Consider the following 112,319-nt stretch of genomic DNA (forward strand, 5'->3'; position numbering starts at 1 on the left):
CGGCTTGCTGGCGATAGCGGTGTGCCAGTCAGTGACGTTTCGGCTGGAAGTCCGCTATCGCCAGCAAGCCGGCTCCTACAGGTATCTGTGTACAACGCAGATGAAACGACCGGCAAAAAAATGCCCCACACTTGGCGGGGCATTTTTGTTTCTGCGATTGACGCTTACAGCCCGTCAAGCATCGCCTTGTTACGCACAGCACCCTTGTCGGCGCTGGTCGCCAGCAGGGCGTAGGCTTTCAGCGCGGTAGTGACTTTGCGAGGACGTTTTTCCACAGGCTTCCAGCCTTTCTGATCCTGCTCGGCACGGCGCCCGGCCATTTCTTCGTCGCTGATCAACAGGTTGATCGAGCGGTTCGGAATGTCGATCAGCACCTTGTCGCCATCCTGCACCAGACCGATTGCGCCGCCAGCAGCCGCTTCTGGCGAAGCATGACCGATGGACAGGCCCGAAGTACCGCCGGAGAAACGACCGTCGGTGAGCAGGGCGCAGGCTTTACCCAGGCCTTTGGATTTCAGGTACGACGTCGGGTAGAGCATTTCCTGCATGCCCGGGCCGCCTTTCGGGCCTTCGTAACGGATGATCACGATGTCGCCGGCCTTCACTTCGTCCGCGAGGATGCCGCGTACGGCGCTGTCCTGGCTTTCGAAGATCTTCGCGTTGCCTTCGAACACGTGGATCGATTCGTCTACGCCGGCGGTTTTCACTACGCAGCCGTCCAGCGCGATGTTGCCGTAGAGAACGGCCAGGCCGCCTTCTTTCGAGTAAGCGTGCTCGACACTGCGGATGCAGCCGTTCTCACGGTCGTCGTCCAGGGTTTCCCAGCGGGTCGACTGGCTGAACGCGGTCTGCGTCGGAATGCCAGCAGGGCCGGCCTTGAAGAAGTGATGCACGGCTTCGTCGTCGGTCTGGGTGATGTCCCACTTGGCGATGCCTTCGGCCAGTGTCTTGCTGTGCACGGTCGGCAGGTCGGTGTGCAGCAGGCCGCCACGGGCCAGCGAGCCGAGGATGCTGAAGATCCCGCCGGCACGGTGCACGTCTTCCATGTGGTACTTCTGGATGTTCGGCGCGACTTTGCACAGTTGCGGCACATGGCGCGAGAGACGGTCGATGTCGCGCAAATCGAAATCGATCTCGGCTTCCTGGGCGGCGGCCAGCAAGTGCAGGATGGTGTTGGTGGAACCGCCCATGGCGATGTCCAGGGTCATGGCGTTTTCAAACGCCTTGAAGTTGGCGATGTTGCGCGGCAGTACCGATTCGTCGTTGTCGTGGTAGTAGCGCTTGCACAGCTCGACGATGGTGCGGCCGGCCTGCAGGAACAGCTGCTCGCGGTCGCTGTGCGTCGCGAGCGTCGAACCGTTGCCCGGCAAGGCCAGGCCCAGGGCTTCAACCAGGCAGTTCATCGAGTTGGCGGTGAACATGCCGGAGCACGAACCGCAGGTCGGGCAGGCGCTGCGCTCGTACTCAGCGACTTTCTCGTCAGAAGCGCTGGAGTCGGCGGCGATCACCATCGCGTCGACGAGGTCGAGACCGTGGCTGGCCAGTTTGGTCTTGCCGGCTTCCATCGGGCCACCGGAAACGAAGATCACCGGGATGTTCAGTCGCAGGGCAGCCATCAGCATGCCTGGGGTGATCTTGTCGCAGTTGGAGATGCAAACGATGGCGTCGGCGCAGTGGGCGTTGACCATGTACTCGACGGAGTCGGCGATGATCTCGCGGCTCGGCAGCGAATACAGCATGCCGTCGTGACCCATGGCGATGCCGTCATCCACAGCGATGGTGTTGAATTCCTTGGCGACACCGCCGGCGCGTTCGATTTCGCGGGCGACCAGTTGGCCCAGGTCCTTGAGGTGGACGTGGCCCGGTACAAACTGGGTGAAGGAGTTGGAAATGGCGATGATCGGCTTTTTGAAGTCGTCATCTTTCATCCCCGTGGCGCGCCACAGTGCGCGGGCGCCGGCCATGTTGCGGCCATGGGTGGATGTTTTCGAGCGGTAATCAGGCATGAAGCACTCCGGGCGGCTAATCAGGTATCAAAAGGGAAGTGAGCTTCTATTGACGTCTGGAACACCCAGAAATGGCCGTGTGTCCGGAAGTTGCCGATAACTTTGCGGGATCGCCGCGCGCTTCAGCTTGAGCTCATAAACCCGCCGGGGGATGACTGGCGATGAATGTCGCGATTCTACACGGCTGGCGTCAGGAGGGAATGCCGGGAAGCGTTGATCCAGCGCCGATACAACGTGCGGGATGACGACTGGCGGTTTTCATCCCGGGTTCAGCGCCAGATGCCGTCGTGTAATCAGTACATTCAAGCCAAGCCCCGTGGCACTCAAGGTCAGAAAACACAGGGCAAGCGCCGTGGTCAGGTCTTCAGACGCGAGATTGATCACTACGCTGATCACGCCACCGCACATGAAAATCAGCACGCCACCCACCGAGGTAGAGGTTCCGGCATTCTGTGGGTAGAGACTCATGGCTTTGGAGTTGGCGATGGGCCTGGCAATGGTGGTGCCTGCGGTACAAATCAGCATGGGTATCAGCACCGCTGCCGCCGAAAGTCCGAACTGTTCCGCCAACCACAGCATGACCAGCCCTGACAAAGCGATCAGCCCCAGGCCAATGATTATCTGTGTGTTGGCCTGCAGGCGCCGATGCAGGGCGCTGGCGACAACTCCTCCAAACACATAGGCCACGCCATACAGTAATAACGCCCAGGCAAACTCGTACGGTGAAAGTGCCAGCCGTTCCATGAAAATGATCGGTGAAGTGACGATGAACGAGAAATGGCAGGCGAACGCCAAGGCTGAAATCAACCAGTAACCCATGAAGCGTAGATCCGAACACAACCGCCAATAAGCACTGAAAAAACCGTGGTGTGGCGTGGTATGTAGGTGCCGCTTTTCTTTGAGCAGGAAAAAGGCTTTGACCCAGACAATGACGGCCAGGGCGATAAACACATAAAAACTGCCCTGCCATCCTGAGTGCAACTGCAACCACGTCCCCAGCAGGGGCGAAATTGAAATGAACACCCCGCCGCCGGTGACCATCCAGATTCTGATTCGCTCCTGTTCCTTGCCGACGAACAGATCCTGAACCAGTGCCTGTGACAGAACGAAGGATCCGCAACCCACGGCCTGAATTACGCGGAAGAACAAAAACCAGCTGTATTCGCTGGACGCGACGCATCCCGTGGCACCGGCTACAGCGATCGCGATACCGGCGAGCAGCAGCTTCTTGCGTCCCCACAAGTCTGACAAAGGACCGACTAACACTACGGAGAACGCCAGGCCAATGGCGAACATGCTGACGGAAAGGGCGATGTCGGACGGTGAGGTTCGAAAGTGGTCGGAAAGGTCTGGAAAGGACGGGAGCACCACATCCAGCGGAAAGACCCCAAGCAGTGTCATGGTCATCAACAGAATAACCATTGCACGATGCTTTTCGCCCCGGCGTACCTGTTCCCCGTTATTCATCGAGTAGTCCTGCCCTGTAGAAGAGTTGCCGATTGGCGGGCAGATCGAAGAACCCGGCCTTTTTCATTGCGTCGAGCGTGGCACCAGCACCCGAGCGGGCGCGCAGCCGCTGTGCTTGCGGGCCGGTCAGATCACAAAGAATTTGCGCGACAGGCGTTTCACTTAAGCCGGCACTGAGCAGACTTTCACCAAGCCAGCGCTCATCGACTTCAAAGAAAGCCTGCAAGATTTCCAGGAGCATCCTGGCGGTGAATGTGCGTTGGCCGCAGCTCAGCTGCAGCCACAGAAAATGGAACACTTCGCAAAAGTAGCGACTGTGTCGCGCTTCATCGGCAAGGTGGTCCCTGAGCATTTCCTGAACGCTGCTCACCAGCGTGTCGCGGCAAACGTCGAGCAGTTCCTTGGCGATAATCGTTTCCGAGACGAAGCCGACGAGAAACCACGCCAGAGCTTTGTGCCTGTCCGGTGTGCGGTCGAGCAGGGCGTTCAGCCGGGCCATCCGTTGGGGCATGACCGGGCGATCGGTTATCCCGTAAACATCGGCAATCTGCTCGGCGAGGCTATTGGAGAACAGCGCGTGAAAACCCTCATCGGTGTAGAGCTGCAGCGCGGCCGTTTTCATCCGTTGGGGGATGGAAACTCCCAGTTCGTTGTGGACGATGGTTTCCACGGAGCGGTTGACGATGCGGTGTTCGAGCAGAGTGGTGTAGTCGAGGAAATACACCAGATGATTGGCGCACAGGCGATGAACGATGCCTCTGCCTGCTGCTTTGATCACCGGGTGACTCAGGTAAGGCAGAAAGGCCGGCGGGAACCAGTGGCGGGTTTCCAGTTGCTGTTGCAGATCCGAAGGCAGTTGATAGGCGTGTTCGCTGATGCGCACCGACGCTCGGGTATTCCAGTCACCAAGGGTGAAGCGATTGGGCCAAGAGGCGGGGAACGACGCGGGGTCGATGAGGGGCTCGGTCATTGTTCCTGTCCCCGATTGCTCAGCAGCGCTTTCAACTCCTTGCACATCACTTGCCCGTCGCTCTGGCCGCAGCCGACAAAAAACAATGGTTGCTCGGCGCTGTCCTCAAGTCCCAGCAGCGATTCGACCTGATCATCCGTCAAGGCACCGGTCAGCCAGGTATTCAAACCGAGCGAAGTCGCCGCCAGTTGAAAGGTCTGGGAAATATGGCCGGCTTCGACATAGGCCATTCGGTAGGCCCTCGAGTGTTCATATTTCCACCACAGCTTGTCGAATCGACTGGTGATGAACAGGCCTGTGGGCAGGTCATTGATGAAGTGTTGCCCACACATCAGTTGCCCCAAAGGCTGGCGAGGCAAGGGATTGACGAAACTCAACGCGTGCCCGGCGGGGTGGTAGGCGTAGAGCCCCGGTTGCAAGCCGCTGACGTTTTGCACCAGCAGAAAGCCTTCGCAGGCATTCAGCCCGCCACCGGACGGGCTGCTTCGCCGGGCGCCGAGGCCCTCGACAATGCTTTCGTCGACGTCGTTTTCGCGCTCATGAAGATAACCGAGGGACAGGTAGAGCAATGTACTTACCGCTTCGAGGGAAACGGCTTCACCCGTGAAGGTGCGGCAGGTTTTCCGATTGACCAAGGCGTTTGCCAGGGAGCCTTGAGGCAGGCAGGACGGTTTTGGCAAGGCAATCAGTTCGCCTCCAGGGCGTTCCGAACGCCTGGCTTTCGGCGAGGGCGTGGTCAGCACGTCGGTGCAATGATCAAGGTATTGTTTTGACCATTCATTAATGTCTTGCGGGATATGTTCGCAAGGAATGTTCTTGGTGCCGATATGGTATATCTTCGATAGTTCGTCCCAGCCCCATTCAATAATGTCTGCTGATGATGTTGTCAGTATTCCGGCGTCGAGTAGCTGAGTGTCAATGGTATTGTGGTTGTTGAACTTTTCGGGGTTGTCGATAAGTTCTGCCAGCCGGGTAGAGTATTTAAGGTTCAGTTCAAACTGTTTGTGATTCTTGTAATCCCAGACTATTTGACCGGGCGTACGAGGAAGTATGAATAAATGAGGGCTGATCTGCATGATGGGCGGTTCGCTCTGGGCAATGCCAAGGAAAACGCTGGGTAGCCGGCACTCCCCAGCGCCTCATTTACTTAGCGGGCTTTAGGGGCAACCAGAAAAGCCAGGTTAGCGATGCTGTTAGCTTCCAGAGTAATTGCTTTCATTTTGGAACTCCTTGTAATTGAAAGTAAGTGTCACTTCGTTGTGACACGCTTAATCATAGAGAGTAATCGGCGCTTATCAAGGCGATATTGGGTAGGAAACTTCCAGTAATTTTGTCAGAGCTATCTTTGGGATGTACAAATTTTGTAAGTTGTATTCTTTAAAATAAAAACCACAGAGAAATGTCCTGCAAGCTCGTAGGGTCGCAAGTGTAGGAAGTTTAAGGAGTCGAAGGCTGAATGTTAGAACGGGGAGCCGTCTGGCTCCCCGTTAAACCGGTGTCATCAGCTGTTTGGCAGCAACCGGCAGGTGATGCTTTTGATGTAGCGGGTTTCGGCAATGGCCGGGTGAACCGGGTGATCCGGGCCCTGACCGCCGCGCTCGAGCATCTGGATGTTGCGGTCCAGGTGGCGGGCGCTGGTCAGCAGAATGTTCTGCAGATCGTCTTCCGGCAGGTGCATCGAGCATGACGCGCTGACCAGGATGCCGTCCTTGCTGAGCAGGCGCATGGCTTGCTCGTTCAGGCGACGGTAGGCGCCTTCACCGTTCTTCATGTCTTTCTTGCGTTTGATGAAGGCGGGTGGATCGGCAACGATCACGTCGAAGCGTTCTTCGCTGGCTTTCAGTTCTTTGAGGGCTTCGAACACGTCGCCTTCGATGCAGGTCATTTTCTCGGCGACACCGTTCAACGCAGCGTTGCGCTCGACGCCGTCGAGGGCGAAGGCGGATGCGTCGACGCAGAACACTTCACTGGCACCGAACGCGGCTGCTTGCACACCCCAGCCACCGATGTAGCTGTACAGATCCAGCACGCGTTTGCCTTTTGCATAAGGAGCCAGGCGCGCGCGGTTCATGCGGTGGTCGTAGAACCAGCCGGTTTTCTGGCCCTGGATGACCGGCGCTTCGAATTTCACGCCGTTCTCTTCCAGTGCAACCCACTCCGGCACCAGGCCGAACACGGTTTCGACGTAGCGGTTGAGGCCTTCGGCATCACGGGCAGCGGAATCATTCTTGAACAGGATGCCGCTTGGCTTGAGCACTTGGGTCAGCGCCGCGATCACGTCTTCTTTATGCGCTTCCATGGTCGCCGAAGCGATCTGCACCACCAGAATGTCGCCGAAACGGTCGACTACCAGGCCTGGCAGCAGGTCGGAGTCTCCGTAGACCAGGCGATAGAACGGCTTGTCAAACAGGCGATCGCGCAGGGACAGCGCAACGTTCAGGCGATGGACCAGCAGCGACTTGTCCAGCGGCAACTTGATGTCGCGCGACAGCAGACGGGCGCAGATCAGGTTGTTCGGGCTCATGGCGACGATGCCGAGCGTCTTGCCACCGGCGGCTTCGAGGATTGCCTGGTCACCGGCCTGGAAGCCATGCAACGGGGTGGCGGCTACATCGATTTCGTTGCTGTAGACCCACAAGTGGCCGTTTCGCAGGCGACGGTCGGCGTTGGCTTTGAGGCGCAGGCTAGGCAGGGACATGACGTCGCTCCGGAAAAAAGAGCGGGAGTATAGCGTGTTGATGGGTGTGGCGGGCTTGGCGGGCGATGAAACGCTGATGGCCCCATCGCGAGCAGGCTCGCTCCCACAGGGGACTGCATTTCAAATGTGGGAGCGAGCCTGCTCGCGAAGGCAATTTCCAATGCTCCGCCGATAATGAAACTTTCACCGATGTATCGGCCGACCTGTCGGATCCAACTTTATAAAGGTTAGAATCGCCACCTGGCCCAGAGTGTGTACTTATGTCCCAAGAGCTGACTTCCGAACAGATTCAACAGTCCCTGCAAGGCATCAGCGTGCCTGCTCAGCCGCAAATCATGGTGGATTTGCAGATGGAGCAGTACATGCCCGACCCGGACCTGGAAGTGATCGCGAAGCTGATCTCCCAGGACCCCGGGCTCTCTGGCGCCTTGCTGAAGATCGTCAACTCGCCGTATTACGGCTTGAGCAACAAGATCGCCTCGATCCAGCGTGCGGTGAACCTGCTGGGCAGCCGTTCGATCATCAACCTGATCAATGCGCAGTCGATCAAGGGCGAGATGAATGACGACACCATCGTCACCCTGAACCGGTTCTGGGATACGGCTCAGGACGTGGCGATGACCTGCCTGACCCTGGCCAAGCGCATCGGTGCCCAGGCCGGCGATGAAGCGTACGCGCTGGGGCTGTTCCACGACTGCGGCGTGCCGCTGATGTTGCAGCGCTTCCCCAATTACATGACGGTCCTGGAAGAAGCCTACGCCAACGCCAGTGCCGAGTGCCGGGTGGTCGACACCGAGAACCGGGTGTTCAACACCAACCACGCGGTGGTCGGTTATTACACGGCCAAGTCCTGGCGCCTGCCGGAGCATGTGACCGCCGCGATCGCCAATCACCACAACGCCCTGGCGATTTTCAGCGACGAGTCTTCGCGCAACGCTCAGCTCAAGAACCTGCTGGCGATCCTGAAAATGGCCGAGCATATTTGTGCGTCTTACCGGGTGTTGGGTAATCAGACCGAAGACCACGAATGGGACAGCATCGGGCATCTGGTGCTCGATTATGTCGGCCTCTCGGACTATGACTTCGAAACCCTCAAGCAGACGATTCGCGACCTCGGCGCTCACCGCTGAGTGTCGGCTGCTTCATTTATTCGAGAGCCCTGATTCGAGAACACCATGCCTGAACTGCCAGAAGTCGAAACCACTCGTCGCGGGATTGCGCCGCACTTGGAAGGCCAGCGCGTCAGCCGGGTGATCGTGCGTGACCGCCGCTTGCGCTGGCCGATTCCTGAAGACCTTGATGTGCGGCTTTCCGGCCAGCGCATCGTGCTGGTGGAACGACGTGCCAAGTACCTGTTGATCAATGCCGAAGTGGGCACGCTGATCAGCCATCTGGGCATGTCAGGCAATTTGCGTCTGGTGGAAGTCGGTATGCCGGCGGCCAAGCATGAGCATGTGGACATCGAACTCGAATCCGGCCTGGCCCTGCGTTATACCGATCCGCGCCGGTTTGGGGCGATGCTCTGGAGCCTTGACCCGCTTAACCACGAATTGCTGATTCGCCTGGGGCCGGAGCCGTTGACCGACCTGTTTGATGGCGACCGTTTGTTCCAGCAATCCCGGGGACGATCCATGGCGGTCAAGCCGTTCATCATGGATAACGCGGTAGTCGTCGGCGTCGGCAATATCTACGCGACCGAAGCCTTGTTCGCCGCCGGCATCGACCCGCGTCGTGAGGCCAAGAGCATTTCCCGAGCGCGCTATTTAAAGCTGGCGATCGAGATCAAACGCATTTTGGCCGCCGCCATCGAGCGTGGCGGTACTACGCTGCGAGACTTTATCGGCGGTGACGGTCAGCCAGGGTATTTCCAGCAGGAATTGTTTGTGTATGGCCGTGGCAGTGAGCCCTGCAAAGTCTGTGGCACCGAGCTGCGGGAAGTGAAACTGGGGCAGCGCGCCAGCGTCTTTTGCCCACGCTGCCAGAGCTGAGACGTCCTACGGTCTATAGTCAGTGTTCTGACTGCCTAGCCGAAGGACCGTGCCATGAATTCGTTTCGAACCCTTGTTGTTGCGCTGTTGCTGAGCGTCGGTGTGCCAGCACTGGCGGCAAACAACGGCAGCGGTGACCCGCGCTACACCATCCAGAATCCTCCGGCCTACGCCATGCTCGGCGACTTGCTGATCGCCCGACCCTTACTGGTTGTGGCGACGGTGATCGGTGCCGGGGCGTTTGTGGTGTCGTTACCGTTTACTGCCCTGGGTGGCGGCATTGGCGATGCGGGGCAGGCGCTGGTGGTTGATCCGGCTAAAGCGGCGTTTGTGCGGTGCCTGGGGTGTATCGGGGAGGGGTTTGAGCAGCGGGAGTGAAGTCAGTTACATCTTCGGTGTAGCTGATGGCCTCATCGCGAGCAGGCTCGCTCCCACATTAGACCGCGATCAACTGTGGGAGCGAGCCTGCTCGCGATGGGGCCGGCACAGACGCTACAAAAATGCCTGAATCAAGCCTTGCCGGTAATGACCCGATACTTAGCCATCAACTGTTCTTCAGTCTCCGGATGCGCTTCATCCAGCGGAATGCAATCCACCGGGCAAACCTGCTGGCACTGAGGTTCGTCGTAGTGGCCGACACACTGTGTGCACAGGTTCGGGTCGATCACATAGATCTCTTCGCCCTGGGAAATGGCGGCGTTCGGGCACTCGGGTTCGCAGACGTCGCAGTTGATGCAATCGTCGGTGATGATCAGGGACATGCTAACTCCAGCCAGGGCGGAAGGCCCGGGCGCAATAAACCAATGCGCGCAATTGTGCCGCATTGGCGCTGCAGGAGCCAGCTTGCTGGCGATGGACGGGAGAGCGCCACGTTCATTCAGGCAGCTCTCGTCAGCGTTAACGCCCATCGCCAGCAGGCTGGCTCCTACAGTTTATTTCTTGAAGCGTTCGGTGAGGGCATCCGCCACAGCAGGGTGGACGAATTTGGTGATATCGCCGCCCAACGCTGCAATTTCACGGACCAGCGTCGAGGAAATGAACGAATAACGCTCGGACGGTGTGAGAAACAGACTTTCCACATCCGGCGCCAGTTGGCGGTTCATGTTGGCCAGCTGGAATTCGTATTCGAAGTCCGACACCGCGCGCAAGCCACGCAGGAACACATTGGCGTTCTTCTCTTTGGCGAAGTGCGCGAGCAGCGTCGAGAAGCCGACGACTTCCACGTTCGGCAAATGTTTAGTGACCTCGCGGGCCAGCTCCACTCGTTGTTCCAGGGGAAACAACGGGTTTTTCTTCGGGCTGGCAGCGACGGCAATGATCACATGATCGAACAGGCGCGCGGCGCGTTCGACCAAGTCGCCATGGCCCTTGGTAATAGGGTCGAAGGTACCTGGGTACAACACTCGGTTCATCGCGTCGTCCTGGCGGGAGTCCGTTGGGGAGTCGGATGGTATCGCAGCCTTCCCGGTCGGCCAAGTCGCCTGTTGGGTAAGAAAGCACTATAGACGATAGGAATATTCTCTCTTTTCATGGGTTTTTCAAACGTTCGGCGAGGGAAGTCGCCAGTTGCGCCGTCAACCCGTACACCGACAATTGCGGATTTGCGCCAATGCTGGTGGGGAATAGCGAGCCATCGTGGATCGACAGATTGCTGATTTGGTGATGCCGGCCAAGGCTGTCGGTCACGGCGTTTTTCGGGTCTTCACCCATGGCGCAACCGCCCATCACATGAGCACTGCCCAGGCGAGTGCGGTACAACTCAAGGCTCAAACCGTCGATCAATGTGCGCGCTTCGGCCAGGGTTTTCACATAACGCGCGTCAGCGTGCATCGGCATCACTGCCTTGGCGCCACCGGCGAACTGGATCTCGGCCATGCTATGGAAGGCTCGACGCAAGCCGTCCCAGGCATAAGAAGAAACCTGATAGTCGAGCACTGGCGTGTCGTCACCGCGTAATTCGACGCTACCGCCGGGGCTGTCCGGATGGAAACCGTCGCGCAACAACGCCAGCATCGCGTGGGTGTGGGGCAGATTTTCCATGTGCCCGGCGTTTTCCCTGCCGAAACCACCGAGCAAGGTGCTGGCCAGCGCCGGGTGCAGCGGCGGGACTTCGAGTTTGTAGGACATCTTGCCAGTGGTGCCGTCCTGCCACTGGAAATGGTCGGAGTAGATCGACTGTGGTGCACCGTAGAACGGGTTGATCACCTCGTCGAACAGCCCGGCGGACATGTTTACCAAGTGCAGGAACGTGCGTTTGCCTAGCCGATTGTGCGGATCGGGCGCCTCCGAGCGCAGGAGCAACGCCGGGCTGTTGATCCCGCCGCCCGCCAGCACGTAATGCCGCGCCTTGACCGTAATCGCCTTGCCCGTCGGCGCGACGCAACGGTCGTCCATCGCCACGCATTGCAGGCCGGTGACCTTGCCGTCCTTGATCGAGAGCTTTTCGGCGCGGGCCAGATAAAGCAGCTCGCCACCCTTTTCCAGGGTCGCGGGAATGGTCGTGACCATCATCGATTGCTTGGCGTTGGTCGGGCAGCCCATGCCGCAATAGCCAAGGTTCCAACAACCGCGCACGTTGCGCGGAATCACATGCCAGCTGTAGCCCAGTTTCTCGCAGCCTTTGCGGATCACGTCATTGTTGGCGTTGGGTGGCACCATCCACGGCGCAACGCCCAGGCGCTGTTCCATTTTCTCGAACCACGGCGCCATCTCGGCCGGGCTGTGGCCTTTGACGTTGTGTTCTTTGGCCCAATGTTCGAGCGTCGGGTCGGGAGTGCGAAAACTGGACGTCCAGTTGATCAGCGTGGTGCCGCCCACCGCGCGGCCCTGGAGGATGGTGATCGCGCCGTCCTTGCTCATGCGACCGATGCCTTCCTGATAGAGGCTGGTGTAGGCCTGGTCTTCGAGCATCTTGAAGTCGCTGCTGGTCTTGAGCGGACCTTCTTCGATCAGCAGCACCTTGTAGCCGGCGGCGCTGAGGATTTCGGCGGTGGTCCCGCCGCCTGCGCCGCTGCCGATGATCGCCACGTCCGCTTCGAGGGTCAGGTCCTGGGTCAGTTGCGAGCCGTTGTAGGTTTTCCAGCCTCGGGCCATGCCTTCGCGGAACGGGTCGGGTACGGGCATCTTCGGGTTCTCTTCTTATTTTTGGGTGAGCACGGTCAGTGTGGGAGCGAGCCTGCTCGCGATAGGGTCGACTCGGTCTCAGACTGTAGGCGGCCCGGGATACCCGCAATGCACCCACGATTCCGCGCGGCTGTACCACGCCATCATCACCAGTTGCAGCAACGAGCTATGTCCCATCCGCAACAGGCTCAACGAACTGTTTTCCCAGCGATCAAGAAAGTGCCTGATCTCATCGGCACTGGCGTTTTCCCAGCTGCCCCAGATCCCGGTCAGCGGCCCGCGGGTCACCGCCATCCCCAGCACGTCGAACAATTGCTGAGTGAGTTTGAGCATTTCCGGCGACAGGTGATTCAGGCCGTTATCCAGGCAGTGCAGGGTTTCATCCACTGCGGTCGGCATCTTCTCGACAGCCACGGCACCCTCGAGCATCACCGGGATCAACGCCCGCAGAAACAGCAGGTCGCCGCTGCGCAGAATCGCAAAACCACTGGACGGGATGCTCGATGAGCAGCCGCTGAGGCTCGCACCCAATCCGGCCGTGGCCAGGAAAGCACTCGCGCCGAGGCTGAATTTGAGCAGGTCGCGCCGTGACAGCGCGGGTGTAGCGGACAGACTTGGGCTCATTATTGTTATTACCCGACGGTGTGATCGTTAGCGGATAAAAAGCTTCTGGATCAGTTTCTGAATGGATTTCCCGTACGGCGGGTAAATCAGCTTCGCCGCGTTGAAGCGTTGTTTGATCAGCACGCCTTTGGCTTTGCTGAAGGTCAGGAAGCCTTCGTGGCCGTGATAATGGCCCATGCCGGAGGCGCCGATGCCGCCGAACGGCATATCGTCCTGCGCCACGTGCAACAAGGTGTCGTTGAGGCAGACGCCGCCGGAATGGGTTTCGTGGAGGACGCGATTTTGTTCGCGCTTGTCGTAGCCGAAGTAATACAGCGCCAGCGGGCGAGGTCGTTGATTGATGTAGGCAAACGCCTCATCAAGATCTCGGTACGGAACAATCGGCAACAGCGGGCCGAAGATTTCGTCCTGCATCACGGTCATGTCGTCACTGACGTTGAGCAGCACGCTATGACTCATGCGTCGGCCCTGACCCTGATCGAACAACGGAATCAGCAGCGCGCCCTTGCTGGTGGCGTCACTGACATAACCGTTGAGCCGCGCCAGTTGCCGGTCATTGATGATGGCGGTGTAGTCCGGGTTGTCGGCCAATGTCGGATAAAACCCGCGAACTGCCTGACGATAAGCCTCGACGAAACCGCCGACACGGTCTTCCGGCACCAGCACGTAGTCCGGGGCCACGCAGGTTTGCCCGGCATTGAGCGTCTTGCCGAAAGCGATGCGTTCGGCGGCATCCTTGAGCGGCACGTCGAGGGACACGATGGCCGGGGATTTGCCGCCCAGCTCCAAGGTCACCGGCGTCAGGTTCTCGGCCGCCGCGCGCATCACGTGCTTGCCGATGCTGGTGGCGCCGGTGAACAGCAGGTGATCGAAACGCAGTCGGGAGAACGCAACGCCGATATCGGCTTCGCCCAGCACCACGCAGACCAGGTCTCGCGGGAAAATCCGGCCCAGCAACTCCTTGAGCAGCAAACCGGTGGCGGGGGTCGACTCACTGAGTTTGAGCATCACCCGATTGCCCGCCGACAGCGCACCCACCAACGGACCGATGGCCAGATACAGCGGGTAGTTCCACGGCACGATTACGCCGACCACACCCAGCGGTTGGTAAACCACTTTCGCCGACGCCGGCTGAAACGCAATGCCGACCTTGCGTCGCGAAGGTTTCATCCAGCCTTTGAGGTGCTGACTGGCGTAATGAATCCCATGCAGGCTGGGCATCAATTCGGCGAGCAGGGTTTCATCGGCACTGCGGTGGCTGAAATCCTGGCTGATCGCGTCGATCAAGGCCTGGCGTTCATTGCTCAGCAGATCCCGCAGGGCCTTGAGCCATTGCTGGCGCTGGGCGGCCGGCGGCATCGGGTTGGCTGCATACGCCGTACGCTGCGCATCGAACAGGGCCTGGAGCTCTTCCAGAGGCTGTTGCAGGTTCTGCAAGTAGGCGATGTCGGCGGTCATGATCGGCTCCGTTTTTTGTTGTAATGAGGCACTTTCTAGAGTCTATGCTCTAGAAAGTCAAATGACATCCTGAGTACAGCATGGTTTTATCCGTTCGCCGATAGGTCGTAAGATGCCCGCCAACGCCTTCTGAATTAAAGCTCAAGCCATGGCCCCACGGATCAAAACCAGCGAGCGCATCGTGCAGAACAGCCTGGAGCTGTTTAATCAGCAGGGCGAGCGCAGCATCAGTACCAACCACATTGCTGCCCACATGGAGATTTCTCCGGGCAACCTGTACTACCACTTCCCAAACAAGCAGGCGATCATCGCCGTGCTGTTCAGTGAGTACGAAAGCCTTGTGGACAGTTTCCTGCGCCCGCCCCAGGGCCGCGCGTCCACGGTGGAAGACAAGCGCTTCTACCTTCAGGAACTGCTGGCGGCGATGTGGCGCTACCGGTTTTTGCATCGTGATCTTGAGCATTTGCTCGACAGCGATCCCGAACTGGCCGCCCGTTATCGGCGTTTCTCCCAGCGCTGCCTGATCCATGGCACCCACATCTACGCCGCCTTCGTCGACGCCGGCATCCTGCAAATGGACAGGGTGCAGATCGAATCCCTGACGCTCAATGCCTGGATTATCCTGACGTCCTGGGTGCGTTTTCTGTGCACCACGCGGGAAAACTCCAATCACCTGAGCGAGCAGGCGATCAAGCGCGGGGTGTATCAGGTGCTGGTGCTTGAGGCCGGTTTCGTCACGGAACAGTCCCGCGACGCGGTCAACGCGCTGTGCGAAGAGTTTTACGTGCCACTGGCCCAGGCGCTGGAAGAAGTGCAGTAGGATTCAAGACCGACTTAATCACAGGAGCCCGTTATGCCCATTGCGCAACTGATCAGCCCGCAAGCGTTGGACCTGAAAAAGGAGCAACCGGGGCTGGTGATTCTGGATTGTCGTTTTGCCCTCGAAGACCCGGACTACGGTCAGCGCAGCTATGCCGAAGGGCATATCGCCGGGTCGAGCTTTGCCGATCTTGAGCGTGATTTGAGCGGGACAGTCGTTAAAGGGGTGACCGGGCGCCATCCGTTGCCTGAACCTGAAGACTTGATCGAGCGTCTGCAAGCGTGGGGCATCAATGCCGACAGCGAAGTGGTTTTGTACGATGACAGTCCCGGTGCCTACGCGGCGCGGGCCTGGTGGTTGCTGGCCTGGCTGGGCAAGCGTGATGGCGTGTTCATTCTCGATGGCGGCCTCAAGGCCTGGCACGCGGCCGGATTGCCACTGAGTCTGGACAGGTGCGACATCAAGCGCGGCACCTTCACCGGGACGCCGGACGACACGCTGATCCTGAGTGCTGAAGCGCTGCAACAACGTCTTGGCCAACCGGCGCTAACCTTGCTGGATGCCCGTGCATTGCCGCGCTTCAAGGGCGAAGTGGAACCGATCGATCCGGTTGCCGGGCACATTCCTGGCGCGCAATGTGCGGCGTTCACCGAAAACCTGGGCAGTGACGGGCGTTTCCTGCCGGCCGAGCAGCTCAAGCAGCGATTTGCCGCGAAACTCGGTGATCGTGCACCTACCGATCTGGTGGCGTACTGCGGTTCTGGCGTGACGGCTTGCCATAACCTGTTCGCCCTGTGCCTCGCGGGTTATCCGTTGGGGTCGTTGTATGCCGGCTCGTGGAGCGAGTGGATCAACGATCCCGCGCACGGCATCGCCATCGGGGATTAGCCCCAATCCAAATGTGGGAGCGAGCCTGCTCGCGATAGCGATGGATCAGTCAGCAAAGATGTTGAATGTTAAATCGCAATCGCGAGCAGGCTCGCTCCCACATTAAAACTCACTGGCTGAGTGAATGCCGGGCACTGCGATACGCCCCCGGCCCCACCCCATAAACCTGCTTGAACTGCCGACTCAGGTGGCTCTGGTCGGCAAATCCCAGCTGCATCGCAACCTCCAGCGGCAAACAACCGTTCTGTAACAGTGCTCTTGCCTGCGCGATGCGTTGCTGCATCAACCAGGTGTGGGGCGGCATGCCCGTGGCGCGGCGAAAGACCCGGGCGAAGTGGAACGGTGACAGGTTGACCGCTGCCGCCAGCTCTTCCAGCGAAGGCGGCGCTGCCAATTGTGCTTGCAGCAAATCCTTGGCCAGCGTTACCGCCCGGTGTTCCTTGCCGGGTTTACCGGCAATCGGCACGGCCGCATGACGCTGCAGCAGCAAGAGCATCATCTCGCGCCAGACGGTTTGCTGTTGCAGGGCCGTCGACGGACTTTCCAGCAAGCGATGCAGTTGGCAAAAACCCTTCACCAGATCCGGATCGCGATACAGCGTCGCGTCAAACCCCGGCAGGTTGGTGGTTGGCAGCTCCAGTTCATCCAGCAGCGAGAGAATCCGCCCGCTGTCAGGGTAAAACGCCCGGTACAACCAGCCGTCCTCCGTGCCTTTATGGCCAGTGTGCAGTTCATCCGGATTGATCAACACCAGCGTGCCGCTGCCGGCCAGGTGTTCGGCGCCGCGGTAGCGATAACGCTGGGCGCCGGCCATGATCATGCCGATCACGTAACCGTCATGCACATGGGGCGCGAAGCGGTGTTCGATGTAGCGCGCGGACAATAACTCGATGCCAGCCAACGGTGCCGTTTGCCAGAAACGGATCGACTCGCCCTGGTCTGCGTCCATGGCTTACTTACGACCCACGGCGCTCAGCCACTGCGGAATGCGGCGTTCCAGGTAATAACCCGGTTGCCGGAACGTGCCATCGACAAAACCGACATGCCCGCCTTTGGCTTGCAGCTCGAATTGAGTGGAGGCGGACAATTCCGACGCCTGCGGCAGGCTATGGGGGAACACAAAAGGATCGTCGGCCGCCTGAATGATCAGGGTCGGCGTACGAATCTCTCCAAGGAAATACCGGCTCGAAGCGCGGCGATAATAATCCTCGGCATTGACGAAACCATTGAGCGGCGCCGTGACCCGGCCATCGAAATCCCAGAAGGTGCGCATGTTCTCCAGCGAGCCCAGTGCCGCCAATGCCGCCAGTCCATCCTCGCGTCCGTCATGCTGAAACTGACGCTGCTTGTTCTTGATGTAGGCGACCATCTCGCGCATGAAATGCGCCTGATACACCTTGGAGAAACCCTGGCCGATTCGATCGGCGCAATGATCGAGACGGAAGGGCACCGACACCGCCACCGCACCTGACACGCCGCTGTCACTGCCGGTTTCGCCCAAATGCTTGAGCAAGACATTGCCGCCCAGGGAATAGCCGACCGCATACAGCGGTGCGAGAGGGCGCTTGGCCCGCAGGTGTTTGATGGCTTCGGCGAGGTCTTCACTGGCGCCGGAATGGTAGCTGCGCGCCAACAGATTCGGCTCGCCCGAGCAGCCGCGCCAGTTCAACGCGACACTGGCCCAACCCTGGGCACCGAGCGCTTTCTGCACCCCGGCCACGTAAGGCGAATTCGAAGAACCGGTCAGCCCGTGCAACACCAGCACCAGCGGCGCATCGGCGGTGTGCGGGCCGTGCCAGTCCATGTCGAGAAAGTCGCCATCCTCAAGCCACAAGCGTTCGCGCTGGCGTTCGATGTGCGTGGTTTTGCGCCACAGCGGTCCCCACAAGGTTTGCAGGTGCGAATTGCCGAGGCCGAAGGCGGGGGTGAAGCGTTCTGACGGAAAGGACACGATTACTCTCGATGCAGCGGTGCGCAACCTGTGCGCACCTTTTCAGGCCGGTCGATTAACCGGCGATCTCTGCCATACGTTGCCACAACGCGTAATACACCCGCCCGGATTTCTGCTCCCGGTGCAGGCGCCAGTTGCCTGGCAAGCCAAGGCTCGATGGCGCATTCTCGCTTTCAGTGTAGATCCACGCCTCATTCGCCAGCCACTGACGCTCTTCTAGCAAGGTGCAAACGGTCGGCAACAGGTCCTGGTTGAAAGGCGGGTCGAGGAACACCAGGTCGTAAGCGGTCGCTGTCTGGGTTTCCAGGTAGCGCAGGGCGTCGGCGGTCTGAATCTGGCCGGTGGTGCAGCGCAGCGTGCCCAGGTGTTCCTTGATGCTGGCGACCGCGATGTTGCTGGCGTCCAGCGCCTGACCCATGGCCGCGCCACGGGACAAGGCCTCGAGGAACAGCGCGCCGCTGCCGGCGAACGGATCAAACACTTTGGCCCCGGCCACATACGGCGCGAGCCAGTTGAACAGGGTTTCACGCACCCGATCCGGCGTTGGGCGCAGGCCCGGGGCGTCCGGGAAGCTGAGTTTCCGGCTGCCCCATTCGCCGCCGATGATGCGCAGTTGGTTCACGCCGTTGTGGACGTTGTGAACGGGTTTTTTAGGACGAGTGGCCATTAATGCTCCGGAACCCCGAGCGGCTGCTCGGCAGGTTTATCAGTTGGGGCCGGTAACGGCTTTTGCGGCACGGTCGGGCCAGCGCTGACGATGACCATTTTATCCGTGCTCAGGTGTTTGTTGAGTGCGGCTTTTACCTGCTCGACGGTCAGGCTCTGGGACTCACGCATGAAGTCATCCAGATAACTCAGCGGCAAGTTGTAGAAGCCCATCGCGCCGAGCTGGCCGACGATATCGGCGTTGCTCGCCGTGGACAGCGGGAAGCTGCCGGCCAGTTCACGCTTGGCGTCGTCGAGCTCTTTCTGGGTCGGGCCGGTTTTAAGGTAGTCGGCGAGGACGTCTTGCACCAGTTTCAGCGTGCCTTCGCTCATCTCGGCACGGGTTTGCAGGTTGATCATGAACGGGCCGCGCGCCTGCATCGGGGTGAAGCCCGAATAGACGCCGTACGCCAGGCCACGCTTCTCGCGCACTTCGCTCATCAAGCGAGTGCCGAAACCACCACCGCCGAGGATCTGGTTGCCCAGGGACAGCGCAGCGTAGTCTGGATCGTCACGGTCGATGCCCAGTTGTGAGAGCATCAGGTTGGTTTGCTTGGACGGGAACTCGATGTGGCCGATGCTCGCCTTCGGCTCAACCGGTTGCGGGATTTTCGGCAAGGCCGGGCCTTTCGGCAGCGCGCTGGAGACTTGCGCGGCAATCGCCTCCGCTTCGGCGCGGGACAAGTCGCCCACCAGCGCAATCACCACGTTGCCGCCCGCGTAGGCTTTCTCGTGGAACGCCTTGAGTTGTGCCACGGTAATCGCCGGAACGGTTTTCGCCGTACCGTCGCTGGAATGTGCGTAAGGGTGATCACCGTACAAGCGGTCCATCAGTTCCAGACTCGCCAGCTTGCCGGGGTTCTGCTTCTGGTACTCAAAACCGGCGAGCATCTGATTCTTGATGCGCGCAAAGGAGTCGGCAGGGAAGGTCGGCTTGCCGACGACTTCAGCGAACAGCTTCAGCGCGGGCTCGCGCTTGTCTGCGGCGCTGAGGCTGCGCAGGGAGGCCAGTGCCATGTCCTTGAACGCGCCGTTGCCGAAGTCTGCGCCCAGGCCTTCGAAGCCTTGAGCGATGGCGCCGACATCCTTGCCGGCTACACCTTCGTTGAGCATCGCGTTGGTCAGCAGGGCGAGACCGGGCGCGTTGCCGTCCTGGCTGCTGCCGGCGGCGAAGATCAGGCGCAGGTCGAACATCGGCAGCTCGCGGGCTTCGACGAACATCACCTTGGCGCCTTCGGCGGTGTTCCAGGTCTGTACGTCGAGCGAGCGGTGGCTCGGCGCCTTGCCGTCGAGTTCAGTCAGTGATTGCAGCTTCTGGCTGGCCTTGGCCTTGTCGAGGGCTTCGCTGGCCTTGGTGTCAGCGCTTTTCGACAGATAAAACGCAGCCGAACCGATCAGTACGGCTGCGATCAGGCCAATCAGGGCCAGACGGGATTTTTTACGCTCACTCATGAGTCGTCTCCAGTGGCAGTACATGGGCGACGCTGAGACGTTCGCGGGTGAAATACAGCTTGGCGGCTTTCTGGATATCTTCCGGGGTCACGCTTTCGAGGTCGGCGAGTTCGGTGTCCATCAGCTTCCAAGACAGGCCGACGGTTTCCAGTTGGCCGATGGAGGTGGCCTGACTGGTGATCGAATCACGCTCGTAGACCAGGCCGGCGATTACCTGGGCGCGGACGCGTTCCAGTTCTTCGGCGGACGGCGCGGTGGTTTTCAGCTGTTCGAGCAGTTTCCACAGGCCCGCTTCAGTCTGGGCCATGGTTTTCTTTTTCTGGATGTTCGGTGTGGCCGACAAGGTGAACAGGCTGTCGCCGCGGGTGTAGGCGTCATAACTCGACGAACCACCGGACACCAGCTCTTCGCCGCGTTCCAGTTGCGTCGGGATGCGACCACTGTAGCCGCCGTCGAGCAGGGCCGAGATCAGGCGCAAGGCGTTGACCGAACGTTTGTCTTCGGCGGTGGCGATGCTCGGCACGTTGAAGCCCAGCATCAGGCTCGGCAATTGGGTCTGCACGTGCAGGGTGATCTGGCGTTCGCCGGGCTCGGCCAGTTCCAGCGGGATTTTCGCCGGTGGCACATCACGTTTGGCGATCGGGCCGAAATAACGCTGGGCCAGGGTTTTGACTTCGTCCGGGGTCACGTCGCCGACCACCACCAGCGTGGCGTTGTTCGGCACGTACCAGGATTGGTACCAGTGGCGCAGCTCTTCAACCTTCATGCGATCCAGGTCAGCCATCCAGCCGATGGTCGGCGTGTGGTAACCGCTGGCGGGGAAGGCCATGGCCTTGAAGCGTTCGTAGGCCTTGGACATTGGCTTGTCGTCGGTGCGCAGACGACGTTCTTCCTTAATGACTTCGATTTCCCGGGCGAACTCGTCAGCCGGCAGGCGCAGGCTGGCCATGCGGTCGGCTTCCAGCTCGAAAGCCACGCCAAGGCGGTCGCGGGCCAGCACCTGGTAATAGGCCGTGAAGTCATCGCTGGTGAACGCGTTCTCTTCGGCACCGAGGTCGCGCAGGATCAGCGACGCTTCGCCGGGGCCGACTTTCTCGCTGCCCTTGAACATCATGTGTTCCAGGGCGTGGGACAAACCGGTCTGACCTGGCGTCTCGTAGCTGGAGCCGACCTTGTACCAGACCTGGGAAACCACCACCGGCGCACGATGGTCTTCGCGCACAACGACCTTCAAGCCGTTATCCAGAGTGAATTCGTGGGTGGGTTGTGGATCGGCAGCCAGGGCCGAGAGGGGCAGACAAACTGTGCTGAGCAGCAGGCCTGCAGCGCGGCGGGCTAAAGCATTCATTCGTTTTTAAACCTTTGGGGCTGCCCGCTTGTTCTTAGCGTCAGCGGGCGAGAGGGTGCTAGGATACTGGTCCGTTTTACTGGCGGCCACGCCTATCAGGCCTTTGATCGGCCGGAAGGTTGCATGGGTTACCTGCGGAAGCTTTGAGTTTGTCAGCTAAACTCTGCGTTTTCGCCGACGATGCCGTTCCAGTCCTTCGTATTAGTCAACCTTTGAGGTGCTGTTTGCACCTCGACAAAATGTTGCGCGCGAACAAGCTGGGTCAATTGCAGTCTGTTCTGCATCGAATATTTATTTGCCGGGGCGCCCTTAGGCGCGTCGCTACCGTGAGATAGCCGTCCTCCATGTTTGGTTCCAACGACGACAAGAAGACCCCAGCTGCGGCTGGCGAGAAGAAAGGCCTGTTCGGATGGCTGCGCAAGAAGCCGCAGGAAACCGTCGTCGAACAGCCACAACCACTTCCTGAGCCAACACCTGCGCCGGTAATAGAAGAAGAGCCGACGCCGATTGTCCTGCCGATTGCCGAGCCGGTGCTGCAACCGGCGGCTGAGGCTGCGCCCGAAGTCATTGCCGAGCAGCCGCTGGCACCCGCTCCAGAGCCGTGGCTGACGTTGCCGGTGGCGGAAGAGCCGGTGGCCCTGGTCGAAGATGAGCTGGCGCCGCATGTGACGCCGCCGATTCCTGCCCCGACTGCTTTTGCTCCCGAGCCCGTTCAAGCGCCAGTGGTTGAACCGGTTGTGACGCCGGTCGTCGTGGCCGAGCCTGAGCCGGTAGTTCCGGAACCGGTGATTCCTGCTTTCGTCGCGCCTGTGGTGGAAGCGCCTGCGCCTGCTCCCGTAGTCGTACCTGTAGTCGCTGCGCCCGTCGTTCCCGTTGAAGTGCCGGCCGAGCCGCCGCGCACCGAAGAAACCAAAGCCGGTTTCTTCGCCCGCCTCAAACAAGGCTTGTCCAAGACCAGCGCCAGCATCGGCGAAGGCATGGCCAGCCTGTTCCTCGGCAAGAAAATCATCGATGACGAGCTGCTCGAAGACATCGAAACCCGTCTGCTGACCGCCGATGTGGGCGTCGAGGCGACTTCGGTGATCATCCAGCGCCTGACCCAAAAGGTTGCGCGCAAAGAGCTGGCCGATGCCGACGCACTGTACAAATCCCTGCAAGCTGAACTCGCCGCGATGCTCAAGCCTGTCGAGCAGCCGCTGAAAATCACCTCGCAGAACAAGCCCTTCGTGATTCTGGTGGTTGGCGTCAACGGCGCCGGCAAGACCACCACCATTGGCAAACTGGCGAAGAAGCTGCAGCTCGAAGGCAAGAAAGTCATGCTCGCGGCTGGCGACACCTTCCGTGCCGCGGCTGTCGAGCAATTGCAGGTGTGGGGCGAGCGCAACAAGATCCCGGTCATCGCCCAGCACACCGGCGCCGACTCGGCTTCGGTTATCTTCGATGCCGTGCAAGCCGCCAAGGCTCGTGGCATTGATGTGCTGATCGCCGACACCGCCGGTCGCCTGCACACCAAAGACAATTTGATGGAAGAGTTGAAGAAGGTTCGCCGGGTCATTAGCAAACTCGACGCCGACGCCCCGCATGAAGTGCTGTTGGTGCTCGACGCCGGTACTGGCCAGAACGCCATCAACCAGGCCAAGCAATTCAACCAGACCGTCGAACTGACCGGCCTGGCGCTGACCAAGCTCGACGGCACCGCCAAGGGCGGGGTGATTTTCGCCCTGGCCAAGCAATTTGGTTTGCCGATTCGCTACATCGGCGTCGGTGAAGGCATCGATGATTTGCGTACTTTTGAAGCAGAACCCTTTGTCCAGGCATTGTTTGCCGAGCGGGAGCGTTCATGATTCGTTTCGAACAGGTCGGTAAACGCTACCCGAACGGTCACGTCGGCTTGCATGAGCTGAGCTTTCGAGTCCGTCGGGGCGAATTCTTGTTTGTGACCGGCCATTCCGGCGCCGGTAAAAGCACCTTGTTGCGGTTGCTGCTGGCGATGGAGCGTCCAACCACCGGCAAATTGCTGCTGGCCGGCCAGGACCTCGCCACCATCAGCAACGCGCAGATTCCTTACCTGCGCCGGCAGATCGGTGTGGTGTTCCAGAATCACCAGTTGCTGTTCGATCGCACGGTGTTCAACAACGTCGCGCTGCCGTTGCAGATCCTTGGTTTGTCAAAGGCCGAGATCGTCAAGCGCGTGGATTCGGCGCTTGAGCGCGTGGCGCTGTCGGATAAAACCGATCTGTACCCCGGCGACCTGTCCACCGGTCAGCAACAGCGCGTCGGCATCGCCCGCGCCATCGTCCACCGCCCGGCCTTGCTGCTGGCGGATGAGCCGACCGGTAACCTCGACCCGCGCCTGGCGGCCGAGATCATGGGCGTGTTCGAAGACATCAACCGTCTGGGCACCAGCGTGCTCATTGCCAGTCACGACCTGGCGCTGATCGCCCGTATGCGTCATCGCATGCTGACGCTGCAACGCGGGCGACTGATCGGCGACGGGGAGGCCGGCGTATGAGTGCGACACGCAGCCCCAAGGTTTCCGAGCGTGTGGCGCCGAAAGCCGCCGATCCGCAGCCGCAGAAGAAAAAACGCGACGATGACGACGGCCCGGACTTCGCCACGCTGTTTCGCGCCTGGATAGAAAGCCACCGCGCCAGCCTGCTCGATAGCCTGCGTCGATTGGGTAAACACCCGATCGGCAGCTTTTTCACCTGCATGGTGATGGCGGTGGCCCTGAGCTTGCCGATGGGCCTGTCACTTTTGCTAAGTAACGTCGAGCGTCTGGGCGGTTCCTGGCAGCGAGCGGCGCAGATTTCCCTCTATCTGCAACTTGAGGCCAGCCCTGCTGAAGGCGAGGCGTTGCGCGAGCAGATCAAAGGCATGCCCGGCGTAGCGGAGGCGGAATATGTTGGTCGCGATCAGGCGCTGGAAGAGTTCCAGCAGCAGTCCGGCCTGGGTGAGGCGCTCAAGGAACTGCCGGAAAACCCGCTGCCTGGCGTGGTTCTGGTAACCCCGAACGAGGTCGACAAGCCCGCGCTTGAAGCATTACGACAAAAACTTTCCGAGTTGCCGAAGGTACAACAGGCGCAACTTGATCTAGTCTGGGTCGAGCGTCTGGCAGCGATCCTCAAGCTGGGTGACCGATTTGTCTTCGGTCTGACTGTGCTTCTGGTTTCTGCATTACTTTTGGTGATAGGCAATACCATTCGTCTTCATATTGAAAACCGCCGCACAGAGATAGAAGTGATTAAACTCGTCGGCGGCACGGACAGCTATGTGCGCAGACCCTTTCTGTATATGGGCGCGTTGTATGGCTTCGGTGCGGGGATACTTTCCTGGGGCGTATTGGCGTTCGGCCTTGATTGGCTGAACGACGCGGTAGTCGGGCTGGCCGGTTTGTACGGCAGTGATTTTGCGCTGGCCGGAGTGCCAGTGGCCGACGGTCTGTCTCTCTTGCTTGGCGCGGTGCTGTTGGGGTATATCGGTGCATGGATTGCAGTCGCACGCCACCTGAGGGAGCTTGCGCCTAAGTAGTATCATTTTGCTCGTATTGACCTTTCAGCGTTTATGGGAACTTGTCTTTCGGTTTCCGGTCAATTTTCGCAGTGCTGAACTGCACGAGTTATGTAAGTCGGAGGTTTTTTCGTATGACCAATTCTTTGCAACCTGCATATGCTCTGGTCCCGGGTGCGAACCTGGAGGCCTATGTGCACACCGTGAACAGCATTCCATTGCTGACTCCGGAGCAGGAGCGTGAACTGGCCGAGAGTCTCTATTATGAGCAGGATTTGGGGGCGGCTCGGCAGATGGTGCTCGCCCACCTGCGTTTTGTTGTACATATCGCCCGTAGCTATTCCGGCTACGGCCTGGCTCAGGCTGACCTGATCCAGGAAGGCAACGTCGGCCTGATGAAGGCGGTTAAGCGCTTCAACCCGGAAATGGGTGTGCGTCTGGTTTCGTTCGCGGTGCACTGGATCAAGGCGGAAATTCACGAGTTCATCCTGCGCAACTGGCGCATTGTGAAAGTCGCGACCACCAAGGCCCAGCGCAAGCTGTTCTTCAACCTGCGCAGCCAGAAGAAACGCCTGGCGTGGCTGAACAACGAGGAAGTCCACCGTGTGGCGGAAAGCCTCGGCGTAGAGCCGCGGGAAGTGCGCGAGATGGAAAGTCGCCTGACCGGCCATGACATGGCCTTCGACCCGGCTGCGGAAGCGGACGACGACAGCGCTTTCCAGTCGCCGGCCAATTATCTGGAAGACCACCGGTACGACCCGGCCCGTCAACTGGAAGATGCCGACTGGAGCGACAACTCCAACCACAACCTGCACGAAGCGCTGGAAGTGCTGGACGACCGCAGCCGTGACATCCTCTACCAGCGCTGGCTGGCGGAAGAAAAAGCCACGTTGCACGACCTGGCGCAGAAGTACAACGTGTCGGCCGAGCGTATTCGTCAGCTTGAAAAGAGCGCGATGAACAAGCTCAAGTTGTCGATCGCCGCATAACCTGCGGACCGGCAATAAAAAACGCCCCGATCATTGATCGGGGCGTTTTTGTTTGTACCCGTTTCTGCAGCACCTTGGCCCCTGTGGGCGCGAGCAGGCTCACTCCCACAGGGGGATCATCAGTGTTACTGAGCCCACGGCGCCCGGCGTGAATCGTTGAGTCCTGCAAGGTAGCTGTCGCCTCCGAGCTGACTCATCTGCTGTCGAATCCACCCGGCCCGCCGTGCAACGTAATTGGTCGGATGACTTGCACTCCAAACCCGCGGGTTCGGCAATACGGCGGCCAGCAGGCTCGATTGCTGGCGACTCAGACCTTTAGCGCTAACACCAAAGTGATGCCGGGCCGCCGCTTCCGCGCCAAACACTCCGTCATCCCATTCGACACTGTTCAGGTACACCTCAAGAATCCGCTGCTTGGGCCAGAGCACCTCGATCAAACCGGTGAACCAGGCTTCCAGGCCTTTGCGCAGCCAGCTGCGCCCAGACCACAAAAACAGGTTCTTCGACACTTGCTGGCTCAGGGTACTGGCGCCGCGAACCGAACCGCCCAGTTCGTTGTGAGCCAGTGCGGCGCGGATCGCGCCCAGGTCAAAACCCCAATGCTCCGGGAATTTCTGATCCTCGCCTGCGATCACGGCGACTTTCAAATCGTCAGAGATTTCATCCCAGGGTTTCCAGGTGCGTTGCAGGTCGATGGGTTCGCCGTCGAACCAGGATTCGACCTTGCGCTCGACCATCAACGCTGTCCCCGGTGGTGGCACCACGCGAAAAATCAGAACCAGCAATACGCTGCCGCCCGCGAACCAGAGCAGGGCCTTTGTGAATCGTCGCAAATATATACGCAGCATAGAGATGGCTTGGCCGAACCCGTTGAGCGGGCCATTATACAGACCCTGTTGATCGAGTCTGACTGGAGTTCTTCATGCTGCGTGGCTTTCTGATGCTGGCCGCTTTCTTCGGATTCACTAGCGTTGCCCTTGGTGCGTTCGCCGCCCACGGCTTGAAAAACCGTCTGACACCCGAGTACCTGGCGATTTTCCACACCGGCGTCACTTATCAGCTGGTGCACACCTTGGCGCTGCTGGGCGTGGCGCTGTTGGCCACGCAGATTCCGGGACGCCTTGTCACCTGGGCCGGTGCCTCGTTTGCCATCGGCATCCTGCTGTTTTCCGGCAGTCTGTACCTGCTGACCCTGACCGGCGTCAGCAAGCTCGGGATCGTCACACCCTTCGGCGGCCTGGCTTTTCTGATCGGCTGGTTCTGCCTGGGGCTTGCCGCCTGGCGGTTGAGCTGACCGGGCGGTCCATTTCATGACGAATGGCTTGGGTCGCCAAGACTGATCGGGCTAGAATGCCAGCCCCTAAAAATGATGGCGGCATTCGGCATGCGCATTCAGTTGAACGGCGAATCCCTTGAACTGCCCGACGGTGAAACCGTTGCGGCCCTGCTGACCCGTCTGGATCTGACCGGACGCCGGGTGGCGGTCGAACTCAATCTGGATATCGTCCCGCGCAGCCAGCACGCAGACACCGCGTTGAACGACGGCGATTCCGTCGAAGTGGTACACGCCATCGGCGGCGGCTAGTCGCCCGGCCCGCAAGGGCACAGAATTCTGCAAGAACCTCACCCCTACAGAGGATTTCCCATGAGCATCGTTCGTAACGACAAGCCCTTCGTCCTGGCCGGTCGTACTTACCAGTCGCGTTTGCTGGTAGGCACCGGCAAGTACCGTGACATGGAAGAAACCCGCCTGGCCATCGAAGCCTCGGGTGCCGAGATCGTCACCTTCGCCGTGCGCCGTACCAACCTCGGCCAGAACCCCGGCGAACCGAACCTGCTCGAAGTCCTGTCGCCGGATCGCTACACCTTCCTGCCGAACACCGCCGGTTGCTTCGACGCCATCGAGGCCGTGCGCACCTGCCGCCTGGCCCGTGAGCTGCTCGACGGTCACAACCTGGTGAAGCTGGAAGTGCTGGCGGATCAGAAAACCCTGTTCCCTAACGTGATCGAAACCCTCAAGGCCGCCGAAGTGCTGGTCAAGGAAGGTTTCGACGTGATGGTGTACACCAGCGATGACCCGATCATCGCCCGTCAACTGGCGGAAATTGGTGTTATCGCGGTCATGCCGCTGGCCGGTCTGATCGGCACGGGCCTGGGGATCTGCAACCCGTACAACCTGCAGATCATCCTCGAAGAAGCCAAGATCCCGGTGCTGGTGGATGCCGGTGTCGGCACCGCTTCCGATGCCACCATCGCCATGGAACTGGGTTGCGAAGCGGTGCTGATGAACTCGGCCATCGCCCACGCCCAACAGCCGGTCATGATGGCCGAAGCCATGAAACACGCCATCGTTGCGGGCCGCCTGGCCTACCTCGCCGGCCGCATGCCAAAAAAACTCTATGCCAGCGCCTCCTCGCCGCTGGATGGTCTGATCAAGTAAGAGCCATTGATGACTGAATCAAACGACACGCCTATCCAGCCGGAAGAAGGCGACGAGCGCCAACACCGCCGCATCAAGAGTTTCGTGATGCGCGCCGGGCGCATGACTGAAGGCCAGCAAAAAGGCCTGGAGCAGGGCACGCCGCTGTTCGTCCTGCCGCTGGCCGACGCGCCGGTGGACTTCGACCAAGTGTTCGGTCGCTCGGCACCGCGTTCGCTGGAAATCGGTTTCGGCATGGGCCATTCGCTGCTGGAAATGGCCGCAGCTTCGCCGGAACAGGATTTCATTGGCGTGGAAGTTCACCATCCGGGTGTGGGCGCGCTGCTCAATGGCGTGCTGACTCAGGGCCTGACTAACCTGCGGGTCTACGATTGCGACGCGATCGAAGTGCTTAACCGCTGCGTGGCCGACAACAGCCTCGATCGCCTGATGCTGTTTTTCCCGGACCCGTGGCACAAGAGCCGTCACCACAAGCGCCGTATCGTTCAGGCGTCGTTCGCTGAGCTGGTGCGCAGCAAGTTGAAGGTCGGCGGTGTGCTGCACATGGCCACCGATTGGGAGCCGTACGCCGAGTACATGCTGGAAGTGATGAACGTCGCACCGGGTTATCGCAACCTGGCCGAAGACGGCAAATGCGTCCCGCGTCCGGCCGAGCGCCCGATCACCAAGTTCGAACGCCGCGGCGAACGTCTTGGGCATGGCGTATGGGACCTGAAGTTCGAAAAACAGTCCTGAACCCTACGCTGTAAACCTGTGGGAGCCAGCCTGCTGGCTCCCACAGGTTTTTTTGTGTCCGGGAATCAGCGGCGGTCGGCGACCACGCCGATCAACACCAGCACCACCAACAACACCGGCGCCAGGCTGTAGTTGTTGAACTGGCTCAGGCCCTTGATGATCCACGGCGTGGCGTAGATCAGTGCCACACCGCTCCCGATCATGCACACCAGCGCTAGCAACGGCACGCGCAAGGCGCCGGCGATGCTGCCAAGGCGCTGGTCGACCCAGCCTTTGATGTCCGCGCCGAACAGCACCAGCAGGCAGCCCACCAGCGCCAGTGAGATTTCCGACAGATTGCTGCGGCTCCAGCGGGACACGGTGGCGAGCAGGTCGAGTATCAAATCCATTCGTTTTCCCCTAAGGCTGAAATCAGCTCAGAAATGTTTGCAGCAAGTCATTGAGAAACAGCTGTCCGCGATCGGTCGCCGCCAGACGTGACGGTTCGACCTGCAACAGGCCGCTTTGTTCGGCTTCCCGGCGGCCTTCGGCGAGGCTTTCCAGGCTCAGCCCGGTGCGTTCCGGGTACAGCCGCGACTCGACGCCCTCGGTCAGGCGCAAGGCATTCATCAGGAACTCGAACGGCAGCTCTTCGTTGGTCAGCGCTTTCTCGCCGGCCTTGAAGCTTTTCGCCGGGTTCAGGTAATCCTTCGGCAGGCGAGTCTTCCAGGTGCGCACGATGCGCCCGTCCGGATGACTGAGCTTGCCATGGGCGCCGGCGCCGATGCCGATGAAGTCGCCGAAACTCCAATAATTGAGGTTATGCCGCGCCGGGCGGCCGGGTTGCGCATACGCCGAGACTTCATATTGCGAGTAACCGTGTTCGGCGAGCAGCGCCTGGCCGGCCTCCTGAATGTCCCACAACGTGTCGTCTTCCGGCAGTGTCGGCGGCTGGTTCCAGAACACTGTGTTCGGCTCCAGCGTCAGCTGATACCACGAAACATGCGTCGGTTTCAGGGCGATGGCTTGGCGCAGGTCGCTCAACGCATCATCCAGCGACTGATCCGGCAAACCGTGCATCAAGTCCAGGTTGAAGTTATCGAACCCGGCCTGACGCGCCATGCCGGCGGCACGCACCGCTTCGTCGCCGTTGTGAATCCGCCCCAGCGCCTTGAGTTTTTCTTCCTGGAAGCTCTGGATGCCGATCGACAGGCGATTGATGCCCAGCGCGCGGTAGGCGAGGAATTTCTCCTGCTCGAATGTCCCGGGATTGGCTTCCAGGGTGATTTCGATGTCGCTGGCAAACGGAATGCGCTGTTCGACACCTTTGAGCAACCGGCCCAGGGATTCGGCGCTGAACAGGCTCGGCGTGCCGCCTCCAAAGAAGATCGAGCTCAACTCGCGACCGTAGACCGCGTGTAAATCCTGATCGAGATCAGCCAGCAACGCGTCGACGTACTCCTCTTCCGGCAGCACGGGGCTGGCGGTGTGGGAGTTGAAGTCGCAATAAGGGCATTTGCGCACACACCACGGGATGTGGATGTACAACGCCAGGGGCGGCAACGTTGGGAGCGCAGCCCGGGGCGATGGTGCGGCACCGCCGAAAATCAGCGGTGACGCGGATGAGTCGTGAGTCATTTCAAGCCCAGACGCTGGCGCAGCAGATCCATTGCACGGGCGCGGTGGCTGATGAGGTTCTTGTCGCTCGGGCTCAGCTCGGCGCTGGAGCAATCACGCGATGGCACCCAGAACAGCGGGTCGTAGCCAAACCCGTGTTCGCCGCTGGCGGCGTGCAGGATTCGTCCGTGCCACAGGCCTTCGCAGAGGATCGGCAACGGATCGTCAGCATGACGCACCAGCGCCAGCACACAAACGAATTGCGCGCCGCGCTCGGCTTCCGGCACGTCCTTCATAGCATCGAGCAGTTTGGCGTTGTTCGCCGCATCGCCTTTGCCATCGGCGTAACGAGCCGAGTAGATCCCCGGCGCACCGCCAAGGAAATCCACCGCCAGCCCGGAATCGTCGGCCAGCGCCGGCAGGCCGGAGATGCGCGCGGCATTGCGGGCCTTGAGGATGGCGTTCTCGACGAACGACAGGCCGGTTTCTTCAGGCTCGACGATGCTGAATTCGCCGATCGAGCGCAGTTGCACCGAATCGCCGAGCATGGCCTGGAGTTCCTTGAGTTTGCCGGCGTTGTGGCTGGCCAGTACGAGTTGCGTGAAGTTGATCATTCGCCGGGGAAAAGCTCTTGGTTGAAATTGATGGTGTTGGTTTTATCGCCGCTCTGCACCTTGATCTCGAAGGTGCGGATTTCCTGCTGATCGACCGGGAACTGGGCGATGTAGTAGATCGCGCCTTGCTCGGTGATCTGTTTGAATTTCAGCGGCACGCTTTGGCTGGTCAGGTCTTTGACCGTTCCACTGACTTGAGCCATCAGCGGTTTGCCTTCCTTGATCACCGAAACGTTGATCACGCCTTGATTCTTGCTACGGGTGAGTTCCGCGGCTTTGGCGATGTCGGGTGTCAGGAAAGTGGAGTTGAAGGTGTTGTAGTGCACCGTCACGTCGCCGAATTTTTCCTGACGGTCACCTTTGATGACGTCGGCGGCCATGGCTGTCACGCTCAGGCAGGCAGTGAGTACAAACAACGCTAGACGACCCATGATCGTTCTCCTTGGAATGTCGTGGTTCAGACCGCGATTCTGTGATCCTGCAACCCGGGGCTGCTGACGCGGTAAATACCGATTTCACCTAATAGATTAGGCCATAGCTTACTGGCCCACCCGTGACGGTGCTGTTGATCCACGGCAAGCCGATCAATGACCTTCGCTTCACGTTCGCGGCACAACGCTTCAAAGTCTTCGAAGGTGCAGAAGTGGATGTTCGGCGTGTTGTACCAGGTGTACGGCAGGAACTCGGAGACTGGCATCCGGCCCTTGCTCGCCAGATACCAGCGGCAGCGCCAGTGACCGAAGTTGGGGAAGGTGATGATGCATTGACGCCCGACCCGCAGCATTTCGTCGAGGATCTTGTCCGGGTAATGCACGGCTTGCAGCGCCTGAGTCATGACCACGATGTCGAAGCTGTTGCTCGCGAAGTTGCCCAGGCCCTTGTCCAGGTCTTGCTCGATGACGTTGATGCCCTTGGCCACGCACTCGGCGATGTTGTCCGGGTCGTTTTCCAGGCCATAGCCGGTCACTTGCTTGTTATCGCGCAGCCAGGTCAGCAGCTCGCCGTCGCCGCAACCGAGGTCGAGCACGCGGCTGCCCGCGGGGATCCATTCCTGGATGATTTCCAGATCGGCTCTCATGTGTTCCTCAAAGCGAAATACGGTTCATGTAATTGCTGAAGGCCTGCAAGTAACGCGGGATCGGAATCAGGAAGGCGTCATGGCCTTGCGGAGCGTCGATCTCGAGGTAGCAGACGTCTTTCCTGGCCGCCATCAGCGCGTCCACCAGTTCCCGCGAGCGGGCAGGGGAGAAGCGCCAGTCGGTGGTGAAAGACATCACGCAGAACTTGGCCTGGGCATTGGCGAAGGTTTTCGCCAGGTCGTCGTCGAAGTTGGCGGCCGGGTCGAAGTAGTCCAGCGCCTTGGTCATCAGCAGATACGTGTTGGCGTCGAAACGCCCGGAGAATTCTTCGCCCTGATAACGCAGGTAGCTTTCGACCTGGAACTCGACGCTGTGGAAGTCGTAGTTGAGCTTTTCGCTCTTCAGTCCCCGGCCGAATTTCTCACCCATCGAGTCATCGGACAGGTAAGTGATGTGCCCGACCATCCGCGCCAGCATCAAGCCGCGCTTGGGGATCACGCCCGCTTCCTGGAACGAACCGCCGTGGAATTCGGGGTCGGTGAGGATCGCCTGGCGCGCCACTTCGTTGAAGGCGATGTTCTGCGCCGACAGCTTGGGGGCCGAGGCGATGGCCAGGCAGTGCCGAATGCGCTCGGGGTAGGTGATGCTCCACTGCATCGCCTGCATGCCGCCGAGACTGCCGCCGATCACGGCCGCCCATTGGCGGATGCCGAGCAGGTCGGCCAGGCGCGCCTGGCTGTGCACCCAGTCTTCCACGGTCAGCACCGGGAAGTCGGCGCCGAAGGGCTTGCCGGTCTCCGGGTTGACGCTGCTCGGGCCGGTGGAGCCGTTGCAGCCGCCGAGGTTGTTCAGGCTGACCACGAAGAACTTGTTGGTATCGATCGGCTTGCCGGGGCCGATGCAGCTGTCCCACCAACCGGGTTTGCGGTCGTCGGGGCTGTGGAAGCCGGCAGCGTGATGGTGACCCGACAAGGCATGGCAGATCAGCACGGCGTTGCTCGCCGTGGCGTTCAGCGTGCCGTAGGTTTCGTAAATGAGGTCATACGCTGGGAGCGAACGGCCACAGGCCAGGGCCAGGGGTTCACTGAAGTGCGCCACTTGCGGCGTCACCAGACCAACAGAATCGGCGGGAAAGGCAGTTGGCATCGACCCTGCTCTCGTTGAAATGAGGCGTAAGTCTAAAGACCGGTGGGGTTAGCGGCAAGCAAAGGGCGGGGTGTTGGGGAAATAGGTGATCGGCTGGGGATCAGCCCCTCACCCTAACCCTCTCCCCAAAGGGGCGAGGGGACTGACCGAGTTGTTCTTGGCGCTGCATCGACCTGAAATACCGAGGTGAACTCAGGTTTTGAAAACGACAGTGATCTGCTCCCTTTCCCCTCTCCCCTATGGGGAGAGGGCTGGGGTGAGGGGTGGCTTTGAAGCGACACCCAATCAAAGCGAACGCTGCACCAAACCCGGCAAATCCGGCAACTTTTTCGGCGAGCAAATCCGCACCCGCTTTTGCCGATTCAACTCCCCACTAATCAAACTCACCTGACTCTTGGAAACCCCAAACGCCTTCGCCAGGAACGCCATCAGATACGCATTGGCCTTGCCTTCAACCGGCGGTGCGGTCAGGCGGATCTTCAGTCGATCACCGTGCAGCCCGCAGAAATCATCGCTGCGGGCCGCCGGTTGCAGGTGACACTCCAGAATCAGGTCATCACCGTCCCAGCGAAAGTAGCTCATCAGATCAGGCCGAGCAGCCCCTGCGGCATGAGGGCAAAGTACGCGAGGCGCGGGATCAGCCAGCTTTGCAGCAACTGGATCACGATAAACGCGAAGATCGGCGAGATATCGAGGCCGCCCAGGTTTGGAATGATCCGGCGGAACGGGGCGAGTACCGGTTCAGTAATCTGCGCGACCAGTTCCGCGCCCGGGTTGTGGCTGCCCGGGGCGACCCAGGACAGAATCACGCTGATGATCATCGCCCAGAAAATAATATTCAAAAACAGCGAGAAGAGGGCGATCAGGGCCCACGGCACCAGGAACAGCCAGTCGACCATGAAGCCTTTGAGCAGCAGGATCACCGCAATCAGCAGCATCTGGATGATCAGCGCCAGTACCAGTGACGACATGTCCAGCCCGAACATGCTCGGGATGACCCGGCGCAGCGGCTTGAGCAGCGGTTGAGTGGCTTTCACGATGAACTGGCAGAGCGGGTTGTAAAAGTTCGCCCGAACCAGTTGCAGGATGAAGCGCATCAATACGATCAGCAGGTACAGGCTGCCCAGGGTTTTAATTATGAAAATGGCAGCGTCATTGAGTCCAAGCATCATTTATTCCTTTGTAAGGGCTGATTAGCGGCCAAGTTGCTCAGCCATCTCGGCCGAGCGGTGCGCAGCGGCGCCGAGTGCTTTTTCTACCAGCGCTTCGAAGCCGCCGGCCTGGAACGATTTGATTGCCGCTTCCGTGGTGCCTGCAGGCGAGGTCACGCGACGACGCAATTCTGCGGCGTCGACATCGCTGGCCACGGCCATGTGTGCGGCGCCCAGCGCGGTTTGCACCGTCAGTTGGGCGGCGATGTCCGCTGGCAGACCGAGCTTCACGCCGGCGGCGGTCATGGCTTCGATCAGCAAGAAGAAGTACGCCGGGCCCGAGCCGGAAACGGCGGTGACCGCATCCAGTTGCTGCTCTTCGTTCAGCCACAGGGCAATGCCGACGGCCGACAACAACTCTTCAGCCTGCTGGCGTTGTTCTGCGTTTACTTCGGCCGTAGCAAACAGACCACTCACGCCCTGACGCAGCAGCGCCGGAGTGTTGGGCATGCAGCGCACGATCGGCTGGGCGCCGAGCCAGTTGTTCATGCTGGCGCAGGTGATGCCCGCCGCAATCGAAACCACCAGTTGATTCGGCTTCAGGCTTGGGCGAATCGCTTCGCACACGGCTTTCATCGCCTGGGGTTTGACCGCCAGCACGACCACGTCCGCGCCTTGAATGGCATCGGCGTTATCGGCGAAAACTTCAATGCCGTGTTCGGCCTGCACTTTGGCGCGGGTTTCTGCGCCCGGGTCGCTGGCGCGGATCTGTGCGGCGTCCAGACCTTTGGCACGCAGGCCGCCGATCAGGCTGGCGGCCATGTTTCCGGCACCGATAAAGGCAATACGAGTCTTGCTCATGTCAGGTCCTTATAGAGAGGTGCGTAGCCACGGTTCATGGCTGACTGTAGTCGCGGGCACCAAACAGGGCCGTACCGATACGGACCCATGTGGCGCCCATGGCGATGGCCGACTCGAGGTCGTGGCTCATGCCCATGGAAAGTGTGTCGAGCGGCAGGTTCAGGCTGGCTTGCAGGCTTTGCACGGCGGCAAAAGCGGCGTCCTGGGCGGCGCGATCTTCAGTCGGCTCAGGGATCGCCATCAACCCGCGCAGCTTGATGCGCGGCAGTTCGCTGATGGCTTTGGCCAGGGCTGGCAAGTCGGCCGGGGTGCAGCCGGATTTGCTCGCTTCACCGCTGACGTTGACCTGGATGCAGATGTTCAAGGGAGGCAGATCGGCAGGACGTTGTTCGGACAGGCGTTGTGCGATTTTCAGGCGATCCACGGAATGCACCCAGGCGAAGTGCTCGGCGATAGCACGAGTCTTGTTCGATTGAATGGGGCCGATGAAGTGCCAGATCAAGGGCAGGTCGGCCAATTCGAGCTGTTTGCCCAAGGCTTCCTGCAAGTAATTCTCGCCAAAATCGCGCACGCCTGCGGCATACGCTTCGCGCACGGCCTCGGCAGGCTTGGTCTTGCTCACCGCCAGCAATTGAACGCTGTGTTCGTCGCGGTGGGCGGCGAGGGCGGCGGCACGGATGCGCGAACTAACCTGAATAATGTTGTCTGCTATCGTGGACATTCAAGAGGCGCCAGCGGTTTTGAGGTTGGCGGCATTCTACTGGAATTGAGGAGCGCTATGGATATCACTGAGCTGCTGGCCTTCAGCGCGAAACAGGGCGCGTCCGACCTGCATCTGTCTGCCGGCCTGCCACCGATGATTCGCGTTGATGGCGATGTGCGGCGCATCAACCTGCCGGCCCTGGACCACAAACAGGTGCATGAGCTGATCTACGACATCATGAACGACACCCAGCGGGTGGACTTCGAGAAACACCTGGAAACTGATTTTTCCTTTGAGGTTCCCGGAGTAGCGCGTTTCCGGGTCAATGCCTTCAACCAGAATCGCGGTGCGGGCGCAGTATTCCGGACCATTCCGTCGAAGGTCCTGAGCATGGACGACCTCGGCATGGGCGAGGTGTTTCGCAAGATCACCGAGGCCCCTCGCGGCCTGGTGCTGGTGACGGGCCCCACCGGTTCCGGCAAGTCCACCACCCTGGCGGCGATGATTGATTACCTGAACAACCATCGCCATCATCACATTCTCACCATCGAAGACCCGATCGAGTTCGTCCACGAATCGCGCAAATGCCTGATCAACCAGCGTGAAGTCCATCGCGATACCCGCAGTTTCGCCACAGCCCTGCGCTCGGCGCTGCGGGAAGACCCGGACGTGATTCTGGTAGGGGAGATGCGCGATCTGGAGACCATCCGCCTGGCGTTGACCGCCGCCGAGACCGGTCACCTGGTGTTCGGCACGCTGCACACCACATCTGCAGCGAAAACCATTGACCGGGTGGTGGACGTGTTTCCAGGGGATGAGAAGTCGATGGTGCGGTCGATGCTGTCCGAGTCGTTGCTGGCGGTGGTGTCGCAGACACTGATCAAGAAGATCGGCGGCGGGAGGATTGCGGCGCACGAGATCATGCTCGGCACGTCGGCGATTCGTAACCTGATCCGCGAAGACAAGGTCGCACAGATGTACTCGTCGATTCAGACCGGGGGCAACCTGGGGATGCAGACGCTGGATATGTGCTTGAAGGACCTGGTGACCAAGGGTTTGATCAGCCGGGAGCATGCGCGGGAGAAGGCGCGGTCACCGGATAACTTCTGAGGGGGATTTTTAGCGCTTTCATAGACGCCATCGCGAGCAGGCTCGCTCCCACAGGGGTATGCATTCCAATGTGGGAGCGAGCCTGCTCGCGATGGCGGCATTATGATCAAAAAAAATCCCGGATCAGACCCGGGATTTCAAATCAGCGCTGAACAACCTGAATGGCGTTCTTCTCTTTCGGCAGAACCCGTTTGGCAACCACGTAGTGGCTTTCCCAGTACGGTTTCTTCAAGGTGTCGATGGTCACCGACTTGCCACGACGCGGTGCGTGGATAAAGCGGTCGTTACCCAGGTAGATGGCGACGTGGTTGACCCGACGGCTCTTGATGTTGAAGAAAATCAGGTCGCCCGGCTTCAGATCCTTGCGATCGACTTTCTCGCCATGACCACTGGCCATCGCATTGGACGTGCGTGGCAGGTCAAACGTGGCGTCGTTGAACGCGTATTTCACCAGGCCGCTGCAATCGAACCCTTTACTTGGGCTGCTGCCGCCCCAACGGTAAGGAGTACCGAGGACGTTGACGGCACGACTCAGCACGTTGCTGCTTTCCTTGGTCGCCATCGGCGGAACAAGGCTGCTTTTGCTGACCAGCTGTGGAGCACGTTTTTCGGATTTCTTGTTTTTGCTTGAAGGAGCAGAAACATGGGATTTCTGGGTGTAACCATTAACGTTTGGAAGACGTTGCTCACGATTGGTGGCGTGGGCGGCCAGTGGCATCAAAAGGCAAATGGTTAGCCATGTCTTGAAAAATGGACGCATTAGGCAAGGCTCATATGGGTTAGCGCGCAACTTTATAACAGCTTTTTTTGCCCTCCCGAGGCCGTTGGTCGATTCGACTTGGAGTCAACGGAACCAAATAAGCGGCAAATGGACGCAATTGTCGGACAGAACTCAGGTGGTATAAGGCTTTGGCGGACCCGACATTAACATTTGCCATACGTCGGCAACCTGTAAAAAAGTCACAAAGAATTCAAGAATATTTATCTATCGTGTGAATCGAGGTCCTTCATGAACACCTATCAACAGGCTGGCCAGCAGCGAGACACGCACAGCAAAGTGATCGGCTACCTGCTGTGGATTTTTGGTTTTACCGGGGCTCACCGCTTCTATTACGGCAAGCCGGTGACCGGGACGATCTGGTTTTTCACTTTGGGTTTGCTGGGCATTGGCTGGCTGATCGACGTGTTTCTGATTCCGGCCATGGACCGTGAAGCGGACCTGCGTTTCACCGCCGGGCCTATCGAATACAACGTCGCGTGGATTCTGCTGACGTTTCTTGGGGTATTCGGCGTACACCGGATGTATCAGGGGAAGTGGATCAGCGGATTGCTGTACCTGGTAACGGGCGGGTTGTTTTTTCTGGGGGTGTTGTATGACTTCTGGACGCTGAATGATCAGGTATCGGTTCGCAACGCGCAAAATCGCGGCACTTTCGGGTAAGCCATCGCTAGCAGGGCTAGCTCCCACACAGGATCTGTGAACAACACAAATCCCCTGTGGGAGCTAGCCCTGCTAGCGATTGGGACAACTCAGTCTCAAGCCTGGTGGCTAATCCGCCCATCCACCAGGGTGTAACGCACCACACTCGGCAAGCTATGCCCAATAAACGGGCAGTTCTCGCCCTTGGACAACCAGGTTTCACCGGCCACGGTCGAAGCCGTCGGATCAAACAGTACGATGTCCGCCGGCCCGCCTACGGCCAGCTTGCCCGCCGGCAAACGCAACGCCTCGGCAGGTCCGGTGCTCAGGCGCGCCAACAACGTCGGCAGATCCAGCAACCCATCCTCCACCAACGTCATCGCCAGCGGCAGCAGCAGTTCAACGCTGCTGATGCCCGGCTCGGTCGCGCCAAACGGCGCCAGTTTGGCGTCGCGCTCATGCGGCTGGTGATGGCTGGAGATGGCCGATACCACGCCCGACTTCACCGCTTCACGCAGGCCATCGCGGTCGGCGCGGGTGCGCAGCGGCGGCTGGACGTGATAGAGGCTGCTGAAGTCGATCAGCGCTTCGTCGGTCAGGATCAGCTGATACAACGCCACATCGGCGGTCACCGGCAGGCCGCGAGCCTGAGCCTGAGCGATCAGGGCCACGCCGCGGGCGCTGGTGAGCTGGCTGAAGTGCGCACGCACGCCGCTTTGCTCGACCAGCAGCAGGTCCCGGGCCAGCGCCACGGTTTCAGCGGTTTCCGGAATGCCCGGCAAGCCGAGGAAACTCGCGGTCGGGCCTTCGTGGGCCAGGCCACCTTCGGCCAGGTCGTGGTCCTGAGAGTTGAAAATCACCGTCAGGTCGAAGGTCGCCGCGTATTCCAGCGCCCGGCACAGCGTGCGGGTGTTGCGGAAACTCTCCAGACCGTTGCCGAACGCCACGCAGCCGGCATCGCGCAAGGCGACCAGTTCGGCTAGTTGCTCGCCGTCCAGCCCTTTGCTCAAGGCGCCGATCGGGAAGACTTTGGTGTTGCCGGCTTCGCGGGCGCGGTCGAGGATCAGCTCGGCCACGGCCGAGGTGTCCAGCACTGGCTTGGTTTTCGGCGGGCAGCACAGGCTGGTCACGCCACCGGCCGCGGCGGCGCGGGTTTCGCTGACGATCGAGCCTTTGCGGCTGTAACCCGGTTCGCGCAGGGCGACGTTCAGGTCAACCAGGCCAGGGGCGGCGACCAAACCTTTGGCGTCTAGGGTGTCGACGGCGACAAAACCAGCCGGGGCGGCGCCAAGGGCAATGATCTTGCAGGCTTCTATATGAATGTCGGTAACTTTATCCAGGCCAGTGGCTGGATCGATGACACGGGCGCCGAGAATGCTGAGCTTCACTGGGCGTTCTCCTGCTCGAATTGACGTTGCGCAGTCTGCCCGCTCATGGCCATGGACAACACGGCCATACGAATCGCGATGCCGTAGGTGACCTGGTTGAGAATCACCGAGTGCGGGCCGTCGGCCACCGCCGACTCAATCTCCACCCCACGGTTGATCGGCCCCGGGTGCATGACGATGCAATCCGGTTTGGCCCCGGCCAGGCGCGCAGTGGTCAGGCCGAACAGGCGGTAGAACTCGCCCTCGCTCGGCAGCAGGCCACCGGTCATGCGTTCACGCTGCAGACGCAGCATGATCACCACGTCGACGTCTTTCAGGCCTTCGGTCATGTCGGTGTAAACCTTCACGCCGTATTGCTCGATGCCGATCGGCAGCAGGGTTTTCGGCGCGATGACGCGGATGTCCGGGCAGCCGAGGGTTTTCAGCGCGAGCATGTTCGAGCGCGCGACCCGCGAGTGCAGGATGTCACCGACGATGGCCACCGAGAGGTTTTCGAAGCCGCCCTTGTGCCGACGAATCGTCAGCATGTCGAGCATGCCCTGGGTCGGGTGCGCGTGACGGCCGTCGCCGCCGTTGATGATCGCCACTTGCGGGCAGACATGCTCGGCGATGAAGTGTGCCGCGCCGGAATCACCGTGGCGCACGACGAACATGTCGGCGGCCATGGCTTCCAGGTTGCGCAGGGTGTCGAGCAGGGTTTCGCCCTTGCTCGCCGACGATGTCGACACGTTCAGCGTGATCACGTCGGCCGACAGGCGCTGGGCCGCCAGTTCGAAGGTGGTACGGGTGCGGGTGGAGTTCTCGAAGAACACGTTGCACACGGTCTTGCCGCGCAGCAACGGGACTTTCTTCACCGCCCGGGCGCCGACTTCGAGGAACGAGTCGGCGGTGTCGAGGATTTCCGTCAGCAACTCGCGGCGCAAACCATCGAGCGAGAGGAAGTGTCGCAGCTGGCCCTGATCATTGAGCTGCAGCGGGCGCTTGGTTTCTAGAGGCGTCATCGCGAGGGGGACTCTCAATAGGGCGGATTAAAGGGCGAGGTCTTGCAGTTCGAGCTTGAGTTCCGGGCCGGACAGCTTCACCCGTTCGTGGGCAGCCAGTTCCAGCGTCGCGCCGACCACGTTCGGGCGGATCGGCAGCTCGCCGGCGTCCAGGTCCAGCAGGCACACCAGCGTCACGCTGGCGGGGCGGCCGTAGTCGAACAGTTCATTCATGGCGGCGCGGATGGTCCGACCGCTCATCAGCACGTCGTCGATCAACACCAGGTGCTGGCCTTCGATTTCGAACGGCAGGGCGGACGGGCGCACTTGCGGGTGCAGGCCGTTCTGGCTGAAGTCGTCGCGGTAGAAGGACACGTCCAGGGTGCCGAGGGGCGAATCGCTGCCCAGTTCTTCAAGCAACGCCTGGGCGACCCAGACGCCACCGGTACGAATGCCGATGTAGCGCGGTTCGCTGATGCCGCGGTGTTCCAGGTGCGCCTTGAGACGGGTCGCCATCTGGCTGATCAGTTCGGCGGGATTGGGCAGGCTCATGGTTGCTCCTTCTTGGGTCCGAGCCGGGTGGTGCTTGAGTGATGGCTCGGATTGTCGCTATAGAGAGTCGCCTGTTACGGCTCTTCAGGATTCGAACAATGCGGTGTTTTCATCGAGCCAGCCTTGCAGCAGCAGGGCCGCGGCGATGGCGTCGACCGGGTTGTCGCGGTAGCTGCCCTTTTGTCCGCCACGATCACGCCGTTCACCCTTGGCTTCAAAGGTAGTCAGGCGTTCATCATGGGTATAGAAGGGCAGGTTGTAGCGGCCGTTGAGGCGGCGGGCGAATTTCTCCGCGCGCAGGCACATGTCGCTCGGCGTGCCGTCCATGTTGAGGGGCAGGCCGACGACCACAGCGTCGGGCTTCCACTCTTTAATGAGGGCTTCGACCTGGTTCCAGTCGGGAACACCGTTTTGCGCCTTCAAGGTGCACAGCTCGCGGGCCTGGCCGGTGATTACCTGGCCGACCGCAACGCCGATCTGTTTGGTGCCGTAGTCGAAGCCCAGAATCAGTCGCAGGGCCATCAGGCGTGGCCCGCCTGGCTGGTCAGCAGGCTGAGATTGACCCCGAGATGCTTGGCCGCCGCGTCCAGGCGCAGTTCGCTGCTGGTGTTAAACAGGATCTCGGCGTCGAACGGACAGGTCAGCCAGGCGTTCTGCGCCAGTTCGGCTTCGAGCTGCCCGGCTTCCCAACCGGCGTATCCAAGGGCAATCACGCTTTTCGCCGGGCCGACGCCGTCAGCGATGGCGAACAGCACATCCTGGGAAGTAGACAAGGAAAGGTCGCCTTCCAGATCAACGGTCGCCTGAAACGTCTTGCCCGAAGGGTGCAGGACAAAACCGCGATCAGTCTGCACCGGGCCGCCGATGAAGATCGGCACATGCTGGCAGAGCACGGGCGGTTCGATGTCGGGGCGCAATTGCTCGAGGATGTCGGCCAGATTCAGGTCTTGCGGCCGGTTGACCACCAGCCCCATGGCACCATTGGCGGTGTGCTCGACGATGTAGGTCAAGGTGTGCGCAAAGTTCGGGTCGGCCATGTGAGGCATGGCGATCAGGAAGTGATGCTTGAGGTAGCTGGGGCTGACGTTCTTCATGAGCGCTAGTGTGGCGTTGGAGGGGCGAACTGACAAGCTGGGGATGAACAGGAATTGCCGCAAATGCCAGCAACAATACAGATTGACTGTGGGAGCTAGCCTGCTAGCGATTGCGGTCTTTCAGGCGCTTTGATGCTGAATGTGATGCCGCTATCGCGAGCAGGCTCGCTCCCACAGGGGATTTGTGGGGTGTCAGTTGCTGGAGAGGCGGTCGCCGCGGGCAAATTTCCAGGTGCGGATGATTTCCAGCCGGTCGATGTCCGACAAATCCCCGGTAAACGGTGAAAACGGTGCCGCCAGTCGCACAATCCGCTGTGCCGCCTGGTCCAGCAGCGGTTGCCCGGAGGATTCCAGCACGAGCACTTCATACAGCGAGCCATCGCGGTTGATCGAGACCATCAGTCGCAAATTACCGTAGATCTGCTTGCGCCGCGCTTCGTCGGGATAATTCAGGTTGCCGATCCGCTCGACCTTCTTGCGCCACTCATCCTTATACCAGGCGCCCTTGTCTTTCATGGTCGATGCAGCGCTCAGGCGGTGGATGCGCGGCCGCTTGGCGTAGAGCTGTTGTTCGTTGGCCAGTTCCGCTTCCAGGCTGGCGATGTCGCTGGACAGTTGCTCGGTGTCGAATGTCGGCGCCGCCACCGCCGGTTTGGTCAGTGGCTTGACCTCTTCGTTCTTGGCCGCGGCTTTTTTCGGCTTCGGCGCAACGGTGGTCACGGCAGCCTTGGGCGCTGCTTCCGGCACTGGCGGCTTGGCAGCCGGCGGTGGCGTGACTTTCTGCACCTTATTGTCCTGGAACGGCGCGACCTCGGTGGTCTTGGGAATAGCCTTTTTATCCAGGGTGCCGCTGCCTTCCTGATTTTCCTGGGCGAGGAAATCAGCCTTCGTCGGCTTCTTTTCGCTTTTGAAGGTGGCGAGGGTGATTTCCAGGGTTTTGCTGATTTGTTTGGGTTCGACCATCGTGAAGCCGACGCCCAACAGCAAGGCCAGGTGAATCAGCGCCGCGAGAAAAAGGGTAAATCCGAGGCGATCGGCCGGGCGCACGCCACGGTGGGCGAGTTCAGCGGGCAGATCGGACGGAAGTGTCATGACAAGGAAACCAACATCGCGTTTTTCACAGGCCGCGCATGATAACGCAATGTTGGATCTGTCTTGGCTGTTCTATATCAACGAGCCTTGAGCTTCTGATCGATGGCATCCATCAGCATCCCGCCAATGTCGGTGCCGAACGCATTATCAATCTCGCGAATGCAGGTCGGGCTGGTGACATTGATTTCCGTCAGGTGCTCGCCGATCACGTCCAGTCCCACGAACAGCAGACCTTTTTCACGCAGGGTCGGGCCGACCTGGGCAGCGATCCAGCGATCCTTGTCGCTCAGCGGACGGGCTTCGCCACGGCCACCGGCGGCGAGGTTGCCACGGGTTTCGCCCGCGGCAGGAATACGCGCCAGGCAATAGTCCACCGGTTCGCCGTCGATCATCAGGATGCGTTTGTCGCCGTCCTTGATCGCCGGCAGGTAGGCCTGGCCCATGATCTGCTGGGTGCCCAGCGCGGTCAGGGTTTCCAGAATCACCGACAGGTTCGGATCACCGGCACGATGACGGAAGATTGAGGTGCCGCCCATGCCGTCCAACGGCTTGAGGATGACGTCGCCGTGTTTGGCGGCGAATTCACGCAGAACGTCGGCGCGGCGGCTGACCACGGTCGGCGGTGTGCACTGCGGGAACAGCGTGGCAAACAGCTTTTCGTTGCAGTCACGCAGGCTTTGCGGCTTGTTGACCACCAGCACGCCCGCGCGCTCGGCTTGTTCCAGCAGGTAAGTGGAGTAGACGAATTCCATGTCGAACGGCGGATCCTTGCGCATCAGGATCACGTCCAGATCGCTCAGCAGCGCGTCGGTCTCGGCTTCCAGTTCAAACCATTTTTCCGGGTTGGCGAAGACTTTCAACGGACGCATCCGCGCCCGGGCCTCGCCTTCGCCCTGATACAAATCGCGCTGTTCCATATAGAACAGTTCCCAGCCGCGCTTCTGTGCGGCCAGCAGCATGGCCAGCGAGCTATCCTTTTTATAGGAGATGCTGGCAATAGGATCCATGACAATCCCGACGCGAACGCTCATGGGTTTTTCCTCGAATTTGGGGGCCGGAGCGGCTTTGAAAAAGTGGCGTCAGAGTGGCGCTGAGTGTGTTCCCGGTCAAGGAAAAACCACTGCACCCGTCGCCCGATAGATTGGTTTTAGAGACTGTGCTAAAAAGGCTGCCATATCGTGCTGGCCCTTGAACATCAAGGGTTTCGAGCCTCCGGTTATCGGAAATGGACAATTTGTTTCGCAAAGGCGACGGCAGAGCATTTATGGACCAGCATTCCAGCGCCTTGAAGGTCATGGTGATCGACGATTCGAAGACGATTCGTCGCACCGCCGAAACGCTGTTGAAGAACGTGGGGTGTGAAGTCATCACGGCCATCGATGGTTTCGATGCCCTGGCCAAGATTGCCGACAATCACCCCAGCATTATCTTTGTCGACATCATGATGCCGCGCCTGGATGGCTATCAGACCTGCGCGTTGATCAAGAACCACAGTGCGTTCAAGTCCACGCCAGTGATTATGCTGTCGTCAAAGGACGGGCTGTTCGACAAGGCCAAGGGGCGCATCGTCGGCTCCGACCAGTTTTTGACCAAGCCTTTCAGCAAGGAAGAACTGCTAAACGCGATCCAGGCCCATGTACCGGGCTTCGCCGCCGTTTTGCCGCAGTAGGACACGCACAGTGACGCTCGGCCAGCGGGCCCGGCGTCGACAAGAATGGGGAAGACCATGGCACGTATTCTGATCGTCGATGACTCGCCGACCGAAATGTACAAACTGACCGGCATGCTGGAAAAGCACGGTCATGAAGTGTTGAAAGCCGAAAACGGCGCTGACGGCGTGGCCCTGGCCCGCCAGGAAAAACCTGACGCCGTGCTGATGGACATCGTCATGCCCGGCCTCAACGGTTTCCAGGCGACCCGCCAGCTGACCAAAGACCCGGACACCGGGCACATCCCGGTGATCATCATCACCACCAAGGATCAGGAAACCGACAAAGTCTGGGGCACGCGCCAGGGCGCCAAGGATTACCTGACCAAACCGGTCGACGAAGACACCCTGATCAGAACCCTGAACAACGTGTTGGCCGGTTGATCGTGCGGCCATGACCGAGTCGCTGACGGCTTTCGAACTGCTGCTGCAGATCGACCAGCGCTGTCGTCTGCTGGCGGCGGATCTGCCGTCCCAGCCGACCCGGCAGGACCGCTGGAGCGGCATCGGTTTTCGCCTGGGCGAACACTGGTACGTCGCGCCCATGGGCGAAGTCAGCGAGGTTTTGCACGAACCGCGTTTCACTCAATTGCCGGGCGTCAAACCCTGGGTCAAGGGCGTGGCCAACCTGCGCGGGCGATTGCTGCCGATCATGGATTTGTGCGGCTTCTTCGGTCATGAACAGTCGACCCTGCGCAAACAGCGGCGGGTGTTGGTGGTGGAACACGGCGAAGTGTTTGCCGGGTTGATGGTCGACGAAGTCTTCGGCTTGCAGCACTTTGCCCAGGACAGTCTGGAACCGGTGTCGATGGCCGATCTGCACGGGCCGATTTCAGCGTTCGTCAAAGGTCGGTTTCAGCGTGAGCAGACGTGGCAAATATTCAGCCCGTTCACGCTGGCGCAGTCGCAAAGCTTCATGCATGTAGCGCTGTAAACGCGGACCCCTGTAGGAGCGAGCCTGCTCGCGATTGAACGATAACGCGGTGTTCCTGAAACACCGCGGCGCCTGAATCGCGAGCAGGCTCGCTCCCACAGGAGACCTTCGGTGTGCTTTAGGGTGTTGGTTAACAGGCGAGGACCGATGATAAAAACAAAAACAGGCAAGCCAGAAGGATCGCGCAGCCGTTCGCAGATCATCGTGCTGTTCATCGCGCTGATCATCTTCATCATGCTGCTGTTCGCCAACTTCGCTTACCTCAACACTCAGGCCACGTACGACAAACAGTACATCGGCCACGCCGGCGAGTTGCGCGTGCTGTCCCAACGCATCGCCAAGAACGCCACCGAAGCCGCTGCCGGCAAGGCTGCGGCTTTCAAGCTGCTGAGCGATGCACGCAACGACTTCGCCCAGCGCTGGGGTTACCTGAAAAAGGGCGACCCGACCACCGGCTTGCCGCCGGCACCGTCCACCGTGCGCCCGGAAATGCGCGCCGTGCAGCTCGACTGGGAACGCCTGCTGAAAAACACCGACGCAATCCTTTCCAGCGAGCAGACCGTGCTGTCGCTGCATCAGGTCGCCGCGACGCTGGCCGAAACCGTGCCGCAGTTGCAGGTCGAGTACGAAAAAGTCGTCGAGATCCTCTTGCAGCGTGGTGCTCCGGCCGGTCAGGTCGCCATGGCCCAGCGTCAGTCGCTGCTGGCCGAACGTATTTTGGGCGCGGTGAACACCGTGTTGTCCGGCGATGAAAACTCGCAGCAAGCCGCCGACGCTTTCGGTCGTGACGCGGCGCGATTCGGTCAGGTGCTCAATGGCATGCTCCAGGGCAATGCGTCGCTGCGGGTCAGCCAGGTCGAAGACCGCGATGCTCGCGCCCGGTTGATCGAGATTTCCGAGCTGTTCGAATTCGTCTCCGGCTCTGTGGATGAGATCCTCGAAACCTCGCCGGAGCTGTTCAAGGTTCGCGAATCGGCGAGCAACATTTTCACTCTGTCGCAAACCCTGCTCGACGAAGCCTCGCACCTGGCCACCGGGTTCGAAAACCTCGCCGGCGGGCGCGACACCGACACTATTGGCGGCTACGTGCTGGGCCTGTTGGCGCTGATGTCGATCATCCTCATCGGCCTGGTGATGGTGCGCGAAACCAATCGCCAGCTGCGCGAAACCGCCGAGAAGAACGAGCGCAACCAGAACGCGATCATGCGCCTGCTCGACGAGATCGAAGACCTGGCCGACGGCGACCTCACTGTGACTGCCTCGGTGACCGAAGACTTCACCGGGACCATTGCCGATTCGATCAACTATTCCGTCGATCAACTGCGCGATCTGGTGGCAACCATCAACCTCACCGCCGGCCAGGTCGCCGCTGCGGTGCAGGAAACCCAGGCCACCGCCATGCACCTGGCCCAGGCTTCGGAGCATCAGGCGCAACAGATCAGCGAAGCCTCGACCGCGATCAACGACATGGCCCAGTCCATCGATCAGGTCTCGGCCAACGCTGCCGAGTCCTCGGCGGTGGCCGAGCGTTCGGTGGAAATCGCCAACAAGGGCAACGAGGTGGTGCACAACACCATCCACGGCATGGACAACATTCGCGAGCAGATTCAGGACACCGCCAAGCGGATCAAGCGTCTGGGTGAGTCCTCGCAGGAAATCGGCGACATTGTCAGCCTGATCGATGACATTGCCGACCAGACCAACATCCTCGCGCTAAACGCGGCGATTCAGGCCTCGATGGCCGGTGATGCCGGGCGCGGTTTTGCGGTGGTAGCCGACGAGGTACAGCGGCTGGCCGAGCGTTCGTCCGCCGCCACCCGGCAGATCGAAACCCTGGTGCGGGCGATCCAGACCGACACCAACGAGGCGGTGATTTCCATGGAGCAGACCACCACCGAAGTGGTGCGCGGCGCGCGTCTGGCGCAGGATGCCGGAGTGGCCCTGGAAGAAATCGAAGGGGTATCGAAGACCCTGGCGGCGCTGATCCAGAGCATTTCCAACGCCGCGCAGCAGCAGACGTCTTCGGCCGGCCAGATTTCCCTGACGATGAACGTGATCCAGCAGATCACCACGCAGACTTCGTCAGGCTCCACCGCCACCGCCGAGAGCATCGGCAACCTGGCGAAGATGGCCAGCCAGCTACGGCGTTCGGTGTCCGGTTTCACCTTGCCGGCCAAGTCTGCGAACAACGCTTGAACCGCCTCAGGGCGTACGCATTTGATTGGAGTAGTTATGGGTGATCGGCACGACTATGTGGCCCTCGAGTGGGTCAAAGGCGAGATTGCCGAAACGCTGAAAGTGGCTCATCAAGCAGTCGAAACCCTGCTTGATGACCCTCAGGCGACGCACGCCCTCAGCGAATGCCTGGCGTGCATCCATCAGGTTCACGGCAGTTTGCAGATGGTCGAATTCTACGGCGCGGCCCTGCTCGCCGAAGAAATGGAACACCTGGCCACAGCGTTGCAACAGAACCGCGTCAGCCATCGCGACGAGGCGCTCCACCTGTTGCTGCAAGCCCTCGGGCAACTGCCGATCTACCTCGACCGGGTGCAAGGCGCGCGCCGTGACCTGCCCCTAGTGGTGCTGCCATTGCTCAACGACTTGCGCAGTGCCCGGGGCGAGAGCCTGTTGTCGGAAACCAGCCTGTTCAGCCCGCAATTACCCGACCTGCCGGCTCTGAATGAAGAGTCGCTGGCACTGCTTGAACCGGCGGACTTTCCCAATGTGCTGCGCAAGTTGCGACAGATGCTGCAAATGGCGCTGGTCGGGTTGCTGCGTGAACAGGATGACGACACTAATCTCGGTTATCTCACCAAGGTTTTCTCACGACTTGAAGGTCTGTGCGGCAACGCGCCCTTGAGCCCGTTGTGGCAAGTTGCCTCGGCGCTGGTAGAAGGCATGCGCGGTGGCTCGATCGCCAACAGCCCGGCGCTGCGCAGCCTGTTCAAGGACGCTGACAAAGAACTCAAGCGCCTGCTCGAGCAGGGCATCCGCGGCATCAATCAGCCGGCACCGCCGGAGTTGCTCAAGAGTTTGCTGTTCTACATTGCCAAGGCCGAACATCCCACCGGGCAGATGCTGACCATGAAAGATCGTTACTCACTGGACGACGCGCTGCCTGACAGCGCAATGGTCGACGAAGAACGCGCCCGCCTGGCCGGTCCCGACCGAGACGCCATGCGCTCGGTGCTGGCCGCGCTCTGTGAGGAGCTGGTGCGGGTCAAGGAGCGCCTCGACCTGTTCGTGCGCAGCGACCGCCAGCACACCTCGGACCTTGATCTCTTGTTGGCGCCGCTGCGGCAAATTGCCGATACCCTGGCGGTGCTGGGTTTCGGCCAGCCGCGCAAAGTCATCATCGATCAACTGGCGGTGGTGCTGAGCCTTGCTCAAGGTCAGCGTGAGCCCAACGACGCCATTCTCATGGACGTCGCCGGGGCTTTGCTCTACGTCGAAGCGACGCTGGCCGGCATGGTCGGCACCGTTGAGCCGGAGAGCCAGGAAGAAAGTCATCTGCCGACCACCGACCTGACGCAGATCCACCAGATCGTGATCAAGGAAGCGCGCATCTGCCTGCAACAGGCCAAGGACATGATCGTCGACTACATCGACGCCGACTGGGACCGCCAGCATTTGCAAGACTTGCCGGCGTTGCTGACCCAGGTGCGCGGCGCGCTGTCGATGATTCCGTTGAGCCGTGCGGCGAGCCTGATCGAAACCTGCAACCACTTCATTCGCGAACATCTGCTGCTCGAACCGGGCCAGCCCGGCTGGCAGGAACTGGACAGCCTGGCGGACGTCATCACCAGCATCGAGTACTACCTGGAGCGTCTCAGCGACGACCCCGAGGCACCCGGCGAACCCTTGCTCGACGTGGCGGAAAAAAGCCTGGCGGCACTCGGGTTTTTCCCCAGCGAACTGCATGTGCCGATACTCGAGGAGGTGCTCAGCCCGAGTGAAGCCCGGGTCATGCAGGACCTGCAGGCGCTCGATGATCCCGATACCGTGCAGTCGCTGGCCGACGTATTGGCCAGCCCGGTGTCGTCGGTCAATCCGCCGGCCCTGGCCACCCCGGGCAGCCTGCTGCCACCGCCCGTCGGCGAAGAACCGGTGGATGATGAGCTGCGGGAAGTCTTTCTCGAAGAAACCGATGAAGTCCTGGATATCCTCCGGGAATACTTGCCACGCTGGACGGCCAATCCGGACGATGAACCCGCGTTGAGTGAATTGCGCCGGGCGTTCCACACCTTGAAGGGCAGTGGCCGGATGGTCCGTGCGCTGGTGCTGGGCGAGCTGGCGTGGGCGGTGGAAAACCTGCTTAACCGCGTGCTGGAGCGCAGCGTTGCGCCGGGGGCGGCGGTGCAACAGTTGCTCAGCGATGCACTGAACCTGCTGCCGGAGCTGGTGGCCGAATACGCCGCCAATGCCCAGCGCCAGCGCAACGATGTCGACCAGTTGGCCGCTCGCGCCCATGCCCTCGCCAAGGGCGATTTACCCGCCAGCGATGAAGACACCCAGGATGTCGCGGCCCTCGATCCGCTGTTGCTGGAGATCTTTCGCAAGGAAGCCGAGACCCATCTCGCCAGCCTCAACCGCTTCCTCGACCAGGCCGCCGAGCATGTGCCGTTGCAGGCCAGCGACGAGTTGCAGCGGGCATTGCACACCTTGAAGGGCAGCGCTTCGATGGCCGGCGTGTTGCCGATCGCCGAGCTGGCGACACCGCTGGATCAACTCGCCCGCGAATACAAGGCGCACCTGATCCCCCTCGACCTCGACGAAGTCGAATTGCTGCTGGAAGCCGAAGGTCTGTTCCGTCTCGGGCTGCGGCAACTCAAGGATGATCCACTGGCCGAGATACCGGATGCTGATTCGCTGATCGAGCGCACCAAGGCGCTGCTCGCCGAGCGTCTGGACGCGCTGTTGAAAGCGCCGAACACCGCGTTGCGAATCAAGCGCGATCCGCAACTGATCAACAACTTCCTGGCTCAGGGCATGGACATCCTGCTGGACGCCGAAAGCCTGTTGCAGCGCTGGCAGCAGCACCCCGGCGAGCGTCAGGAACTCAGCGCCTTGCTGGACGAATTGACCACCTTGGGAGAAGGCGCGCACCTCGCCGACTTGCATCCGGTGGATGAACTCTGCGAAGCGTTGCTCGACCTGTACGGCGCGGTGGAAGAGAGCAGCCTGGCGGTCAGCGACCGGTTTTTCAATGAGGCGCAAAGTGCCCACGAAGCGCTGATCAACATGCTCGACGAACTGGCTGCCGGCCAGGAAGTCAGTCCGCAACCGGATCGCATCCGGGCCTTGCGCGGCTTGCTCGATGAAAGCCTTGATCCGTCGTCCATGGGCCTGATCCGCAGCGACGGCAGCCGCACCCTGAGCATCCGGGAATTGGGCAGCGCCACTGCGGAACTGGAACAGACAGCGACTCAGGTCGAGCTGGACGATGAGATCGTTTCGATCTTCCTCGAAGAAGCGGTGGACATCCTCGAGAGCGCTGGCCAGGCCTTGCAACGTTGGCTGAGCGACCCGGAAAACGCCGCGCCGCTGTCGTCCTTGCAGCGCGATTTGCACACCCTCAAGGGGGGCGCGCGGATGGCCGAGGTCGAGCCGGTCGGCGACCTGGCCCATGAATTGGAAAGCCTTTACGAAGGCTTGGTGGACCGCCGTTACAGCCACAGTGAAACCTTGGCGCAGCTGCTGCAACAGAGCCATGACCGCCTCGCGGTGCTGCTTGAACAGCTGCAAAATCAGCATGCCCTGGGTGCCCCGAACGAGCTGATCGAAGCCATTCGCGAGTTCCGTCAAGGCAATGCCAACAGCGCCGAAGTGGCGGAACCCGCACCGGCCAATGACTCGCCGGGCCATGATCCCGAACTGCTGGAGATCTTCCTCGAGGAAGGTTTCGACATCATCGAAAACTCCGGCGCGGCCCTTGTGCGCTGGCAAGCCGAGCCGTCGAACCGCCAGGAAGTGGAAACCCTGTTGCGCGACCTGCACACCCTCAAGGGTGGCGCGCGGATGGTGGAAATTGCCCCCATCGGCGACCTCGCCCATGAGCTGGAATTTCTCTACGAAGGCCTGTCTGCTGGCGTGCTGCAACCGACCCCTGCGTTGTTCGCGCTGCTGCAAAGCAGTCACGACCGGCTGGCACAAATGCTCGATGCCACCCGCGCCGGTCAGCCCTTGCCGCCAGCCGATCGGTTGATCGACGCGATCAAGAACTTCAGTCATCCCGCCGTTCTCGAAACGCCGATGGTAGCGCCTGCCGTACCGAAACCCGACACCCCCGCGCCGCAAGCCGAGGCGGGCGCCGACATGGTCAAGGTCTCGGCCGAACTGCTCGACGATCTGGTCAATCTGGCCGGCGAAACGTCGATCTTCCGTGGCCGTATCGAGCAACAGGTCAACGATGCGCGGGTCGCCTTGAGCGAGATGGAAACCACCATCGAGCGTATGCGCGATCAGTTGCGCCGACTCGACACCGAAACCCAGGGACGGATTCTCAGCCGCCAGCAAGTCGACGCCGAGCGCCTGGGCTACGAAGAATTCGATCCGCTGGAAATGGACCGTCACTCGCAGTTGCAGCAGTTGTCGCGGGCGCTGTTCGAATCCGCCTCCGACCTGCTCGACCTCAAGGAAACCCTCGACCGCCGCAATCAGGACGCGGAAAACCTGCTGCAACAGCAGGGCCGCATCAACACCGAATTGCAGGAAGGCCTGATGCGTACGCGCATGGTGCCGTTCGAACGCATGCTGCCGCGCTTGAAACGCATCGTCCGTCAGGTCTCCAGTGAGCTGGGCAAAGACGTCGAGTTCATTGTCGGCAACGCTGAAGGCGAGATGGATCGCAACGTGCTCGAACGCATGGCGGCACCGCTGGAACACATGCTGCGCAACGCCGTGGACCACGGTCTGGAGTCGGCCGAGGTGCGTATCGCGGCGGGCAAACCGGCTCAGGGCCGGATCACCCTGGACCTGTCGCGAGAGGGCGGCGACATCATTTTCGACATCCGCGACGATGGCGCGGGTGTGCCGCTGGAGGCGGTGCGGCGCAAGGCGATCAAGCGTGGTTTGCTGTCCGAGGACGCCGATATCAGCGACCGAGACGTGCTGCAATTCATCCTGCAACCGGGGTTCTCTACCGCCGAGAAAATCACCCAGATCTCCGGACGTGGCGTGGGCATGGACGTGGTTCACGAAGAAGTTCGGCAGCTCGGTGGCACCATGGTCATCGACTCGACACCGGGGCAGGGCGTGCACTTTCGCATTCGCCTGCCGTTCACCGTGTCGGTCAACCGCGCGCTGATGGTGCAATGCCTGGAGGATCAATACGCGATCCCGCTGAACACCATCGACGGCATCGTTCGCGTGTTGCCCAACGAACTTGAAGGGCATTACCGGCTCGATCCACCGACCTACGAATACGCCGGGCAACGTTATGAACTGTGCTATCTCGGCGAGCTGCTGAAAACCAGCACCCGCCCAAAACTGTTGGGCCAGAGCCTGCCGCTGCCGGTCTTGCTGGTGCAATGCAACGAGCGGCATATCGCCGTGCAGGTTGACTCCATGGCCGGCACTCGGGAGATCGTGGTCAAAAGCCTCGGCCCGCAGTTTGCGTCGGTGCAGGGGCTGTCCGGGGCGACGATTCTGGGCGATGGCAGGGTGGTGCTGATTCTCGACTTGCTCGCGCCGATCCGCGCCATGCAGGCCCGTGTGCCGCAACAGCCGGCGACACACGACGTTGAGGTCGAGCCGCATAAACCGCTGCTGGTGTTGGTGGTCGACGATTCGGTCACCGTACGCAAGGTCACCAGCCGTTTGCTCGAACGGCACGGCATGAACGTGCTGACCGCCAAGGACGGGGTCGACGCCATGCTGCTGCTTGAAGAACACCTGCCCGACGTGATGCTGCTGGACATCGAAATGCCGCGCATGGACGGTTTCGAAGTGGCGACCCAGGTTCGCGGAGACGAACGTTTGCAGCACTTGCCGATCATCATGATCACCTCCCGCACCGGCCAGAAACACCGCGACCGTGCGATGGCCATTGGCGTCAACGACTACCTCGGCAAGCCGTACCAGGAATCGGTGCTGCTCGACAGCATCGCCCTGTGGAGCAAAACCCATGCTTGAACACCGCACCAGCAATCTCACCGGGCTGCTGTTGCCCTTGGCCGACCGCAATCTGATCCTGCCCAACGTGGCGGTCGCGGAGTTGATTGACTATCAACCGGGGGCGTTCGATCTGGATACGCCGCCGTGGTACCTGGGGTTGGTGAAGTGGCGGGATCGGCAGATTCCGTTGCTGAGTTTTGAGTCGGCGTGCGGCAATAAAATCGTCATCGGCGAGCGGGCGCGGATCGTGATTCTCAATGCCCTCGGTGGGCGGCCGGAGTTGAAGTTTATTGCGCTGCTGGTGCAGGGGATTCCGCGGTCGTACAAGCTGGACAGTCAGTTGAGCTATGTGGATGTGCCGTTGTGTTCGCTGGAACAGGCGGCGGTTCAGGTTGGGGAGCAAGTGGCCAAGGTGCCTGACTTGTTGGCACTGGAGGAACTACTTGTGAGTGCCGGGTTGATCTGACTGGCCCCTTCGCGGGCAAGCCTCGCTCCTACAGGATTCGCGTAGTCCTTGTAGGAGCGAGGCTTGCTCGCGATGGCGGCCGTCAATTCACCTCAAACCTGACGGCTAAACTTTGGCCTGAGCCCGCAGCTGCATCTGCAACGCCTCGTTATGATCCAGCGCCCGCTCCACCAACAACTGCACACCATCGGCCATTCGGCTGAGCGCCAGGGCTACTGAGCGGCGTGAGCCTTCAACATCGTCTGCCAGATCGGCAGCGATAGCACTGATGGACAGCAAGTCTTCAGAGGCGTTGGCCAGAAGGGCTTCGGTATCGATATCGGGGGAGACGGTGAAGAGGGGATGCTTGCGGCGCTTGCCCGGTTTTTCGTGGGCTGGGGGAAAATAATAAGAGAAGACGCGGTCAGCGGCTTCCTTGAGTTTCTCGGCTTCGAGGGATGCGTCGGAATCGGTGTCGGTTTCCGGGGGATTGGGAGTGGCTTTGAACATTGTGAATCTCCGCTTATGGTTTAGAGCTGTCCCTTCCGGTTTCCGATCGAATGGGTGGCAGCTGTACGCAGGATGGAAACCCGGGAAACGGCAACCCGGATGACCCGAAGGTCTCCCGCGCACAGCCGCCATAACGGAGCGCACACTTTAAAAGTGCGCAAGCATACGTCATGAGTGGCGTTTTTATGCCGTTTGCTCCTCGGGGTTTCCAATCCCGGTCGCTGAATTGGCAGCGACCCATAAACGATAAAGATCAGCGCAAAAACCCGCTAGTCAGCGGCTTCCGGCATTGCTGTAGGCCGCGACGCCAGACTGCGTAGCCTCTCACCGTTGCTGTGGACAAACCTTTAAACACAAATCCCCATTTGGCTGGCGACGGTTGAAGAGTCCCAAAAAGGGACTGATTAGTCCTCTTTTGGGACTTGTCGCTGATTGCTGTGGAGCTTTCTGAGGGCAGTTGTTTCAACACGAAAAATAAGTGTGTTCGAAGTCCACCCCTCACCCCAGCCCTCTCCCCAGAGGGGAGAGGGGGAAAGGGAGCCGATCTTCAAGCTTTTCAAAACTTGAGTTCGACTCGGTTTTTCAGGTCGATGTATAGCGTAAGACACCTCGGTCAGTCCCCTCGCCCCTCTGGGGAGAGGGTTAGGGTGAGGGGTGGATCTAACAGCCACCCAATACTTCAAACCATTACCCTAGCCGTAACGATCCGCCTCTCTGCTTGATTGATGCCCCCACCCAACACTCCTAAGGTGACTCCCACGACAGCGAACCCGTGGAGTGGTCATGACAACAACAATATCCCCCGACTCGCGATGGACGCGGCGGCGCAGCGAAAAGCAGCGGCGTCTCGAACTGGTGCGAGGCCTGGCCGACGGTGTGGTGCTGCCCACCGACAATATCGTCGCGGCGCTGGAGGCCTTGATCCTGCCCGGCGACCGCGTGGTGCTGGAGGGCAATAACCAGAAGCAGGCGGATTTCCTCTCCCGTTCCCTGGCCAAGGCCGATCCCGCCAAACTGCATGACTTGCACATGATCATGCCCAGCGTCGGCCGTTCCGAGCACCTGGACCTGTTTGAACGCGGCATCGCCCGCAAACTCGATTTCTCCTTCGCCGGCACCCAGAGCCTGCGCATCAGCCAGTTGCTGGAAGACGGTCTGCTGGAAATCGGCGCGATCCACACCTACATCGAGCTCTATGCGCGGCTGGTGGTCGACCTGATTCCCAACGTCGTGCTCTCGGCCGGTTTCATGGCCGACCGCGCTGGCAACATCTACACCGGCCCCAGCACTGAAGACACCCCCGCATTGATCGAACCCGCCGCCTTCAGCGATGGCATCGTCATCGTCCAGGTCAATCAGTTGGTGGACGATGTCAGCGACCTGCCGCGCGTTGACATCCCCGCGTCCTGGGTCGATTTCGTGGTGGTGGCGGACAAGCCGTTCTACATCGAACCGCTGTTCACCCGCGACCCACGGCACATCAAGCCTGTGCACGTGTTGATGGCGATGATGGCGATCCGCGGGATCTACGAGAAACACAACGTCCAGTCCCTGAACCACGGCATCGGTTTCAACACCGCCGCCATCGAACTGATCCTGCCGACCTACGGCGAATCCCTCGGCCTCAAAGGCAAAATCTGCCGCAACTGGACGCTCAATCCGCACCCGACCTTGATTCCAGCTATCGAAAGCGGCTGGGTCGAAAGCGTGCATTGCTTTGGCACCGAACTGGGGATGGAAAACTACATCGCCGCGCGGCCGGACGTGTTCTTCACCGGGCGCGACGGCTCCCTGCGTTCCAACCGGATGTTCTGTCAGCTCGCCGGGCAATACGCGGTGGACCTGTTTATTGGCGCGACTTTGCAAGTCGACGGCGACGGCCATTCTTCTACCGTGACGCGCGGTCGTTTGGCCGGTTTCGGCGGTGCACCAAACATGGGCCACGATCCGCGCGGTCGCCGTCATAGCACGCCGGCCTGGCTCGACATGCGCCATGACGATGCCCCCGAAGCGTTGCTCGAACGCGGCAAGAAACTCGTGGTGCAAATGGTCGAGACCTTCCAGGAGGGCGGCAAACCGACCTTCGTCGAAACCCTCGATGCGATCGAAGTGGCGAAAAAAAGCGGCATGCCACTCGCGCCGATCATGGTCTACGGCGATGACGTTACCCACCTGCTGACCGAAGAAGGCATCGCCTATTTGTACAAGGCGCGTTCGCTGGAAGAACGCCAGGCGATGATCGCCGCCGTGGCCGGGGTGACCGCCATCGGCCTGCGCCACAACCCGAAAGACACCGCGCGCATGCGCCGCGAAGGCCTGATTGCCTTGCCCGAAGACCTCGGTATCCGCCGCACCGACGCCACCCGCGAATTGCTCGCCGCTAAAAGCGTGGCCGATCTGGTCGAGTGGTCCGGTGGCCTCTACAACCCGCCCGCCAAGTTCAGGAGCTGGTAATGCACGCATTCAACCTGCAACCGAAAACGCTTTCCCTGGCTGAACAGCTGGCGGACATGGCGGTGGACGCGCTGATCGACGAAGCGGACCTGTCGCCGAAACCGGCGCTGGTCGACCGTCGTGGCAACGGCGCCCATACCGATTTGCACCTTGGGCTGATGCACGCCTCGGCGCTGTCTCTGTGGCCTGCATTCAAAGAAATGGCGGAAGCAGCCGGCAAGTACGGCGAAGTCTGCTTGCCGCTGCGCGAAGCCGTCGGGCGTATTGGCCGGGAAGGGGAGCAAGCAATGCTCGCCACCACCGGCGGCGTGAACACTCATCGCGGGGCGATCTGGGCTTTGGGTCTTTTGGTCACTGCCGCGGCGCTGGAACCTCAATCCAGCAGCGCAAGCTCGGTCACTTTGCGCGCCGCACGCCTCGCTTTACTCGACGACCGTTACGCACCACGTCCACTCAGCCATGGTGCCCAGGTTGCTCAACGTTACGGCGCTCGCGGTGCCCGTGAAGAAGCGCAGCTTGGTTTTCCTTCGGTGCTTCAACGAGCGCTGCCGCAACTCAAACGCAGCCGCGCCTTGGGCCATGGCGAGCAGAACGCCCGGCTCGATACCTTGCTGGCGATCATGACCCGACTGGCCGACACCTGCGTGCTTTACCGCGCCGGCGAACACGGCCTGCACACCATGCAGCTCGGTGCCCAGGCCGTACTCGATGCGGGCGGCAGTGCCAGCCTCGCCGGTCGCCGCCGTCTGCACGAATTGGACGAACAATTAATCGCATTGAATGCGTCGCCCGGTGGTGCAGCGGATTTGCTCGCCGCCTGCCTGTTTATCGACCGCATCGAGTCCGGAGCTTGCTGATGGAAACCTTATCCTTTGAATTCCCCGCCGGGCAACCGCCACGGGGCCGCACGCTGGTGGGCTGTGTCGGTTCGGGCGATCTGGAAGTGCTGATCGAACCGGGTCAGGCCGGCAAATTGACGATCAAGGTACAGACCTCGGTCAATGGCGCGGAACAACGCTGGCAGCATCTGTTTGCCCGGATGTTCGACGGCCAGACACCGCCGGCGATGGTCATCGATATCCACGATTTCGGTGCGACGCCCGGCGTGGTGCGCTTGCGTCTGGAACAAGGCTTCGAGGAGATCGGCCATGACTGATCTCCTGCACAAACATAGCTTCGTCGAGCTCGGCGCCCGGCAAAGGGCGAAAGCCTTACTCGACGCTGGCACTTTCCGTGAATTACTCGACCCGTTTCAACGCGTCATGTCGCCATGGCTGTCGCGCCAGGGCGTGGTCCCGCAAGCCGACGACGGCGTGGTGATTGCCAAAGGCAGCATCGGTGGTTTGCCAGTGGTGATTGCTGCGATCGAAGGCGCGTTTCAAGGCGGCAGCCTCGGTGAAGTCGGCGGGGCGAAAATGGCCGGCGCGCTGGAATTGGCCGCCGAAGATAACCGCAACGGCATCCCGACCCGCGCCGTGTTGTTGCTGGAAACCGGCGGCGTGCGTTTGCAGGAAGCCAACCTCGGGCTGGCAGCGATTGCCGATATTCATGCGGCGATTGTCGACCTGCGTCAGTACCAACCAGTAGTTGGCGTGGTGGCCGGAAGTGTTGGCTGTTTTGGCGGGATGTCGATTGCCGCCGGGTTGTGCAGCTATTTGCTGGTAACTCAGGAAGCGCGGCTTGGCCTCAACGGTCCGCAAGTGATCGAGCAGGAAGCGGGGCTTGAGGAATATGACTCTCGCGACCGTCCTTTCATCTGGAGCCTGACCGGTGGCGAGCAACGTTTTGCCAGTGGTTTGGTGGACCGTTATGTCGCCGATGATGTGGCGCAGATTCAGCAGCAGGTCGGCGAATTGCTCAAGCAAGGTTTGCCGGAGCAACAACGTAGCCGTCAGGCCGATCTGTTCCTGCAACGGCTTGGCCGTCTGGACGCCGAGCCGCAAATTGAACCGTCAGTGGTTCGCGATCTGTATCAAGGAGAGCGCTCATGAGTTCGTATTCCCTGAGAGGCTTGAGCTGGTTCAACGCCTTGAGTGCGGGCGCCAAACCCGTGGATGGTTTGCCCGCTTCATTGAAGATGGCCGACGGTGTGTTAGGTGATCAGCCTGTTCGGTTTATTGCGGTGGTGGCTGATCCCGACAACCGCTTCGCCCGTGCGCGCAATGGTGAAGTCGGTCTGCTCGAAGGTTGGGGCCTGGCCAAGGCTGTGGATGAAGTCATCGCAACTGATCTGGATAAACCGCACAAGCGTGCCTTGATCGCCATCGTCGATGTGCCGAGTCAGGCCTACGGTCGGCGCGAAGAAGCGCTCGGGATTCATCAGGCTTTGGCGGGCGCGGCGGACAGTTATGCCCGCGCCCGGTTGGCCGGTCATGCGGTGATCGGTTTGCTGGTGGGCAAGGCAATGTCCGGGGCGTTTCTGGCGCATGGTTATCAGGCCAATCGCTTGATTGCCCTGCGTGATCCGGGCGTGATGGTGCATGCGATGGGTAAAGCGTCGGCGGCGCGGGTGACCTTGCGCAGCATTGAGGAGCTTGAAGCGCTGGCCGCCAGCGTGCCGCCGATGGCCTATGACATCGACAGCTACGCGAGCCTTGGATTGCTTTGGGAAACCTTGTCGGTCGAGCAGATTGAACGGCCAACCGCAGCCGACCTGACGCGTGTGACTGAATGCCTGAATCAGGCAATCGGCGATGTCGCCGCGACGGGGCGCGACCTGAGCGGCCGTTTGGGCGCGAGCAACCGCGCAGCTTCGAGCAAGGTTCGTGAACTGCTGAGAGCGCAGTGGTGAATACGTTTCTGGCCCACGACCTGCTCTGGGGCATGACTCCCGAGCAGCTGCCGGTGGACGCGCCTGCGTGGGTGATCGACTCGATCAGTGCAGGGCAACCGGTTGTGGTTCGGCGTGCGTTGAGGGCAGCGGATCAAATTGCGGTCGGCGTGCGTGGACGTTTGCGTGAGCAGCGTTATGCGACCTCGATGGCGATCGATGCGATTTCGCGTCGCGTAACACCCGAAGAACTTTGTCGTGTCTCGATTGACCGGGATTTGCCGGCAGTCCACGCCCTCAATCATTTACGGCCGATGCTCGATGCCTGCGGTTGGGTGTGGGGTATTAGCGGCAGCGCGGGTTTTGAACTGGCCAGCGGTTTTCAGGCATTGCATGAGCGTAGCGATCTCGACTTGATCCTGCGCACACCGCAACCATTGGATCGATTGCAGGCGCAGGAGCTGGTGAGGATTCTGGACACTGCTGCGTACCAGGTGGACATGCAGTTGCAGACACCTTTGGGTGCGGTCGCCCTGCGTGAATGGGCCGGTTCTGCTCGCCGGGTGTTGCTGAAAAACGCCCGTGAAGCCTGCCTGGTCCTTGATCCGTGGGAGGAAGCAGCGTGAGCAGCTTGCTGGTGTTTCCCGGCCAAGGCGCGCAGCAGCCGGGCATGCTCCATCGTTTGCCTCGCGAAACGGTGATCGAGGCGAGTGAAACGCTTGGCGAAGACGCGTTGCTGCTGGATTCTGCCGAGGCATTGAAGTCGACAAGGGCTGTTCAGCTGTGCCTGTTGATCGCCGGTGTCGCGGCTTCGCGTCAGCTAGCCATGTTGCCGGATTACGTGGCGGGATTGTCCATCGGCGCCTATCCCGCAGCGGTGGTTGCCGGAGCCTTGAGCTTCAACGATGCGCTGCATCTGGTGAGCCTGCGCGGTGAATTGATGCAGCAGGCTTATCCACAAGGCTACGGCATGACCGCGATCATCGGTCTTGATTTATCCACAGTGGAAGGCGTGCTGGCACAGGTTCACAGCGTCGATACGCCGGTTTATCTGGCCAATATCAATGCCGATAACCAGGTGGTCATTGCCGGCAGCGATGCTGCGATGAAAGCCGTCGCCGAGCTGGCCCGGGTTCGCGGTGCGGGTCTGGCCAAACGTCTGGCCGTCAGCGTGCCGTCCCATTGCCCGTTGCTGGAAACTCCGGCGAAAACCCTCTCTGAAGCCTTCGCCAACGTGCAACTGAAAACCCCGACAGTGGGCTACCTGAGCGGCAGCCGCGCCCGGCCCATCATCAACGTTGAAGCCTTGCGCGACGACCTGGCGTTCAACATGTGCAGCGTGGTGGATTGGCGCGGCACCGTGCAAAGCGCTTACGAGCGTGGCGTACGTCTACAGATCGAACTGCCGCCCGGTGCGGTGCTGACCGGGCTGGCGCGCCGGGTGTTCGAGCAAGGCACCGTGATTGCTTTCGACGGTGCGCGACTCGATACCTTGCAGGCGCTGTTGCGTGAGGAGGGAAGCCGCCAACTCTAGACCTCCGACTCGGGCCTTCGAACAACAAAAACAACATTCGACGATGCACTTTGAGGACAACAACAATGATTATTTACGGTGTGGCGCTGTTGGCGATCTGTACGCTGGCAGGGGTGATCATGGGCGATGCGCTAGGCGTGTTACTGGGCGTCAAATCCAATGTGGGCGGGGTCGGGATTGCGATGATCCTGTTGATCTGCGCGCGGTTGTGGATGCAAAAACGCGGCGGCATGACCAAGGATTGCGAGATGGGCGTCGGCTTCTGGGGCGCGATGTATATTCCGGTGGTGGTCGCCATGGCGGCGCAACAGAACGTCGTCACCGCTCTGCATGGCGGCCCGGTGGCGGTGCTGGCGGCGATTGGGTCAGTGGTGATCTGCGGCTGCACGATTGCGCTGATCAGCCGCACTCACAGAGGCGAACCCTTGCCTGATGAACCCGAGGAAATCACCCCGGTCGGCACGCCAGTAGGAGGTCGCTGATATGTGGGATCTCATCGAGAAAGGCCTGGAACATAACGGCTTGGTCACAGCGTTCGCATTCGTTGGCGTGATCATGTGGGTGTCGGTGGTGTTGTCCAAACGGCTGACGTTCGGGCGGATTCACGGTTCGGCGATTGCCATTGTCATCGGACTTGTCCTGGCGTGGGTCGGCGGCACCATGACCGGCGGGCAGAAAGGTCTGGCGGACCTGACGTTGTTCTCCGGTATCGGGTTGATGGGCGGCGCGATGTTGCGTGACTTCGCCATCGTCGCCACCGCGTTCGAGGTGCAGGCGACCGAAGCGAAAAAGGCCGGGTTGATTGGCGTGATTGCGCTGCTGCTGGGCACGATCCTGCCGTTCATTGTCGGCGCGAGCATGGCCTGGGTGTTCGGTTATCGCGATGCGATCAGCATGACCACCATTGGTGCGGGCGCCGTGACGTACATCGTCGGGCCGGTGACTGGCGCGGCGATTGGCGCGAGTTCGGATGTGGTGGCGTTGTCGATTGCCACCGGGTTGATCAAGGCGATTTTCGTGATGGTTGGCACGCCGATGGCCGCGCGCTGGATGGGGCTGGATAACCCGCGCTCGGCGATGGTGTTTGGCGGGTTGGCCGGGACCGTTAGCGGTGTGACGGCCGGGTTGGCGGCGACGGATCGGCGGTTGGTGCCTTATGGCGCGTTGACTGCTACGTTCCATACCGGGCTTGGGTGTTTGCTTGGGCCTTCGTTGTTGTACTTCATTGTTCGTGGGATTGTGGGGTAGGGCTCAAAAACCACCCCTCACCCTAACCCTCTCCCCAAAGGGGCGAGGGGACTGATCCGGGATTTCTTCAGAAATTCTGCGACCTGAAATATCGAGCCGAACTCAGGTTTCGAGATCCATGAAGATCGGCTCCCTTTCCCCTCTCCCCTATGGGGAGAGGGCTGGGGTGAGGGGTGGATCTAAGCCGCACCATAGAAATCCAACCCTTACACAGACCCACCCACAGCATTGCGATTCGCATACATCCGACACTCCGCCAACAACGCCAGCAAATTCGGATCCCGCTCCTTGGCCTTCAAAAACACCACCCCAATGTGCTGCTGCAACCGATACTTTTCCTGCAACGGAATCAGCTTCACCCGATTCTCATACACCGCCGCAATCCGCCCCGGCAGCAATGCATAACCCACTCCCGAGCTGACCATGCTCAGCAGGGTAAAGATGTCGTTGACCTGCATCGCCACCTTCGGCTCGAACCCCGCCTGCTTGAACACACGATTGCCGTCCTGGTGCGTGGCAAACCCTTGAGTCAGGGTGATGAACGTTTCGTCGCGCACTTCGGCCAGGTCAACTTCCGCCCGTTGGGCAAACTTCGAATCCGCCGGTGTGGCCAGGAAGATGTCATCGGAGAACAGTGGAATCTGCTCGCAGTCCGGGTCGTTGACGCTGTCGTCCAGGGACACCAGGATCGCGTCGACTTCCATGTTTTTGAGCTTGTACAGCAAGTCGAAATTCGAGCCGAGGATCAGGTCGATGTTGAGTTCGCTGCGGCGGATTTTCAGGCCCATGATCAGCTGCGGCACGGTCTTCACCGTCAACGAATACAACGAGCCGAGCTTGAAGCGTTCAGCCGAGAACCCGGCCGCTTCGCGGGTCAGGCGCACGGTTTCGACCACGTCCTGGATCAGTTTCTGTGCCCGCTCTTCCAGCACATAAGCGCTTTCCAGCGGCGTCAGGTTACGGCCTTCATGCTTGAACAGCGGGCAGCGCAGGGCGCTTTCCAGGGAGTGGATCGCCCGGTGCACGCTGACGTTGCTGGTTTGCAACTCGGCGGCAGCCCGGGCCAGGTTGCCAGTGCGCATGAAGGCGAGGAACACCTCGAGTTTTTTCAGGGTCAACTCTTCGTCGATCAGCATGGCGTGGACTCTTATTCGAATGGCTCGATTGTGCACGTACGAAGGGAATTGTGATCTGAAACATTGCGCTTTTAATCTCAAGGGTTGAGCCTTGCGCAATGTTGTAACGAATTTTGAGGTGAGCGGCACATGTATCACGGGGAGAGACTGAACGCCTGGACGCATTTGGTCGGGGCGGTGGCGGCGACGGTCGGGGTGGTGTGGATGCTGGTGATTGCCAGCATGGACGGCAGCCCCTGGAAGATCGTCAGCGTAGCGATTTACGGATTTACCTTGATGGTGCTTTACAGCGCATCGACCGTTTACCACAGCGTGCGCGGGCGCAAGAAAGCGATCATGCAGAAGGTCGATCACTTTTCGATCTACCTGCTGATCGCCGGCAGTTACACACCGTTTTGCCTGGTGACGTTGCGCGGGCCGTGGGGCTGGACGCTGTTCGGGATTGTCTGGGGGCTGGCGCTGATCGGCATCCTGCAAGAGATCAAGCCGCGGTCGGAAGCGCGGATTCTGTCGATCGTGATTTATGCGGTGATGGGCTGGATTGTGCTGGTGGCGGTCAAGCCGTTGCTCGCGGCGCTGGGCAGTACCGGTTTCGCCTTGCTGGCGTCGGGCGGGGTGTTGTACACCGTGGGGATTGTCTTTTTTGCCCTGGATCATCGGCTGCGGCATGCGCACGGGATCTGGCATCTGTTCGTGATTGCGGGGAGTTTGCTGCACTTTGTCGCGATTATGTTTTATGTCCTTTAGACCGCATCGCGGCCAATCGCTAGCAGGCTAGCTCCCACAGGGGATCTCCGGTGAACATGAAACTTGTGAACACCCAAAATTCAATGTGGGAGCTAGCCTGCTAGCGATGGCGGCCTAGAAATCTCCCCAAAGTTGCTGGGCAACCGCCAGTGCAACCACTGGCGCAGTCTCGGTGCGCAACACCCGCGGGCCGAGGCGGGCGGCGTGGAAACCGGCGCTCTTGGCCTGATCGACTTCAGCATCCGACAGCCCACCCTCAGGCCCGATCAGAAACGCCAAGGTCGCCGGCTTCGCATGACTCACCAACGGCTCAGCCACCGGATGCAGCACCAACTTCAATTCCGCCTCGGTCTGCTTCAACCAGTCCGTCAGCAACAGCGGCGGATGAATCACCGGCACCCGTGACCGCCCGCATTGCTCGCACGCGCTGATCGCTACCTGGCGCCAATGCATCAGGCGTTTGTCGGCGCGTTCGTCCTTCAGCCGGACTTCACAGCGGTCGCTGAAAATCGGGGTGATTTCGGTGACGCCCAGTTCGGTGGCTTTCTGAATCGCCCAATCCATGCGCTCGCCACGGGACAAGCCCTGGCCGAGATGGATCGCAAGTGTCGATTCGACCTGCCCGGCGAAGCTTTCATCGATCTGCACGACAACGCGCTTCTTGCCGACCTCCACCACCGTGGCGCGAAACTCATGGCCCGAGCCATCGAACAGTTGCAGCGCATCGCCTTCGGCCATGCGCAGCACGCGGCTGATGTAATGGGCCTGGGCTTCGGGCAATTCGTGTTGGCCGATGCTCAGGGGGGCGTCGATGAAGAAGCGGGACAGTCTCATGCTGGGTCTCTACTGAATCTGATGTTCGGCATTGTAATTGGGGGCGAGCTTGCTTTTGTGGCGAGGGGATTTATCCCCGTTCGGCTGCGCAGCAGTCCCATCTTTGGGGCCGCTTCGCAGCCCAACGGGTATAAATCCCCTCGCCACAATAAATCCCCTCACAACAGGGAAACTGCGTCGGTCTTTAGCCCGGATCGCGGAAGCCGGGGTGGAAGTCTTTTGGTACTGACACGCTGACGCCATCACGGGTCGCGATGTCGATGCCTTCACTGGCCACTTCGGCCAGAAAGTCGATCTGCTCCGGCGTGATCACGTACGGCGGCAGGAAGTACACCACGCTGCCCAACGGTCGAAGTAAAGCACCGCGCTCCAACGCATGCTGGAACACCTTCAAGCCGCGACGTTCCTGCCACGGGTAGGCTTCCTTGGTGGCCTTGTCCTTGACCATCTCGATGGCCAGCACCATGCCGGTCTGGCGTACTTCCGAAACGTTCGGGTGATCAGCCAGGTGTGCGGTGGCGGAGGCCATGCGCTGCGCCAGGGCCTTGTTGTTCTCGATGACGTTGTCTTCTTCGAAGATATCCAGCGTCGCCAAGGCTGCCGCGCACGCCAGCGGGTTGCCGGTGTAGCTGTGGGAATGCAGGAAGGCGCGCAGGGTCGGGTAGTCGTCGTAGAACGCGCTGTAGACATCTTCGGTGGTGACACAGGCCGCCAGCGGCAGATAACCGCCGGTCAGGGCCTTGGACAGGCAGAGGAAGTCCGGGCGGATGCCGGCCTGCTCGCAAGCGAACATGGTCCCGGTGCGGCCGAAGCCGACGGCGATTTCGTCGTGGATCAGGTGCACGCCATAACGGTCGCAGGCTTCGCGCAGCAGCTTGAGGTACACCGGGTGGTACATGCGCATGCCGCCGGCGCCCTGGATCAACGGCTCGACGATCACTGCGGCGACGGTGTCGTGGTTCTCGGCCAGGGTCTGTTCCATGGCGGCGAACATGTTGCGCGAGTGTTCTTCCCAGCTCATGCCTTCGGGGCGCAGGTAGCAATCAGGGCTCGGCACCTTGATGGTGTCCAGCAGCAACGCCTTGTAAGTTTCGGTAAACAGCGGCACGTCGCCCACCGACATCGCCGCCATGGTTTCGCCGTGGTAGCTGTTGGTCAGTGTGACGAAGCGCTTCTTGTTCGGCTGGCCGCGGTTGAGCCAGTAGTGAAAGCTCATTTTCAGCGCGACTTCGATGCAGGACGAACCGTTATCGGCGTAAAAGCAGCGGGTCAGGCCTTCGGGCGTCATCTTCACCAGGCGCTCGGACAACTCGATCACCGGCTGATGGCTGAACCCGGCAAGGATCACGTGTTCCAGCTGATCGACCTGATCCTTGATGCGCTGATTGATGCGCGGGTTGGCGTGGCCAAACACGTTGACCCACCAGGAGCTGACGGCATCGAGGTAACGTTTGCCTTCGAAGTCTTCCAGCCACACGCCTTCACCGCGCTTGATCGGGATCAGCGGCAGCTGTTCGTGGTCTTTCATCTGGGTGCAGGGATGCCACAACACCGCGAGATCGCGTTGCATCCACTGATTATTCAGGCCCATGTTCAGTCTCCTCGAGGCGGCTCGCTGGTTTCGCGGGCAAACAATCGCGCAAGCCTATGCAATGCATCGCACGGGGACAACCCATTGTGTCGATTGAGCTACTTTGTATAGGTCGATAGACGTTGCTGGCGGCGTTTTGATGGCTGACGTATTCTTCGCGGTTCTTTGAGTCGTCTGACTCGTGAAACCGCTATTTCCTCGTGTATTTCCGGAGTTCGCTGAATGTCTGCTGGTTGGCTGCGCGCCTGTGCGCTGGTGATGTTGGGGCTGTTCAGCGTGTCTGCGCTGGCCAAGGATAAAACGGCGATCGTGATCGGTGGCGGGCTCTCGGGCCTGACGGCGGCTTACGAACTGCAGAACAAAGGCTGGCAGGTGACCCTGCTGGAAGCCAAGCCGAGCCTGGGCGGTCGCTCCGGCATGGCCACCAGTGAGTGGATCGGCAACGACAAGACCCAGCCGGTGCTGAACAAATACGTCTCGACCTTCAAGCTGAGCACCACGCCAGCCCCTGAATTCGTGCGTGTCCCGAGCTACCTGATCGATGGCGTGTATTACACCGCTGCCGACCTGGCTACCAAGGAACCGGCCACCGCCGAAGCGCTCAAGCGCTTTGAAAAAACGGTCGATGATCTGGCGCGTTCGATCGAAGATCCACAGAACCCTGCGGCCAACAGTACGCTGCATGCTCTGGATCAGATCAACGTCTCCAACTGGCTCGACCGTCTGAGCTTGCCAGCCACTGCACGTCAGTTGGTGAATCAGCAGATTCGCACCCGTTACGACGAACCTTCGCGCCTGTCGCTGCTGTATTTCGCACAGCAGAGCCGTGTCTACCGTGGCGTTTCCGACCGTGACCTGCGCGCTTCGCGCCTGCTCGGCGGTAGCCCGGTGCTGGCCCAGGCCTTCGTCAAACAGCTGAAAACCATCAAGACCAGTTCCCCGGTGTCGTCCATCACCCAGGACAAGGACGGCGTGACCGTCAAAGTCGGCAGCGTTGGCTATCAGGCTGACTACGTCGTGGTAGCGGTGCCGTTGCGTGCACTGAACAAAATCGTGATGACCCCGTCGCTGGATGCCCAGCACATGGGCGCCATCAAAGGCACCAACTACGGCTGGCGCGACCAGATCATGCTGAAGTTCAAGACGCCAGTGTGGGAAAGCAAGGCGCGCATGTCCGGCGAGATCTACAGCAACACCGGTTTGGGCATGTTGTGGGTCGAGCCGGCACTGAAGGGCGGCGCCAACGTGGTGATCAACCTGTCCGGCGACAACGCCCGCGTGATGCAGGCGTTCGGCGACAAGCAGATGGCCGACCAGGTGCTGATTCGTCTGCACGCGTTTTATCCACAGGCACGCGGCTCGTTCACCGGTTATGAAATCCGCCGCTACAGTACCGACCCATCGATGGGCGGCGCTTACCTGGCCTTCGGCCCAGGCCAGATCAGCAAGTACTGGCGCTTGTGGGAACGTCCGCTGCAACGCGTAGCGTTCGCTGGCGAACACACCGACACGTTGTACCCGGGCACGCTGGAAGGTGCATTGCGCACCGGTCAGCGCGCGGCCAGTCAGGTTGAAGACCTGGCGGCGGGCAAGTCGTTTGAACCGGCCAAGGTTGTTCCGGCAGCGACCGCTGTGGCGGCCGGCGCGGTGGCGGCGAAGAAAGGTAACTTCTTTACCAACCTGTTCAGCGGTTCGTCCAACGACGACAAGAAGCCAGAACCGGTCAAGGCACCAGAGCCTGTCGCTCCGCCTGCACCGGCTCCTGCTCCGGTGCCAACGCCGGCCCCTGCGCCCGTTGAAGCACCGAAGCCTGCTGTACCGGTAAAAGCCGAGCCAGCTAAAAAAGCCGCGACCAAACCTGCGGCGAAGAAGCCAGCGGCTAAAACAGAAGCCAAAAAAGCTCCAGCGAAGAAAGCTGAGCCGGCGAAGAAACCAGCGGCCAAACCCGCTGCGACTCCGGCAACAGATACCAAAGCGCAGTAAGCTTTGGGATTAAAGAAACGCGGCGCAAATGCCGCGTTTTTTTATGCCTGAAGAAAAAAATCGAATAAATCCGGTGGCGCAGGTGTTCCTTGGTTGGGCTTCATTTTTTCTCACACATTGGTCTTTAATCTTTCCTTAACTGATCTATTACAGACTCTTGATCGTATTTCTCGATATTTCAAAGCGAAATTTTCCGCTTTAATTCGATAGGTAACTCGATAGTCTTGGTCGCAGTTCTCACAGGATTTGGGCAATGCAGCTACGTAACTCTTCTTCCCGCTACGGTTGGGTCAGCATCTTCATGCATTGGGGCGTGGCGCTGGTGGTCGTTGGTTTGTTCGCGCTGGGCTTGTGGATGGTCGGTCTCGACTACTACAGCAGCTGGCGCAAAGACGCGCCGGAATTGCACAAGAGCATCGGCCTGGTGTTGTTGGTCGTGATGGTTCTGCGGGTGTTGTGGCGTGTTGTCAGCCCGCCACCGCCGGCACTGGAAACGTACAGCCGCATGACGCGTCTTGGCGCCAGGTTCGGTCATTCGTTCCTGTACCTCAGTCTGTTCGCTGTGATGATTGCCGGATACCTGATTTCCACCGCAGACGGTGTCGGGATTTCGGTGTTTGGCCTGTTTGAAGTTCCTGCGCTGGTTTCCGGACTACCGGACCAGGCAGACACCGCCGGTGTGATCCATCTGTACCTGGCGTGGGTGCTGGTAATTTTTTCCGGTCTCCATGCGTTGGCAGCATTGAAGCACCACTTTATCGATCGTGATGCGACCCTCACTCGAATGCTGGGTCGCAAAGCCTGAAGTTCAACCTCGACTCCAAAGGAATAGAAAGCATGTTGAAAAAAACACTCGCTGCTCTGGCAATCGGTTCTGCTCTGTTGTCCGCCAACGTGATGGCGGCTGACTACGTCGTCGACAAAGAAGGCCAGCACGCTTTCGTTGATTTCAAGATCAGCCACCTCGGCTACAGCTTCATCACCGGTACCTTCAAGGACATCGACGGCAAGTTCAGCTTCGACGCTGCCAAGCCTGAAGACAGCAAAATCGAGTTCAACGTGAACACCGCCAGTGTGTTCACCAACCATGCCGAACGCGACAAGCACATCGCCAGCAAAGACTTCCTGAACGGGTCCAAAGCCAAGTTCGTCTCCACCAGCGTCAAATCCACCGGCAAAAATGCCGCTGGCAAAGACACTGCCGACGTGACCGGCGACCTGACCATCCTTGGCGTGACCAAGCCAGTGGTGGTCAAGGCCACTTTCCTGGGCGAAGGCAAGGATCCGTGGGGCGGCTACCGTGCCGGCTTCGAAGGCACCACCAGCATCAAGCGTTCCGACTTCGGCAAGCAGAAAGACCTGGGCCCAGCGTCCGATGCGGTCGAGTTGTACGTTTCGTTTGAAGGTGTGAAAGCGAAGTAATTTTCGCGCCTGACACAAAAACGCCCCCGGCCTCACGGTCGGGGGCGTTTTTTATTGCCGGACACAAATTTCAGCCACACCACAGATCCCCTGTGGGAGCGAGCCTGCTCGCGATGGCGGTAGTTCAGCCAACAGAGATGTTGAATGTTAAGCCGCTATCGTCGGAACGCCGCCCGGAGCCGGCTCGCTCCCACTGGGGTTCTGTGGTGAGTTGAGGATTTGTGTTTACCCCCCAGAAAACAAAAATGCCCCGGATCGTGAGAGCCGGGGCATTTTTCATTGCAGCGCTAAATCAGCGATTGCGGGTCAGCAACGCTGGCTTCTCACCACGTGGACGGCCTGGTAGTTGATCCAGTTGCTCAGGAGTCGGGAACCGATCGGTCTTCGACTCTTTATGGATGATCTTCGGTGCCGGGCCGCGCGGGTTTTGCACGGCCGGTTCCGAACGCGGCTGATCGTCGGTGCGGGCCGGGCGACGGTTGCGCGACTCTTCGCGACGGGTCTGGCCGTCACGTGGAGCGCCGTTGCGTGGACCGCTGCGCTTGGCCGGCGGGGTGCCGGTGGTGGCGCCGTCGCTGCTGCGTGGCCCGCTTTGGCGACCCTGAGGCTTGCCGCCGGTGCGCGGAGCACCTGCGCCAGCGCCAGCAGCCGAACCTTGTGCCGGAGCACCCGGACGGCGGCCACGGCCCTGAGCCGGTTTGGCTTGAGGCACGTAGTCGACGCGGTTACCGAAGTTATCGATGTCGTCGTCCAGGAATTCGTCCGGAGCACGATCAGCGGCAGCGCGTGGCGCCGGGCGCTGTTGCTCGCGAGCCGGGGTACCTTCGCGTGGCTTCTGCTCGCGTGCCGGGCGATCGCCACGGCCAGTGGCAGGCGCTTTTTCCTTGCCGCCCTTGTCCTTGCCTTTGTCTTTACGACCGCCGCCACCACCGGTGCCGTTGGGACCGTCGCCGCGCGGGCCACGTGGGTTGCGCGGGTTACGCACATCCGGACGCTCGCGGACTTCCGGTTTCTCGGCTTCTACAGCGCTGGAATCGAAGCCCATCAGGTTGCCGTCGGCAATCTTCTGCTTGGTCATGCGCTCGATGCTTTTCAGCAGCTTTTCTTCGTCCGGAGCGACCAGCGAGATCGCTTCGCCCGAACGACCGGCACGGCCGGTACGGCCGATACGGTGAACGTAATCTTCGTCGACGTTCGGCAGCTCAAAGTTGACCACGTGTGGCAACTGGTCGATGTCGAGGCCGCGAGCGGCGATGTCGGTGGCGACCAGGATGCGCACTTCACCGGCCTTGAAATCGGCCAGGGCTTTGGTGCGGGCGTTCTGGCTCTTGTTGCCGTGGATCGCGACGGCGGTGAGGCCGTGTTTGTCCAGGTACTCGGCCAGACGGTTGGCGCCGTGCTTGGTGCGGGTGAACACCAGGACCTGTTCCCAGGCGCCAGCGGTGATCAGGTGCGCCAGCAGCGAACGCTTGTGGTTGGCCGGCAGGCGGAAGACGCGTTGTTCGATACGCTCGACCGTGGTGTTCGGCGGCGTGACTTCGATGCGTTCCGGGTTGTGCAGCAGCTTGCCGGCGAGGTCGGTGATGTCTTTGGAGAACGTCGCCGAGAACAGCAGGTTCTGGCGTTTGCTCGGCAGACGGGCCAGGACCTTCTTCACGTCATGGACGAAGCCCATGTCGAGCATGCGGTCGGCTTCGTCCAGCACGAGGATTTCCACGTGGGACAAATCGACGCTGCCTTGGCCGGCGAGGTCGAGCAGGCGGCCCGGGCAGGCTACCAGCACGTCAACACCTCGGGACATGGCCTGAACCTGAGGGTTCATGCCGACGCCGCCGAAGATGCAGGCACTGACGAACTTCAGGTCACGGGCATAGACCTTGAAGCTCTCGTGAACTTGAGCCGCCAGTTCGCGGGTAGGGGTCAGGACCAGTACGCGCGGTTGGCGCGGGCCGTGACGCTGGGATTTGTCCGGGTGACCGCCCGGAAACAACCGCTCCAGAATCGGAAGGGCGAAGCCGCCGGTTTTACCAGTACCTGTCTGAGCCGCAACCATCAGGTCGCGACCTTGCAACACGGCGGGAATGGCCCGCTGTTGCACCGGAGTAGGCTCGGTATAGCCCGCTGCCTCGATGGCGCGGACTAAAGCCTCGGAGAGACCGAGGGAAGCAAAGGACATGAGTAATCCTGTTCTAGTTAGGGCTTGGCCCAATGGGAGTCTTGCCTGGCGCGAATGGCGTTTAAGAGGAACGCAATCCCGTCCGGTCCTGCTGGGCCTTGAAAGCTCGTCTGGAGCGCTCGCGCGGGCTGAAAAGCTGCGCTGTAGCGGATCGAGATGCCTTGAACAAGTCCGAGCGTCCGGGCGTGAGCCTGGCGGGAACGCCGGAGTATAACAGAGCAATCACTGCGCGCCGCTTTCCTGCTGCTCAACGGTTTTTATGGTGGCGGTGGCGGCCGTGGTCGCTTCCCCTCCGGTGCCGGGACCCGCGCCATAACGGGCGCTGAGTTCGGCGTAGGCGGGCTCGCGCTTGAAGCGTTTGAGTTCGGCACCGAAGCGCTGCACCAGCAAATCCATGCCGGCGTTGCGCCGTACTGCCAGAAACTGGCTCTGGTGGCTGATGACGGTGGGGTTTTCGGTGATCTTGTCGCGTATGCCCAGCTCGTCGAGCAAGTGCTGGCCAACCCGGCGATCGGTGATCAGCAGGTCGATCCGCCCGCGTACCAGTTTGCCGAAGTTGGCTTCGTGGGTCGGCGCCGGCTCCCGGGTGAACAGGGTCGATTCCCTGAAATCCTGGCTGTACAGATAGCCGGGCGAGGTGCCGATGGTCAGGCCTTTGAGGTCGTTGAGGGTACGAAACGGATGGGGCCGCTCATTGGCGTAGAACATCACGAATTCGACTTCCGACAACGGCTCGGCGGGATACAGGAGTGTCGCGTCGCGTTCATCGCTGTGAAAGATGTCCAGTGCGCCGTCCGCCTGGCCTGATTCAAGCATCGACAGGCAGCGTTTCCACGGCAGGAACTGCCAGTCCACTTCGATCCCCAGGCGTTTGAAGACGATGGCTGTGGTTTCGTAATCCAGGCCCAGGGATTTGCCGTCTTGCTCATAGACATAAGGCGCCCACGGCTCGGTGACAATGCGCAGCTTCTCGCCCCGGGCGGCAAAGCTCAGGCAAGAGAAAAGAAACACGGTCAGTAACTGTGCGATCAGAGGCATGGCTTGAGATTACGACGAGAAGTCACAAAGAGCCAGAAACCGGATCCAGAAGCTCTGGCCCAAGGCGCAATCCATAAAAAAGGCCCTGGATTGCGCCAGAGCCTTATCGGAGTGCTGCACTGTTTCAGCGCGGCAACTTCAGGTTGTTCCACACCGCCAGGCTCGCTTCAGCCTGGTTCAGTGTGTAGAAGTGCAGCCCCGGCGCGCCACCTTGCAGCAGGCGATCGCACATTTCGGTGATGACTTGCTCACCAAAGCCTTGAATGCTCTGGGTGTCGTCGCCGTAGGCTTCCAGCTGCTTGCGGATCCAGCGCGGGATTTCCGCACCGCACGCGTCGGAAAAGCGCGCGAGCTTGCTGTAGTTGGTGATCGGCATGATCCCCGGCACGATCGGGATGTTCACACCCATCGCCCGTACACGCTCGACGAAGTAGAAGTAGCTGTCGGCGTTGAAAAAGTACTGGGTGATGGCGCTGTCGGCGCCAGCGTTGGCCTTGCGCACGAAGTTGTTCAGATCGTCTTCGAAATTGCGCGCTTGTGGATGCATCTCCGGATAAGCGGCGACTTCGATGTGGAAATGATCGCCTGTTTCTTCACGGATGAATTCAACCAGGTCGTTAGCGTGGCGCAATTCACCGCTGGCCATGCCCATGCCCGAAGGCAGGTCACCGCGCAGGGCAACGATACGCTTGATGCCGGCTGCCTTGTACTGAGTCAGCAGGCCGCGCAAGTCGTCCTTGCTGTCGCCCACGCAGGACAGGTGCGGTGCGGCCGGGACTTTGACTTCGCTTTCGAGCTGCAACACGGTGTTGAGCGTGCGATCACGGGTCGAACCGCCAGCACCGTAGGTGCAGGAGAAGAAATCGGGGTTGTACGTAGCCAGCTGACGGGCAGTGGCGAGTAGCTTTTCATGCCCAGCGTCGGTCTTCGTAGGGAAGAACTCGAAGCTGTAGCGACGGTCTTGGGACATGGTCATATCCTTGGAAACACGTAAGCCGGAGGCCTGCACACCCAATGTAGGAGCGGGTTTGTGTGGCGAGGGAGCTTGCTCCCGCTGGGTCGCGCAGCGACCCCAAAGCTTTGCGACTGCTTCGCAGTCGAGCGGGAGCAAGCTCCCTCGCCACACAAGCCCGCTCCCACAGGGAGAGCGGGCCAGCAGGTCCGATCAGTAGCGGTAAGCGTGCGGCTTGAACGGGCCTTCGACGGTCACGCCGATGTAGTCGGCCTGGGTCTTGGTCAGTTGAGTCACAACGCCGCCGAAACCGCGGACCATTTCCAGGGCCACTTCTTCGTCGAGTTTCTTCGGCAGTACTTCAACCGTCAGGCGCTCGGCTTTCTGGGCTGGCGACAGGTCGGCGTACTTCTGGCCGAACAGGAAGATCTGCGCCAGAACCTGGTTGGCGAACGAACCGTCCATGATGCGGCTTGGGTGGCCAGTGGCGTTGCCCAGGTTAACCAGACGGCCTTCGGCCAGCAGGATCAGGTAGTCGTCGTTCTGGGCATCGAATGCGCCAGGACCGGTACGGTGGATCTTGTGAACCTGTGGCTTCACTTCTTCCCATGCCCAGTTCTTGCGCATGAAAGCGGTGTCGATTTCGTTGTCGAAGTGGCCGATGTTGCAGACAACAGCGCGCTTCTTCAGGGCTTTGAGCATGTTTGCGTCGCAAACATTGACGTTACCGGTGGTGGTCACGATCAGGTCGATCTTGCCCAGCAGGGCTTTGTCGATGCTGGCCTCAGTGCCGTCGTTGATACCGTCGATGAACGGCGATACCAGCTCGTAGCCGTCCATGCAGGCTTGCATGGCGCAGATCGGGTCGACTTCGGAGACTTTAACGATCATGCCTTCCTGACGCAGGGACTGAGCGGAGCCCTTGCCCACGTCACCGTAACCGATGACCAGCGCTTGCTTGCCGGACAACAGGTGGTCGGTACCACGCTTGATCGCATCGTTCAGGCTGTGACGGCAGCCGTACTTGTTGTCGTTCTTGCTCTTGGTTACCGAGTCGTTGACGTTGATGGCCGGGATTTTCAGCTCGCCCTTGGCCAGCATGTCCAGCAGGCGGTGAACGCCGGTGGTGGTTTCTTCGGTCACGCCATGGACGCGGTCCAGGATCGCCGGGTATTTCTTGTGCAGCAGCTCGGTCAGGTCGCCGCCGTCGTCGAGGATCATGTTGGCATCCCAAGGCGCGCCATCTTTGAGGATGGTTTGCTCCAGGCACCACTCGTACTCTTCTTCAGTCTCGCCTTTCCAGGCGAAAACCGCGATGCCGGCAGCAGCGATAGCGGCAGCGGCCTGGTCCTGAGTCGAGAAAATGTTGCAGGACGACCAACGTACTTCGGCACCCAGGGCAACCAGGGTTTCGATCAGTACGGCAGTCTGAATGGTCATGTGGATGCAGCCGAGGATTTTCGCGCCTTTGAGTGGCTGCTCACCGGCGTACTTGCGGCGCAGACCCATCAGGGCTGGCATTTCGGATTCGGCGATGATGGTTTCGCGACGGCCCCAGGCAGCCAGGGACATGTCGGCCACTTTGTAGTCGTTAAAATCTGCAGGCGTGATAACAGCGCTCATGATGAGCCTCCATTCGTAATGTATGCGAATGGGCGCCGTTGTGCGTTTAGTGTCCGGCCAATAATGGCCAGTCAACGCCCCATCCGAGCCTGACAGGTCGAACCTGCTGCAGCGCCCCTCGGACAGGTGGCGGGAAAACGGTATCAATGGATCGTTACCGTTTTGAAACGGTGGCGATTATAGCGGGCTATTCTTATCTTCCAAAGCGTTTCTGTTGATCAATGTCCGAACGGTAATCGAGTCCATAGGCGATGCCCAATAGAGCTCTAGGCCGGGCTCTGCCATGATGCCCCCCATCATTCGGCAAGACGCTCAGGAGTGAATATGAATTTCCACACCCGCAAATGGGTAAAACCCGAAGACCTCAACCCCAACGGCACGCTGTTCGGCGGCAGCCTGTTGCGCTGGCTCGACGAAGAAGCGGCGATCTACGCCATTGTCCAGTTGGGCAACCAACGTGTGGTCACCAAGTACATTTCCGAAATCAACTTTGTCAGCGCCTCGCGCCAGGGCGACATCATCGAGCTGGGCATCACCGCCACCGAGTTCGGTCGCACCTCCATCACCCTCAAGTGCGAAGTGCGCAACAAGATCACCCGCAAAAGCATCCTGACGGTGGACAAGATTGTCTTCGTCAACCTGGGTGAAGACGGCTTGCCGGCGCCGCACGGCCAGACCGAGATCAAGTACGTCAAAGACCAGTTCAAGGATGACGTCGCCAGCGAGTGAGATCGGCGGCGCGCCCATCGCGAGCAGGCTCGCTCCCACATAAGCCGTGCTGTGAACACGATCTGCGCCACAAAGAAGATCCCTGTGGGAGCGAGCCTGCTCGCGATGGCGGTCTCCCTATAAACGTTGATTCATCGAGTCAGTGAACAGCTCCGAACCGCGCGTGTCGTACCTACATGACACACCACCGGTTCCGGAGCTTTATGGACGCCAAGAAAGAAGGCAAGACCCCAAACCTGTCGCCGGAAGAGCAGCACGACGTCGACAAGAGCCAGCCGCCACGCGCGGCGGTGCTGCACGAAATCATCCGTACCCAAGGCGATCAGGAACTCGAGCGCAGTGTCGCCGCCTTGTGGTGGTCGGCCTTGGCCGCCGGCCTGACCATGGGCCTGTCGCTGATGGCCATGGGGTTGCTCAATTCCCGCCTGCCGGACGGTGAAGGCTTCAAGGTCATCGCCAGTTTCGGCTACTGCGCCGGCTTTCTTGCGGTGATCCTCGCCCGTCAGCAACTGTTCACCGAGAACACCCTGACGGCGGTACTGCCGATCATGACCAAACCCACACTGAATAATTTCGGGCGGTTGCTGCGCCTGTGGTCAGTGGTGCTGGTGGGCAACCTCTGCGGTACGTTGCTGGTGGCCTACGTGATGCTGAATCTGCCGATTTTCGACAGCAAGACCGACCTGGCTTTCCTCGATATCGGGCGCAAGATCATGGAGAACGACGCCAGCCAGATGTTCGCCAAAGGCATCGTTTCAGGCTGGATGATTGCCACCATGGTCTGGATGATCCCGTCCATGGAAAGCGCCAAGATGTGGATCATCATCCTCATCACCTACCTCATGGCGCTGGGGGATTTCACCCACATCGTGGTCGGTTCGGCCGAGGTCTCGTACCTGGTGTTTGCCGGCGAGTTGCCGTGGAAGGATTTCTGGCTGGTGTTCGCCGGGCCGACGCTGGCGGGGAACATCATCGGCGGCAGCTTCATCTTCGCCCTGATCAGCCACGCGCAGATTCGTAGCGAGAGCGGACCGCCGAAAAAGACTGCGGATCAGGGTTCGGAGCCCGATCCGCAGAAGAGCAAAAAATAATCAGTGATGCTCGGCCTGTGCCGCTGGCGCAGGCTCATCCTTGGTCACGTGCTTGACCAGTTTGCCGATGCTCAGACCCTGCAACAGGATCGACGACAGCACCACGATGTAGGTGATGCTCAGCAGCAAGTCACGCTCCGGCCCTAGCGGCAGGGCCAAGGCCAACGCCACCGAAACACCACCGCGCAAACCACCCCAGGTCAGAATCCGGATCGTCCCGCGCGGCACTGTGCGCCAGCGCCGCAGCAGCACGATGGCCGGCGCGACCGTCAGCAGGCGTGAAAGCAGAATCGCCAGTGCCAGCAAGCTAGCGGCCAGCACGTGCAGCCAGTTGAACGGCAGCAGTAACAGCTCCATGCCGATCAGGGCGAACAGCAGGGCGTTGAGCATGTCGTCGAGCAGTTCCCAGAAACCGTCCAGGTACTTGCGCGTCATGTCGTTCATCGCCAGGTTTCGACCCAGGTTACCGATGATCAGACCGGCGGCGACCATCGCAATCGGTGCGGACACATGCAGCTCCGACGCCATGGCCGAGCCGCCGATCACCAGCGCCAGGGTTAGCATGACTTCGATCTGGTGCTGTTCGATGCTCTTGATCATCAGGTACACCAGATAACCGATAAGCCCGCCAAACAGCACGCCGCCAATCGCCTCATGGGCGAACAGCATGGCCGTGGCGCCCACGGTCGGGGTTTCGCCGAGTTGCGCAATGCCCAGCAACACGGTGAAGACCACCACGGCCGTACCGTCGTTGAACAGCGATTCGCCGACGATGGTGGTTTTCAGAGGCTTGGACGCATTGGCAGTCCGCAGCACACCGAGCACCGCAATCGGGTCGGTGGGGGAAATCAGCGCGCCGAACAGCAGGCAATAAAGGAAGCTCACGTGCCAGCCGAACAGGGCAAAAATGTAATAGGCGAGGCTGCCGATCACCGCCGTCGCGATCAACACGCCGACAGTCGCCAGCAGGCCGATCGGCCAGCGATAGCTGCGCAGGTCATTCAGGTTGACGTGCAAGGCGCCGGCGAACAGCAGGAACGACAGCATCCAGTTCATCAACAGATCGCCGAAGTCGATCTGGCCGATCAGCTGCTGAATGCGCTCTTCGAGGCCGGGATAACCGAGCAAGCTCAGGCCTTGCAGCAGCAGGGAAAACATCAGCGCCGTGACCATGACCCCGATGGTCGGAGGCAGGCCGATGAAGCGGAAATTGACGTAGGTGAGGAGGGTGGTGAGGCAGATAAAGGCAGCGACAAGTTCGAGCATCCGGGGTCCTTGGATGGGAGGTGGGAAATGGGGTTTCAGGCAGTTGCACCGCGTCAACTTCATCGCGAGCAGGCTCGCTCCCACATGGAATGCGGTCGTACACAGAATCTGTGCTCACTGAAGATCCATTGTGGGAGCGAGCCTGCTCGCGATAGCGGTGTCAGCAGCGACACATTCATTCAGCCGGACACATTGACCGCAGCCGCACCGCGACGTTGCAGATAGATGTAGAACAGCGCCGTCAGCACCGTCAGGCCACTGACCAGCGCGCCGGTCCACGGCAGGTCCGCCAGATCCGCACCGCTGGCAACCACCAACCCGCCAATCCACGCCCCCGCCGCATTGCCGAGATTGAACGCGCTCTGGTTCAGCGTCGAGCCGAGGTTCGGCGCTTCATGCGCCTGATCAATGATCAGCAGTTGAAGGATCGGGCACAGGGCAAACGCGAAAATCCCCCACAGCACCAAAGTGATCGCCGCCGGAATCACCGAGTGACTGGTCTGGCTGAATGCAGCCAACACCACCACCACGGCCAGCGCCATGCCGACCAATGACGGCAGCAATCGACTGTCCGCCAGACGTCCGCCGAGCATGCTGCCTGCCGTCAGGCCGACGCCAAACAACAGCAGCATGATCGTCACGCCATGGGGGCTGACACCGGTGATGTCCTGCAGGATCGGCGCGATGTAGGTGAACACGCTGAACAGACTGGTCGACGCCAGCACGCTCATGCCCAAGGCCAGCAACACATTGACCTTGCCCAGCACTTTGAACTCGCTGGCGAGGTTGGCCTTGTCCATCGCGATGTCTTTCGGCAGCCAGAGCCACTGTGCGATTGCGGCAATCACACCGATCACCGACACCGCCCAGAACGTCGAACGCCAGCCGGCGTATTGCCCGAGCGCGGTGCCCAATGGCACGCCGAGCACGTTGGCCAGCGTCAGGCCGGTGAACATCATGGCAATCGCTTGCGCCCTTTTGTTCGGCGCGACCAGCCCGGCCGCGACCACCGAGCCGATGCCGAAGAATGCGCCGTGGCACAACGCGGTGACGACTCTCGCGGCCATCAACGTGGCGTAGTTCGGCGCCAATGCGCACAGCACGTTGCCGAGGATGAACATCAGCGTCATGCCCAGCAATGTGGCTTTGCGTGGCATGTTGGCTGTGCCGATCGCGAGGATCGGCGCACCGAACACTACGCCCAGGGCGTAGCCGGTGATCAGCAGGCCGGCGTGGGGAATGCTCACGGCGAGGTCGCGGGCGACGTCGGGCAGCAAACCCATGATGACGAATTCAGTGGTGCCGATGCCGAACGCGGCAACAGCAAGGGCAAGCAAGGCGAGTGGCATGCGCAAGGTCTCTGTCGGTAGTCTTGACGCTGTGATCAGGCATACGCATGCCGATGACCGTTCTCGAAGAGAGCGGGCAGTGGCAGAAATTATTGGAATTAGTCTGTGCGCAACTGAGTGCGGCGTGGTCGCTTGCAGTATAAACAGCTGCTGACATATGGCGAATCAATTATCCCTCGCCCCTTGTAGGAGCCGGCTTGCTGGCGATGCAGGCACTGCGGTCCAACAAACGGCCCGCGTCATCGTTCATCGCCAGCAAGCCGGCTCCTACAGGGCAGGGGGATCAACAGAAAAGGAGTGTGCCGTGCTTGCGACGGCTCTGGTGTTGGTGGCGGCGCTGTTGCACGCGGCGTGGAATACCCTGATCAAATTCAGCGCCGAACGGCTGCTGGTGGTGGCCTGCATGGACAGCGTCGCGATGCTGTTTGTCGTCCTGATGCTGCCGTTCGTGGCGCTGCCGCCGATTGAAATCTGGCCATGGATCCTGGCGTCGGCGGCGTTCGAATTGCTCTATCGCTATCTGCTGATCCAGGCCTATCGGGTCGGCGACCTCGGGTTGGTCTATCCGTTGATGCGTGGGCTGTCGCCGCTGGTGGTACTGGCACTGACGCTGATCTTCGCCGGGGAAGTGCTGACGAATCAGCAGATCTTCGGAATTCTTTTAATCCCATTCGGCATGCTGTGCCTGCTCTGGCAAGGCGGCGGTGGTGAACGTCTGCCTTGGTCGATGTTGCCGGTGGTGGCCCTGATCGGTCTGTGCATCGGCTGCTACACCTTTATCGATGGCCAGGCATTGCGGCGCTGGTCGCACCCTCTGGACTATCTGGTCTGGGTCACGTTGCTCAGCGCCTGGCCGTTCCCGTTGCTGGCGCTGGTGCGCAAGCGACCGGCGTTCATGCTGTTCTGGCGTGAACAGTGGCGACTGGGGCTGGCGGTCGGGTTCTGCGTGTTGTTCAGCTACGCTCTGGTGCTGTGGGCGATGCAGCTAGGGTCGATTGCCGAAGCGGCGGCGTTGCGCGAGATCAGTGTGATCCTGGTGGTGCTGTTCGGCATGCGGTACCTGAAAGAACCTTTCGGCAGGCCAAGGCTCTTAGCCTGTGGGTTGGTGCTGGTCGGTATTTTGGTGATGAAGTTCTGATGGCTACCCAACATTCTAAAACTGAAGAAAGGACTGCTTTATGACGGTTGCCCTGTGGTGCGTTTTAATCGCGATCTTCCTGCCTTATCTCTGTACGGGCGTCGCCAAGGTCGTGGGCGGGTACCGGCTGAAAGACAACCATGACCCGCGGGACTTTCTTGAATCGCTGAATGGTTTGGGTCGGCGTGCGCATGCGGCGCAGCTGAACAGTTTTGAAGTGACCCCTGCGTTTGCAGCGGCGGTGATTGTTGCGCATCTGGTGGGCACGGCGCAGCTGGTGACGGTCAACGTGCTGGCGGTGCTGTTTATTACCAGTCGGCTGCTGTACATCATTTGCTACCTGGCGGACTGGCATATTTTGCGGTCGTTGGTGTGGTTTGTGGGGATGGGGTTGATTGTCGGTTTCTTTGTGGTGTCGGTCTGAAAATATTGCGGTGATTTTGCTGGCCTCATCGTCGGAACGCCGCCCGGAGCCGGCTCGCTCCCACAGTTGATCTTCAGTGAACACAAAAGCTGTGTACAACCGAGATCCAATGTTGGAGCGAGCCTGCTCGCGATGACTATCTAACTGCAAATACAAGGCTTACGGATTGGCCTTCGCCGCATCGGCAACTTGCGGCACCTGCGGCAACGCCGCGCCTTTAGGCCAGAGCATCCAGATCTGCCCCTGCTGTTTCATATCCCCGGCCAATTGCCCGGCCGCCTCGCCGGTGCCCCAGAACAGATCCGCACGCACTTCGCCGGCAATCGCACCGCCGGTGTCTTGCGCCGCCACCGGCCGAACCAGTGCGGTGCCGTCCGGTTTAGTGGTGGATAACCACAGCAGGCTGCCCAGCGGAATCACCTTGCGATCCACGGCCGCGCTGTAACCGGCCGTCAGTGGAACGTTCAGCGAGCCGCGCGGGCCTTCATTGCTGTCCGGATTACGGGTGAAGAACACATAACTCGGGTTGCTGCCCAGCAGTTCCGGAATCCGCGACGGATTGGCCTTGGCCCACGTGCTGATGGCACCCATGGTCACGTCTTCTTTCTTCAACTCGCCTTGCTCCACCAGCCAGCGCCCGATCGGCCGATACGGATGGCCGTTCTGGTCCGCGTAAGCGATGCGCAACTGACGACCATCGTCGAGCTGGATGCGGCCCGAACCCTGGATTTGCAGGAATTGCAGGTTCATCGGATCGGTCAGCCAGGCAACCACTGGCGCCTTGACCCCTTTGGTCTCAATCGTTGCCGCGTCGTCGTAAGGCTTGAGCACGCGACCCTCGAGGCGGCCGCGCAGGCGTTTGCCCTTGAGTTCCGGGTAGATGCTGTCCAGGGAGACGATGATCATGTCCTCGGGCACGCCGTACACCGGAATGTTCGCCACGTCGGTCTGGGTCAGGCTGCCGGGGTAGACCGGCTCGTAATAGCCGGTGATCAAACCGTTGGGATTGTCATTGGCGGCGCGCAGGCCGTAGACGTCGAGGTTCTGCTTGAGGAAGCCGCGGATGTCGTTGGCGGTTTGCGGCACATTGGCGGATGCCGCGCAGGTCGAACCCCAGACCGGATCGGCCTTGAGTCGGGTGCAGGCGCTGCGCCACGAACCAAAACCGGCGACCAGGTCGGTATCGGACACGGCCGGCAGCGTTTCCCAAGTGGCGCGGGAATAGGTCGCCAATGCGTGGGTTTTAGGGGTGTTTTTATCGCCGCCGGTGCAACCAGCGAGCACGGCCACCATTGGAAGAGTCCACACGAGGTGGTGACGCCATGCCTTGAAACGGCTGTTCATGGAGTAATTCCTTTGCCGGTTGCCTGAGTGCTCCATGCGCTCAAACAACCCGTATTGATAATAGGGCTATTGGTCTTTGCCGATGACGCGAGGATACTGGCCGCCGTTTCCCGTGACCTGAAGCCACCATGACTCTTAAAAGACTTTCTGTTGTATTGCTGGCCTGCCTGGCGTTGTCTGCCTGTGGAGGTGTCGATCCGAATTCGCCGCTGGGTCAACGCAAGGCGATCTTCAAACAGATGCTCAAGACCGGCGAAGATCTGGGCGGCATGTTGCGTGGTCGTATCCCGTTCGACGGTCCGAAATTCGAGGCGGGCGCCGTGAAGCTCGACACCTTGTCCCGTGAGCCGTGGAAACATTTTCCGCAGGTGCGTGAAGAAGATCACACCAGCGCCAAGGACAATGTGTGGCAGCAACAGGCACGTTTTCAGGAAATGGTCCGCACCCTTGAAGCCGCCACCGGTGACTTGGTGATTGCCAGCAAGGTTCAGCCTTACAAGGCCAGTAACCTGGGGCCGGCGGTGCAGAAAGTCGAGGATGCGTGCAGTGCCTGCCATAAAGAGTTTCGGGATCATTAAGTTGTGGTGTATTCACTGACGCCATCGCGAGCAGGCTCGCTCCCACATTGGAATGCATACCTCTGTGGGAGCGAGCCTGCTCGCGATGGCTGCCTCAAGATCAACACAAATCCCTGGACTTTTACCCCTTCCTACTTATCCAGCTCATCGAGCGCGTTCTGCAATTCCTTGCGCGACTCGGCAAGTTTGTTTTTGCGCTTGTCGATCTTCTCCGGATCGCCTTTCTTCATGGCCTTGTCCAGGTCGGCCTGACGTTTGCTGACTTCATGTTTGGCGTCGAGCACCTTGTTTTCTCGTTCCTTCTTCAGCGAAGCGTCGGTGCAGTGGGCGGTGACTTCGCTCAGGGCGGTTTCGAGGCCGGCCTGTTGATCGGCGTTGCCGTGGGATTTGGCCAGTTCGATCTGATTGATGATGCCCTGTTTCTTCGCGGCGCAGCCGGTCAGCTCGGGGGCTTCTTCGGCGGCCATCAGGGGAGCGGCCATCACGCTGCAAAGGGTCAACAAGGCGAGCGGTGAAAGAAATTTCATAAAAGCTCCATGTGCAAAGACAATCGGATCGATGTGGCGATGGGCGTTTGAGCCTGTCGGCCCCTTTGGGTTCCCGGGCTGCCGGATGTCGTCGGCGTTTAAAAACCGTCAATCCCGGCCCTGTGTAATGTTTGACTCAGTGCCAGGACGTGCGGGTCGCGAAAAAATTCGCTCAACTGCGCCGCGCGTCCCGGGCCGATACCGGCTTCTGCCTGCCATTGTTCGGTGTTTCGATCCGCCAGTTCCTGCCATGAATCGGCAAGCCGTGCCTGGCCGGTCGGCGGCAGCCCCAAGGCTTTGACCCAGCGAGTAAACGGGCGTTGCCGGGCGCTGTTGAAGCTGTTTAACAGGCGAGTCGCGCTGCATTCGCCGAAGCCATCAATGTTAGCAAGCTCTTGAGCATCGAGGGTCAACCAATCCAGCAGGCTGTTGAGGCGGCCTGTTTCGAAAAGTTTCTCCCAGGTGCCGGGACCGATATGAGGTAAAGCCAGCCCCTGCTTGCCGCTGAGCCACGTCAGGCGGGCGAGGAATTGGCTCTCGCATCCAGATGTCGGTTGCCAGCAACTCAATGGATGAAAATCTGCTGCCGATGGCACGTTCAATTCCATGCGTTCGGTACTGCGTAGCACGACGCCGTCGAGCCTTGGAATGGTCAGTCCCGCCAGGCTGATGGACACCTGATCCCCGGGGCGGATATCCAGCTCTTCCCAGCGTCGCAGGGAGCTGACGCTCACGCGCTTGATCTGTCGGTCATCGAGCTTCAATGGCGCCAGGTCCAACACGGGTGTAATCCGGCCCGTGCGCCCGATTTTGAAGTGAACCTTGCGCACTTCGGCCAGGGCCTGGGCGAACGGATACTTCCAGGCCACGCTCCAGAAGGACGGCCGCGCCTGCCAACGCTCGGCCGGTGGGCGCTGGCTCTGACGCAAAACCACGCCATCGCTGGCGAAGGGCAAGGGCGTGCGATACCAGTGATCGCGCCATTGTTCAGCATCGGCAAATACCTTGATGGGTTGGCTGTAAGGCGCCGTGCTCGGGAAACCCATTTCATCGAGAGCCGCCACGCGGGCCGGCAGGCTGGCCGGACCCTGCGGCCAATCCCAGACAAACATCCCGATTCCACCGGCCTGTTCGGCATTCAGCTGCTTGCGGGCCATCAACCCGGCCACTGTGACGCGGGCGTTGAGGCTGCCTGCCTTGGCTTGCACATGGTCGGTCAGGCGCCAATAGAGTTCGCCTTGCACCAGTAGATCCATTGGCTGCGGCAGTTGTTGGGGAATGGCCTCGATCAGTCGGGCCGATGCGGTCCAGTCCTGACCGTTCAAGCCGTCCCCCCGACTGATCGCCTGATGCAGCACGCCGTTGCGATAGATCAGCGTCACGGCCACACCGTCGACCTTGGGTTGTATCCAGAGGTCATCTCGCTCTCGCAGCCAATGCTCGACGGCCTGACCATCTCGCAGTTTTTCCAAGCCTGTGTGGGCGATGGGGTGGGCAATCTTGCCGCCCGCCGTGCGCAAGGGTTCAGGCGCAAGACTCATGTCAAAACACTCGCGCCATTCGCTCAATCGCGCGCGGGATTGATCATAGATTTCGTCGGCGACCAGTGAGCGTCCGTGGCGGTGATAGTTGTCGTCCCAGAAATCGATCTGTTTTTGCAGGGCGGTAATTTCGTCCAGGGCGCGGGCGGGTGGCCAGTCGGGGCAGTCGTCGGCATTTGAGCTCAGGCAAAACAAGGTCAGGGACAAAGCGAAAAACAGGCGCAGAAGCATCGTGAGCGTCCTTGCTCAGGGGTGATGCTTGAAGGTTAGTCAGTATTTTCTGGCGGGAAGTGTGGGTGTTTTGCCTGGTGTTTCCGGGCTGGCCGGGCTGGCCCCATCGCGAGCAGGCTCGCTCCCGCAGTGGAACTTCAGTGAGCACAAATTTGGTGTATGGCAGGACTAATGTGGGAGCGAGCCTGCTCGCGATGGGGGCGATCCGGTGGAAAGCGAAAACCAATAAAAAGCCCCGCACGGCGAACCGTGCGGGGCTTTTGGTACCGCCAGGAAAGTCTTACAGGCCGGCTGCAGTACGCAGGTCGTCGGCGCGGTCGGTCTTTTCCCAGGTGAAGGTGGTGAAAGTATCTTCGCCCACAGTCTTGGTTGCCGGGGTACGACCGAAGTGGCCGTACGCAGCGGTTTCCTGGTACATCGGGTGCAGCAGGTCGAGCATGGTGGTGATCGCGTAGGGACGCAGGTCGAAAATTTCGCGAACCAGTTTGACGATCTTGTCGTCGCTGATCTTGCCGGTACCGAAGGTGTTCAACGAGATCGAAGTCGGCTGCGCAACACCGATCGCGTAGGAAACCTGAATCTCGCAACGCTCGGCCAGGCCGGCAGCGACGATGTTCTTGGCCACGTAACGACCGGCGTAGGCGGCCGAACGGTCAACCTTCGATGGATCTTTACCGGAGAACGCGCCGCCGCCGTGACGGGCCATGCCGCCGTAGCTGTCGACGATGATCTTGCGACCGGTCAGACCGCAGTCGCCCACCGGGCCGCCGATGATGAACTGGCCAGTCGGGTTGATGTGGAACTGGGTGTCTTTGGTCAGCAGTTCGGCAGGCAGCACGTGCTTGACGATCAGCTCCATCACGCCTTCGCGCAGGTCTTTGTACGACACTTCAGGGTTGTGCTGGGTCGACAGAACAACAGCGTCGATACCGACAACCTTGCCGCCTTCGTAACGGCAAGTCACTTGCGACTTGGCGTCCGGGCGCAGCCAAGGCAACAGGCCGGATTTACGGGCTTCAGCCTGGCGCTGCACCAGCTGGTGCGAGAAGGTGATCGGTGCTGGCATCAGCACGTCGGTTTCGTTGCTGGCGTAGCCGAACATCAGGCCCTGGTCGCCGGCGCCCTGATCTTCAGGCTTGGCACGGTCGACACCCTGGTTGATGTCAGGGGACTGCTTGCCGATGATGTTCATCACGCCGCAAGTGGCACCGTCAAAGCCGACATCGGAGCTGTTGTAGCCGATGTCCAGAATGACGTTACGCACGATTTCTTCCAGATCGACCCAGGCCGATGTGGTGACTTCACCTGCAATGATTGCCACGCCGGTTTTGACCAGCGTCTCGCACGCTACGCGGGCGAACTTGTCTTCAGCAATGATGGCGTCCAGCACCGCATCGGAAATCTGGTCGGCGATTTTGTCTGGATGCCCTTCGGACACGGACTCGGAGGTGAAGAGGGAGTATTCGCTCATCTCGATTTTTTCCTGAATTTACCGATGGTGAGTGTCGCCAGCCGGTCGCTGAAAATGGCGGACCTGGATCTGGAAACCATTACGTAAGCCTACATAGAGGCTTTCCCCGGGAACGAGTCCCGCAGCGGTGGCCCAACGGGCCAAATCGTCCTGTTCAAACCCCAACCACAGATCACCGCAGGCCTCCCTGGCCCAACTCTGGTTGTGGCTACATAACTCTGTCACGAGCAGGCTACCGCCCGGTTGCAGCAAATCGGCCATGTGCTTGAGTGCTTCGGCCGGTGCGGCGAAATGATGCAGCACCATGTTAAGTACTACGCAATCGGCCTGAAGGCTGACGCCATTCAATGCATCGGCCAGTTGCAGGCTGACGTTAGCCAGCGTTTCACGTTCGCAGACCTGACGCGCCAGTTCGAGCATCGCCGGGCTGTTGTCCAGCGCCGTCACCTGGGTGAAGCGGCGCGCCAGTTCCGGCAGAAATTCACCGTCGCCGGGGCCGACTTCGATGGCCGTCGCGCCGTCACTGAAACTCAGCTTGTCGAGCAAGGCCACCACGCTTTCGCGGTATTGCGGCAGGCCGGCGATCAAGTCTTGCTGGGCACGAAATTTCTCCGCGACCCGTGAGAAAAAGTCCTGACTGGCGGCGGCTCGTTGCCCGTGGACCTGAGCGATCCGTGATTGCACATCGGTCGGCAGGGTCAGGTTGTCCACTTCTTCGAGCAACGCGGCGTGCAGCTTGCCACCCAGCAGATCAGTGTGGGGCAGGGCGCGACGGTAGAAAATCGCGTTGCCTTCACGGCGGGTCGCCACCAGTTCGGCCTGGGCTAATACCTTGAGGTGGTGACTCATGCCGGACTGACCAATACCGAAGATCTGCGCCAGTTCCAGTACGCCAAACGAATCGTTGGCCAGCGCGCGCAATACATTCAGCCGCAGAGGATCGCCGCCGGCCTTGCACAGGGCCGCCAGCTCATCGCAATCGTCATGTTGAATGGAAGGCACGCGTAAATTCATAAGGCCAGCAGTCTAGTGACGCTCAGAAATCACCGCAAGAGCAATATCAAAAAGTTTTGATATTGCTCGATGGATGGCACTTCTCGGCGTTAGGTTCAGTCAACAAACGAACTGCGGAAAGGTTTCATCAGTCGAAACCGCCGTTAACAATTGGAAAAACGCCTCCAGATGACTATCTGTCATTGCCCCGAGGCGGCCCGGTGAGGGAAAATGCTCGCCTTTTTTCCGTTTCGTTTTATTCAGCCCCCAGGAGATCAGCGATGCCCAGCCGTCGTGAGCGTGCCAACGCCATTCGTGCCCTCAGCATGGATGCCGTGCAAAAAGCCAACAGCGGCCATCCCGGTGCCCCTATGGGTATGGCGGATATCGCCGAGGTACTTTGGCGTGACTACCTGAAGCACAACCCGAGCAATCCATCGTTCGCCGACCGTGACCGCTTCGTGCTGTCCAACGGTCACGGCTCGATGTTGATCTACTCGCTGCTGCACCTGACCGGCTACGACCTGTCGATCGATGACCTGAAAAGCTTCCGCCAACTGCACAGCCGTACCCCGGGTCACCCGGAATTCGGTTACACCCCAGGCGTTGAAACCACCACCGGTCCACTGGGCCAAGGCCTGGCCAACGCCGTAGGTTTCGCCCTGGCTGAAAAAGTCCTGGCGGCGCAGTTCAACCGTCCTGGCCACAACGTTGTCGACCACCACACCTACGTGTTCCTGGGTGATGGCTGCATGATGGAAGGCATTTCCCACGAAGTCGGCTCCCTGGCCGGTACGTTGGGCCTGGGCAAACTGATCGCCTTCTACGATGACAACGGCATCTCCATCGACGGCGAAGTCGAAGGCTGGTTCACCGACGACACCCCGAAGCGTTTCGAAGCCTACAACTGGCAGGTGATCCGCAACGTCGACGGTCACGACCCGGAAGAGATCAAGACCGCCATCGAGACCGCGCGTAAAAGCGATCAGCCAACCCTGATCTGCTGTAAGACCACCATCGGTTTCGGTTCGCCGAACAAGCAAGGTAAAGAAGACTGCCACGGCGCCCCGCTGGGTGATGCGGAAATCGCGCTGACCCGCGCTGCACTGAAATGGAACCACGGTCCGTTCGAAATCCCGGCTGACATCTATGCCGAGTGGGACGCCAAGGAAGCCGGCCGCGCGGCCGAAGCCGAGTGGGATCAGCGTTTCGCTGCCTACTCCGCTGCTTTCCCAGAGCTGGCCAACGAACTGGTCCGTCGCCTGGGCGGCGATCTGCCGGAAGACTTCGCGGAAAAAGCCTCGGCTTATATTGCTGAAGTCGCGGCCAAGGGCGAAACCATCGCCAGCCGTAAAGCCAGCCAGAACGCACTGAATGCCTACGGCCCGCTGTTGCCTGAACTGCTCGGCGGCTCCGCTGACCTGGCCGGTTCCAACCTGACCCTGTGGAAAGGTTGCAAAGGTGTTTCGGCTGAAGACGCCAGCGGCAACTACATGTACTACGGCGTCCGCGAATTCGGCATGAGCGCAATCATGAACGGCGTGGCTTTGCACGGCGGCCTGGTGCCTTACGGCGCGACCTTCCTGATGTTCATGGAATACGCCCGCAACGCGGTGCGCATGGCTTCGCTGATGAAGAAGCGCGTGGTGTTCGTCTACACCCACGACTCCATCGGTCTGGGCGAAGACGGCCCGACTCACCAGCCGATCGAGCAACTGACCAGCCTGCGCAGCACACCGAACCTCGACACCTGGCGTCCAGCCGATGCCGTTGAATCGGCCGTTTGCTGGAAAGAGGCGATCGAGCGCAAGGACGGCCCTTCGGCGCTGATCTTCTCGCGTCAGAACCTGCAGCATCAGGAACGCAGCGCGCTGCAGATCGCCGACATCGCCCGTGGCGGTTACGTGTTGAAGGACTGCGAAGGCGAGCCTGAGCTGATCCTGATCTCCACCGGTTCGGAAGTGGGCCTGGCGGTTCAGGCTTACGACAAGCTGACCGAACAAGGTCGCAAAGTGCGCGTTGTTTCGATGCCTTGCACCAGCGTGTTCGATGCTCAGGACGCCGGCTACAAGCAAGCAGTTCTGCCGTTGCAGGTCAGCGCCCGTATCGCTATCGAAGCCGCTCACGCGGACTTTTGGTACAAGTACGTGGGCCTGGAAGGCCGCGTGATCGGCATGACCACCTTCGGCGAATCAGCGCCTGCGCCAGCCTTGTTCGAAGAGTTCGGCTTTACCCTGGAAAACATCCTGGGTCAGGCTGAAGAGCTGCTGGAAGACTGATCCAGAAAAGGTGTTGCCTGAACTGACGTCATCGCGAGCAGGCTCGCTCCCACATTGGAATGCCTTTTCCTGTGGGAGCGAGCCTGCTCGCGATAGCGGTGGCGCAGGCGATGCTGCACTAACGGATTCACCACGGTAATCGAGAACCCCATGCCTCAACCGCGTCCTTACAAAGTTGCACTCAACGGCTACGGCCGGATTGGTCGTTGCGTCTTGCGTGCGTTGTTTGAGCGAGGCGAAAAGGCCGGGTTTGAAATTGTCGCGATCAACGATCTGGCTGACATGGCCAGCATCGAATACCTGACACGCTTCGACTCCACTCACGGGCGTTTTCCCGGCGAAGTGCGGGTTGAGGACGATTGTCTGCATATTCAAGGCAACTGCGTGAAGGTCCTGCGCAGTGCCACCCCCGAAGGCATCGATTGGGCGTCCCTGGGCGTCGATCTGGTGCTGGAGTGCTCCGGCGCTTACCACACGCGTGCCGATGGCCAGCGGTTCCTCGACGCCGGCGCACCGCGTGTGCTGTTTTCCCAGCCGATGGCCAGCGAGGCGGATGTCGACGCCACCATCGTCTACGGCGTGAACCAGGATTGCCTGACCGGCGACGAGTTGCTGGTGTCCAATGCGTCCTGCACCACCAACTGCGGCGTGCCGCTGTTGCGCCTGCTGGATCAGGCCATTGGTCTGGAATACGTGTCGATCACCACCATTCACTCGGCCATGAACGATCAGCCCGTGATCGACGCCTATCATCACGAAGACCTGCGCCGCACGCGTTCGGCGTTCCAGTCGGTGATTCCGGTGTCCACTGGTCTGGCGCGTGGTATCGAACGCCTGTTGCCGGAACTTGCCGGGCGAATTCAGGCCAAAGCCGTGCGGGTGCCGACGGTGAACGTGTCTTGCCTCGACATTACGATGCAGACCGTCAGCGACACCGACGCCACCGAGGTCAACCGGATTTTGCGCGAGGCCGCCACCAGCGGCCCGCTCAAAGGCCTGCTGGCCTACACCGAGTTGCCTCACGCAAGCTGTGATTTCAACCATGACCCACATTCGGCCATCGTCGATGCCAGTCAGACCCGAGTTTCCGGCCCACGGCTGGTGAACATCCTGGCCTGGTTCGACAACGAATGGGGTTTTGCCAACCGAATGCTGGACGTTGCAGAACACTATCTGCAAGCAGCTGCCTCTCCAAAACAGTAGGAAATGCGACCCATGACCGTGTTGAAGATGACCGACCTCGATCTGCAAGGTAAGCGCGTACTGATCCGCGAAGACCTCAACGTCCCAGTCAAGGACGGTGTTGTCACCAGCGATGCGCGAATCCTGGCTTCGCTGCCGACCATCAAGCTGGCCCTGGAAAAAGGCGCGGCCGTGATGGTCTGCTCGCACCTTGGCCGTCCGACCGAAGGCGAGTTCTCGGCCGAGAACAGCCTCAAGCCAGTCGCTGACTACCTGAGCAAGGCCCTGGGCCGTGAAGTGCCGCTGGTCGCCGACTACCTGGGCGGTGTCGACGTCAAAGCCGGCGACATCGTCCTGTTCGAAAACGTGCGCTTCAACAAAGGCGAGAAAAAGAACGCTGACGAACTGGCCCAGCAATACGCCGCCCTGTGCGACGTTTTCGTAATGGACGCCTTCGGCACCGCTCACCGTGCCGAGGGCTCGACCCACGGCGTGGCCAAGTTCGCCAAAGTCGCCGCCGCTGGCCCGCTGCTGGCTGCTGAACTGGACGCACTGGGCAAAGCCCTCGGCGCGCCAGCCCAGCCGATGGCGGCCATCGTTGCCGGCTCCAAGGTGTCGACCAAACTCGACGTGCTGAACAGCCTGAGCCAGATCTGCAACCAGCTGATCGTCGGCGGCGGCATCGCCAACACCTTCCTGGCCGCTGCCGGTCACCCGGTCGGCAAGTCCCTGTACGAACCGGACCTGCTGGACACCGCTCGCGAAATCGCTGCCAAGGTCAGCGTGCCGCTGCCGGTCGACGTCGTGGTTGCCAAGGAATTCGCTGAAAGCGCCACCGCGACCGTCAAGCTGATTGCTGACGTGGCCGCCGACGACATGATCCTGGACATCGGCCCGCAGACCGCAGCGAATTTCGCTGAACTGCTGAAGTCGTCCAAGACCATCCTGTGGAACGGCCCGGTCGGCGTGTTCGAATTTGACCAGTTCGGCAACGGCACCAAAGTGCTGGCCCAGGCGATCGCAGAAAGCTCGGCGTTCTCCATCGCGGGCGGCGGCGACACCCTGGCTGCCATCGATAAATATGGCGTTGCCGATCAGATCTCCTACATTTCTACCGGCGGCGGCGCGTTCCTCGAGTTCGTGGAAGGCAAGGTGTTGCCAGCCGTTGAAGTCCTGGAAAGCCGGGCCAAGGCCTGAGGTCGTCCATTTGACCACGCAAAGGAGTGTTCTCATGGTCAAGCCGTTAGCGCTGTTGATCGCTGCGGGTATGCTGGTGGCTTGCGGGAGTAACCCAAAAGCCAAGCCGGAACCTGCACCGCAGTCGGTAGAGAAAGGCTGCTATCAGGCCGACTGGCAAGCGGAAACCAACCCCGTGATCAACAAGCGTTCCGGGCCTGACGGCCTGGAGAAATACGAGACCCAGACACCGGCCAAGGAACATGGTTGCCCTTGACGGGTCTGACACTTTACTCAGGGCTGGCGGCGTTCGCCGTCAGTCGAGGAACATGGATGAAAGGTTTTATCGCCGTTACGGCGTTGGCATTGCTGGCCGGTTGCTCGAATTTCAACCTGTTCAAGCCTGCCGAATCCACGGACAACTGGACCACCTGGACTTGCGACAGCCAGGCCAAAGTGCTCTGGCGCTACGTCGATGACAGCCGCAAGGAAGTCGACGTGCGCCTCGGCGGGGCCGATCAGGTCTACCGCTTGAAGCTTGAGCCGGGCGCCGAAGGTTCGCTGTACAGCAACGACATGCTGGCGTTTCACGTAAAAGGTGAGGAAGGCCTGGTTTACTGGGTTGCCACCAATGATTTGATTGGCCGCGGTTGTAAGGCGCAGTAATTGACACACCACGGACCTAATGTGGGAGCGAGCTTGCTCGCGATAGCGGTCTGACAGTCATCAAACTGTTGGCAGCCTGGCCCTCATCGCGAGCAAGCTCGCTCCCACAGGGTTTTGTGCAATATCCAGATTCTGGCAACACCGAATTCGCAGCCCGGGCCAACCCCCGATCTGCAATAACTTGAATAGCCGCCGCCGCTACGGCAGGCTGGCACGATTAACGACCCAAACCGGGAGAGACACACACAATGGCACTTATCAGCATGCGCCAGATGCTGGACCACGCAGCCGAGTTCGGCTACGGCGTTCCAGCCTTCAACGTCAACAACCTTGAGCAGATGCGCGCCATCATGGAAGCCGCTGACAAGACTGACTCCCCGGTGATCGTCCAGGCTTCGGCCGGTGCTCGCAAATACGCCGGCGCACCGTTCCTGCGTCACCTGATCCTGGCCGCCATCGAAGAATTCCCGCACATCCCGGTGTGCATGCACCAGGACCACGGCACCAGCCCTGACGTCTGCCAGCGCTCCATCCAGCTGGGCTTCAGCTCGGTGATGATGGACGGTTCCCTGGGCGAAGACGGCAAGACCCCGACCGACTACGACTACAACATCCGCGTCACCCAACAAACTGTAGCCCTGGCTCACGCCTGCGGCGTATCGGTAGAAGGCGAGCTGGGCTGCCTGGGTTCGCTGGAAACCGGCATGGCCGGTGAAGAAGACGGTATCGGCGCTGAAGGCGTTCTGGATCACAGCCAAATGCTGACCGACCCGGAAGAAGCCGCTGACTTCGTCAAACGCACTCAGGTCGACGCCCTGGCCATCGCCATCGGCACCAGCCACGGCGCCTACAAATTCACCAAGCCACCGACCGGCGACGTGCTGGCCATCGACCGCATCAAAGAAATCCACAAACGCATTCCGAACACCCACCTGGTCATGCACGGTTCGTCTTCGGTTCCGCAAGACTGGCTGGCGATCATCAACCAGTACGGCGGCGACATCAAAGAAACCTACGGCGTGCCGGTTGAAGAAATCGTTGAAGGCATCAAGCACGGCGTGCGCAAGGTCAACATTGATACCGACCTGCGTTTGGCTTCGACGGGTGCGATGCGTCGTTTGATGGCTACCAATCCTAGCGAGTTTGATCCGCGTAAGTTCTTTGGTGCGACTGTTACTGCGATGCGTGACGTATGTATCGCTCGTTACGAAGCGTTTGGTACTGCGGGTAATGCTTCGAAGATCAAGCCGATCTCGTTGGAAGCGATGTACCAGCGGTATTTGAAGGGTGAGTTGAACGCTAAGGTTAACTAAGCCTTAGTGTTTGAATAGCGTTAATAAAAAACCCGCCGAGAGGCGGGTTTTTTGGTGGGATAAATAAAACTGTCGCCTTTAGCGCGGTTTGCGGCTTGGACCTTCACCAGGCTCTCTTGACCCATAGAAGCCGGACATGCCTGATTTGGAGGACATTACAGGGTAGCTCGACTTTATAGTGCTATGGTTAACATTCTTAACGCTTCCATCAGCAATCTTGATACTAAGAATGCCTGGCTGTTTCTCAATGGATACTATCTCTCCCTGTAGCGTTGTGTCATTCTCGAGTTCTAAGTTGACTAATTCCCCGAGGGTATATTCAGATATTTCTTTAATAGTCATTTTAAGTATTCCATTACAAGTTAATGAGGCTGGTAGCGGAAAGAAGGCAGAGTTATTTCCACTGTTCCACTGTTCCACTGTTCCACTGTTCCACTGTTCCACTGTTCCACTTTTTCCTGTTGCGTGGAGAGGGATAGGTGGCGAGTCTTGTTTACGTACCTGTAATAGTTGACAGTTTTTATTACTTTTTTGCGATAGTGGAAGTAGCTAACTGGAAGAAGAGAAAGAAAGGGGGCGGATTTTATCGCCCCCTCTTCAAAGGATTACCCGTCAATAATTAGAAGGTAAATAAAAGGGTGCACCCATTAGCCGGTCTCAAATCAAGGCTAATGGGTGTCCCCTTTGTCCCCTTTGTCAAATGCCTCTTTGAATAACTCATCCTTGTTGGCCTTTTTCTGAGTAGGCTACGGTCAGATTTAATAATTGAAACCATTGTGAGAATGTCTGGCCGTTATCACCGCTCGTGCGTATGGCAAGGCTATGCTGATCACCCGGCAAGCCATTTATTGTAAAAGCAAAATCCCCATTTCTGGTAAAGACTCTTGCGTACTCCCCACCTCTACCCGCCTCATGTAGATATACAGTGGTTTGTCTTTCGGTACTTCCTGTGACGGTATATTCGCCGTCAGCATAATTACCTGTACGGCTCATATCTATTGAGATTGTCATGCGCGTGCTCTCCCTGCGTTTTTTTGGGGTGCCTTGATGAGGGTAGGTTGAAGGATGAGTGCGGTCACCTGTAAGAGTTGACAGTTGTTAATATTGTTTTGCTATTAGAAAACAAACTTTACTGGCGAGTGAAATTAACGGTACGAATAAAAAACCCGCATAACTGCGGGTTTCTATCGCCTGAAAATTGACTATTGGGCTTTATTCGTATCGAACCCACGCTGCTCAATCACCCCAAACACATCGGCAATGTCTTGCACCATGATCCGGGCAATGTTCGTGACGGTGTTGATGTCGTGTTCTGCATAGTCCGGCAGGCTGGTGCAGGCCATGAGATTCAGGTATTTGAGGACGGCATTGAGGCGTTCGCTGACGCAGTTGTGGAGTTCGCGTAGCGGGGCGTCGCTGTCGATGAGCAGGACGGGGTAGTTGGTGGCGAATTGGGACATTGGAGTGAAGCGGCGGGGCGGATTGTTCATTGTCATATGTAAAGCTCCTCGAATCTAAAAGAAGAGCTACGACCGTTCGCTGCGAAACGAATTGGGTGGTAGCTGTGTGCGGGTTCGCAGACCGAGGATACGAGGAACCCGGCAGACCCGAAGGTCTCCCACACACAGCCACCATAAAAAAGGATGACGAGTGCTGAGGCGCCCGTCTTTTTCGAGGCGCTAGGTTACTACACGTATCGTTAGGGCTGCGAAACCCTATCGCCAACGGTGTCAGCGACAGGCCAACTTTAGGCAGCAATTCAGGCTCCCGCAACCGACCTGTAGGACGCCTATCTGGCCTTTTAGTTAGGTGGGGTGGTTATGGTTTACGGCGTAACCGCAATAAAACAGGGCGCTGTGGGGAGTCATCAGAAATTGACGGCAGGATTTTGGGATGCTTCGCCGTCCAGCGCGAGCAAGCTCCTTCGCCACGGTCAGAGGCGTCCTACGAGATTTTCAGATTCTTAGATGATTGGTTTGTAGCAGCTGTCGAGCTTGCGAGGCTGCGTTCGGCTCGGGCCGCGTTCGGACGCAGCAGTCGTAAATCAGGCAACGCATTTATTCAGGTAGACCGGGTTCATCGGGCTTGCGAGGACTTCGTCCTCGGACGCAGCCTCGCGTTGCTCGGCAGCTGCTACAGGGGGTGTGGTGTTAGCGTCCCGGGATGCGTTACCACGCGGACGGTTCGACGCCTTGACGTGGGAACGATCGCGGTGGGGGATTACTTATCGTGATCAATATCCAGCTTGCTGAACGTCACTTTCCCGCCTTCACTGGTGTACCCCGTATGGTCTTGCACATAAACCCCAGCCTTGAAGTACAACGGCTTGTCGCGCCATGTCGCGCTGATGTCGGTGTCCCACTGGTAGCCCGCCGCACTGATGCCCAGCGCTCCGCCAGGACTCAGGTGGATGAGGTAGGAAAACTCCCGGTCAAGTTTCACCCCGGTGGCAATCGTGATGACTCGACCTTCGCCGTCATCCGGGCGCATTCGCACCTTGGCGACGATGTTGCCCGACTGCGTACTGGTCTTGTACTGATACTCGAGTTTCACCATGGGTTTCTGGCTTTCATAGGCGTGGATCTGGCCGATGACGATTTTGCCTGAGCTCGGCACCTGGTTGACCGCGAGGGTGGCGCGCAGGGAGTTGTCGGCGTCCGGGTAGAGCCAGTTTTTCAGGGTGCCGTTGCTGTAGGTTTCGCGCAGCTCGGTGCGTGGGTACTTTGCATTTGCTGTTTTGGAGCCGGTGACCGGTGACCAGAAAAACAGGGTGCCGGTGTCGGAGTGGAAGTATTGATCCTTGAAGCCTTTCACCAGTTTGGGGGTGTCAACGGTGTAAGGCGGGTTGCCGACAGGAACACTGAGGTTCCAGGTTGCGAGATCGATCATAGACAAAAGCTTCCACGAATTTTTTACTGCACGCACGTGCCAGAAGCTCTGGCACGCGCCTTGGGGGCAGTCCTTATAAGCGCAGAAGTTCAATTTGTTAATGCGTAAATGACAAGCGGATGGCGTCAAAATCCTGTTAAAAGGCCATCTTTCCCGGTTTCAGGGGGCTGTAGAAGCGACCGTTAGTCGGCAAATGTACGTGATGGTTAAATGATGGCGCACTGACAGCTTCTGCTTTTGCGGATCCCGGTCTAGAGTGAAGTCTCAGTATTTGTCCGGTTTTCACGAGAAACCGGCCTGACGCCCCGAATAAGAGAAGCAGCATGGAATGCGCGCAACCCACGCCAGCCGAAGGCAGCTCGATCCTGTTAATCGTTGATGATTACCCTGAAAACCTGATCAGCATGCGCGCGTTGCTCCAGCGCCAGGATTGGCAGGTGATTACCGCGGCTTCCGGCTTTGAAGCCCTCAGTCTTTTGCTTGAACACGATGTCGACCTGGTGCTGCTGGATGTGCAGATGCCCGGCATGGACGGTTTTGAAGTCGCGCGCCTGATGCGCGGCAGTCAGCGAACCCGTCTCACACCGATAATTTTCCTGACCGCCAACGAACAGTCCCAGGACGCCGTGATCAAGGGCTACGCCAGCGGAGCGGTCGATTACCTGTTCAAGCCGTTCGACCCGCAAATTCTCAAGCCCAAGGTTCAGGCGTTGCTCGAGCATCAGCGTAATCGTCGTGCGTTGCAGCGCCTGAGCCACGACCTGGAGGTCGCTCGCGCATTCAATGCCTCGGTGCTGGACAACGCCGCCGAAGGCATCCTGGTGGTGGGTGAGGACGGTCTGATCCGCTTTGCCAACCCGGCGATGTCGCGACTGCTCAATGCCACGGTGCAAGACCTGCAAGGCAGGGAGTTTCTGGATTTCCTGCAAAAGCCGCATATCCCGGTCTGGATCGATTCTGAGCTTTTAAGCGGTTACAAACGCGGCGAAACCCTGCGCCTGCACGACGCGCTGCTACGAACTGCGCCCGGCCAGCAAGTGCCGGTGGCGCTGTCGTGCGCGCCGTTGCCCAGTGAACAGCACGCGATGGTGGTGACGGTGCTGGACATGTCGGTGGTGCGCCATCTGCATCAGCAACTGGAATTCCAGGCAGTGACGGATCCCCTGACCGGGCTGCTTAACCGTCGCGGCTTTTACCAGACGGTTGAAAATCTGCTGTTGCGCGGCGAGCGCACCGACAGCGCCTGGGTGCTGTTGTACCTGGACCTCGACGGCTTCAAGCGCGTCAACGACTCCCTCGGTCACGATGCCGGCGACCGGGTGCTGCGCTGGGTGTCCGAGCAATTGAAGGCCTGTCTGCGGCCCTTCGACATACTGGCGCGCATGGGCGGCGACGAGTTCACGGCGCTGCTGGATCTGGAGTTCCCGGAGCAAGCGGCAAAGATTGCCGAGAAACTCATTGAGCGGGTGTCGATCTGTCAGCAGATTGATGGTCTGGATATCGCCTTGGGCGCCAGCATCGGCATCGCCACTTACCCGGATTGCGGTTCCAATCTCGATGGATTGCTGCGTGCGTCGGACATTGCGATGTACGAAGCCAAACGTGCCGGCCGACAGCAATACCGTTTCTACGATCACGACATGAATGGGCGCGCGCGCTCGCGGCTGATGCTCGAAGAGAGCGTGCGAACGGCCATTGAGAACCGCGATTTCAACCTCGTGTATCAACCACAGGTGGCGATTGACGGCGGGCAGATTCGTGGTTTTGAAGCGCTATTACGCTGGCAGCACCCGAGCGTCGGCGACGTACCGCCGGGGCTGTTTTTGCCATTGCTGGAGGAAGCGCGACTGATTAGTCGTCTGGGCAGCTGGATCTACCATCGCGGCGCCGGCCAGCGCAAAGCCTGGGAAACCTTGTTTGCTGAAGATCTGGTGCTGGGCGTGAGCTTGAGCAGCACACAGTTCGGCATGCCCAACCTGGTCACTGAATTGCGCCAGGTGCTGGAACGTCACGGCTTGCAACCGCGTTATCTGGAAGTCGAAGTGACGGAAGAAGCGTTGATGCAAAACCCCGAGGAAACCCGCAAGACGCTGCGCCTGCTGCGCAATCTAGGGGTGCGGGTAGCGCTGGATGACTTCGGTTCCGGGCCGTGCTCGCTGTCTCATCTGCGCGACCTGGAGCTGGACACGCTCAAGCTCGATCGGCATCTGATCGCCCGGTTGCCGGAGTCTGAACGGGATGCGGCGCTGGTGCGCAATGTGATCGACCTGTGCAAGCAATACGGGATGCTGGTGATTGCCGAAGGGGTTGAAACCGTCAAGCAATATGAATGGCTGCAGGCCAATGGTTGCCAGTACGTGCAAGGTTTTCTGGTGGGGCGGCCGATGATGGCCGAGGACGCCGGTGACTTTGTGGCGCCGTTTGACTGGAGCGCGCTGACCCGCTGAATTCGCTACACTGGCGACCTTTTCGTGATTCGTGTTGCCGCCGCTAATGACCGCGTTGAAATACCTCCAGGCCTATCCCGCTGCGTTGCAGGACCAGGTGCGCCAGCTGATCGCCGAAGGTCGGCTGGGCGACTACCTGACCAAGCGCTATCCGGAAAAACACGCGGTGCAGAGTGACAAGGCGCTGTACACCTTTGCCCTGGACCTCAAGCAGGAATACCTGCGTAACGCGCCGGCCATCGACAAAGTGTTGTTCGACAACCGCCTGGACCTGACCCATCGTGCCCTTGGCCTGCACACCACGATCTCGCGGGTCCAGGGCGGCAAGCTCAAGTCCAAGAAAGAAATCCGCGTCGCCTCGTTGTTCAAGGAAGCGCCTTCCGAGTTTCTGAAAATGATCGTGGTGCACGAGCTGGCGCACTTCAAGGAATCGGATCACAACAAGGCGTTCTATAAACTCTGCGAACACATGTTGCCGGGGTATCACCAGGTGGAGTTTGATTTGCGGGTGTACCTGACGTGGCGGGATATGCAGTAAGAAGATCAAGGAGCGCACAGGTGGATGTGAGCAAGACAAAGAGCAGTTTCTACCGCCGTTTATACGTGGCGTACCTCATCGACAGTGGCCTGGCGAGCAGCGTCCCGGCGCTGACTGAAGTGACCGGCATGCCCCGGCGCACGGCACAGGACACGATTGCGGCACTGGCGGACCTGGACATTATTTGCGAGTTCGAGCAGGAAGAGGGCGCGCGCAACCATGCGGGGCGTTATCGGATTCGCGAGTGGGGGGCGATTGATCGGGGGTGGATCGAGCGCAATTTGCGGCAGGTTAAAGCGGTGTTGGAATATCCCTGAGTTCTGCGGTGATACGACTGACGCCATCGCGAGCAGGCTCGCTCCCACAGTGGATCTGTGTCGACCACTAAGTCCGGGCCGACCCCAAACCCTGTGGGAGCGTGCCTGCTCGCGATGAGGGCCTCAAGGGCGACGCATCCCGATATGCGGAATGTCATCCTCCAGAAACTCCTCACCCGTCACGACAAACCCGTACCGCCCGTAATAACCCTGCAAATGTGATTGCGCCGAAAGATAGATCGGCACCTCGGGCCAACGCTTCCCGGCCTGTTTCAACGCCTGGGCCATCAATTCATGCCCAAGCCCGGCGCCACGCGCCCCGGGCGCAATAATCACCCGCCCGATCACCACGTCGCCGCCTTGGGTTTCCGGGTCGAGCAGGCGCAGATAGGCCACCAGCCGATCCCCGTCCCACGCCATCAAATGGCAGGTGTCACCGTCCAGATCCTGGCCATCGACATCCTGATAGGCGCATCTCTGTTCGACAACGAACACCTCAGCCCGCAATTGCAGAATGGCGTACAGCTGCTCTTTTCCCAGATCGCTGTGGTGTTTGCAGACCCAATCGATTGTCATCTTCACTTTCCTTGAGCAACGTCGTTCCGATACTAAGCGTCCCGGCGAAATATGTCTTTATGGCGGAGAAATCTGTGACAAAGGCCAAAATGCCATCATTCATTTCGCGCGGCGCTGTCTTCTTTGTGTAATCTGCGATGAAGCGCTGTGCAGTGGCTCCAATGAGCTAATGTTGAGTACCTGGCTAGTCGGTACATGTGTCTTGGAGTTTTGGCAGAAAAATACGCCGGGCAGCCCGCCCGCTAAGGATTTTCTAGCATGCCGCGATTGCATCGAGCGTTTGCTTTGATTGGATTGCTGTTGCTGACACAGAGCGCGGCAGCGGAAAAGCTGCGTCTGGTCGCCGACGCCTGGCCACCGTTTACCGACGCCACGCTGGTCAACGGGGGCTTGGCCACCGACATTGTCAGCACCGCGCTGGCCCGGGCCGGTTATGCCAGTGATTTCGAACAGGTGCCTTGGGCGCGAGCGTTGCTCGGCGTTGGCGAAGGACGTTACGACGTGCTGGTCAACGCCTGGTACACCGACGAACGCACGAAACTGGGGCAGTTTTCTGGGGAGTATCTGCTCAATCGTGTGCGCTTTCTCAAGCGCAAGGACGCGCCGATCGAGTTCAGCAATCTGCAGCAATTGCACACTTATCCGATCGCGGTGGTGCGAGGTTATGCCTACTCACCGGATTTCGACGATGACGTGTCGCTGCAAAAAGTCCCTGTGCATAACTTCGCCATGGCCGTTCGAATGGTCGCGGCTGATCGGGTCAAGTTGACGCTGGAAGACGAATACGTCGCCCGTTATTACCTGGCTCGGGAATCCTCCAAGGTGCGCAATGCCGTGGAGTTCCTGCCCAAGGCGTTGAGCGAGAACAGCCTGCACATACTGGTCAGCCTGAAGAATCCGCAGCATGAGCAAATCGTCGCCAGTTTCGACCGTGAGATTGCGGAGATGAAGGCGGATGGGAGTTATGAGCGGTTGATGAAGCAGCATGGGATGTGAGGTGCGGCTGATGGCCCCATCGTCGGAGCGCCGCCCAGCCAACACAAACCTCAGGCCTCGCTGGTGTCCTTGATGAGATGCGCCGCCAACGTCCGCAACGGCCCCAACTGCCGGCAGATCAACGCCAACTGCGTCTGCACCAACCGCTGCCCTTCATCGATTTCATCCGGCATCTGCTCAAGCGTATTGGCCAGCGCCTCTTCCTCGTCGCTCTGAATCGCAATCGGCTGCTTGCTCGCCAGCCCTTGGGCGATCTCGTCGATGCTGGCCGCCAGGCTCACGCCCGCGCCGTCGATTAAATGCTCGCGCACGTCCGGCGGCAGTTGGGTTTCACGGTGTGCACCCAGTCCCGACAAATAGCTGAGCAAAGTGTGCGACAGCACCAGGAATCGAAACCCGACATCCGCTTCCTTCCGGAAATGCCCCGGCTCCATGAGCATGTTGGCCAGCGTTGTCGACAGTGCAGCGTCGGCGTTGTGGGCGTTGCGTCGGGCGAGGCGATACGCCAGGTCGTCGCTTTTGCCGGCGGCGTATTGCTGCATGATCTGGCGCAGGTAAATGCTGTTGCAGGTCAGGGTGTTCGCCAGCACTTTGTTCAGGCGTCGGCCCTGCCAGTCCGGCAGGAACAGGAACACCGCCAAGCCGGCGATCAGGCTGCCGAGCAAGGTATCGAACAACCGCGGCAGGAACAGCCCATAACCATCCCCGACCTGGTTGAAGCAGAACAGCACCATCAGGGTGATCGCGGCGGTGGCCAAGGTGTAGCGGGTGGTGCGGTTGATAAAGAACACTACTCCGGCGGCGATCGCGAAACACGACTGGACCAGCGGATTGGGGAACAGATCGAACAGCGCCCACGCCACCGTCAGGCCGATCGCGGTGCCGATGATCCGCTGCCCGAGTTTGCGCCGGGTGGCGCCGTAGTTCGGTTGGCAGACAAACAGCGTGGTGAGGATGATCCAGTAACCCTGCGACGGGTGAATCAAATGCACCATGCCGTAGCCGATGCTCAAGGCGAGGGGCAGGCGCAGTGCATGACGGAACAGCAGCGACGTCGGCGTCAGCTGCGTGCGCAAGCGAATCCACACATCCTTGAGGTTGCGTGGCGAGCGGTCGAGCAGGCTGCTGTCGGTGGCATCGGCCAGGGCGTCGGGGTTGCTGGCGTCGCTGAGCAAGCGGTCGAGTGTGCCGAGGTTGGCCGCCAGTGCGCGCAAAGAACGCAGTAAACCGCGCCAGGCCGGATTGCTTTGGGTGCGCAGGTGTTCGATGGAGGCGTGCAGGTCGCTCAACGCTTCGGCAAAGCTGGCGTCATAGAGGAACGGCTGGCGCATCTGGATCGATTCCGCCAGCGCCCGGCAGGCTTTGCCTTGTTGACGCAACAGGCGCTGACAGCGGAACAGCACGTCGCTGTGGAAGAACGCCTCGGCCAGCGCGTTGTAAGGGTAGTGCGAAGAGCTGGCGCGCTCGTGGATGTCCTGGGCGAGGAAGTACAGCTTGAGGTAACGGCTGACTTTCGAGCCCGGTCGACCGTTGCCGACCCGGTGAAGGATGATTTCTTTGGCCGCATTGAGAGCCGCCACCACCCGACCGTTTTGCTGGGCCAGTTCCAGTCGGCGCGCTTCCACGTCCATCTGCCGGATCGGCTCGAACAGCGACGCCTTGAGTTTCAGGTAATAACCCAGCTCACGGAATAACCGCGCCAGGCTCTGCTGCACCGGCTGGTTGGAAAACATCGCCTGCCACAGCACCGACAGCAAGCCGTACCACGCTGCACCGGCCACCAGCAGCACCGGTTCGTGCCAGAAATCGGTGACCGCGCCGCCGCGCTGGTCCACGCCGATCATGGTGTAGACCGACAGAATCAATGTGGCCGAGGCAATCGCACCATAGCGCTCGCCGAGGGCGCCGAGCATGGTCAGGCAGAAGGCGGCCAGGGCGAAGGCGATGATGAAAAAGACGGGATAAGGGAACAGCAGTTCGACCGATAGCGCGGCGACCAGAAAACACACCAGCGTCACGGCCAGCGCGTTGAGACGGCCCTGCCAACTGTCGTCAGTCTCGGCGAGAGCGCTGGCGATAATCCCCAGGAACAACGGGATCAGCAGCCCCATTTCATCCTGATACCAACAGACGGCCATAGTGCCGGTCAGGGCGATGAACACCCGCACGCTGTAGCTGAATTTATCCAGCGCCCAGAGACGGCGCAGAGACTGACGAAAAGAGGTCGATGACATGAAGTGCGAAGGCCTTCCGAGGCAATGCCGCTAAATTGAGCCAGTAATGACGCCGACGCAATGGCGCCGAACACATCTGACAGCAAAATCTGTTCCTTAAGTTCCATGTCGTCTGCCAGGACGCCTTCGCCAGCAAGCCGGCTCCTACAGGGTTTGCGTCATGCCCGGATTTTGTGGCGAACGCAAAACCTGTAGGAGCCGGCTTGCTGGCGAAGAACGATAACGCGGTGTATCAGACGTATTGCGCGGCGGCGTAGCCCGAGGACCAGGCCCACTGGAAGTTGAAGCCGCCCAAGTGTCCGGTGACATCGAGCACTTCACCGATGAAATACAAGCCAGGGCTTTTCAACGATTCCATGGTCTTGGACGACACTTCGTGAGTATCAACGCCACCCAAGGTCACTTCCGCGGTGCGATAGCCTTCGGTGCCTGCGGGAACCACTTTCCAGCTCGCCAGTTTCTCGGCGATGTCGGCGATTTCCGCGTGGGTGTACTGCTTCATGGGTTTGGAGACGAACCAGTTGTCTGCCAGCAAGTTGGCCATCTTTTTGGTGAAGATTTCCCCCAGCAGGGTTTTCAACTCGCTGTTCGGGCGTTCGGCTTGCTGCTGTTGCAGCCAGCTCGGCGCGTCGTGGTCCGGCATCAGGTTGATCTCCACCGTGTCGCCGGATTCCCAGAACGAGGAAATCTGCAAAATCGCCGGACCGCTGAGGCCGCGGTGGGTGAAGAGGATGTTCTCGCGGAAACTCTGGTCGTTGCAGTTCACCAGGCAATCCACCGACGTACCGGACAGCTCGGTGCAAAGCTCCTTGAGCTGATCGGTAATGGTGAACGGCACCAGGCCGGCGCGGGTCGGCAGCAAGTCGTGACCGAATTGCCTGGCGACCTGATAACCAAAACCGGTGGCGCCCAAGGTCGGGATCGAAAGACCGCCGGTGGCGATCACCAGGGATTCGCAGGTCAACTGACCGAGCGTCGTCTCCAGCAAGTAACCGCTTTCCAGCTTTTCGATGGTCTGGATAGAGGTGTCCAAGTGCAAGCTCACGCCGACCTGATCGCACTCGTTGAGCAGCATCTCCAGGATGTCGCTGGATTTGTTATCGCAGAACAGCTGGCCGAGTTTCTTCTCGTGGTACGGCACGCCGTGCTTGGCGACCATGCCGATGAAATCCCACTGGGTGTAGCGCGCCAGTGCGGATTTGCAGAAGTGTTCGTTCTGCGAGAGAAAATTGCCAGGTTCGGTGTACATGTTGGTGAAATTGCAGCGACCACCGCCCGACATCAGGATTTTCTTGCCGGCCTTGTTCGCATGGTCGAGCAACATCACCTTGCGCCCACGCCCGGCGGCAGTCAGCGCACACATCAACCCTGCGGCGCCAGCGCCAATGATCACGACTTCGGTAGAGCGCAAAACGGTGTCCTCACACAAGAGCTGATCTGGAATGCAATCAAATGTGGGAGCTGGCCTGCCGGCGATGGCATCGAATCGGTTTACCAGTCAGACCGAGTTGATGCCATCGCTGGCAGGCCAGCTCCCACAGGGGCCGCGGCGTTCTTAGAGAATGCGAACGCGCAGCGAGCGGCCTTTGATCTTGCCGTCGTTCAGGCGCTGCAAGGCTTGCTTGGCGATCCCGCGTTCCACGGCCACGTAAGCCTGGAAGTCGAAAATCGCGATCTTGCCGACCTGGGCACCCGGAATGCCGGCGTCTCCCGTCAGTGCGCCAAGGATGTCGCCCGGACGTACCTTATCTTTACGGCCAGCGCCGATGACCAGCGTGCTCATCACCGGCAGCAGAGGACCGCCGCCTTGGGATTTGAGGTTGTCCAGCTGATCCCAGCTCAACGGCGAATTCTGCAGTAGCTCGATGGCTTGGGCGCGGTGCGCTTCGGACGGCGCGACCAGGCTGATCGCGATGCCTTTCTCACCGGCTCGACCGGTACGGCCGACACGGTGGATGTGGATTTCCGAATCACGCGCCAGCTCAACGTTGATCACCATGTCCAGCGCATCGATGTCCAGACCGCGAGCGGCGACGTCGGTGGCGACCAGCACTGACGTGCTGCGGTTGGCGAACATGGCCAGCACCTGGTCACGGTCACGCTGTTCCAGATCGCCGTGCAGGCCGACGGCGGAGATGCCTTTGGCGGTCAGGTGATCGACGGTTTCCTGAACCTGCTGCTTGGTGAAGCAGAAGGCTACGCAGGATGCCGGACGATGATGCGCGAGGACTTTGACCACAGCGTCCATGCGCTCTTCCGGGGAAATCTCGTAGAAACGCTGTTCGATCTGCGTGTCGTCGTGGAACGCCTCGGCCTTCACGATCTGAGGGTTGCGCATGAACTTCGCGGCCAACTGCTTGATGCCCGTCGGGTACGTGGCGGAGAACAGCAGAGTCTGGCGACGCTCCGGGCATTGGGCGATGATTTCTTCGATGGAATCGTAGAAACCCATGTCGAGCATGCGGTCGGCTTCGTCGAGGATCAGCGTGTTCAGGCCATGGAGCACCAGTGAACCTTTGCGCAAATGCTGCTGAAGGCGGCCCGGGGTGCCGACGATGATGTGCGCGCCGTGCTCCAGGGAGCCGATCTGCGGGCCGAAGGACACGCCGCCGCAGAGGGTCAGGATCTTGATGTTGTCTTCGGCGCGGGCCAGACGACGCAGTTCCTTGGCGACCTGGTCAGCCAGCTCACGCGTCGGGCAAATGACCAGCGCCTGGCAACCGAAGAAGCGCGGATTGATCGGGTTCAACAGGCCGATACCGAAGGCGGCGGTCTTGCCGCTGCCGGTCTTGGCCTGAGCGATCAGGTCCATCCCCTTGAGGATCACCGGCAAGCTTTGCGCCTGGATCGGCGTCATCTGGGCATAACCGAGGGAGTCGAGGTTAGCCAGCATGGCGGCGGACAGCGGCAAAGTATTAAAAGCGGTGGCGATGGTGGTCACGGGACTGGCCTGCAAAACAAAATGTCGCGCAGTGTATCAGTCCCATGGCCATTCGCCCTAAGGCTCGATGTGTTCTTCCGGACGTTTGACGCGCCGTCCGTCTTCCTTTGACAGCTGCGAGAAGATCGTCGCGGCCAGCATCGCCATGATTCCGACCGTCACAAAGGTCAGCTGGAAGGCCCCCAGGACCGTGTCCACGCCGTCGTTGCCGATCTCTGCGGTAAAGCCGCCGAGCAAGGCGCCGGCGCAGGCAACCCCGAGGCTCAGGGACAGTTGCGCGACCACCGACAGCAGGCTGTTGCCGCTGCTGGCGCTGGCGTCGTCGAGGTCGATCAGGGTCACGGTGTTCATGGCGGTGAACTGCAAGGAGTTGATCGCGCCGAGAATCGCCAGCATCCCCAGCAGCAGCCAGTACGGTGTCTGCTCGGTGACCAGGCCCATGCTCGCGAGCATGAGTCCCAGTGCCAGAGTGTTGCCGGTGAGGACGATGCGATAGCCCAAGCGCTCAATCAGCGGTCGCGCCACCGACTTGGCAACCATCGCCGCAGCCGCCAGCGGCAACATGCTCATCCCGGCCTGGGACGGCGAGTAACCCAGCGCCACTTGCAGCAGCAACGGCACGAGGAACGGCAAGGCGCCGCTGCCCAGGCGGGCGAACAGGTTGCCGAGGATGCCCACGGCAAACGTCCGGGTCTTGAACAGCGACGGCGCGAACAGCGGATTATCGATGTGCCCGGCGCGCAACCAATACGCCGCCAGACACGCCATGCCACCGAACAGCAGCAACATCACCCGCAAGTGCGGCAGGTGCAGTTCGCCGAGGCCTTCCATGGCGATGGTGATCAGCACCATTGCCGCACCAAACAGCAAAAAGCCGAGGCTGTCGAAACGCGTGCGTTCGCTGCCACGCAGATCGGGGATGAACCTCCACACGGCGTAGCAACCGATGGCGCCTACCGGAAGGTTGATCAGGAAGATCCAGTGCCAGGTCAGGTATTCGACCATCCAGCCGCCCATGGTCGGGCCGATCAACGGGCCGAGCAGGCCGGGAATGGTGATGAATCCCATGATCCGCACCAGCTCCGAACGCGGGTAGGCGCGCAGCACCACCAATCGCCCGACCGGCAGCATCAGCGCACCACCCAGACCCTGAATCACTCGGGCGCCGATCAACATGCTCAGGGTGCTCGACAAGGCGCAAAGCAGTGAGCCGAGGCTGAACAGCAGGATCGCGCCGAAGAAGATTTTCTTGGTGCCGAAACGGTCGGCGATCCAGCCGGAGGCGGGGATCAGCAAGGCGACGGTGAGCATGTAGGCAATGATCACGCCCTGCATGCGCAGCGGATCTTCGGCCAGGTCGCGGGCCATGGCGGGCAGGGCGGTGTTGAGGATGGTCCCGTCGAGGGACTGCATGAAGAACGCGATGGCGACGACCCACGGCACCCAGCGGGCGGTGACAGCGTCGAGAGGCAGGCGGTTGGGCATGGGACCTCATGTCGGTTGGCCAGGAACCTTGTGGTGAGGGTATTTATCCCCGTTGGGTCGCGAAGCGACCCCCAAAACTTTAATTGCGGAGTATCAGACACACCGCGATCACCAGTTTGCGACTGCTTCGCAGCCGAACGGGGATAAATCCCCTCGCCACAGGGGCCCTGCTGGGTTTTGTGTTTACAGCGTTAAAGTGAGTCGGCCGACCAGTGCCCCCGGCAACAACGCCGACGCTGTGGCCCGCTGACTGTAGGTGCTGGCCGACAACATCAGCTCGCGCTCTTCGGTCAACGCTTCCAGCTGCGAACCCAGCAAACTGTAGGCACTGTCATCAAACCGCATGGTGCTCACCGGCGCCTGAATCTCGCCGTTCTCGACCCAGAACGTCGCAAACCGCGTCATGCCGGTCAGGCGCGCCGCCGGTTGGTCCGAGTAGTTCAGGTACCAGAGGTTGCTGATGTACAAGCCGGTACCCAGTTGCTTGAGAATCTCTGCATCAGGCAACGTACCGGCCGCCATGTTCACGGCGCTCGGCATTTCACCGCCGCTGGCGCCATTGGCGGTCAGGCCGTACTCGGCGGCGCTGCGTGAACTGACCATCTGCGCGCCCGCCTTGCCTTCGACGATCAACCCAAGGTCGCTGCGCGGATAACCTTCGCCCGAAAACGCCGGGCTCAACGAGCCACTGACTTTTTCATCGACCGACACCAGCGGGCTGAACGCACTGTCGCCCGCGTACAGTTTCTGTAGCGGGCTGTGTTTGCTGGCAATCGACTGCGCCGAAAAACCGCCCCAGCCCAGCATGTCCATGATTTCTCCCAGGGCTGCCGGCGCCAGGTAAGCGCGATACTGACCCGGTGCCAGGGTGCGTTGCGGCCTGCCCAGGAAGGCCAACTGCTCGCGCGCCTGCGCAAAGCGCTTGGCAAACCCGTCGCTGTTCCAATCGTGCCCGGCGTAGCTGGCCTTCACCGCCTGGCCGTTTTCGTGGAACAGACTGAAATCGAAATTGAAGCTGTTGGCCTGATGCCAGCCAAACGCGCCCGAGGAACTAGCGAAACCACGGCTGATCGGCCCGGCGGCATAGAAACCCACCAGATCCAGTCCTTCGGCTGCCTGGGTGATTTCGGCTACCACCTGCTCGGTATCCGGCAGCGGATGGTCCTGCACATTCTTGCTTTGCCAGCCGTTGTGGTTGAGCATCAAATACGGATCCTGCGGCAGCAACGGCAAGGTTTCGCGCAACTGTTGCAGACCTTCGGCCAGCCGCTGAACGTCGACTTCCGAATCGCCGGCCAGCGTGATGTCGAGGTCGGCATGCCGGCCCTCATTGATCAGTTTGAAACCGATGCTCGCTTGCTGAACCTGACCGGCCTGGCGCACCTTGGCGTGGTTGAAACGCACGAAGGCCGAGGATTCG

General features: G+C 60.2%; 107 protein-coding genes and 1 riboswitch (1 of these 108 running past the window's edge). Of the genes, 49 read left to right on the top strand and 58 right to left on the bottom strand.

Translation table 11 applies throughout. The annotated features are described in order from the left end of the window. Positions 1–164 precede the first annotated feature (164 nt). The 5 genes from ilvD to ACRC4F_RS08440 form a co-directional block, all read right to left on the bottom strand. Positions 165–2,006, bottom strand: coding sequence for a dihydroxy-acid dehydratase (gene ilvD / locus ACRC4F_RS08420; RefSeq protein ID WP_154979505.1), 1,842 nt, complete (start codon positions 2,004–2,006; stop codon positions 165–167). Positions 2,007–2,264: 258 nt separating this feature from the next. Beyond that, positions 2,265–3,473, bottom strand: a complete 1,209-nt coding sequence (locus ACRC4F_RS08425) for a Bcr/CflA family efflux MFS transporter (protein ID WP_438658891.1) — start codon at positions 3,471–3,473, stop codon at positions 2,265–2,267. Beyond that, a complete protein-coding gene (locus tag ACRC4F_RS08430) occupies positions 3,466–4,443 on the bottom strand; it encodes a diiron oxygenase (protein ID WP_438658892.1) in 978 nt (325 codons plus the stop codon). The genes ACRC4F_RS08425 and ACRC4F_RS08430 overlap by 8 nt, the downstream gene beginning before the upstream one ends. Further along, positions 4,440–5,519, bottom strand: a complete 1,080-nt coding sequence (locus tag ACRC4F_RS08435; RefSeq protein ID WP_438658893.1) for a SagB family peptide dehydrogenase — start codon at positions 5,517–5,519, stop codon at positions 4,440–4,442. Before ACRC4F_RS08435 ends, ACRC4F_RS08430 begins: the two co-directional genes overlap by 4 nt. Positions 5,520–5,944: 425 nt before the next feature. Next, positions 5,945–7,141: a class I SAM-dependent rRNA methyltransferase gene (locus ACRC4F_RS08440; protein WP_071490392.1), complete on the bottom strand. Its 1,197-nt coding sequence runs from the start codon at positions 7,139–7,141 to the stop codon at positions 5,945–5,947. Positions 7,142–7,455: 314 nt separating this feature from the next. Between ACRC4F_RS08440 and ACRC4F_RS08445 the strand changes: the two genes are divergently transcribed. The 3 genes from ACRC4F_RS08445 to ACRC4F_RS08455 are packed head-to-tail and all read left to right on the top strand — an operon-like array spanning position 7,456 to position 9,507. Next, on the top strand, positions 7,456–8,271 hold the full coding sequence (locus ACRC4F_RS08445; RefSeq protein WP_438659016.1) for an HDOD domain-containing protein: 816 nt from the start codon (positions 7,456–7,458) through the stop codon (positions 8,269–8,271). A gap of 45 nt (positions 8,272–8,316) precedes the next feature. Next, entirely contained in the window at positions 8,317–9,129 is an 813-nt protein-coding gene (gene mutM / locus ACRC4F_RS08450; RefSeq protein WP_010466788.1) for a bifunctional DNA-formamidopyrimidine glycosylase/DNA-(apurinic or apyrimidinic site) lyase, read from the top strand. Positions 9,130–9,183: 54 nt separating this feature from the next. After that, positions 9,184–9,507, top strand: a complete 324-nt coding sequence (locus ACRC4F_RS08455; protein ID WP_438658894.1) for a multidrug transporter — start codon at positions 9,184–9,186, stop codon at positions 9,505–9,507. A gap of 131 nt (positions 9,508–9,638) precedes the next feature. Here the strand turns inward: ACRC4F_RS08455 and ACRC4F_RS08460 are convergent, their stop codons facing one another. From ACRC4F_RS08460 to ACRC4F_RS08480, 5 genes are all read right to left on the bottom strand, one after another. Continuing rightward, positions 9,639–9,890 (bottom strand): YfhL family 4Fe-4S dicluster ferredoxin, encoded by a 252-nt coding sequence (locus ACRC4F_RS08460; protein WP_048722619.1) that lies wholly within the window; start codon positions 9,888–9,890, stop codon positions 9,639–9,641. 171 nt (positions 9,891–10,061) lie between these two features. Next, on the bottom strand, positions 10,062–10,541 hold the full coding sequence (gene coaD, locus ACRC4F_RS08465) for a pantetheine-phosphate adenylyltransferase (RefSeq protein ID WP_007945531.1): 480 nt from the start codon (positions 10,539–10,541) through the stop codon (positions 10,062–10,064). Positions 10,542–10,656: 115 nt separating this feature from the next. Next, entirely contained in the window at positions 10,657–12,252 is a 1,596-nt protein-coding gene (locus tag ACRC4F_RS08470; protein ID WP_438658895.1) for a GMC family oxidoreductase N-terminal domain-containing protein, read from the bottom strand. A gap of 78 nt (positions 12,253–12,330) precedes the next feature. Next, positions 12,331–12,876, bottom strand: a complete 546-nt coding sequence (locus ACRC4F_RS08475; protein WP_438658896.1) for a twin-arginine translocation pathway signal protein — start codon at positions 12,874–12,876, stop codon at positions 12,331–12,333. Between the two features lie 27 nt (positions 12,877–12,903). Further along, positions 12,904–14,334 (bottom strand): coniferyl aldehyde dehydrogenase, encoded by a 1,431-nt coding sequence (locus ACRC4F_RS08480; protein WP_438658897.1) that lies wholly within the window; start codon positions 14,332–14,334, stop codon positions 12,904–12,906. Between the two features lie 148 nt (positions 14,335–14,482). Here ACRC4F_RS08480 and ACRC4F_RS08485 point away from each other — a divergent pair, with 148 nt between their 5' ends. Both ACRC4F_RS08485 and ACRC4F_RS08490 read left to right on the top strand, forming a co-directional pair. Beyond that, positions 14,483–15,154, top strand: a complete 672-nt coding sequence (locus ACRC4F_RS08485; protein ID WP_438658898.1) for a TetR/AcrR family transcriptional regulator — start codon at positions 14,483–14,485, stop codon at positions 15,152–15,154. 33 nt (positions 15,155–15,187) lie between these two features. Continuing rightward, complete coding sequence (locus tag ACRC4F_RS08490) at positions 15,188–16,042, top strand: sulfurtransferase (protein ID WP_438658899.1); 855 nt, start codon at positions 15,188–15,190, stop codon at positions 16,040–16,042. A 109-nt stretch (positions 16,043–16,151) separates the two neighbouring features. Here the strand turns inward: ACRC4F_RS08490 and ACRC4F_RS08495 are convergent, their stop codons facing one another. Genes ACRC4F_RS08495 through ACRC4F_RS08515 form a run of 5 tightly spaced genes read right to left on the bottom strand, consistent with a single transcriptional unit; the run spans position 16,152 to position 21,498 of the window. Next, on the bottom strand, positions 16,152–16,991 hold the full coding sequence (locus tag ACRC4F_RS08495) for an AraC family ligand binding domain-containing protein (RefSeq protein WP_438658900.1): 840 nt from the start codon (positions 16,989–16,991) through the stop codon (positions 16,152–16,154). Positions 16,992–16,994: 3 nt separating this feature from the next. Continuing rightward, positions 16,995–17,993 (bottom strand): hydrolase, encoded by a 999-nt coding sequence (locus ACRC4F_RS08500; protein ID WP_438658901.1) that lies wholly within the window; start codon positions 17,991–17,993, stop codon positions 16,995–16,997. A gap of 55 nt (positions 17,994–18,048) precedes the next feature. Beyond that, the gene (gene rsmD, locus ACRC4F_RS08505) at positions 18,049–18,660 is read right to left on the bottom strand and encodes a 16S rRNA (guanine(966)-N(2))-methyltransferase RsmD (RefSeq protein ID WP_109635619.1); all 612 of its coding nucleotides are present in this window, start codon (positions 18,658–18,660) and stop codon (positions 18,049–18,051) included. Further along, positions 18,660–20,150 carry a M16 family metallopeptidase gene (locus ACRC4F_RS08510; protein ID WP_438658902.1) on the bottom strand — a complete coding sequence of 497 codons (1,491 nt, stop codon included), beginning with the start codon at positions 20,148–20,150 and terminating at the stop codon, positions 18,660–18,662. Before ACRC4F_RS08510 ends, rsmD begins: the two co-directional genes overlap by 1 nt. After that, positions 20,143–21,498, bottom strand: coding sequence for a M16 family metallopeptidase (locus ACRC4F_RS08515; protein ID WP_438658903.1), 1,356 nt, complete (start codon positions 21,496–21,498; stop codon positions 20,143–20,145). The genes ACRC4F_RS08510 and ACRC4F_RS08515 overlap by 8 nt, the downstream gene beginning before the upstream one ends. Before the next feature lie 344 nt (positions 21,499–21,842). On the opposite strand from ACRC4F_RS08515, the gene ftsY reads away from it, so the two are divergent. From ftsY to rpoH, 4 genes are all read left to right on the top strand, one after another. Beyond that, positions 21,843–23,342, top strand: a complete 1,500-nt coding sequence (gene ftsY / locus ACRC4F_RS08520) for a signal recognition particle-docking protein FtsY (protein ID WP_438658904.1) — start codon at positions 21,843–21,845, stop codon at positions 23,340–23,342. Next, positions 23,339–24,010, top strand: coding sequence for a cell division ATP-binding protein FtsE (ftsE, locus tag ACRC4F_RS08525; protein ID WP_010466809.1), 672 nt, complete (start codon positions 23,339–23,341; stop codon positions 24,008–24,010). Before ftsY ends, ftsE begins: the two co-directional genes overlap by 4 nt. Next, complete coding sequence (gene ftsX, locus ACRC4F_RS08530) at positions 24,007–25,029, top strand: permease-like cell division protein FtsX (RefSeq protein WP_438658905.1); 1,023 nt, start codon at positions 24,007–24,009, stop codon at positions 25,027–25,029. The genes ftsE and ftsX overlap by 4 nt, the downstream gene beginning before the upstream one ends. A 113-nt stretch (positions 25,030–25,142) precedes the next feature. Continuing rightward, positions 25,143–25,997, top strand: coding sequence for an RNA polymerase sigma factor RpoH (rpoH, locus tag ACRC4F_RS08535; protein WP_007897890.1), 855 nt, complete (start codon positions 25,143–25,145; stop codon positions 25,995–25,997). A 125-nt stretch (positions 25,998–26,122) separates the two neighbouring features. On the opposite strand, the gene mtgA is transcribed toward rpoH, so the two are convergent. Further along, complete coding sequence (gene mtgA, locus ACRC4F_RS08540; protein WP_438658906.1) at positions 26,123–26,845, bottom strand: monofunctional biosynthetic peptidoglycan transglycosylase; 723 nt, start codon at positions 26,843–26,845, stop codon at positions 26,123–26,125. Positions 26,846–26,919: 74 nt separating this feature from the next. On the opposite strand from mtgA, the gene ACRC4F_RS08545 reads away from it, so the two are divergent. The 4 genes from ACRC4F_RS08545 to trmB all read left to right on the top strand — a co-directional run bounded on the left by ACRC4F_RS08545 (position 26,920) and on the right by trmB (position 29,172). After that, entirely contained in the window at positions 26,920–27,291 is a 372-nt protein-coding gene (locus ACRC4F_RS08545) for a DUF423 domain-containing protein (RefSeq protein WP_438658907.1), read from the top strand. Between the two features lie 90 nt (positions 27,292–27,381). Further along, entirely contained in the window at positions 27,382–27,582 is a 201-nt protein-coding gene (gene thiS / locus ACRC4F_RS08550) for a sulfur carrier protein ThiS (protein ID WP_438658908.1), read from the top strand. A gap of 60 nt (positions 27,583–27,642) precedes the next feature. Next, entirely contained in the window at positions 27,643–28,437 is a 795-nt protein-coding gene (locus tag ACRC4F_RS08555) for a thiazole synthase (protein ID WP_438658909.1), read from the top strand. A 9-nt stretch (positions 28,438–28,446) separates the two neighbouring features. Next, positions 28,447–29,172, top strand: coding sequence for a tRNA (guanosine(46)-N7)-methyltransferase TrmB (gene trmB / locus ACRC4F_RS08560; protein ID WP_438658910.1), 726 nt, complete (start codon positions 28,447–28,449; stop codon positions 29,170–29,172). A 65-nt stretch (positions 29,173–29,237) separates the two neighbouring features. Here trmB and ACRC4F_RS08565 read toward each other — a convergent pair whose 3' ends face one another. The 10 genes from ACRC4F_RS08565 to ACRC4F_RS08610 all read right to left on the bottom strand — a co-directional run bounded on the left by ACRC4F_RS08565 (position 29,238) and on the right by ACRC4F_RS08610 (position 36,340). Further along, positions 29,238–29,561, bottom strand: a complete 324-nt coding sequence (locus ACRC4F_RS08565; RefSeq protein ID WP_131061120.1) for a DUF3392 domain-containing protein — start codon at positions 29,559–29,561, stop codon at positions 29,238–29,240. A gap of 22 nt (positions 29,562–29,583) precedes the next feature. Beyond that, entirely contained in the window at positions 29,584–30,789 is a 1,206-nt protein-coding gene (gene hemW, locus ACRC4F_RS08570) for a radical SAM family heme chaperone HemW (protein WP_438658911.1), read from the bottom strand. After that, on the bottom strand, positions 30,786–31,382 hold the full coding sequence (rdgB, locus tag ACRC4F_RS08575; RefSeq protein ID WP_438658912.1) for an RdgB/HAM1 family non-canonical purine NTP pyrophosphatase: 597 nt from the start codon (positions 31,380–31,382) through the stop codon (positions 30,786–30,788). The genes hemW and rdgB overlap by 4 nt, the downstream gene beginning before the upstream one ends. Continuing rightward, positions 31,379–31,813, bottom strand: coding sequence for a DUF4426 domain-containing protein (locus tag ACRC4F_RS08580; protein WP_438658913.1), 435 nt, complete (start codon positions 31,811–31,813; stop codon positions 31,379–31,381). The genes rdgB and ACRC4F_RS08580 overlap by 4 nt, the downstream gene beginning before the upstream one ends. 26 nt (positions 31,814–31,839) lie before the next feature. Further along, positions 31,840–32,460, bottom strand: coding sequence for a methionine biosynthesis protein MetW (metW, locus tag ACRC4F_RS08585; protein ID WP_438658914.1), 621 nt, complete (start codon positions 32,458–32,460; stop codon positions 31,840–31,842). A gap of 7 nt (positions 32,461–32,467) precedes the next feature. Then, complete coding sequence (gene metX, locus ACRC4F_RS08590; RefSeq protein WP_438658915.1) at positions 32,468–33,607, bottom strand: homoserine O-succinyltransferase MetX; 1,140 nt, start codon at positions 33,605–33,607, stop codon at positions 32,468–32,470. A gap of 285 nt (positions 33,608–33,892) precedes the next feature. Then, positions 33,893–34,189 carry a DUF167 domain-containing protein gene (locus ACRC4F_RS08595; RefSeq protein WP_033060477.1) on the bottom strand — a complete coding sequence of 99 codons (297 nt, stop codon included), beginning with the start codon at positions 34,187–34,189 and terminating at the stop codon, positions 33,893–33,895. Further along, complete coding sequence (locus ACRC4F_RS08600) at positions 34,189–34,776, bottom strand: YggT family protein (RefSeq protein ID WP_438658916.1); 588 nt, start codon at positions 34,774–34,776, stop codon at positions 34,189–34,191. The genes ACRC4F_RS08595 and ACRC4F_RS08600 overlap by 1 nt, the downstream gene beginning before the upstream one ends. A 24-nt stretch (positions 34,777–34,800) precedes the next feature. After that, positions 34,801–35,619, bottom strand: a complete 819-nt coding sequence (gene proC, locus ACRC4F_RS08605; RefSeq protein ID WP_438658917.1) for a pyrroline-5-carboxylate reductase — start codon at positions 35,617–35,619, stop codon at positions 34,801–34,803. A 34-nt stretch (positions 35,620–35,653) separates the two neighbouring features. After that, positions 35,654–36,340, bottom strand: a complete 687-nt coding sequence (locus ACRC4F_RS08610; RefSeq protein ID WP_438658918.1) for a YggS family pyridoxal phosphate-dependent enzyme — start codon at positions 36,338–36,340, stop codon at positions 35,654–35,656. A gap of 57 nt (positions 36,341–36,397) precedes the next feature. Between ACRC4F_RS08610 and ACRC4F_RS08615 the strand changes: the two genes are divergently transcribed. Continuing rightward, positions 36,398–37,432, top strand: a complete 1,035-nt coding sequence (locus ACRC4F_RS08615; protein ID WP_109635591.1) for a type IV pilus twitching motility protein PilT — start codon at positions 36,398–36,400, stop codon at positions 37,430–37,432. A 142-nt stretch (positions 37,433–37,574) separates the two neighbouring features. Here the strand turns inward: ACRC4F_RS08615 and ACRC4F_RS08620 are convergent, their stop codons facing one another. Beyond that, positions 37,575–38,192, bottom strand: a complete 618-nt coding sequence (locus ACRC4F_RS08620) for a C40 family peptidase (protein ID WP_438658919.1) — start codon at positions 38,190–38,192, stop codon at positions 37,575–37,577. 249 nt (positions 38,193–38,441) lie between these two features. On the opposite strand from ACRC4F_RS08620, the gene ACRC4F_RS08625 reads away from it, so the two are divergent. Beyond that, the gene (locus ACRC4F_RS08625) at positions 38,442–38,873 is read left to right on the top strand and encodes an NINE protein (protein ID WP_438658920.1); all 432 of its coding nucleotides are present in this window, start codon (positions 38,442–38,444) and stop codon (positions 38,871–38,873) included. Positions 38,874–38,968: 95 nt separating this feature from the next. Here the strand turns inward: ACRC4F_RS08625 and ACRC4F_RS08630 are convergent, their stop codons facing one another. The 7 genes from ACRC4F_RS08630 to gshB form a co-directional block, all read right to left on the bottom strand. Beyond that, positions 38,969–40,240 carry a dihydroorotase gene (locus tag ACRC4F_RS08630; protein ID WP_438658921.1) on the bottom strand — a complete coding sequence of 424 codons (1,272 nt, stop codon included), beginning with the start codon at positions 40,238–40,240 and terminating at the stop codon, positions 38,969–38,971. After that, complete coding sequence (locus tag ACRC4F_RS08635) at positions 40,237–41,241, bottom strand: aspartate carbamoyltransferase catalytic subunit (RefSeq protein ID WP_007897943.1); 1,005 nt, start codon at positions 41,239–41,241, stop codon at positions 40,237–40,239. Before ACRC4F_RS08635 ends, ACRC4F_RS08630 begins: the two co-directional genes overlap by 4 nt. Positions 41,242–41,268: 27 nt before the next feature. After that, positions 41,269–41,772: a bifunctional pyr operon transcriptional regulator/uracil phosphoribosyltransferase PyrR gene (gene pyrR / locus ACRC4F_RS08640; protein ID WP_438658922.1), complete on the bottom strand. Its 504-nt coding sequence runs from the start codon at positions 41,770–41,772 to the stop codon at positions 41,269–41,271. An 84-nt stretch (positions 41,773–41,856) separates the two neighbouring features. Further along, on the bottom strand, positions 41,857–42,294 hold the full coding sequence (ruvX, locus tag ACRC4F_RS08645; protein ID WP_003195067.1) for a Holliday junction resolvase RuvX: 438 nt from the start codon (positions 42,292–42,294) through the stop codon (positions 41,857–41,859). Continuing rightward, on the bottom strand, positions 42,294–42,866 hold the full coding sequence (locus ACRC4F_RS08650; protein WP_438658923.1) for a YqgE/AlgH family protein: 573 nt from the start codon (positions 42,864–42,866) through the stop codon (positions 42,294–42,296). The genes ruvX and ACRC4F_RS08650 overlap by 1 nt, the downstream gene beginning before the upstream one ends. Before the next feature lie 192 nt (positions 42,867–43,058). Then, positions 43,059–43,958 (bottom strand): energy transducer TonB, encoded by a 900-nt coding sequence (locus tag ACRC4F_RS08655; protein ID WP_438658924.1) that lies wholly within the window; start codon positions 43,956–43,958, stop codon positions 43,059–43,061. A gap of 77 nt (positions 43,959–44,035) precedes the next feature. Continuing rightward, positions 44,036–44,989: a glutathione synthase gene (gshB, locus tag ACRC4F_RS08660; RefSeq protein ID WP_438658925.1), complete on the bottom strand. Its 954-nt coding sequence runs from the start codon at positions 44,987–44,989 to the stop codon at positions 44,036–44,038. 233 nt (positions 44,990–45,222) lie between these two features. Here gshB and pilG point away from each other — a divergent pair, with 233 nt between their 5' ends. The 6 genes from pilG (at position 45,223) to ACRC4F_RS08690 (ending at position 55,181) form a co-directional block, all read left to right on the top strand. Further along, positions 45,223–45,627 carry a twitching motility response regulator PilG gene (gene pilG / locus ACRC4F_RS08665; RefSeq protein ID WP_438659017.1) on the top strand — a complete coding sequence of 135 codons (405 nt, stop codon included), beginning with the start codon at positions 45,223–45,225 and terminating at the stop codon, positions 45,625–45,627. 57 nt (positions 45,628–45,684) lie between these two features. After that, positions 45,685–46,050: a twitching motility response regulator PilH gene (pilH, locus tag ACRC4F_RS08670; RefSeq protein WP_438658926.1), complete on the top strand. Its 366-nt coding sequence runs from the start codon at positions 45,685–45,687 to the stop codon at positions 46,048–46,050. Positions 46,051–46,060: 10 nt separating this feature from the next. Beyond that, positions 46,061–46,600 (top strand): chemotaxis protein CheW, encoded by a 540-nt coding sequence (locus tag ACRC4F_RS08675; protein ID WP_438658927.1) that lies wholly within the window; start codon positions 46,061–46,063, stop codon positions 46,598–46,600. A 147-nt stretch (positions 46,601–46,747) separates the two neighbouring features. Continuing rightward, the gene (locus ACRC4F_RS08680; RefSeq protein WP_438658928.1) at positions 46,748–48,796 is read left to right on the top strand and encodes a methyl-accepting chemotaxis protein; all 2,049 of its coding nucleotides are present in this window, start codon (positions 46,748–46,750) and stop codon (positions 48,794–48,796) included. A 36-nt stretch (positions 48,797–48,832) separates the two neighbouring features. Further along, positions 48,833–54,733, top strand: coding sequence for an Hpt domain-containing protein (locus ACRC4F_RS08685; RefSeq protein WP_438658929.1), 5,901 nt, complete (start codon positions 48,833–48,835; stop codon positions 54,731–54,733). Beyond that, positions 54,726–55,181 (top strand): chemotaxis protein CheW, encoded by a 456-nt coding sequence (locus ACRC4F_RS08690; RefSeq protein ID WP_438658930.1) that lies wholly within the window; start codon positions 54,726–54,728, stop codon positions 55,179–55,181. Before ACRC4F_RS08685 ends, ACRC4F_RS08690 begins: the two co-directional genes overlap by 8 nt. A 105-nt stretch (positions 55,182–55,286) precedes the next feature. On the opposite strand, the gene ACRC4F_RS08695 is transcribed toward ACRC4F_RS08690, so the two are convergent. Continuing rightward, the gene (locus ACRC4F_RS08695) at positions 55,287–55,670 is read right to left on the bottom strand and encodes a DUF6124 family protein (RefSeq protein WP_438658931.1); all 384 of its coding nucleotides are present in this window, start codon (positions 55,668–55,670) and stop codon (positions 55,287–55,289) included. 783 nt (positions 55,671–56,453) lie between these two features. On the opposite strand from ACRC4F_RS08695, the gene mdcA reads away from it, so the two are divergent. The 9 genes from mdcA (at position 56,454) to madM (ending at position 63,676) form a co-directional block, all read left to right on the top strand. Further along, positions 56,454–58,124 carry a malonate decarboxylase subunit alpha gene (gene mdcA / locus ACRC4F_RS08700; RefSeq protein WP_010466882.1) on the top strand — a complete coding sequence of 557 codons (1,671 nt, stop codon included), beginning with the start codon at positions 56,454–56,456 and terminating at the stop codon, positions 58,122–58,124. Next, on the top strand, positions 58,124–58,981 hold the full coding sequence (locus ACRC4F_RS08705; protein ID WP_438658932.1) for a triphosphoribosyl-dephospho-CoA synthase: 858 nt from the start codon (positions 58,124–58,126) through the stop codon (positions 58,979–58,981). The genes mdcA and ACRC4F_RS08705 overlap by 1 nt, the downstream gene beginning before the upstream one ends. Beyond that, positions 58,981–59,280, top strand: a complete 300-nt coding sequence (locus tag ACRC4F_RS08710; RefSeq protein ID WP_438658933.1) for a malonate decarboxylase subunit delta — start codon at positions 58,981–58,983, stop codon at positions 59,278–59,280. Before ACRC4F_RS08705 ends, ACRC4F_RS08710 begins: the two co-directional genes overlap by 1 nt. After that, on the top strand, positions 59,273–60,115 hold the full coding sequence (locus ACRC4F_RS08715; protein ID WP_438658934.1) for a biotin-independent malonate decarboxylase subunit beta: 843 nt from the start codon (positions 59,273–59,275) through the stop codon (positions 60,113–60,115). The genes ACRC4F_RS08710 and ACRC4F_RS08715 overlap by 8 nt, the downstream gene beginning before the upstream one ends. After that, positions 60,112–60,915: a biotin-independent malonate decarboxylase subunit gamma gene (gene mdcE / locus ACRC4F_RS08720; RefSeq protein ID WP_438658935.1), complete on the top strand. Its 804-nt coding sequence runs from the start codon at positions 60,112–60,114 to the stop codon at positions 60,913–60,915. Before ACRC4F_RS08715 ends, mdcE begins: the two co-directional genes overlap by 4 nt. Continuing rightward, the gene (locus tag ACRC4F_RS08725) at positions 60,909–61,520 is read left to right on the top strand and encodes a malonate decarboxylase holo-ACP synthase (RefSeq protein WP_438658936.1); all 612 of its coding nucleotides are present in this window, start codon (positions 60,909–60,911) and stop codon (positions 61,518–61,520) included. The genes mdcE and ACRC4F_RS08725 overlap by 7 nt, the downstream gene beginning before the upstream one ends. After that, complete coding sequence (gene mdcH, locus ACRC4F_RS08730; RefSeq protein ID WP_438658937.1) at positions 61,517–62,428, top strand: malonate decarboxylase subunit epsilon; 912 nt, start codon at positions 61,517–61,519, stop codon at positions 62,426–62,428. Before ACRC4F_RS08725 ends, mdcH begins: the two co-directional genes overlap by 4 nt. Positions 62,429–62,493: 65 nt before the next feature. Next, positions 62,494–62,910 (top strand): malonate transporter subunit MadL, encoded by a 417-nt coding sequence (gene madL / locus ACRC4F_RS08735; protein ID WP_438658938.1) that lies wholly within the window; start codon positions 62,494–62,496, stop codon positions 62,908–62,910. Between the two features lies 1 nt (position 62,911). After that, a complete protein-coding gene (madM, locus tag ACRC4F_RS08740) occupies positions 62,912–63,676 on the top strand; it encodes a malonate transporter subunit MadM (RefSeq protein ID WP_150658389.1) in 765 nt (254 codons plus the stop codon). Between the two features lie 206 nt (positions 63,677–63,882). Here the strand turns inward: madM and ACRC4F_RS08745 are convergent, their stop codons facing one another. Then, a complete protein-coding gene (locus ACRC4F_RS08745) occupies positions 63,883–64,812 on the bottom strand; it encodes a LysR family transcriptional regulator (RefSeq protein WP_438658939.1) in 930 nt (309 codons plus the stop codon). Positions 64,813–64,941: 129 nt separating this feature from the next. Between ACRC4F_RS08745 and trhA the strand changes: the two genes are divergently transcribed. Beyond that, positions 64,942–65,559 carry a PAQR family membrane homeostasis protein TrhA gene (gene trhA / locus ACRC4F_RS08750; RefSeq protein ID WP_438658940.1) on the top strand — a complete coding sequence of 206 codons (618 nt, stop codon included), beginning with the start codon at positions 64,942–64,944 and terminating at the stop codon, positions 65,557–65,559. Positions 65,560–65,673: 114 nt separating this feature from the next. On the opposite strand, the gene ACRC4F_RS08755 is transcribed toward trhA, so the two are convergent. Together ACRC4F_RS08755 and ACRC4F_RS08760 are read right to left on the bottom strand one after the other, a co-directional pair. Next, complete coding sequence (locus ACRC4F_RS08755; protein ID WP_438658941.1) at positions 65,674–66,393, bottom strand: 16S rRNA (uracil(1498)-N(3))-methyltransferase; 720 nt, start codon at positions 66,391–66,393, stop codon at positions 65,674–65,676. 184 nt (positions 66,394–66,577) lie between these two features. Then, positions 66,578–67,984, bottom strand: coding sequence for an adenosylmethionine--8-amino-7-oxononanoate transaminase (locus ACRC4F_RS08760; protein ID WP_438658942.1), 1,407 nt, complete (start codon positions 67,982–67,984; stop codon positions 66,578–66,580). Between the two features lie 222 nt (positions 67,985–68,206). Between ACRC4F_RS08760 and ACRC4F_RS08765 the strand changes: the two genes are divergently transcribed. The 3 genes from ACRC4F_RS08765 (at position 68,207) to ACRC4F_RS08775 (ending at position 71,389) form a co-directional block, all read left to right on the top strand. Then, a complete protein-coding gene (locus ACRC4F_RS08765) occupies positions 68,207–69,967 on the top strand; it encodes a flavin monoamine oxidase family protein (protein WP_438658943.1) in 1,761 nt (586 codons plus the stop codon). 253 nt (positions 69,968–70,220) lie between these two features. Continuing rightward, a complete protein-coding gene (locus tag ACRC4F_RS08770) occupies positions 70,221–70,772 on the top strand; it encodes a cytochrome b (protein WP_438658944.1) in 552 nt (183 codons plus the stop codon). A gap of 32 nt (positions 70,773–70,804) precedes the next feature. Then, positions 70,805–71,389 (top strand): YceI family protein, encoded by a 585-nt coding sequence (locus ACRC4F_RS08775; protein WP_438658945.1) that lies wholly within the window; start codon positions 70,805–70,807, stop codon positions 71,387–71,389. Positions 71,390–71,681: 292 nt separating this feature from the next. Here the strand turns inward: ACRC4F_RS08775 and ACRC4F_RS08780 are convergent, their stop codons facing one another. From ACRC4F_RS08780 to ahcY, 4 genes are all read right to left on the bottom strand, one after another. Continuing rightward, positions 71,682–73,565, bottom strand: coding sequence for a DEAD/DEAH box helicase (locus tag ACRC4F_RS08780; protein ID WP_438658946.1), 1,884 nt, complete (start codon positions 73,563–73,565; stop codon positions 71,682–71,684). Between the two features lie 222 nt (positions 73,566–73,787). Then, the gene (locus ACRC4F_RS08785) at positions 73,788–74,603 is read right to left on the bottom strand and encodes a substrate-binding periplasmic protein (protein ID WP_438658947.1); all 816 of its coding nucleotides are present in this window, start codon (positions 74,601–74,603) and stop codon (positions 73,788–73,790) included. 124 nt (positions 74,604–74,727) lie between these two features. Further along, positions 74,728–75,573, bottom strand: coding sequence for a methylenetetrahydrofolate reductase [NAD(P)H] (gene metF, locus ACRC4F_RS08790; RefSeq protein WP_438658948.1), 846 nt, complete (start codon positions 75,571–75,573; stop codon positions 74,728–74,730). Between the two features lie 195 nt (positions 75,574–75,768). Beyond that, positions 75,769–77,178, bottom strand: coding sequence for an adenosylhomocysteinase (gene ahcY / locus ACRC4F_RS08795; protein WP_438658949.1), 1,410 nt, complete (start codon positions 77,176–77,178; stop codon positions 75,769–75,771). 23 nt (positions 77,179–77,201) lie between these two features. Then, a riboswitch (S-adenosyl-L-homocysteine riboswitch) is annotated at positions 77,202–77,304 on the bottom strand. Between the two features lie 198 nt (positions 77,305–77,502). Here ahcY and ACRC4F_RS08800 point away from each other — a divergent pair. Together ACRC4F_RS08800 and ACRC4F_RS08805 are read left to right on the top strand one after the other, a co-directional pair. Continuing rightward, positions 77,503–77,907: an acyl-CoA thioesterase gene (locus ACRC4F_RS08800; RefSeq protein WP_010466921.1), complete on the top strand. Its 405-nt coding sequence runs from the start codon at positions 77,503–77,505 to the stop codon at positions 77,905–77,907. A 203-nt stretch (positions 77,908–78,110) separates the two neighbouring features. Beyond that, a complete protein-coding gene (locus ACRC4F_RS08805; RefSeq protein ID WP_438658950.1) occupies positions 78,111–78,998 on the top strand; it encodes a formate/nitrite transporter family protein in 888 nt (295 codons plus the stop codon). On the opposite strand, the gene ACRC4F_RS08810 is transcribed toward ACRC4F_RS08805, so the two are convergent. Beyond that, the gene (locus ACRC4F_RS08810) at positions 78,999–80,264 is read right to left on the bottom strand and encodes a cation:proton antiporter (protein WP_438658951.1); all 1,266 of its coding nucleotides are present in this window, start codon (positions 80,262–80,264) and stop codon (positions 78,999–79,001) included. A 179-nt stretch (positions 80,265–80,443) separates the two neighbouring features. After that, positions 80,444–81,613, bottom strand: a complete 1,170-nt coding sequence (locus ACRC4F_RS08815; protein WP_438658952.1) for an MFS transporter — start codon at positions 81,611–81,613, stop codon at positions 80,444–80,446. Positions 81,614–81,917: 304 nt separating this feature from the next. Here ACRC4F_RS08815 and ACRC4F_RS08820 point away from each other — a divergent pair, with 304 nt between their 5' ends. Next, positions 81,918–82,751: an EamA family transporter gene (locus tag ACRC4F_RS08820; protein WP_438658953.1), complete on the top strand. Its 834-nt coding sequence runs from the start codon at positions 81,918–81,920 to the stop codon at positions 82,749–82,751. 40 nt (positions 82,752–82,791) lie between these two features. Then, positions 82,792–83,175 (top strand): MAPEG family protein, encoded by a 384-nt coding sequence (locus ACRC4F_RS08825; protein ID WP_438658954.1) that lies wholly within the window; start codon positions 82,792–82,794, stop codon positions 83,173–83,175. 159 nt (positions 83,176–83,334) lie between these two features. On the opposite strand, the gene mltA is transcribed toward ACRC4F_RS08825, so the two are convergent. Next, a complete protein-coding gene (gene mltA, locus ACRC4F_RS08830) occupies positions 83,335–84,519 on the bottom strand; it encodes a murein transglycosylase A (RefSeq protein WP_438658955.1) in 1,185 nt (394 codons plus the stop codon). A gap of 128 nt (positions 84,520–84,647) precedes the next feature. Between mltA and ACRC4F_RS08835 the strand changes: the two genes are divergently transcribed. Then, on the top strand, positions 84,648–85,097 hold the full coding sequence (locus ACRC4F_RS08835; RefSeq protein ID WP_438658956.1) for a c-type cytochrome: 450 nt from the start codon (positions 84,648–84,650) through the stop codon (positions 85,095–85,097). 131 nt (positions 85,098–85,228) lie between these two features. Here ACRC4F_RS08835 and ACRC4F_RS08840 read toward each other — a convergent pair whose 3' ends face one another. The 4 genes from ACRC4F_RS08840 to ACRC4F_RS08855 all read right to left on the bottom strand — a co-directional run bounded on the left by ACRC4F_RS08840 (position 85,229) and on the right by ACRC4F_RS08855 (position 89,881). Then, positions 85,229–85,624, bottom strand: coding sequence for a DUF1090 domain-containing protein (locus ACRC4F_RS08840; RefSeq protein WP_438658957.1), 396 nt, complete (start codon positions 85,622–85,624; stop codon positions 85,229–85,231). A gap of 98 nt (positions 85,625–85,722) precedes the next feature. After that, positions 85,723–87,396, bottom strand: coding sequence for an NAD-dependent DNA ligase LigB (gene ligB, locus ACRC4F_RS08845; protein WP_438658958.1), 1,674 nt, complete (start codon positions 87,394–87,396; stop codon positions 85,723–85,725). Between the two features lie 280 nt (positions 87,397–87,676). Further along, positions 87,677–88,867: a methionine adenosyltransferase gene (metK, locus tag ACRC4F_RS08850; protein ID WP_010466931.1), complete on the bottom strand. Its 1,191-nt coding sequence runs from the start codon at positions 88,865–88,867 to the stop codon at positions 87,677–87,679. An 18-nt stretch (positions 88,868–88,885) separates the two neighbouring features. Then, on the bottom strand, positions 88,886–89,881 hold the full coding sequence (locus tag ACRC4F_RS08855; RefSeq protein ID WP_438658959.1) for an ArsR/SmtB family transcription factor: 996 nt from the start codon (positions 89,879–89,881) through the stop codon (positions 88,886–88,888). 260 nt (positions 89,882–90,141) lie between these two features. Here ACRC4F_RS08855 and tkt point away from each other — a divergent pair, with 260 nt between their 5' ends. From tkt to fba, 6 genes are all read left to right on the top strand, one after another. Then, positions 90,142–92,139 carry a transketolase gene (gene tkt, locus ACRC4F_RS08860; RefSeq protein ID WP_438658960.1) on the top strand — a complete coding sequence of 666 codons (1,998 nt, stop codon included), beginning with the start codon at positions 90,142–90,144 and terminating at the stop codon, positions 92,137–92,139. A 150-nt stretch (positions 92,140–92,289) separates the two neighbouring features. Beyond that, complete coding sequence (gene epd / locus ACRC4F_RS08865) at positions 92,290–93,342, top strand: erythrose-4-phosphate dehydrogenase (protein ID WP_438658961.1); 1,053 nt, start codon at positions 92,290–92,292, stop codon at positions 93,340–93,342. A 12-nt stretch (positions 93,343–93,354) separates the two neighbouring features. Beyond that, the gene (locus ACRC4F_RS08870) at positions 93,355–94,518 is read left to right on the top strand and encodes a phosphoglycerate kinase (RefSeq protein WP_150633739.1); all 1,164 of its coding nucleotides are present in this window, start codon (positions 93,355–93,357) and stop codon (positions 94,516–94,518) included. Positions 94,519–94,552: 34 nt separating this feature from the next. Continuing rightward, on the top strand, positions 94,553–94,774 hold the full coding sequence (locus tag ACRC4F_RS08875; protein ID WP_010466937.1) for a hypothetical protein: 222 nt from the start codon (positions 94,553–94,555) through the stop codon (positions 94,772–94,774). 56 nt (positions 94,775–94,830) lie between these two features. Continuing rightward, positions 94,831–95,163: an MliC family protein gene (locus tag ACRC4F_RS08880; RefSeq protein ID WP_438658962.1), complete on the top strand. Its 333-nt coding sequence runs from the start codon at positions 94,831–94,833 to the stop codon at positions 95,161–95,163. Positions 95,164–95,411: 248 nt separating this feature from the next. Beyond that, positions 95,412–96,476, top strand: a complete 1,065-nt coding sequence (fba, locus tag ACRC4F_RS08885; protein WP_046045276.1) for a class II fructose-bisphosphate aldolase — start codon at positions 95,412–95,414, stop codon at positions 96,474–96,476. Positions 96,477–97,193: 717 nt separating this feature from the next. On the opposite strand, the gene ACRC4F_RS08890 is transcribed toward fba, so the two are convergent. The 3 genes from ACRC4F_RS08890 to ACRC4F_RS08900 all read right to left on the bottom strand — a co-directional run bounded on the left by ACRC4F_RS08890 (position 97,194) and on the right by ACRC4F_RS08900 (position 99,365). Beyond that, positions 97,194–97,487 carry a hypothetical protein gene (locus tag ACRC4F_RS08890; RefSeq protein WP_438658963.1) on the bottom strand — a complete coding sequence of 98 codons (294 nt, stop codon included), beginning with the start codon at positions 97,485–97,487 and terminating at the stop codon, positions 97,194–97,196. A 191-nt stretch (positions 97,488–97,678) separates the two neighbouring features. Next, positions 97,679–97,972: a fructose-bisphosphate aldolase gene (locus ACRC4F_RS08895; protein ID WP_438658964.1), complete on the bottom strand. Its 294-nt coding sequence runs from the start codon at positions 97,970–97,972 to the stop codon at positions 97,679–97,681. Positions 97,973–98,696: 724 nt separating this feature from the next. Then, positions 98,697–99,365, bottom strand: coding sequence for a polysaccharide lyase family 7 protein (locus ACRC4F_RS08900; protein WP_438658965.1), 669 nt, complete (start codon positions 99,363–99,365; stop codon positions 98,697–98,699). A 323-nt stretch (positions 99,366–99,688) separates the two neighbouring features. On the opposite strand from ACRC4F_RS08900, the gene ACRC4F_RS08905 reads away from it, so the two are divergent. Genes ACRC4F_RS08905 through ACRC4F_RS08915 form a run of 3 tightly spaced genes read left to right on the top strand, consistent with a single transcriptional unit; the run spans position 99,689 to position 102,667 of the window. Continuing rightward, complete coding sequence (locus ACRC4F_RS08905; RefSeq protein ID WP_438658966.1) at positions 99,689–101,812, top strand: putative bifunctional diguanylate cyclase/phosphodiesterase; 2,124 nt, start codon at positions 99,689–99,691, stop codon at positions 101,810–101,812. Positions 101,813–101,858: 46 nt separating this feature from the next. Continuing rightward, the gene (locus tag ACRC4F_RS08910; RefSeq protein ID WP_438658967.1) at positions 101,859–102,350 is read left to right on the top strand and encodes a M48 metallopeptidase family protein; all 492 of its coding nucleotides are present in this window, start codon (positions 101,859–101,861) and stop codon (positions 102,348–102,350) included. Between the two features lie 20 nt (positions 102,351–102,370). Beyond that, positions 102,371–102,667: a winged helix-turn-helix domain-containing protein gene (locus ACRC4F_RS08915; protein ID WP_438658968.1), complete on the top strand. Its 297-nt coding sequence runs from the start codon at positions 102,371–102,373 to the stop codon at positions 102,665–102,667. A gap of 123 nt (positions 102,668–102,790) precedes the next feature. Here the strand turns inward: ACRC4F_RS08915 and ACRC4F_RS08920 are convergent, their stop codons facing one another. After that, positions 102,791–103,243, bottom strand: coding sequence for a GNAT family N-acetyltransferase (locus ACRC4F_RS08920; protein ID WP_438658969.1), 453 nt, complete (start codon positions 103,241–103,243; stop codon positions 102,791–102,793). A 258-nt stretch (positions 103,244–103,501) separates the two neighbouring features. Here ACRC4F_RS08920 and ACRC4F_RS08925 point away from each other — a divergent pair, with 258 nt between their 5' ends. Beyond that, on the top strand, positions 103,502–104,239 hold the full coding sequence (locus ACRC4F_RS08925) for a substrate-binding periplasmic protein (protein WP_438658970.1): 738 nt from the start codon (positions 103,502–103,504) through the stop codon (positions 104,237–104,239). Positions 104,240–104,289: 50 nt separating this feature from the next. Here ACRC4F_RS08925 and yccS read toward each other — a convergent pair whose 3' ends face one another. From yccS to ACRC4F_RS08950, 5 genes are all read right to left on the bottom strand, one after another. Next, positions 104,290–106,473 (bottom strand): YccS family putative transporter, encoded by a 2,184-nt coding sequence (gene yccS / locus ACRC4F_RS08930; RefSeq protein ID WP_438658971.1) that lies wholly within the window; start codon positions 106,471–106,473, stop codon positions 104,290–104,292. Positions 106,474–106,705: 232 nt separating this feature from the next. Then, positions 106,706–107,884: an NAD(P)/FAD-dependent oxidoreductase gene (locus tag ACRC4F_RS08935; protein WP_438658972.1), complete on the bottom strand. Its 1,179-nt coding sequence runs from the start codon at positions 107,882–107,884 to the stop codon at positions 106,706–106,708. Positions 107,885–108,028: 144 nt separating this feature from the next. Further along, on the bottom strand, positions 108,029–109,366 hold the full coding sequence (dbpA, locus tag ACRC4F_RS08940; RefSeq protein WP_438659018.1) for an ATP-dependent RNA helicase DbpA: 1,338 nt from the start codon (positions 109,364–109,366) through the stop codon (positions 108,029–108,031). Positions 109,367–109,471: 105 nt separating this feature from the next. Further along, the gene (mdtD, locus tag ACRC4F_RS08945; RefSeq protein ID WP_438658973.1) at positions 109,472–110,899 is read right to left on the bottom strand and encodes a multidrug transporter subunit MdtD; all 1,428 of its coding nucleotides are present in this window, start codon (positions 110,897–110,899) and stop codon (positions 109,472–109,474) included. A gap of 183 nt (positions 110,900–111,082) precedes the next feature. Continuing rightward, positions 111,083–112,319 carry the 3' portion of a TldD/PmbA family protein gene (locus tag ACRC4F_RS08950; RefSeq protein ID WP_438658974.1) on the bottom strand. 101 nt of this gene lie beyond the right edge of the window, so only the last 1,237 of its 1,338 coding nucleotides appear in the window; its start codon lies off the right edge, out of view — the gene reads right to left on this strand; the stop codon is at positions 111,083–111,085.

The sequence above is a fragment of the Pseudomonas sp. genome (assembly GCF_051660785.1).
Classification (GTDB): domain Bacteria; phylum Pseudomonadota; class Gammaproteobacteria; order Pseudomonadales; family Pseudomonadaceae; genus Aquipseudomonas.

Coding starts and splice junctions, on each gene's coding strand:
- ilvD (WP_154979505.1), bottom strand. CDS start 2,006: ATGCCTGATTACCGCTCGAAAACATCCACCCATGGCCGCAACATGGCC.
- ACRC4F_RS08425 (WP_438658891.1), bottom strand. CDS start 3,473: ATGAATAACGGGGAACAGGTACGCCGGGGCGAAAAGCATCGTGCAATG.
- ACRC4F_RS08430 (WP_438658892.1), bottom strand. CDS start 4,443: ATGACCGAGCCCCTCATCGACCCCGCGTCGTTCCCCGCCTCTTGGCCC.
- ACRC4F_RS08435 (WP_438658893.1), bottom strand. CDS start 5,519: ATGCAGATCAGCCCTCATTTATTCATACTTCCTCGTACGCCCGGTCAA.
- ACRC4F_RS08440 (WP_071490392.1), bottom strand. CDS start 7,141: ATGTCCCTGCCTAGCCTGCGCCTCAAAGCCAACGCCGACCGTCGCCTG.
- mutM (WP_010466788.1), top strand. CDS start 8,317: ATGCCTGAACTGCCAGAAGTCGAAACCACTCGTCGCGGGATTGCGCCG.
- ACRC4F_RS08455 (WP_438658894.1), top strand. CDS start 9,184: ATGAATTCGTTTCGAACCCTTGTTGTTGCGCTGTTGCTGAGCGTCGGT.
- ACRC4F_RS08460 (WP_048722619.1), bottom strand. CDS start 9,890: ATGTCCCTGATCATCACCGACGATTGCATCAACTGCGACGTCTGCGAA.
- coaD (WP_007945531.1), bottom strand. CDS start 10,541: ATGAACCGAGTGTTGTACCCAGGTACCTTCGACCCTATTACCAAGGGC.
- ACRC4F_RS08470 (WP_438658895.1), bottom strand. CDS start 12,252: ATGCCCGTACCCGACCCGTTCCGCGAAGGCATGGCCCGAGGCTGGAAA.
- ACRC4F_RS08475 (WP_438658896.1), bottom strand. CDS start 12,876: ATGAGCCCAAGTCTGTCCGCTACACCCGCGCTGTCACGGCGCGACCTG.
- ACRC4F_RS08480 (WP_438658897.1), bottom strand. CDS start 14,334: ATGACCGCCGACATCGCCTACTTGCAGAACCTGCAACAGCCTCTGGAA.
- ACRC4F_RS08485 (WP_438658898.1), top strand. CDS start 14,483: ATGGCCCCACGGATCAAAACCAGCGAGCGCATCGTGCAGAACAGCCTG.
- ACRC4F_RS08490 (WP_438658899.1), top strand. CDS start 15,188: ATGCCCATTGCGCAACTGATCAGCCCGCAAGCGTTGGACCTGAAAAAG.
- ACRC4F_RS08495 (WP_438658900.1), bottom strand. CDS start 16,991: ATGGACGCAGACCAGGGCGAGTCGATCCGTTTCTGGCAAACGGCACCG.
- rsmD (WP_109635619.1), bottom strand. CDS start 18,660: ATGGCCACTCGTCCTAAAAAACCCGTTCACAACGTCCACAACGGCGTG.
- ACRC4F_RS08510 (WP_438658902.1), bottom strand. CDS start 20,150: ATGAGTGAGCGTAAAAAATCCCGTCTGGCCCTGATTGGCCTGATCGCA.
- ACRC4F_RS08515 (WP_438658903.1), bottom strand. CDS start 21,498: ATGAATGCTTTAGCCCGCCGCGCTGCAGGCCTGCTGCTCAGCACAGTT.
- ftsY (WP_438658904.1), top strand. CDS start 21,843: ATGTTTGGTTCCAACGACGACAAGAAGACCCCAGCTGCGGCTGGCGAG.
- ftsE (WP_010466809.1), top strand. CDS start 23,339: ATGATTCGTTTCGAACAGGTCGGTAAACGCTACCCGAACGGTCACGTC.
- ftsX (WP_438658905.1), top strand. CDS start 24,007: ATGAGTGCGACACGCAGCCCCAAGGTTTCCGAGCGTGTGGCGCCGAAA.
- rpoH (WP_007897890.1), top strand. CDS start 25,143: ATGACCAATTCTTTGCAACCTGCATATGCTCTGGTCCCGGGTGCGAAC.
- mtgA (WP_438658906.1), bottom strand. CDS start 26,845: ATGCTGCGTATATATTTGCGACGATTCACAAAGGCCCTGCTCTGGTTC.
- ACRC4F_RS08545 (WP_438658907.1), top strand. CDS start 26,920: ATGCTGCGTGGCTTTCTGATGCTGGCCGCTTTCTTCGGATTCACTAGC.
- thiS (WP_438658908.1), top strand. CDS start 27,382: ATGCGCATTCAGTTGAACGGCGAATCCCTTGAACTGCCCGACGGTGAA.
- ACRC4F_RS08555 (WP_438658909.1), top strand. CDS start 27,643: ATGAGCATCGTTCGTAACGACAAGCCCTTCGTCCTGGCCGGTCGTACT.
- trmB (WP_438658910.1), top strand. CDS start 28,447: ATGACTGAATCAAACGACACGCCTATCCAGCCGGAAGAAGGCGACGAG.
- ACRC4F_RS08565 (WP_131061120.1), bottom strand. CDS start 29,561: ATGGATTTGATACTCGACCTGCTCGCCACCGTGTCCCGCTGGAGCCGC.
- hemW (WP_438658911.1), bottom strand. CDS start 30,789: ATGACTCACGACTCATCCGCGTCACCGCTGATTTTCGGCGGTGCCGCA.
- rdgB (WP_438658912.1), bottom strand. CDS start 31,382: ATGATCAACTTCACGCAACTCGTACTGGCCAGCCACAACGCCGGCAAA.
- ACRC4F_RS08580 (WP_438658913.1), bottom strand. CDS start 31,813: ATGGGTCGTCTAGCGTTGTTTGTACTCACTGCCTGCCTGAGCGTGACA.
- metW (WP_438658914.1), bottom strand. CDS start 32,460: ATGAGAGCCGATCTGGAAATCATCCAGGAATGGATCCCCGCGGGCAGC.
- metX (WP_438658915.1), bottom strand. CDS start 33,607: ATGCCAACTGCCTTTCCCGCCGATTCTGTTGGTCTGGTGACGCCGCAA.
- ACRC4F_RS08595 (WP_033060477.1), bottom strand. CDS start 34,189: ATGAGCTACTTTCGCTGGGACGGTGATGACCTGATTCTGGAGTGTCAC.
- ACRC4F_RS08600 (WP_438658916.1), bottom strand. CDS start 34,776: ATGCTTGGACTCAATGACGCTGCCATTTTCATAATTAAAACCCTGGGC.
- proC (WP_438658917.1), bottom strand. CDS start 35,619: ATGAGCAAGACTCGTATTGCCTTTATCGGTGCCGGAAACATGGCCGCC.
- ACRC4F_RS08610 (WP_438658918.1), bottom strand. CDS start 36,340: ATGTCCACGATAGCAGACAACATTATTCAGGTTAGTTCGCGCATCCGT.
- ACRC4F_RS08615 (WP_109635591.1), top strand. CDS start 36,398: ATGGATATCACTGAGCTGCTGGCCTTCAGCGCGAAACAGGGCGCGTCC.
- ACRC4F_RS08620 (WP_438658919.1), bottom strand. CDS start 38,192: ATGCGTCCATTTTTCAAGACATGGCTAACCATTTGCCTTTTGATGCCA.
- ACRC4F_RS08625 (WP_438658920.1), top strand. CDS start 38,442: ATGAACACCTATCAACAGGCTGGCCAGCAGCGAGACACGCACAGCAAA.
- ACRC4F_RS08635 (WP_007897943.1), bottom strand. CDS start 41,241: ATGACGCCTCTAGAAACCAAGCGCCCGCTGCAGCTCAATGATCAGGGC.
- pyrR (WP_438658922.1), bottom strand. CDS start 41,772: ATGAGCCTGCCCAATCCCGCCGAACTGATCAGCCAGATGGCGACCCGT.
- ruvX (WP_003195067.1), bottom strand. CDS start 42,294: ATGGCCCTGCGACTGATTCTGGGCTTCGACTACGGCACCAAACAGATC.
- ACRC4F_RS08650 (WP_438658923.1), bottom strand. CDS start 42,866: ATGAAGAACGTCAGCCCCAGCTACCTCAAGCATCACTTCCTGATCGCC.
- ACRC4F_RS08655 (WP_438658924.1), bottom strand. CDS start 43,958: ATGACACTTCCGTCCGATCTGCCCGCTGAACTCGCCCACCGTGGCGTG.
- gshB (WP_438658925.1), bottom strand. CDS start 44,989: ATGAGCGTTCGCGTCGGGATTGTCATGGATCCTATTGCCAGCATCTCC.
- pilG (WP_438659017.1), top strand. CDS start 45,223: ATGGACCAGCATTCCAGCGCCTTGAAGGTCATGGTGATCGACGATTCG.
- pilH (WP_438658926.1), top strand. CDS start 45,685: ATGGCACGTATTCTGATCGTCGATGACTCGCCGACCGAAATGTACAAA.
- ACRC4F_RS08675 (WP_438658927.1), top strand. CDS start 46,061: ATGACCGAGTCGCTGACGGCTTTCGAACTGCTGCTGCAGATCGACCAG.
- ACRC4F_RS08680 (WP_438658928.1), top strand. CDS start 46,748: ATGATAAAAACAAAAACAGGCAAGCCAGAAGGATCGCGCAGCCGTTCG.
- ACRC4F_RS08685 (WP_438658929.1), top strand. CDS start 48,833: ATGGGTGATCGGCACGACTATGTGGCCCTCGAGTGGGTCAAAGGCGAG.
- ACRC4F_RS08690 (WP_438658930.1), top strand. CDS start 54,726: ATGCTTGAACACCGCACCAGCAATCTCACCGGGCTGCTGTTGCCCTTG.
- ACRC4F_RS08695 (WP_438658931.1), bottom strand. CDS start 55,670: ATGTTCAAAGCCACTCCCAATCCCCCGGAAACCGACACCGATTCCGAC.
- mdcA (WP_010466882.1), top strand. CDS start 56,454: ATGACAACAACAATATCCCCCGACTCGCGATGGACGCGGCGGCGCAGC.
- ACRC4F_RS08705 (WP_438658932.1), top strand. CDS start 58,124: ATGCACGCATTCAACCTGCAACCGAAAACGCTTTCCCTGGCTGAACAG.
- ACRC4F_RS08710 (WP_438658933.1), top strand. CDS start 58,981: ATGGAAACCTTATCCTTTGAATTCCCCGCCGGGCAACCGCCACGGGGC.
- ACRC4F_RS08715 (WP_438658934.1), top strand. CDS start 59,273: ATGACTGATCTCCTGCACAAACATAGCTTCGTCGAGCTCGGCGCCCGG.
- mdcE (WP_438658935.1), top strand. CDS start 60,112: ATGAGTTCGTATTCCCTGAGAGGCTTGAGCTGGTTCAACGCCTTGAGT.
- madL (WP_438658938.1), top strand. CDS start 62,494: ATGATTATTTACGGTGTGGCGCTGTTGGCGATCTGTACGCTGGCAGGG.
- madM (WP_150658389.1), top strand. CDS start 62,912: ATGTGGGATCTCATCGAGAAAGGCCTGGAACATAACGGCTTGGTCACA.
- ACRC4F_RS08745 (WP_438658939.1), bottom strand. CDS start 64,812: ATGCTGATCGACGAAGAGTTGACCCTGAAAAAACTCGAGGTGTTCCTC.
- trhA (WP_438658940.1), top strand. CDS start 64,942: ATGTATCACGGGGAGAGACTGAACGCCTGGACGCATTTGGTCGGGGCG.
- ACRC4F_RS08755 (WP_438658941.1), bottom strand. CDS start 66,393: ATGAGACTGTCCCGCTTCTTCATCGACGCCCCCCTGAGCATCGGCCAA.
- ACRC4F_RS08760 (WP_438658942.1), bottom strand. CDS start 67,984: ATGGGCCTGAATAATCAGTGGATGCAACGCGATCTCGCGGTGTTGTGG.
- ACRC4F_RS08765 (WP_438658943.1), top strand. CDS start 68,207: ATGTCTGCTGGTTGGCTGCGCGCCTGTGCGCTGGTGATGTTGGGGCTG.
- ACRC4F_RS08770 (WP_438658944.1), top strand. CDS start 70,221: ATGCAGCTACGTAACTCTTCTTCCCGCTACGGTTGGGTCAGCATCTTC.
- ACRC4F_RS08775 (WP_438658945.1), top strand. CDS start 70,805: ATGTTGAAAAAAACACTCGCTGCTCTGGCAATCGGTTCTGCTCTGTTG.
- ACRC4F_RS08780 (WP_438658946.1), bottom strand. CDS start 73,565: ATGTCCTTTGCTTCCCTCGGTCTCTCCGAGGCTTTAGTCCGCGCCATC.
- ACRC4F_RS08785 (WP_438658947.1), bottom strand. CDS start 74,603: ATGCCTCTGATCGCACAGTTACTGACCGTGTTTCTTTTCTCTTGCCTG.
- metF (WP_438658948.1), bottom strand. CDS start 75,573: ATGTCCCAAGACCGTCGCTACAGCTTCGAGTTCTTCCCTACGAAGACC.
- ahcY (WP_438658949.1), bottom strand. CDS start 77,178: ATGAGCGCTGTTATCACGCCTGCAGATTTTAACGACTACAAAGTGGCC.
- ACRC4F_RS08800 (WP_010466921.1), top strand. CDS start 77,503: ATGAATTTCCACACCCGCAAATGGGTAAAACCCGAAGACCTCAACCCC.
- ACRC4F_RS08805 (WP_438658950.1), top strand. CDS start 78,111: ATGGACGCCAAGAAAGAAGGCAAGACCCCAAACCTGTCGCCGGAAGAG.
- ACRC4F_RS08810 (WP_438658951.1), bottom strand. CDS start 80,264: ATGCTCGAACTTGTCGCTGCCTTTATCTGCCTCACCACCCTCCTCACC.
- ACRC4F_RS08815 (WP_438658952.1), bottom strand. CDS start 81,613: ATGCCACTCGCCTTGCTTGCCCTTGCTGTTGCCGCGTTCGGCATCGGC.
- ACRC4F_RS08825 (WP_438658954.1), top strand. CDS start 82,792: ATGACGGTTGCCCTGTGGTGCGTTTTAATCGCGATCTTCCTGCCTTAT.
- mltA (WP_438658955.1), bottom strand. CDS start 84,519: ATGAACAGCCGTTTCAAGGCATGGCGTCACCACCTCGTGTGGACTCTT.
- ACRC4F_RS08835 (WP_438658956.1), top strand. CDS start 84,648: ATGACTCTTAAAAGACTTTCTGTTGTATTGCTGGCCTGCCTGGCGTTG.
- ACRC4F_RS08840 (WP_438658957.1), bottom strand. CDS start 85,624: ATGAAATTTCTTTCACCGCTCGCCTTGTTGACCCTTTGCAGCGTGATG.
- ligB (WP_438658958.1), bottom strand. CDS start 87,396: ATGCTTCTGCGCCTGTTTTTCGCTTTGTCCCTGACCTTGTTTTGCCTG.
- metK (WP_010466931.1), bottom strand. CDS start 88,867: ATGAGCGAATACTCCCTCTTCACCTCCGAGTCCGTGTCCGAAGGGCAT.
- ACRC4F_RS08855 (WP_438658959.1), bottom strand. CDS start 89,881: ATGAATTTACGCGTGCCTTCCATTCAACATGACGATTGCGATGAGCTG.
- tkt (WP_438658960.1), top strand. CDS start 90,142: ATGCCCAGCCGTCGTGAGCGTGCCAACGCCATTCGTGCCCTCAGCATG.
- epd (WP_438658961.1), top strand. CDS start 92,290: ATGCCTCAACCGCGTCCTTACAAAGTTGCACTCAACGGCTACGGCCGG.
- ACRC4F_RS08870 (WP_150633739.1), top strand. CDS start 93,355: ATGACCGTGTTGAAGATGACCGACCTCGATCTGCAAGGTAAGCGCGTA.
- ACRC4F_RS08875 (WP_010466937.1), top strand. CDS start 94,553: ATGGTCAAGCCGTTAGCGCTGTTGATCGCTGCGGGTATGCTGGTGGCT.
- ACRC4F_RS08880 (WP_438658962.1), top strand. CDS start 94,831: ATGAAAGGTTTTATCGCCGTTACGGCGTTGGCATTGCTGGCCGGTTGC.
- fba (WP_046045276.1), top strand. CDS start 95,412: ATGGCACTTATCAGCATGCGCCAGATGCTGGACCACGCAGCCGAGTTC.
- ACRC4F_RS08890 (WP_438658963.1), bottom strand. CDS start 97,487: ATGACAATCTCAATAGATATGAGCCGTACAGGTAATTATGCTGACGGC.
- ACRC4F_RS08895 (WP_438658964.1), bottom strand. CDS start 97,972: ATGACAATGAACAATCCGCCCCGCCGCTTCACTCCAATGTCCCAATTC.
- ACRC4F_RS08900 (WP_438658965.1), bottom strand. CDS start 99,365: ATGATCGATCTCGCAACCTGGAACCTCAGTGTTCCTGTCGGCAACCCG.
- ACRC4F_RS08905 (WP_438658966.1), top strand. CDS start 99,689: ATGGAATGCGCGCAACCCACGCCAGCCGAAGGCAGCTCGATCCTGTTA.
- ACRC4F_RS08910 (WP_438658967.1), top strand. CDS start 101,859: ATGACCGCGTTGAAATACCTCCAGGCCTATCCCGCTGCGTTGCAGGAC.
- ACRC4F_RS08920 (WP_438658969.1), bottom strand. CDS start 103,243: ATGACAATCGATTGGGTCTGCAAACACCACAGCGATCTGGGAAAAGAG.
- ACRC4F_RS08925 (WP_438658970.1), top strand. CDS start 103,502: ATGCCGCGATTGCATCGAGCGTTTGCTTTGATTGGATTGCTGTTGCTG.
- yccS (WP_438658971.1), bottom strand. CDS start 106,473: ATGTCATCGACCTCTTTTCGTCAGTCTCTGCGCCGTCTCTGGGCGCTG.
- dbpA (WP_438659018.1), bottom strand. CDS start 109,366: ATGCTGGCTAACCTCGACTCCCTCGGTTATGCCCAGATGACGCCGATC.
- mdtD (WP_438658973.1), bottom strand. CDS start 110,899: ATGCCCAACCGCCTGCCTCTCGACGCTGTCACCGCCCGCTGGGTGCCG.